Annotated in this window: 83 protein-coding genes, 2 pseudogenes and 1 other annotated feature; of the genes and pseudogenes, 33 read left to right on the top strand and 52 right to left on the bottom strand. The window is 42.0% G+C overall.

Annotation, left to right across the window (positions count from 1 at the left end):
• Together BM195_RS15130 and BM195_RS19225 are read left to right on the top strand one after the other, a co-directional pair.
• On the top strand, window positions 1-267 hold a 267-nt coding region (locus BM195_RS15130; RefSeq protein WP_139224009.1), incomplete at its 5' end, for an IS3 family transposase.
• Window positions 268-291: 24 nt separating this feature from the next.
• Window positions 292-429: pseudogene (locus BM195_RS19225) on the top strand (recombinase zinc beta ribbon domain-containing protein); the annotation flags it as partial.
• A gap of 627 nt (window positions 430-1,056) precedes the next feature.
• Here the strand turns inward: BM195_RS19225 and rlmH are convergent.
• Window positions 1,057-1,536 carry a 23S rRNA (pseudouridine(1915)-N(3))-methyltransferase RlmH gene (gene rlmH / locus BM195_RS15120; RefSeq protein ID WP_090240405.1) on the bottom strand — a complete coding sequence of 160 codons (480 nt, stop codon included), beginning with the start codon at window positions 1,534-1,536 and terminating at the stop codon, window positions 1,057-1,059.
• Window positions 1,537-1,712: 176 nt separating this feature from the next.
• Here rlmH and BM195_RS18910 point away from each other — a divergent pair, with 176 nt between their 5' ends.
• The gene (locus BM195_RS18910) at window positions 1,713-1,838 is read left to right on the top strand and encodes a hypothetical protein (RefSeq protein ID WP_280141272.1); all 126 of its coding nucleotides are present in this window, start codon (window positions 1,713-1,715) and stop codon (window positions 1,836-1,838) included.
• 87 nt (window positions 1,839-1,925) lie between these two features.
• Here BM195_RS18910 and BM195_RS15115 read toward each other — a convergent pair whose 3' ends face one another.
• The 3 genes from BM195_RS15115 to BM195_RS15105 all read right to left on the bottom strand — a co-directional run bounded on the left by BM195_RS15115 (window position 1,926) and on the right by BM195_RS15105 (window position 4,936).
• Window positions 1,926-2,678, bottom strand: a complete 753-nt coding sequence (locus tag BM195_RS15115) for a hypothetical protein (RefSeq protein ID WP_090240402.1) — start codon at window positions 2,676-2,678, stop codon at window positions 1,926-1,928.
• Between the two features lie 235 nt (window positions 2,679-2,913).
• On the bottom strand, window positions 2,914-4,329 hold the full coding sequence (locus BM195_RS15110; RefSeq protein WP_425283928.1) for a SpoVR family protein: 1,416 nt from the start codon (window positions 4,327-4,329) through the stop codon (window positions 2,914-2,916).
• A 139-nt stretch (window positions 4,330-4,468) separates the two neighbouring features.
• Complete coding sequence (locus BM195_RS15105; RefSeq protein WP_090240399.1) at window positions 4,469-4,936, bottom strand: hypothetical protein; 468 nt, start codon at window positions 4,934-4,936, stop codon at window positions 4,469-4,471.
• 357 nt (window positions 4,937-5,293) lie between these two features.
• On the opposite strand from BM195_RS15105, the gene BM195_RS15100 reads away from it, so the two are divergent.
• The 4 genes from BM195_RS15100 (at window position 5,294) to ymzB (ending at window position 7,822) form a co-directional block, all read left to right on the top strand.
• On the top strand, window positions 5,294-6,220 hold the full coding sequence (locus tag BM195_RS15100; RefSeq protein ID WP_090240397.1) for a nucleoside hydrolase: 927 nt from the start codon (window positions 5,294-5,296) through the stop codon (window positions 6,218-6,220).
• Window positions 6,221-6,384: 164 nt separating this feature from the next.
• Window positions 6,385-7,083, top strand: coding sequence for an NAD(P)H-dependent oxidoreductase (locus tag BM195_RS15095; RefSeq protein WP_090240394.1), 699 nt, complete (start codon window positions 6,385-6,387; stop codon window positions 7,081-7,083).
• Window positions 7,084-7,118: 35 nt separating this feature from the next.
• Window positions 7,119-7,301 carry a hypothetical protein gene (locus BM195_RS15090; RefSeq protein WP_090240391.1) on the top strand — a complete coding sequence of 61 codons (183 nt, stop codon included), beginning with the start codon at window positions 7,119-7,121 and terminating at the stop codon, window positions 7,299-7,301.
• A 173-nt stretch (window positions 7,302-7,474) separates the two neighbouring features.
• A complete protein-coding gene (gene ymzB / locus BM195_RS15085; RefSeq protein ID WP_090240389.1) occupies window positions 7,475-7,822 on the top strand; it encodes a protein YmzB in 348 nt (115 codons plus the stop codon).
• Between the two features lie 256 nt (window positions 7,823-8,078).
• Here ymzB and yhbH read toward each other — a convergent pair whose 3' ends face one another.
• Together yhbH and BM195_RS15075 are read right to left on the bottom strand one after the other, a co-directional pair.
• Window positions 8,079-9,263: a sporulation protein YhbH gene (gene yhbH, locus BM195_RS15080; protein ID WP_425283927.1), complete on the bottom strand. Its 1,185-nt coding sequence runs from the start codon at window positions 9,261-9,263 to the stop codon at window positions 8,079-8,081.
• Between the two features lie 192 nt (window positions 9,264-9,455).
• Window positions 9,456-11,351, bottom strand: coding sequence for a PrkA family serine protein kinase (locus tag BM195_RS15075; protein ID WP_090240384.1), 1,896 nt, complete (start codon window positions 11,349-11,351; stop codon window positions 9,456-9,458).
• A gap of 455 nt (window positions 11,352-11,806) precedes the next feature.
• Between BM195_RS15075 and BM195_RS15070 the strand changes: the two genes are divergently transcribed.
• The gene (locus BM195_RS15070; protein WP_090240381.1) at window positions 11,807-13,438 is read left to right on the top strand and encodes an acetolactate synthase large subunit; all 1,632 of its coding nucleotides are present in this window, start codon (window positions 11,807-11,809) and stop codon (window positions 13,436-13,438) included.
• Window positions 13,439-13,463: 25 nt separating this feature from the next.
• Window positions 13,464-14,888: an aldehyde dehydrogenase family protein gene (locus tag BM195_RS15065; RefSeq protein ID WP_090240378.1), complete on the top strand. Its 1,425-nt coding sequence runs from the start codon at window positions 13,464-13,466 to the stop codon at window positions 14,886-14,888.
• 14 nt (window positions 14,889-14,902) lie between these two features.
• On the opposite strand, the gene BM195_RS15060 is transcribed toward BM195_RS15065, so the two are convergent.
• From BM195_RS15060 to BM195_RS15045, 4 genes are all read right to left on the bottom strand, one after another.
• Window positions 14,903-15,190 carry a hypothetical protein gene (locus BM195_RS15060; RefSeq protein ID WP_090240376.1) on the bottom strand — a complete coding sequence of 96 codons (288 nt, stop codon included), beginning with the start codon at window positions 15,188-15,190 and terminating at the stop codon, window positions 14,903-14,905.
• A 24-nt stretch (window positions 15,191-15,214) separates the two neighbouring features.
• A complete protein-coding gene (locus tag BM195_RS15055) occupies window positions 15,215-16,381 on the bottom strand; it encodes a TraB/GumN family protein (protein ID WP_090240372.1) in 1,167 nt (388 codons plus the stop codon).
• 129 nt (window positions 16,382-16,510) lie between these two features.
• A complete protein-coding gene (locus tag BM195_RS15050) occupies window positions 16,511-17,122 on the bottom strand; it encodes a YpjP family protein (RefSeq protein WP_090240370.1) in 612 nt (203 codons plus the stop codon).
• Between the two features lie 236 nt (window positions 17,123-17,358).
• A complete protein-coding gene (locus BM195_RS15045) occupies window positions 17,359-17,910 on the bottom strand; it encodes an O-acetyl-ADP-ribose deacetylase (protein ID WP_090240368.1) in 552 nt (183 codons plus the stop codon).
• Window positions 17,911-18,336: 426 nt separating this feature from the next.
• Between BM195_RS15045 and BM195_RS15040 the strand changes: the two genes are divergently transcribed.
• Both BM195_RS15040 and BM195_RS15035 read left to right on the top strand, forming a co-directional pair.
• Window positions 18,337-19,140 (top strand): DUF2935 domain-containing protein, encoded by an 804-nt coding sequence (locus BM195_RS15040; protein WP_090240365.1) that lies wholly within the window; start codon window positions 18,337-18,339, stop codon window positions 19,138-19,140.
• A 120-nt stretch (window positions 19,141-19,260) separates the two neighbouring features.
• The gene (locus BM195_RS15035; RefSeq protein ID WP_090240362.1) at window positions 19,261-19,620 is read left to right on the top strand and encodes a Lin0512 family protein; all 360 of its coding nucleotides are present in this window, start codon (window positions 19,261-19,263) and stop codon (window positions 19,618-19,620) included.
• Window positions 19,621-20,387: 767 nt separating this feature from the next.
• Here the strand turns inward: BM195_RS15035 and BM195_RS15025 are convergent.
• The 5 genes from BM195_RS15025 to BM195_RS15005 all read right to left on the bottom strand — a co-directional run bounded on the left by BM195_RS15025 (window position 20,388) and on the right by BM195_RS15005 (window position 26,083).
• Window positions 20,388-21,422, bottom strand: coding sequence for a Gfo/Idh/MocA family protein (locus tag BM195_RS15025; protein ID WP_090240357.1), 1,035 nt, complete (start codon window positions 21,420-21,422; stop codon window positions 20,388-20,390).
• Between the two features lie 10 nt (window positions 21,423-21,432).
• Window positions 21,433-22,416, bottom strand: a complete 984-nt coding sequence (locus BM195_RS15020; RefSeq protein WP_244535780.1) for an ABC transporter permease — start codon at window positions 22,414-22,416, stop codon at window positions 21,433-21,435.
• A complete protein-coding gene (locus BM195_RS15015; RefSeq protein ID WP_090240355.1) occupies window positions 22,409-23,923 on the bottom strand; it encodes a sugar ABC transporter ATP-binding protein in 1,515 nt (504 codons plus the stop codon). The genes BM195_RS15020 and BM195_RS15015 overlap by 8 nt, the downstream gene beginning before the upstream one ends.
• A gap of 83 nt (window positions 23,924-24,006) precedes the next feature.
• Entirely contained in the window at window positions 24,007-24,969 is a 963-nt protein-coding gene (locus BM195_RS15010; protein WP_090240352.1) for a substrate-binding domain-containing protein, read from the bottom strand.
• A 124-nt stretch (window positions 24,970-25,093) separates the two neighbouring features.
• On the bottom strand, window positions 25,094-26,083 hold the full coding sequence (locus BM195_RS15005) for a LacI family DNA-binding transcriptional regulator (RefSeq protein WP_090240347.1): 990 nt from the start codon (window positions 26,081-26,083) through the stop codon (window positions 25,094-25,096).
• 217 nt (window positions 26,084-26,300) lie between these two features.
• Between BM195_RS15005 and BM195_RS15000 the strand changes: the two genes are divergently transcribed.
• The gene (locus BM195_RS15000) at window positions 26,301-27,269 is read left to right on the top strand and encodes a sugar phosphate isomerase/epimerase family protein (protein WP_090240345.1); all 969 of its coding nucleotides are present in this window, start codon (window positions 26,301-26,303) and stop codon (window positions 27,267-27,269) included.
• Window positions 27,270-27,710: 441 nt separating this feature from the next.
• On the opposite strand, the gene BM195_RS19220 is transcribed toward BM195_RS15000, so the two are convergent.
• Complete coding sequence (locus BM195_RS19220) at window positions 27,711-27,902, bottom strand: RDD family protein (protein ID WP_090240343.1); 192 nt, start codon at window positions 27,900-27,902, stop codon at window positions 27,711-27,713.
• A 23-nt stretch (window positions 27,903-27,925) separates the two neighbouring features.
• The gene (gene dacB, locus BM195_RS14990; RefSeq protein ID WP_090240340.1) at window positions 27,926-29,443 is read right to left on the bottom strand and encodes a D-alanyl-D-alanine carboxypeptidase/D-alanyl-D-alanine endopeptidase; all 1,518 of its coding nucleotides are present in this window, start codon (window positions 29,441-29,443) and stop codon (window positions 27,926-27,928) included.
• A gap of 201 nt (window positions 29,444-29,644) precedes the next feature.
• On the opposite strand from dacB, the gene BM195_RS14985 reads away from it, so the two are divergent.
• The gene (locus BM195_RS14985; RefSeq protein WP_090240338.1) at window positions 29,645-30,196 is read left to right on the top strand and encodes a GNAT family N-acetyltransferase; all 552 of its coding nucleotides are present in this window, start codon (window positions 29,645-29,647) and stop codon (window positions 30,194-30,196) included.
• 335 nt (window positions 30,197-30,531) lie between these two features.
• On the opposite strand, the gene BM195_RS14980 is transcribed toward BM195_RS14985, so the two are convergent.
• Window positions 30,532-30,828, bottom strand: a complete 297-nt coding sequence (locus BM195_RS14980) for a 4a-hydroxytetrahydrobiopterin dehydratase (protein ID WP_090240336.1) — start codon at window positions 30,826-30,828, stop codon at window positions 30,532-30,534.
• Between the two features lie 185 nt (window positions 30,829-31,013).
• Here BM195_RS14980 and BM195_RS14975 point away from each other — a divergent pair, with 185 nt between their 5' ends.
• Window positions 31,014-31,592 carry a hypothetical protein gene (locus tag BM195_RS14975; protein WP_090240331.1) on the top strand — a complete coding sequence of 193 codons (579 nt, stop codon included), beginning with the start codon at window positions 31,014-31,016 and terminating at the stop codon, window positions 31,590-31,592.
• A 126-nt stretch (window positions 31,593-31,718) separates the two neighbouring features.
• A complete protein-coding gene (locus BM195_RS14970) occupies window positions 31,719-32,087 on the top strand; it encodes a DoxX family membrane protein (RefSeq protein ID WP_170848278.1) in 369 nt (122 codons plus the stop codon).
• A 603-nt stretch (window positions 32,088-32,690) separates the two neighbouring features.
• On the opposite strand, the gene BM195_RS14965 is transcribed toward BM195_RS14970, so the two are convergent.
• The 12 genes from BM195_RS14965 to BM195_RS14910 form a co-directional block, all read right to left on the bottom strand.
• Window positions 32,691-33,908, bottom strand: a complete 1,218-nt coding sequence (locus BM195_RS14965) for a S1C family serine protease (RefSeq protein WP_090240326.1) — start codon at window positions 33,906-33,908, stop codon at window positions 32,691-32,693.
• Between the two features lie 67 nt (window positions 33,909-33,975).
• Window positions 33,976-34,761 (bottom strand): MBL fold metallo-hydrolase, encoded by a 786-nt coding sequence (locus BM195_RS14960; protein ID WP_090240324.1) that lies wholly within the window; start codon window positions 34,759-34,761, stop codon window positions 33,976-33,978.
• 6 nt (window positions 34,762-34,767) lie between these two features.
• Window positions 34,768-35,691, bottom strand: coding sequence for a two-component system regulatory protein YycI (locus BM195_RS14955; protein WP_090240319.1), 924 nt, complete (start codon window positions 35,689-35,691; stop codon window positions 34,768-34,770).
• Window positions 35,692-37,002, bottom strand: coding sequence for a YycH family regulatory protein (locus tag BM195_RS14950; RefSeq protein ID WP_090240316.1), 1,311 nt, complete (start codon window positions 37,000-37,002; stop codon window positions 35,692-35,694).
• Complete coding sequence (walK, locus tag BM195_RS14945; protein ID WP_090240313.1) at window positions 37,002-38,828, bottom strand: cell wall metabolism sensor histidine kinase WalK; 1,827 nt, start codon at window positions 38,826-38,828, stop codon at window positions 37,002-37,004. Before walK ends, BM195_RS14950 begins: the two co-directional genes overlap by 1 nt.
• Before the next feature lie 9 nt (window positions 38,829-38,837).
• The gene (gene yycF / locus BM195_RS14940; protein ID WP_090240312.1) at window positions 38,838-39,542 is read right to left on the bottom strand and encodes a response regulator YycF; all 705 of its coding nucleotides are present in this window, start codon (window positions 39,540-39,542) and stop codon (window positions 38,838-38,840) included.
• Between the two features lie 194 nt (window positions 39,543-39,736).
• Window positions 39,737-41,227 (bottom strand): peptidoglycan DD-metalloendopeptidase family protein, encoded by a 1,491-nt coding sequence (locus BM195_RS14935; RefSeq protein WP_244535779.1) that lies wholly within the window; start codon window positions 41,225-41,227, stop codon window positions 39,737-39,739.
• A gap of 490 nt (window positions 41,228-41,717) precedes the next feature.
• On the bottom strand, window positions 41,718-43,004 hold the full coding sequence (locus BM195_RS14930) for an adenylosuccinate synthase (RefSeq protein WP_090240308.1): 1,287 nt from the start codon (window positions 43,002-43,004) through the stop codon (window positions 41,718-41,720).
• 542 nt (window positions 43,005-43,546) lie between these two features.
• Window positions 43,547-44,920: a replicative DNA helicase gene (gene dnaB, locus BM195_RS14925; RefSeq protein WP_090240305.1), complete on the bottom strand. Its 1,374-nt coding sequence runs from the start codon at window positions 44,918-44,920 to the stop codon at window positions 43,547-43,549.
• 55 nt (window positions 44,921-44,975) lie between these two features.
• On the bottom strand, window positions 44,976-45,422 hold the full coding sequence (rplI, locus tag BM195_RS14920) for a 50S ribosomal protein L9 (protein WP_090240302.1): 447 nt from the start codon (window positions 45,420-45,422) through the stop codon (window positions 44,976-44,978).
• Window positions 45,419-47,392, bottom strand: coding sequence for a DHH family phosphoesterase (locus BM195_RS14915; RefSeq protein ID WP_090240299.1), 1,974 nt, complete (start codon window positions 47,390-47,392; stop codon window positions 45,419-45,421). The genes rplI and BM195_RS14915 overlap by 4 nt, the downstream gene beginning before the upstream one ends.
• 27 nt (window positions 47,393-47,419) lie before the next feature.
• On the bottom strand, window positions 47,420-48,367 hold the full coding sequence (locus BM195_RS14910) for a YybS family protein (protein ID WP_090240295.1): 948 nt from the start codon (window positions 48,365-48,367) through the stop codon (window positions 47,420-47,422).
• 466 nt (window positions 48,368-48,833) lie between these two features.
• Here BM195_RS14910 and BM195_RS14905 point away from each other — a divergent pair, with 466 nt between their 5' ends.
• Genes BM195_RS14905 through BM195_RS14890 form a run of 4 tightly spaced genes read left to right on the top strand, consistent with a single transcriptional unit; the run spans window position 48,834 to window position 51,451 of the window.
• Complete coding sequence (locus tag BM195_RS14905; protein WP_090240292.1) at window positions 48,834-49,322, top strand: DUF1189 family protein; 489 nt, start codon at window positions 48,834-48,836, stop codon at window positions 49,320-49,322.
• 11 nt (window positions 49,323-49,333) lie between these two features.
• Window positions 49,334-50,104 carry a molybdate ABC transporter substrate-binding protein gene (gene modA, locus BM195_RS14900; protein WP_090240290.1) on the top strand — a complete coding sequence of 257 codons (771 nt, stop codon included), beginning with the start codon at window positions 49,334-49,336 and terminating at the stop codon, window positions 50,102-50,104.
• A 12-nt stretch (window positions 50,105-50,116) separates the two neighbouring features.
• A complete protein-coding gene (gene modB / locus BM195_RS14895) occupies window positions 50,117-50,794 on the top strand; it encodes a molybdate ABC transporter permease subunit (RefSeq protein WP_090240287.1) in 678 nt (225 codons plus the stop codon).
• A 33-nt stretch (window positions 50,795-50,827) separates the two neighbouring features.
• The gene (locus BM195_RS14890) at window positions 50,828-51,451 is read left to right on the top strand and encodes an ATP-binding cassette domain-containing protein (RefSeq protein WP_090240284.1); all 624 of its coding nucleotides are present in this window, start codon (window positions 50,828-50,830) and stop codon (window positions 51,449-51,451) included.
• A gap of 48 nt (window positions 51,452-51,499) precedes the next feature.
• On the opposite strand, the gene rpsR is transcribed toward BM195_RS14890, so the two are convergent.
• The 7 genes from rpsR to BM195_RS14855 all read right to left on the bottom strand — a co-directional run bounded on the left by rpsR (window position 51,500) and on the right by BM195_RS14855 (window position 56,455).
• On the bottom strand, window positions 51,500-51,730 hold the full coding sequence (gene rpsR, locus BM195_RS14885) for a 30S ribosomal protein S18 (protein ID WP_090240281.1): 231 nt from the start codon (window positions 51,728-51,730) through the stop codon (window positions 51,500-51,502).
• 91 nt (window positions 51,731-51,821) lie between these two features.
• Window positions 51,822-52,286 (bottom strand): single-stranded DNA-binding protein, encoded by a 465-nt coding sequence (ssb, locus tag BM195_RS14880; protein WP_090240278.1) that lies wholly within the window; start codon window positions 52,284-52,286, stop codon window positions 51,822-51,824.
• Between the two features lie 16 nt (window positions 52,287-52,302).
• Window positions 52,303-52,593 (bottom strand): 30S ribosomal protein S6, encoded by a 291-nt coding sequence (gene rpsF, locus BM195_RS14875; RefSeq protein WP_090240275.1) that lies wholly within the window; start codon window positions 52,591-52,593, stop codon window positions 52,303-52,305.
• Window positions 52,594-52,930: 337 nt separating this feature from the next.
• Window positions 52,931-54,031, bottom strand: coding sequence for a redox-regulated ATPase YchF (gene ychF / locus BM195_RS14870; protein WP_090240273.1), 1,101 nt, complete (start codon window positions 54,029-54,031; stop codon window positions 52,931-52,933).
• Window positions 54,032-54,243: 212 nt separating this feature from the next.
• Window positions 54,244-54,441, bottom strand: a complete 198-nt coding sequence (locus BM195_RS14865) for a DUF951 domain-containing protein (RefSeq protein ID WP_090240270.1) — start codon at window positions 54,439-54,441, stop codon at window positions 54,244-54,246.
• A 13-nt stretch (window positions 54,442-54,454) separates the two neighbouring features.
• Window positions 54,455-55,360 carry a mechanosensitive ion channel family protein gene (locus tag BM195_RS14860; RefSeq protein ID WP_170848277.1) on the bottom strand — a complete coding sequence of 302 codons (906 nt, stop codon included), beginning with the start codon at window positions 55,358-55,360 and terminating at the stop codon, window positions 54,455-54,457.
• 69 nt (window positions 55,361-55,429) lie between these two features.
• Window positions 55,430-56,455: a YkvI family membrane protein gene (locus BM195_RS14855; RefSeq protein WP_090240265.1), complete on the bottom strand. Its 1,026-nt coding sequence runs from the start codon at window positions 56,453-56,455 to the stop codon at window positions 55,430-55,432.
• 83 nt (window positions 56,456-56,538) lie between these two features.
• On the opposite strand from BM195_RS14855, the gene yyaC reads away from it, so the two are divergent.
• Window positions 56,539-57,159: a spore protease YyaC gene (yyaC, locus tag BM195_RS14850; protein ID WP_090240263.1), complete on the top strand. Its 621-nt coding sequence runs from the start codon at window positions 56,539-56,541 to the stop codon at window positions 57,157-57,159.
• 321 nt (window positions 57,160-57,480) lie between these two features.
• Here yyaC and BM195_RS14845 read toward each other — a convergent pair whose 3' ends face one another.
• From BM195_RS14845 to rpmH, 13 genes and pseudogenes are all read right to left on the bottom strand, one after another.
• Window positions 57,481-58,185 (bottom strand): DUF554 domain-containing protein, encoded by a 705-nt coding sequence (locus tag BM195_RS14845; protein WP_090240260.1) that lies wholly within the window; start codon window positions 58,183-58,185, stop codon window positions 57,481-57,483.
• A gap of 67 nt (window positions 58,186-58,252) precedes the next feature.
• Window positions 58,253-58,926: pseudogene (locus BM195_RS18680) on the bottom strand (aminotransferase class V-fold PLP-dependent enzyme).
• Between the two features lie 197 nt (window positions 58,927-59,123).
• Window positions 59,124-59,351, bottom strand: coding sequence for an aminotransferase class V-fold PLP-dependent enzyme (locus BM195_RS18675; RefSeq protein WP_244535778.1), 228 nt, complete (start codon window positions 59,349-59,351; stop codon window positions 59,124-59,126).
• A gap of 287 nt (window positions 59,352-59,638) precedes the next feature.
• On the bottom strand, window positions 59,639-60,478 hold the full coding sequence (locus tag BM195_RS14835) for a ParB/RepB/Spo0J family partition protein (RefSeq protein WP_090240255.1): 840 nt from the start codon (window positions 60,476-60,478) through the stop codon (window positions 59,639-59,641).
• A complete protein-coding gene (locus tag BM195_RS14830; RefSeq protein WP_090240252.1) occupies window positions 60,459-61,232 on the bottom strand; it encodes a ParA family protein in 774 nt (257 codons plus the stop codon). The genes BM195_RS14835 and BM195_RS14830 overlap by 20 nt, the downstream gene beginning before the upstream one ends.
• A gap of 190 nt (window positions 61,233-61,422) precedes the next feature.
• Entirely contained in the window at window positions 61,423-62,283 is an 861-nt protein-coding gene (noc, locus tag BM195_RS14825; RefSeq protein ID WP_090240249.1) for a nucleoid occlusion protein, read from the bottom strand.
• A 323-nt stretch (window positions 62,284-62,606) separates the two neighbouring features.
• A complete protein-coding gene (gene rsmG / locus BM195_RS14820) occupies window positions 62,607-63,323 on the bottom strand; it encodes a 16S rRNA (guanine(527)-N(7))-methyltransferase RsmG (protein WP_090240247.1) in 717 nt (238 codons plus the stop codon).
• 20 nt (window positions 63,324-63,343) lie between these two features.
• Entirely contained in the window at window positions 63,344-65,230 is a 1,887-nt protein-coding gene (gene mnmG, locus BM195_RS14815; RefSeq protein WP_090240245.1) for a tRNA uridine-5-carboxymethylaminomethyl(34) synthesis enzyme MnmG, read from the bottom strand.
• A gap of 270 nt (window positions 65,231-65,500) precedes the next feature.
• A complete protein-coding gene (gene mnmE, locus BM195_RS14810) occupies window positions 65,501-66,877 on the bottom strand; it encodes a tRNA uridine-5-carboxymethylaminomethyl(34) synthesis GTPase MnmE (RefSeq protein ID WP_090240242.1) in 1,377 nt (458 codons plus the stop codon).
• A gap of 238 nt (window positions 66,878-67,115) precedes the next feature.
• The gene (jag, locus tag BM195_RS14805; protein WP_090240239.1) at window positions 67,116-67,736 is read right to left on the bottom strand and encodes an RNA-binding cell elongation regulator Jag/EloR; all 621 of its coding nucleotides are present in this window, start codon (window positions 67,734-67,736) and stop codon (window positions 67,116-67,118) included.
• On the bottom strand, window positions 67,733-68,497 hold the full coding sequence (spoIIIJ, locus tag BM195_RS14800) for a YidC family membrane integrase SpoIIIJ (RefSeq protein WP_090240236.1): 765 nt from the start codon (window positions 68,495-68,497) through the stop codon (window positions 67,733-67,735). The genes jag and spoIIIJ overlap by 4 nt, the downstream gene beginning before the upstream one ends.
• A gap of 188 nt (window positions 68,498-68,685) precedes the next feature.
• Entirely contained in the window at window positions 68,686-69,030 is a 345-nt protein-coding gene (gene rnpA, locus BM195_RS14795; protein ID WP_090240409.1) for a ribonuclease P protein component, read from the bottom strand.
• A gap of 66 nt (window positions 69,031-69,096) precedes the next feature.
• A complete protein-coding gene (rpmH, locus tag BM195_RS14790; RefSeq protein ID WP_090240234.1) occupies window positions 69,097-69,231 on the bottom strand; it encodes a 50S ribosomal protein L34 in 135 nt (44 codons plus the stop codon).
• Window positions 69,232-69,783: 552 nt separating this feature from the next.
• Here rpmH and dnaA point away from each other — a divergent pair.
• The 8 genes from dnaA to BM195_RS14750 all read left to right on the top strand — a co-directional run bounded on the left by dnaA (window position 69,784) and on the right by BM195_RS14750 (window position 80,388).
• On the top strand, window positions 69,784-71,136 hold the full coding sequence (gene dnaA / locus BM195_RS14785; RefSeq protein ID WP_090240231.1) for a chromosomal replication initiator protein DnaA: 1,353 nt from the start codon (window positions 69,784-69,786) through the stop codon (window positions 71,134-71,136).
• A 172-nt stretch (window positions 71,137-71,308) separates the two neighbouring features.
• The gene (dnaN, locus tag BM195_RS14780) at window positions 71,309-72,445 is read left to right on the top strand and encodes a DNA polymerase III subunit beta (protein ID WP_090240228.1); all 1,137 of its coding nucleotides are present in this window, start codon (window positions 71,309-71,311) and stop codon (window positions 72,443-72,445) included.
• A gap of 210 nt (window positions 72,446-72,655) precedes the next feature.
• Window positions 72,656-72,880 (top strand): S4 domain-containing protein YaaA, encoded by a 225-nt coding sequence (gene yaaA / locus BM195_RS14775; protein ID WP_090240226.1) that lies wholly within the window; start codon window positions 72,656-72,658, stop codon window positions 72,878-72,880.
• A gap of 15 nt (window positions 72,881-72,895) precedes the next feature.
• Window positions 72,896-74,008: a DNA replication/repair protein RecF gene (gene recF / locus BM195_RS14770; RefSeq protein ID WP_090240224.1), complete on the top strand. Its 1,113-nt coding sequence runs from the start codon at window positions 72,896-72,898 to the stop codon at window positions 74,006-74,008.
• Window positions 74,009-74,023: 15 nt separating this feature from the next.
• Window positions 74,024-74,311: an extracellular matrix regulator RemB gene (gene remB / locus BM195_RS14765; protein ID WP_090240218.1), complete on the top strand. Its 288-nt coding sequence runs from the start codon at window positions 74,024-74,026 to the stop codon at window positions 74,309-74,311.
• Window positions 74,312-74,522: 211 nt separating this feature from the next.
• Window positions 74,523-76,448: a DNA topoisomerase (ATP-hydrolyzing) subunit B gene (gene gyrB / locus BM195_RS14760; RefSeq protein ID WP_090240215.1), complete on the top strand. Its 1,926-nt coding sequence runs from the start codon at window positions 74,523-74,525 to the stop codon at window positions 76,446-76,448.
• Window positions 76,449-76,616: 168 nt separating this feature from the next.
• The gene (gene gyrA / locus BM195_RS14755) at window positions 76,617-79,109 is read left to right on the top strand and encodes a DNA gyrase subunit A (protein WP_090240213.1); all 2,493 of its coding nucleotides are present in this window, start codon (window positions 76,617-76,619) and stop codon (window positions 79,107-79,109) included.
• A 196-nt stretch (window positions 79,110-79,305) separates the two neighbouring features.
• Window positions 79,306-80,388 (top strand): HD-GYP domain-containing protein, encoded by a 1,083-nt coding sequence (locus BM195_RS14750; protein ID WP_090240210.1) that lies wholly within the window; start codon window positions 79,306-79,308, stop codon window positions 80,386-80,388.
• 249 nt (window positions 80,389-80,637) lie between these two features.
• Here the strand turns inward: BM195_RS14750 and BM195_RS14745 are convergent, their stop codons facing one another.
• A complete protein-coding gene (locus tag BM195_RS14745; RefSeq protein ID WP_090240207.1) occupies window positions 80,638-81,597 on the bottom strand; it encodes a YaaC family protein in 960 nt (319 codons plus the stop codon).
• Window positions 81,598-81,804: 207 nt separating this feature from the next.
• Between BM195_RS14745 and guaB the strand changes: the two genes are divergently transcribed.
• The 5 genes from guaB (at window position 81,805) to serS (ending at window position 87,979) form a co-directional block, all read left to right on the top strand.
• Window positions 81,805-83,271: an IMP dehydrogenase gene (gene guaB / locus BM195_RS14740; RefSeq protein WP_090240204.1), complete on the top strand. Its 1,467-nt coding sequence runs from the start codon at window positions 81,805-81,807 to the stop codon at window positions 83,269-83,271.
• Between the two features lie 183 nt (window positions 83,272-83,454).
• Window positions 83,455-84,801, top strand: a complete 1,347-nt coding sequence (locus tag BM195_RS14735; protein WP_090240201.1) for a serine hydrolase — start codon at window positions 83,455-83,457, stop codon at window positions 84,799-84,801.
• Between the two features lie 100 nt (window positions 84,802-84,901).
• A complete protein-coding gene (gene pdxS / locus BM195_RS14730; protein WP_090240198.1) occupies window positions 84,902-85,786 on the top strand; it encodes a pyridoxal 5'-phosphate synthase lyase subunit PdxS in 885 nt (294 codons plus the stop codon).
• 15 nt (window positions 85,787-85,801) lie between these two features.
• Window positions 85,802-86,392 (top strand): pyridoxal 5'-phosphate synthase glutaminase subunit PdxT, encoded by a 591-nt coding sequence (pdxT, locus tag BM195_RS14725; RefSeq protein ID WP_090240195.1) that lies wholly within the window; start codon window positions 85,802-85,804, stop codon window positions 86,390-86,392.
• 35 nt (window positions 86,393-86,427) lie between these two features.
• Window positions 86,428-86,648 (top strand) — a binding site (T-box leader).
• A gap of 56 nt (window positions 86,649-86,704) precedes the next feature.
• Window positions 86,705-87,979, top strand: coding sequence for a serine--tRNA ligase (gene serS, locus BM195_RS14720; protein ID WP_090240193.1), 1,275 nt, complete (start codon window positions 86,705-86,707; stop codon window positions 87,977-87,979).
• Between the two features lie 497 nt (window positions 87,980-88,476).
• Here the strand turns inward: serS and BM195_RS14715 are convergent, their stop codons facing one another.
• Window positions 88,477-89,250: a helix-turn-helix domain-containing protein gene (locus BM195_RS14715; protein ID WP_090240190.1), complete on the bottom strand. Its 774-nt coding sequence runs from the start codon at window positions 89,248-89,250 to the stop codon at window positions 88,477-88,479.
• Window positions 89,251-89,317: the final 67 nt, after the last annotated feature.

Raw genomic sequence — 89,317 nt, 5'->3', positions numbered from 1 at the left:
GAGTTTAAGAACAAGCTCATCGACCAGGCATTAGAGACATTTGACATCGAAAGATCCCTTAGTAACAGGGGCACACCGTACGATAACGCCGTTGCGGAGGCAACATTTAAAACAATCAAGACGGAATTCGTTTATGGCCGTGTATTCACTTGCCAACATGAACTTGACTATGAGCTTTTCGATTATGTGAATTGGTTTAACAATATTCGGATTCATGAATCATTAGATTACTTAACACCGTCTGAATACAAGTTGATGCACCTTTAAAAATTTGTTCAGTTTAGTGTTGATATTCCAACTGCTGTAAAAGCTAGAGGTAAAAATGGAAAACAATATAGACTCTATCAATGTGGTCAGTATAAAAATAAAGGTAGAACTGCTTGCCAAGCTCATACCATTAATGCGGATAAAGCTGAACAGTATGTCATTGATGAATTAAAGCGTGTTGTGACGCTTCCTTATTTTATTGAGAAATTAGTCGATAAAATGAATAATGAACGATTGAATGCTGAATCTCCATTATTAGAGGAGAAAAAACGGCTGCTTAAAAACAAAAGGAAAACCGAAAAGCATTTGGATAATCTAGTGACATTACTCATGGATGATACGGACTTAAAGGATATCTATAGCAAAAAAATGCTCGAACAAAAAAACCAACTTACTACAATTGAAAGTCGGATAGATAACGTAGAAAAAGAGCTGCAAACTATTAGCAAAGATCCCATTGATGCAGAAGCACTTACAAATCTACTTAAAAATATAGATACTCTACTGGATCAAGCAGATGCAACAGAAAAGAAAGAACTACTCTCCCTTTTTGTAAAAGACATTCAAATTACCAAGGAAAAGGTGTCCCACAAAGAAGGAAGACAAATCAAATGCATCAACCTGATGTTTGATTTCACCATTGAATCATTACAGGGTAGTTCAAGTGTATTACTTAATGAAATGTCTAAATTAAACTGCATTGCACCAGCCGATTTATCCTTCATGGACGAGCCATTTTCAAGGGAAGAAATGTACAGGGAAACCTTTTCTTCCCTTGATATTTTACCCTTATTTATGGTACGGTTCTCCCCTCACAATCCGAAACGCCCGGTACACCTGCTCCAGCAGAATCATCCGCATCATCTGATGGGGAAATGTCATTTTCGAAAAAGACAATGCCAAATCACGCCGCTTCTGCACACTTTCACTTATCCCGACTGACCCACCGATGACGAATGCGATTTTGCTGTTGCCATAAGTGGCAAGCTCATCCAGTTTAGCGGCAAATTTTTCTGAGCTGAGCATTTTCCCGCCGATCTCCAGTGTAATGACATATGTATCCTGGCTGATGTTTGAAAGGATCCGCTCGCCTTCTTTACGTTTCACTTCCCGCATCTCGGCTTCACTCATATTTTCAGGGGCCTTTTCATCGGCAACTTCCACAATTTGCACTTTCGCATAGGAGCCTAGACGCTTCAAGTATTCCTCGATCCCTCGCTTGAGATATTTTTCCTTTAACTTTCCGACTGCTATGATGGATATTTTCATTGATTGAACATCCTTTTCGTTTCGTTCTTCATTCTTATTTTACCAAAAATGCGGTACCACAACATGCACCTGCCAATCCAAAACAAATAAATGATCAAAATTCACTTGCCATTTTCTGCAGCACCTCCTATATAATAAATCTAAAAGATACATATCTTATTGATAGGTGGGGACACATGACTAAACATAATCATACGAAATACGCCATAATCGGGTTGCACACGACTGACTGCCGTACTGGCGCTGAAACGATTTCTGTCAAAAGGAAATTGAATACTGTACAGACCAAAACGTCCCTATGAAGCCTCAACTAATGAAGAGGCTTTTTTCCTGAAATCCAGGGATTTATGCGAAAAAATGACGATACCACCCAGTACCGCCATTTTAGCTTAATCCCTTTTTTCACTGCCTGCTTTCCGCTGATCCATATAAAGTGTCAACGGCTGATCCGATCCGTTCATCAGTTTGTAGAAATATGATGATGTGAGGTTGTAGCTGTCCTCGATCTTTTCAGCAAGATAGCTGCTGCGCTCAAATAAGATGGACCGTAATTCGCTGATTTGCCGGTGAACTTTTTCCATCAGTGCTCCCTGACTTTCCAGCCGGTTGAGTACGTTTTCCTGTGCTTGATCCTGTCCGGTCATCTGATCAGCCATTTCCCTGTTCAGTTCAGCCAGCGCTGTCATCTGCTGTGCCATATCCTGATTAACAGCTTCGTATGCTGCCAGACGCTCCACAATCTTTTGGCTGGCAGTATTTAACGATTCAACCCGACCGGCAACTTCTTTTTTCATCGTATTTTCATTCTCCATGATATACTGAAGCTGCTGATTGTTCTTATCCAGCTTTGCCAGCCATTCCATCGCCTGACGTTCAAACGTTTCATGCTCACGTTCTCGGTCTCGCAAAGCCCGAAGCTGATCGCCAATATTTTCCCATTTGCTTGTATTGGCATGCTGCTCCCGATGGTAAAGCGTTTTTAATTCTTGAAACGCTTTAGACAGCGTTTGATTGATTTCCTTCTGCTCGTTTATCATGTCAGAAAAATTATCTTTGTGGTAGTAAGCTTGATTTGGTTCAAGTATGTTGCCATCATTTTGAAAGACGCTGGGGTGTTTGTTTTTATTAATGAATAATCCCACTCTGATCACATCCCTTATTGCATTGGTGGTAATAGCCTATGCGATTGGGGGCGGAAGCGGGACAATTGACTATCATTCCATTGGGGGGTTCGTCATATAACAGGTACTAAAGAGCCTGCTTCAAATTATGCTCACCATTGGATCTCTTTGTCAATGTACCATGAGATTTTCATTTGGTGTATATCAGAAAAGCTAAGCATGACACCAGAGCCCATGCCTAGCTTTCTCAACTGCCTTACAAAAACTTCCGATGCACTTTCTCCCCATCATACGAAAACATTACACGCTTATCTTCCACGACCGTTTCCAAATGAACTTTTCGCCCCCATAGCTGATAAATATACGGCAGGACATTCTCCAAATAATGCAGATCGAGTTCGGTGCCTTCATAGCCATGCTTTAAATACAATTCGCCATTCCGCATGTAGTCGCCATTTTCCACCGTGATATACGGAAAACCCCCATTAACCCGCATGGAAACGAGCTGATCTCTTACGTTTTCATAATCCTTATCGGTAATCGTATAATCGCGCCCCTGTTTCTCAAACAAATACATGTCTTCCTGACTCACCAGATCCTTCGTCAAGTAATTCCGAATGAACGACAGGTCCGATTCAATTTCTCTCACTTCGAAAACCTTTTCCTTGCCTGTATTTGGTTCAACCCCCATCATAAGCATTTCTTCTGTTGGGTTATTGTACCGTTTTTCAATGTCCTCATATATTTTCAGTCCCAAATAGTAAGGATTGATCCGCTGCTGGGATGGCTGCACGACGTTTGCATTCAGTGAGGCAAACTCGACTGCTTCATCAGATGTCAGGTCCATTTCCCTTAAAATTCGCTGGTGCCAGTACGATGCCCAGCCTTCGTTCATGATTTTCGTTTCCAGCTGCGGCCAGAAGTAAAGCATCTCCTCGCGCATCATCGTCAGCATATCCCGCTGCCAGTCCTCCAGCTCACGGCTGTGCTCCTCAATGAACAGCAGCAAATCTTTTTCCGGCTTTGGAGGTAACTTTTGACGCCTTTTAACAGGCTTTGGCTTGTTGTCCCGGTTTGTCTCATCCAAATTCCATAGATCATCATACGGTGTTTTGACAGCAGTATGACCGCTCTCATCCACTGCTTCGTCTTCCCTGTAATCGGACAATTCCGGCCGGATAAGCGATGGATCTATATGCTCCTGGATGGACAAAACCGCATCCAGAAAATCTTCCACCTCTTTCCTGCCATACATCATCTCGTAGTTTTCAACCCGCTCCGCTGTTGCCGTCATGCTTTCCACCATATCGCGCCGGGTGTTGGCAAACCGTACATTGTTTTTGAAAAAGTCACAATGTGCCAATACATGTGCAATAATCAGTTTGTTCTGGATCAGGCTGTTTGTATCAAGCAGGAAGGCATAGCAAGGATTGGAATTAATGACAAGTTCATAAATCTGACTCAGTCCGAGGTCATAATGGGTCTTCATTTTATGAAATTGTTTACCGAAGCTCCAATGGGAAAACCGTGTCGGCATGCCATACGCCCCGAACGTGTAAATGATATCGGCCGGGCAAATTTCATACCGCATCGGGTAAAAATCAAGATTAAAACCGGATGCTATTTCTGTGATTTCATCAATCGCACGATTCAGCGTTTGTGTTTCTGTCAAGATGATCCCTCCAAGTGTCCTTTTTACAGTGTATGACACAGGCGTGAATTTTTGACTGCCTAGCTGGCATTAAGATGGGAAGAATGGAAGGATTTTTTGGGCTGTATTTCGAGGAACGGTACGAATAAGTGGTTGGCAGTTATATACCTAATGATTCAATAGGAACGATGACCTCGAGATTATCTTCACCTCTTTTGATTTTATATTCTTCAAACGGCAGATAGAAATCTTCTGGCACAGTGCCGGCAATGGTTGTAAACTCACCATTTTCATATGTGACAAAATAACTTTTCTCAAGATCAACATCATCATCCTGAAACGCATCCTGAAAAGCTTGCATTTCCTGCTCAGTTAAAGGTCTGTTCAAAATGCGCCGTCCATCGGTTTCTCTTTTCTCATCTTTACTGACCAGAAGAAACATACCGTGTCCCTCATAAACTGTTTCACTATAAATTGGCACATGATTCTCAACATGATCGATCGTTTTGTAGTATGAATACCCGCATCGGTAACACCAAATAAACTTTTCCCCGGTTTTGTAATGATCATCTTCCGTTGCACAGCAGCCGCAATGCGGACAAGCAATTGCTGAACAGACAGATGCCATAGAATCCTCTCCTTTAATTGATAAATATGAATTTTACTTCAGAAACGGTTTTGCATTGGTGAGAAGGTGGTACATGTGGGATGTTATAGTCGTGAGAGCAACAGGAGGCAAATCCCCAGAAGAAATGAAAGAAGGATAGGTTTGTTCATATTTTACGATAATTCCCCATATTGTCAAGCACATTTTTCCTTCCTGGACAAACCTCGTTCAAATACGCTGAAATATGCAGTATCATTGTTTTTATCAACCAATTTATATAGAATAGTAACAATCCGTATTGTCATAACCAAAAGCATGCAGACTGTAAAAAGAACTGAGTGGTGGCAATATTATCATATGGAATGAAGGTGACACGAAATGAAACATATTATATTGGATGTCGACACTGGTATTGATGACGCACTCGCCATTGCCTATGCTGTTCACTCACCGGAATTAAATATACTTGGGATCACGACAACATTCGGAAACACATCGGTTCATGAAGCAACTCGAAACACATGCCAGCTTTTACAAATGCTTGGCGCTCAGGATATCCCCGTTTTTCAAGGAATGGAAGAAACATTCACAGGCCGCACGCCAGCTGAAAAGACGACTTGGATTCATGGCGAAAATGGCTTAGGCAATGTTGTACTGCCGCCAGCAAGCAAACAGGCAGAAAGCATGTTGGCTCATGACTTTATCGTTTCTGCCATACATAATCATCCAAATGATATTACGATTTTAACGACTGCCAATCAAAACAATCTGGCAAGAGCGATTCAAAAAGATCCTGACATCGTGCATTTGGCAAAGGATGTCATTCTTATGGGTGGTGCTGTGACAGTACCGGGTAATGTGACATCTTACGCTGAATCCAATATATACCATGATCCCGAAGCCGCACAATTTACGTTTCAATCCGGCATTCCGATGACATTGGTCGGTTTGGACGTCACCCAAAAAACACTGCTCAAACGCAATGTTTTAGCGGAATGGCGAAAAAACGATACAGTACCTTCCCGCTTCCTGGCAGCTATGTGTGATTTTTATATGGATGCATACGCTGAACGCAATCCAAATTTAGATGGATGCGCGTTACACGACCCGCTGGTGATTGGTATCGCAATAGACGCCACGCTTGTCAAAACGAAAACCATGTCCGTGAGCGTCATGACAGAAGGCAGTGCAAACGGACAAACGGTTGGGGAAGAAAACCGGGATGGCCATATTGACGTATGTGTTGAAGTCAATGCCGATCGCTTTGTTGATCACTTTTTGAACCGGGTCATCCGAACTGAATAAACGAAGAAATTCGATGTGTAATGTTGAACAGACTTTTTGAACAACGGCTAAAAAATTAACGATTACCGTTATTGGCAGTATGAATATGGACTTCGGCAATGAAAATGTTTACCCGTAACGAATACGGGAAAACTATTTCAAGCCTTAACGGAAGGAAGCTAATCATGAAAACCTTGTTGATTGTATCCCATCCGGATATTTTAGAATCAAGCAGCCAGCAGTTCTTTTTAAGGTCTGTCAAGGAAAACCATGATATGACCATCCACCATCTGGAAGGTGCCTATCCGGATTACCGGATTGACATCGAAAAAGAACAAGCATTACTAAAGCAGCATGACCGAATTCTTTTTCAGTTCCCGTTCTATTGGTACAGTTCGCCGCCGCTTATCAAACATTGGCAGGATGTCGTCCTGGAAGATGGCTTTGCTTATGGAGAAAGGGGGAAAATGCTGTCTGGAAAAGAATTTGGCTTGATCTTAATGATTGGTATTAGTGCAAGAGAATACCAGGCTGGTGGAACAGAGCTTTTTAGTATTAATGAATTGACCAAACCATTTCAGGCGATGGCCCATAAAACGGGGATGATTTATCTCAAGCCGTTCACGATCTATCAATTTGCCTATATGGAAGAGGAGCAGAAAATGGAAGTGCTCATCAAATACTGGCAAATGCTAACCATGGAAAATGATCCAAGTCTGGCATCCAGGGAGAAATGGCTCATAGCACAACTGGAAAAAATGCTTCAAAATGCTTCAGACCCTCATGATGCGAACATCTATGAATATGCCATATCCCTGATCAAAGAGAACCGGAATACAATTGACGGCTTGAAAGTCGTACTGGATCAGATGCAACAACATTAAATTTAAAATCCATAAGGTGCGGAGGGTTCAATGTGATGGACGAAGAAGAATGGATGTTACAAGAGTTACAGCGCATGTTTGACAAAAGACAGGACTATGGTGAAGCAGTCTTCATAAAGGCTGCCCAAGACATTATTGAAGAACAGGGAAAGCGCATTTACCAAATGGAGGGCGAAATTGACGGTACATTGTGGAGCCCAAAAAGATGGGGAGAATAAAAAAACTGCAATCTCTGAACAGATTTTAACCTGCTGCTTCAAATGGTTACCTATCCGACATCATCGAAAAAAGAAAAAATGTTTAGGCTTGAAGATAGCCAAGTAAAAATTACCACAGACCTGCCTGCATGATTGCCTGTACAAGGGCAAATCTATAGGCAGGAGGGATTATAATGGATCTGCAATTTTTGACCATCGAGGAATTCAATGAATTATTGCAGCAATGGAACGGTGAGACCATCAAAATTTCCAAGCATGAATTAGATGATTTGGATGAAACCATCATGACATTGCAGAATATATCCTATGATCGGAACACGAGAAGGATCGATGATTATGAACCTAAGCACGCACTGCAATTAAACGGCATCGGGAGGATCGAAACAGACGCAGTGGATACCCAGCCGCTGCCGTCATCCTTGTACGAAATTCCACTTGAAGACAATTCCTTATACGAATTTGACGGTGAACAATTTTTACTCAGCACCTCTCGCGGCGTGTATAAGATTGAAAAAGAATGACCTGCTGTTCTGTGGAATGACGTTGGGCTGGTGAGATGGGAATGGCGGACGGTGGATCGCTATAGATTGATCTATTTTCGCCGCAGTTCACCCTAAAATCGCTATAGTTTGCCCCAGGTCCGCTGTAGATTCGCTTATAATCGCTATAGATGGCCAGGTCGGGATATGCGGCTGAGGAAACCCCCGCTCTGAAGTCACCCTAAAAGTTAGAGTCAAAAACCTAACTTTTGGGGTGTACCTCGTTCGTGCGGAGGTTTCAGACAGCGGCTGCTTGCTTCCGGAAAAAGGTTCTCAAAGCGTGATAAACATCTTCTTTTCCTTTTAGAATATAATGGCGGAATTTCGGATTTTCAAATTCTCTATAGGCGCGCATCAGGGTTGACTGGCGTTGATACATGTTCACCTCAGCATAGCCGAACATGTTCGATACATTCATGATTTCATTCACAAGCTTGATGCACTTGGGATTATCGGATGTGATGTTTTCCCCGTCAGAAAAATGGAATGGATAAATGTTGTAACGGGCAGGGCTGTATTCGTCAGCGATCAACTCCAATGCCTTGTCATAGGCTGAAGAACAAATCGTTCCGCCGCTTTCCCCTTTTGAAAAAAATGCCTCTTCAGTGACGACTTTTGCTTCGGTATGATGAGCAATAAATGCGATTTCGACGCTTTCATATTTGGAACGCAAAAATTTCATCATCCAGAAAAAGAAGCTTCTGGCCAAAAATTTCTCAAAGTTCCCCATCGATGCACTGGTATCCATCATGGCCAGGATAACAGCCCGGGACTCCGGCTTCACGATGTCATTCCACGTTTTGAAACGTAAGTCATCATTGTAAATAGGTGTAATTTGCGGCTTTCCTTTGATCGCATTCCGCTTCAATGCCGTCAGAATCGTCCGTTTTTTATCAACATTGCCCATCAGCCCTTTTTTGCGGACGTCATTAAATTCCGTTTTTTCGGTTGTCACTTCAGCTTCTTCCTTCTGCATCAGATCAGGCAGCTCAAGCTCTTTGAATAAGACTTCCTCCAGTTCAGACATCGACACTTCCGCCTCATAATAGTCACTTCCCGGCTGGTCTCCTGCCTGTTTTCCTTCACCGGATCCGCCTTTCCCCTTATCGCCGCTCCCCGGGTCACGGGCGATCACATCACCAACTTCACTGTCCCCGTCCCCCTGGCCGACATGTTTGGACTTATCATCGTTATAACGGATTTTGTATTCATCCAGTGAGCGGATCGGAATTTTGATGACATCACGCCCATTTGACATGATAATATTCTCTTCGCTGATTAAATCAGGCAAATTATTTCGAATAGCGTCTTTCACTTTATCCATATGACGTTTCTGATCCTGATAACCTTTGCGGTGGAGGGACCAATCTTCCTGTGAGACAGTAAAACTTCTATGCTCTTCCTGCACATTTTCCCCTCCCATTCAAAATGATAAGTTAACCTTATTGTTGATTTCAGTTCAATCAACTTTGTATTTTTTAACAAAACTCATCAGCATAGCCAATCATGAAAATACATGAGCTGGTTTCTTTATCTTATGCAGCCATTACAAATTTGCTTAGGATAGAAAAACAACAAGACAGTTTCAGGCTGTCTTGTTGTTTTAACCAAGTCATTACCGGTTCAGAAGACTGCCGACATATCGCAGAAGTTCATTGGCAGAGACTGAGTTATAGCCATATTCATCAATCAGTCTGGCAATCACCTCATTAATTTTCTTGAGCTGTGATTCATCCGGCGTCTGGGATGACGTTGTAATTTTGACCACATCTTTCAGGTCGGCAAATAATTTTTTCTGGATAGCTTCCCGCAGACGTTCATGGGAATTGTAATCGAACCGCTTTCCTTTTCGTGCATAAGCGGAGATGCGGATCAGAATTTCCTCCCTGAATGCTTTCTTCGCATTTTCCGAGATGCCGATCTGCTCCTCAATCGAGCGCATCAGTTTTTCATCCGGGTTCATTTCCTCGCCGGTCAGCGGGTCATGCAGCTTTGTTTTATTGCAGTATGCCTCGACATTGTCCAGATAATTATCGAGTAATGTTTTAGCTGATTCCTCGTATGAGTACACAAACGCTTTCTGTACCTCTTTTTTTGCAATGTCATCATACTCGCGTCTAGCAACAGAAATATAATTTAAATAGCGTTCTTTGTCTTCTTCTGAAATCGATGGATGCTGTTCAAGTCCGTCCTTCAACGAACGCAGGACATCCAGTGCATTGATTGACGGGGTCTCCTTGCGAATGATCGTTGATGAAATCCGGTTGATCACATAACGCGGGTCAATCCCGTGCATGCCTTCGTCAGGGAATTCCTTTCTCAATTCATCGACATCAACCTGATTATACCCTTCAACACTATCCCCATCATAAAGGCGCATCTTTTTCACCAGGTCAACGCTCTGTTTTTTCGATTCTTCCAGTCGCGTCAATATCGAAAAAATCGCAGCAACTCTTAACGCATGGGGTGCAATATGCACATGCGCCATATCACTTTCATTAATCATTTTTTGATAAATACGTTCTTCTTCACTCACTTTCAGGTTATACGGAATCGGCATGACGATGATCCGTGACTGGAGTGCCTCATTTTTCTGATTGGCGATAAACGACCGGTACTCCGCCTCGTTCGTGTGCGCGACGATGAGTTCATCAGCGCTGATCAACGCAAACCGACCGGCTTTAAAATTGCCCTCCTGTGTCAATGACAGCAAGTGCCAGAGAAACTTCTCATCACACTTCAGCATTTCCTGAAATTCCATCATCCCGCGGTTTGCCTTGTTCAACTCACCATCGAACCGGTATGCGCGCGGGTCTGATTCTGATCCATATTCCGCAATCGTGGAAAAATCAATACTGCCGGTCAAATCCGCAATATCCTGGGATTTCGGATCAGACGGGCTGAATGTGCCAATGCCGGTCCGCTTATCCTCTGACAAAAAGATGCGCTCGACCATGACATCTTCTATCCGTCCGTCATATTCCTTTTCGAGTCGCATCGCATTTAATGGTGACAGACTCCCTTCAATCCGGATGCCGTATTCTTCATAAAAATCAGCACGCAAATGCTGCGGAATCAAATGGAGCGGATCCTCATGCATCGGGCAGCCCTTGATCGCATAAACCGCTCCTTCATCTGTCCTTGAATATTGCTCGAGACCGCGTTTCAGCATGGTTACGATCGTTGACTTTCCACCGCTCACCGGACCCATCAGCAGTAAAATACGCTTCCTGACATCAAGCCGTTTAGCTGCCGGATGGAAATATTCCTCCACCAGCTTTTCAATCGTATCCTCCAGCCCGAAAATCTCTTCGCCAAAAAAATCGTACATCTTTTTTCCGTCTTTTTCCGATAAGCCGGAACTTTTAACCATATTATAAACACGTGAATGAGCAGTTTGCGCAACTTCCGGCCGCTGCTTCACCATTTCCAGATACTCGGCAAACGTCCCTTCCCATCTCAGACGCTGTTCTTCCTCACGAAGATCCTTCACTTTGTTGAGAATATCCATTCGGTTCCCTCCATTTAGGGCTCGGTTTATCCCCCCCTTAACGGGAGTAAGTTCCCTCTCCGGGATTTTCAATCGCAGAGCATAACAATTGTTAGAAACAACTGCCCGTTAAGGTCCGATTCGTTCAACTAACAATCATTGGGGTTAAAAAAGGCAGGTTGTGTTCGTCATCCAATGACAAACACCTGCATTTTTTACGTCCTGTGCGTTGAACCCCAATGATTGAAGTTTCACTTTATATAGACTATGCACTGGGGTTCTTCATGATGCCGGCTGGTTTCAATCAAAATAAGTTTTTTATGCTTATAATTCATGACTTCTTGCGGAAACTAACATTAGAAAAACTTGTCTTTAACCAAGCCCTTAGAGTGAAAGACTACGTTTTGTCTTATAAGGTAACCATACATTTATAAACGATGACGTTAAAAGCAAAAATTGACAAAGGATGGATCGCGATGACTGTAGCAGAATTGTTCGTCAAATGTCTTGAGCAGGAGGGGGTTGAGTATGTTTTCGGCGTACCGGGCGAGGAAAATATCGATCTGCTTGATGCTATTTATGATTCGGAAATTGAATTTATCGTTACCCGGCACGAAACAAGTGCTGCCTTCATGGCGGGTACATATGGCAGACTGACCGGCAAGCCCGGCGTTTGTCTGGCTACATTAGGACCCGGGGCAACGAACCTGATGACCGGTGTTGCCAATGCCAATATGGATCATGCACCCCTTGTTGCCATTACCGGTCAGGCTGGACTGGATCGGCAGCATAAAACCTCCCACCAGTATTATGATCTCATCAATATGTATGAGCCGGTGACTAAGTGGAACGCACAAATTAAATCAGCTAAAATCACACCTGAAGTTGTCCGTAAAGCTTTTCAGGTGGCAGGCCAGGAAAAATGGGGCGCAACACACATTGACCTGCCGGAGGATATCGCTGGCATGGATATTGATGACACCTCACCACTCGTTCCGAATGAACGCCCCCATACGAAAGCAAGTCAAGGCATGGTCGAACAGGCCGTCAATATGATTGAAAAGGCAAAGCATCCGCTTATACTTGCCGGTAATGGCATCACCAGACAGCAAGCAACAAATGAACTGCAAACGTTTATTCAAAAAACGCAAATACCGGTTGTCCATTCGTTCATGGGCAAGGGATCAATTTCATGGGAAAATGAGTTGAGTCTTTTGACAGCGGGAATAAGCGGAAATGATTACATTACATGCGGATTTAACGGTTCAGACTTAATCATAACCATCGGATTCGATATGGCAGAATACCCGCCAAAGAATTGGAACAGAGAAAACAAGCCAATCATTCACATTGATACCGAAGAGGCTGAAACAGATGCCAATTATCCTGTGGCACTTAATCTTTTAGGAGACATCCCGGCCAACCTGGAACAGCTTGGTGAACGTATCAGCTCGGCATCAAGGGATAATAGCTGGGTGGCTAGCGTGAGAGAACAAGCCTTAAATGAACTGCAGGCATTTTATGAAGATGCCCATTTTCCGATAAAGCCGCAAAAAATCATTGCCGATTTGCGCAGTGTATTGAGTGAAACAGATATCGCCATATCAGATGTCGGTGCCCATAAAATGTGGATGGCCCGGATGTATCATGCCCACGAGCCGAATACGTGCCTCATTTCCAATGGGCTTGCCTCAATGGGAGTCGCTGTACCAAGTGCCATTGCAGCCAAAATGGTTCACCCGGAACGGAATGTTGTAGCTGTTTGCGGCGATGGTTCATTCCAGATGACCGGTGCTGAACTGGAAACAGCAAAACGCCTGAACCTGCCAATCATTGTCCTCATGTGGCGTGATGATGGATACGGCCTGATTGAATGGCACCAACTCAGGACATTTGACCGGTCATCGTATATCAAGTTTGGCAATCCGGATTACAGACAGCTTGCTGCTTCATATGGATTTGAACCCATGACCATTACAAAAGCTGACGAACTCAAACCATCACTGGAAAAAGCCATCGCCATGAATAAACCTGTATTCATCGACTGTCCGGTTGATTACAGCGAAAATATGAAATTAACCGAAAAACTTGGCGATATCATTTGCTAAACCCTGGATACGAGGAGGATAAATTATGATCGGTTCGATTATAAACGGCCAAGAATTCAACAACAGTGATAACACGATAGATGTCATCAACCCGTACAACGGGGAAGTTGTCTCAGAAATTGCCTTGGCATCAGACATTGAATTTGAAAAGGGGGTCACCAATTCATATGATACATTCCATAACACCATGAAGGATATGCCTGCACATGAACGCTCAGACATCTTACGTAAAACAGCTGATTTAATGGAGGAAAATGCAGAAGAATTTGCCTGGGCGATTGTGAAAGAGGCAGGGAAACCGATTCATTTCAGCCGTGGTGAAGTCCAGCGCTCAGTTCAGGTGCTCCGCTTTGCTTCGGAGGAGGCCAAACACATTACCGGTGAAGTGGTGCCAATGGATGCTGCTATCGATGGTGACGGAAGACTTGGACTGGTCAAACAGGTTCCGCTTGGTGTTGTAGCGGCCATCACGCCATTCAATTTTCCGCTGAATCTGTCGCTGCATAAGATTGCACCAGCCATCGCAGCAGGCAATACGGTCATTTTTAAACCGGCAGAAAAAACCCCCATTTCAGCCTATCAATTAGTGAAATTGTTTCAGGAAGCGGGACTGCCTGATGGCGTGCTAAACCTGGTGATGGGGACCGGTGAAATCGGCGAAGCACTTGTCACACACGATAAGGTGCACAAAATCTCATTTACCGGGAGTTTGCCTGTCGGACGATCGATTCAGGAATCCGCCGGCTTTAAGAAAGTGACACTTGAACTGGGCTCCAACTCACCCAACATTTTATTTAACGATGCAAATATTAACGAAGCTGCCAAACAGCTGGTCAAAGGTGCCTTCTCCTTTTCCGGGCAAGTATGTATTTCGGCACAACGCGTTTATGTGCAACAAGACATCTATGAACCTTTCCTTAAAGAATACATCAAACAGACAAATGAGCTGACCATTGGCGATCCTACTGACGAAAGTACGGATATCGGCCCTATGATCAGTGAAGAGGAAGCCAAACGTGCTAAACAATGGATTGATGATGCCGCAGAACACGGCGCAAACGTCGAAACAGGCGGTGAGCGGGACGGTACGATTCTGAAGCCGACCATTATGACGAATGTTGAGAGCAACATGAAGATTATCGCTGATGAAGTATTCGCACCGATTGTTTCGGTGATCCCTTTTGATACAGAGGAAGATGTTATCGCCTATTCCAATGATTCGATATATGGCCTGCAGGCAGGGGTGTTTACCAAAGATATAGACCGGGCTATGCGGGTTGCGGATCAGCTTGAAATGGGCGGTGTTTGGATTAACGAAATTTCAACTTACCGGCAGGACAACCATCCATATGGCGGCGTCAAACAAAGCGGTGTCGGCAGAGAAGGGGTCAAATATGCCGTCGAGGATATGACCGAACCGAAGTTTATTGGTTTTAAGCTAAAAGACTAAAAAGGCTCCCTTTCTCAGGAGCTTTTTTTTAGCTTCTTAAATGCTTCTATAAATTCATCAGGTGATTCTTTCACCGTATAAACATGAACGCCTTTGCTGGTGTGTAAATATAACAGACCACCCTTGCCATCAACTGGCCGATATGACATATCCCACACTTGTTCAATGGGAAATTCATGATGCTTGCTAAGGATTCTGTCGTGATACAAATAAAGGCGGCGGTCATCTTCAACATAGTTTTGACTTATACTCGTCATTTCGCGCTCCACTTTAATATAGGGCTGTTCAGCAATCAGCTTCATGAGGAACTCCCTCCATTTGCCAGGCTACAGATTGTCCAAGAACAAGCGAATAACATCCGCCCCGCCGATAAACGTTCCAACTGAACTGCCAATATTTGCCAATACGACAATCAGTAGAATTCGCGTCACCTTATTTTGCCAAAAGCCTTTCAAACTATAAACGTCCTCTGATAACTGCTCAAAGTCACGCACATGCGGTCTGCGGATGATGGCCTGGACAATGCCTGCAAACCATCCCGCCGCAATGAGCGGGTTCAACGATGATAACGGTGCCGCCAAAAACGCGGTTAATATGGTCAATGGATGACCCAAAGCAATAGCTGTACCGATTGCTGATAAACTTCCATTCCACAAAACCCAACTGACGGTCTGCTGCCATCCGGCTGACGGGTTTGTGAAAAACGTATATGCAATAATAGAGAGAATCAAAATCGGAATTGCCCAGGCAATGATTTTGGGGGCCTTTGATTTCGACGGCCGTTCACTGAGTCGTTTTAGGTCATGCTCTTTGTTTATTTCATTTGTAATACCGGGAACATGTGCCGCACCAAGAACCGCTACAATTTTCTCACCTGGTGCCTCTTTAATTTTTTGGGACAGGTATTGATCCCGTTCATCGATCAATGGCTTCTTCAGCCGTGGAAAATGTTCGGTAAATTCTTCCAGCATACTGTCTAGCATATCCTTTGATTTGAGCTTTTCCAATTCCTCTTCTGAAATGGTTTCACGGCTGAAAATACTGCCAATAATCTGGGTCAGCAGTAACGCTTTTCCTTTCAAGCCCAGTCCCGCCCAGATGCGGGAGAACGTTATCTGGATATTCCGGTCAGCCAGCACAAGATTAGCATCTATTTCTTTCGATGACTCAATAGCCTGAATCATCTCCTGACCGGCATCGATACCGAATTGTTTGGCCATGCGTTTCTGGAAGGATGATATGGCGAGATTCACGAGCAACAATGATGCTTTTCTCTCTTTAATGACCTGAAATATGTCCATGTCTTTCCATTTATTGCCTTCTGTGACAGACTGGTACCGTTGCTTGTCCAATTCTATACAGACTGCATCCGGCTGCTCGCTTTCAATCACCTCTTTCACCTGTTCGGCACTGTTTTTCGATACATGTGCCGTACCAATTAATATGTATTCTTTGTTGTCCAGGTGGATTCGGGTTATATTTTCTTCAGACATATCGTTATCTCCCATATTATCAATCTGTTGTATAACCACTATTATAATCCCCGTCCGTCCTTATGCCAAATAAGAAGGGGATGGATGAGAAACAAACAAAGACCCGGTACACGACCAGGCCCTTTCTAATCACGTCATCCACCTCGGCGGAATATTTTTGTCCCAGTAAATTTCTCCAATTTCATGGTGCTTGTCAAAACCGTCACTGCTTACATGGTAGTGGAAGTTGAACCAATATCCTTCCATTGGCCGTTTGACACGTCTGACATCGAATCTGGCAATATCCTTTCCGGTTCGTTCATCATAAATATTAAAAATCCTTTCGCCAAAACCATCAGAAGGCTGCTCCGTGATGCTGTAATATTGAACTTCTGTTTTTTTTTGCATGATCATATGAAGCGCTTCTTCCATGCTGGGCAAAATATCTTGGCGGAATTCAGCTTCCACTTTACCTGCAATACGCGGCCCCATTTTGATCATTGCCTGTTCTGTTGCTTTTTCACTCAGAGCGAGCATTGGATCAACAGCCGACTGTTCCGGGTATGATTCAAATGGATCGGCTGTCAGAATTGGCATTTCATGATGGTCATTTATACCGGTCTTATCATGGAAATCGGAATTAGGATCGATTTCTTCCTTGCTTTGCTCTGCTTCAACGTCCGCATCAAATTCCGGGATATATAACCCTAAAGTGATAACCGCGATAAGTGCTACAAAAATTTTGCGCATCCAAAGTTTCATCGTGATTTTCCCCTTCTTATTCCCTCTTCTTAAATTTTACCACTTATCAGACAAATGCGCTATAAGATTTTGGGTTATTTTTCGAAGCAGCCTGTTTTTTTCTTACAATCGGATTTCGGATTGACATGATCCTGATTTTGCCTGTTTTGATGATATTCCGGTCACATCAGGGTATCATCGGGTCTGTTTGAACACGTATTCCCCATTTACAGCCATGATTCGTCCACTGTCGTCTATCATTCGGCTTTTTCCTTTAATACTGCCTCATATGTAGCATAATCCTGTTCTGAAAACAGCACCATCACCACGCTGCCGAAATTATAGCTTTTTAAAAATTCGATGATTGTTTTCAGTGCTGTTTTGGCAGCCAGACTAACCGGAAAGCGGTAAACACCTGTTGAGATCGATGGGAAGGCAATGCTGGAAACGCCTTGTTGCATTGCAAGCTCCAATGAATTCTGATAACAATTGGCAAGCAGGTATTCCTGGTTATCGTGATGTTCCTTCCAAACCGGGCCGACTGTGTGGATCACATACTTTGCCGGCAAGTTATAGCCGCTCGTGATAACAGCTTCACCCGTCGGCAGCTTTTCGTCTTTCAGTTGTTCCTCCCGTATTTGCTTACATTCTGTCAGCAATTCTTTTCCGGCTGCCCGATGAATCGCGCCATCAACACCACCCCCACCCAGCAAAGACCCATTAGCGGCATTAACGATCGCATCCGTTCGCTGTTTGGTAATGTCACCTGTCATTAGCTCAAGTATATTACCGTTTTTGTCCGTTTTCATCCTATCATCCTTCCTTTTTATGTTCATTCTCATCCAAACGAGAAATCGTTTCAACTAAATTCTACTATTTCGTTACATGACGGCATATGTATCAAGTGAAGCTTCATTCAGCGCTTTTTGACCGCTGATAAAAAGAACAAGGCTAAAAACGCAACGTCCGCGAAAAAGGAAAACACTTTTTCTTCGTGCGATGCATTACGATCCCAACTACCCTTATCCTGTGCCTGCGGTTACTCGGCACAACATTGCAAGAAAGCAATTCAAGCAGATATCTTGTTGGAATGTCTTTGACCTGCATCGTGCAGGCCCGAACCGCATCGGATCTTAACGACGCACAGGACGTGCTAGTGGCGATCATGCGACAGGACGTCACGTTATGATCGGCCAGGCCGTTGTTCCCCAATTTTACGAAGGAGATGATTTCATTTGCCGGATTTTTTAAGAAAGGCCTCATTTGAACACCAGTTTTGGCTGCAGGTGCTCGGTGATCACGCAAGGTTCATTCGGGATTCACTCTATCCATCCGAAGAGCACGATATCCAAATAGCCAAACAGTATGTCATCACGTTTGATCAGTTATTAGAACAATCGAGATCGCTGACAGACAACAATGCCATTACCTTTACGAAGCATGCCGAAACAGTGACAGATCAATTCAGAGACTTCAAGCTTTCCATCATCGAACGCCACTTAACCGGGAACATTCATATCCACTTGACCCCTTCATTCCTGAACCACATGGTCAATGAATTGGAGGAATATCAACTGGTCATGGGGTATCTCAAACAGGGAGAGGCACCGCCAATCTTTCATGAACTCCACCACCACATGCTCTGGCTGCTCGACGCATCCGGCCATGCAGGAGCCATCAATGACGAAATGGACCGGGTGGAAAAACGGCTCAAGCAAAAAAGCAAAGGATTTACAAAGCATTTTGAGAACTTTTATTTAAAAGCGGTCGAGCTGACAGGTTATTTACGAGCCAATATCCAAACCTTCCCTGCATTGGAAAGATTCAATAACGATGTGGAGGTTGAAATGACATTGTTCCGGACGTTTCTCCAGGAACTCGAGGAAATGGAACTGTCGGATACGGCATTGAGCAGCTTTTCCGCGCTGATGGCCGACCACATGGCCCGTGAAGAGTGTTATTACTTAATCAAGCTGGCCGAATCAACCAATCATATCCCGCCCAATTGCAATCCTACCAAACCACGGACAACAGGCTGAAAAAGCTGAAACGCTCCTTATACTTTATTTACTAGCCTGTAATGCCGGTTATGGATGTTTGATAGACTAAACATGCGGGAATCGTATGATAACGAATTTCTTAAAAAGGAGTCGTTCATCATGCAACAAATTCTTTTCATCCAAACAGGGAGCGGCATTGACGTCCATGGCCAAAACATTACAAAAGCCTCCGTCCGTGCTGTGGAAGATGCGATTTACTCCAATTCGATGCCCGGAATTGAGCAGCGTCTTCCGGATGGACAGCTTGAAAACATGAAAGTGAATGTCCGTTTGGCAGTACCGCTTGACCGTGATCAGCTGGACATTAACCAGGTGAAAGACGCGATTCCATACGGCGCTGTAACAACAGATGTCACGGACGGCGGGATGGCCACCTCAAGCGGAATCATGCTGGAAGACAAAGATGATGAAAATGATTTGATGTATATTGTCAATGCAGCCGTTGAAGTTGGTTATTAAAGGTTTGTCCCTCTAAAGCCTCTCTTGCAATTAACAAAGGATTTTCTGGTTGGCGGAGGCTGGGACACAATGAAAACTTTCCACGCTAAAGACGAACGATTACAGACAGGGCAGGAAATGCAGCATTTGACTTTTTCAACAGTCACATCCTTATTCATCGTTGATAACGACTGCGAACGCGTGACAATTTGTCTTGGTGTAGCCTTCCTCCAACCTGATTTTAGTTGCGTGCGATCATTCACTTTGGCAGCATACGCGCTTTCCATGGGCACGGCGTCAGTCTCCTCGGAAAGCCAAGACCTCTTTTCTGCGGGGTCTTCGGCTCGTGCTGTTCCCATAGGTGTCTCCGTATGCTGCCTCCAGTCATGTTGGGGTGCTGGTTGTCGAAAGAAAAGAACTTATAGAGCGATATTCATTGAACTTGCTGTCACCTTATGAGAACACGATTCTAAGCCGCGGAAATATGCGACACACCTGGGCAACAGCGTGAGCCGAAGATTCAGTTTTCCAAGTGGTTTTCTTGGCAAAGTTAGTTGAGGCCGTGCCCCCGGAAAGCGCGTATTTTCCCGCAGCGACCATCATGCACTCACCAACAAAAGCATGGAAGTAAGCAAGTTTAAGACCAAGTTACTTCTCCGTTTATCGATCATTCGCAACAAATGTTCAAACATCCCTCAAAAGATAAATCCGAACTGATCCAATCATAGTGGAATCATCGTTCGGATGTATCTTTGGCTAATATATTTTTGTTCCAGCCTCTTACTTACCTATATCTTCACAATGCTGCCTGATTTTGCTGCTTTCAGTATACCGAGCGTCACTTTTAACGAGGATAACGCATCAGTACCTGTTACGATTGGCTCCTGATCTGACCTGACACAATCGACAAAAGCATCAATGACACCACTATTGGTCTGATTATCATTCGTCTGGATTGATTCAAGTTGGTAACGGATAACTTCACCATCTTTTGTCATCACTTCAATCTGGTGCTCAGGATCATGATAAATTTTCATAGTACCATTTTCACAGTAAAGAATGGTGCTATTGTCTTCCTCCCCATAATAAGTCCATGAAAAGGATGCCGTACCCAAACGCTTCTGCTTCGTTTTCAAACTGCATACGATGTTATCGCATACTTCGATTGGTTCGCCGTCTTCATCAACTTTATCAAGCGCTCCCTGAAAAGCACTGACTTGTTCAATTTCATCACCCAATAAATAGTGTACTAAATCTATCTTATGAATACCTAAATCTCCGGCCACGCCTAATCCTGAACGATCTTTTTTAAAAAACCAGGTCGAATTAGATTTATTAACGCCCCAATGCTCCGGTCCCTGGTGTCCAAACGTCGTTTTAAACGTCAGCACTTGACCGAGATCTCCTTTTTCGATGATTTCCTTCGCCTTCTGGTGTGCACGGGTAAATCGCTGGTTATGGTCTACCATTAATTTATTTCCGGATTTCCTTTGTGCCTCAACCACTTCGTTGGCATGCTCCATCGTCAATGCAATGGGTTTTTCACACAATACATGCTTACCGCTCAGCAATGCCTTTGCTGTGAATATGTGATGGCTTTCATTCGACGAACAATCACTTATCACCATTATGGAGGAATCATTCAGCAATTCCTCGACCGTATCGGCAGCATGCCCTTCAAACATGTCGGCAAGTGACTTTGCCCGTTCCGGATTGCGATCATAAAAAACGATATCACTCACATACGGGTTAGCTTTATATTCCGGTGCATGGCGGAATTTTGCAATTGATCCGCACCCGATAATCCCTGCTTTAAAAGTCATAGAATCCCTCCTATTCTCGCTTCTGGAACACCACAGCAATAATAATAATCAGTCCCTTTACAAATCCCTGAAGATGCGGGGAAACATTCATCAGGTTCATCATATTGTTCAGAATACCCAAAATCAGTACTCCAAAAAATGTACCAATCACTTTACCCCGGCCTCCGGTCATTCGTGTACCCCCAATGATAACTGCTGCAATAGCATCCAGCTCATACTGCATACCTGAGCTCGATGAAGAAATCGAATTCAGCCGGGATGTTTCAATAATCGCTGCCACACTTACCAATAGACCTCCCAAACTATAGACCGCCATTTTCACACGATCAACCCGGATTGCAGACAGGAGGGCAGCTTTCTCGTTGCTTCCGATTGCATATACATATCGTCCGAACCGCGTATGATGCATTAATATGTACACAAGCGCCGTCACAATAAGGAAGATAATAATCGGATAATCAATGATCCACAAATCGCTATTAGAAATAGCCGAAAACCCTGAAACTTCCCCCGATATGCTACCGCCATCGGCAGTATATAATGCAATTGATCTTGCTGCAGCCATCATTCCTAAAGTCGCTATAAATGATGCAATCTTTCCTTTTGCAACCATTAAACCATTCAGAAAGCCTGTAAATGATCCAACGAGACATGCTGTAATGATAGCAGCAAAAATACTTCCGGATGCATTCAGGGCCATAACAGTGATCACCCCGACCAATGCCAAGACAGAACCAACCGATAAATCTATTCCGCCCGAAAGCATGATAACCGTCATTCCGAGTGAAACAATCCCTATGATCGATACCTGCATTAAAATGTTCATCTGATTGGTCAGATCCAGAAACCGGGGACTCATGAATGATGCTGCGATAAAAATGATTAAAAAGGCAATGATTACACTATATTCAGACCATAGCCAGGAAAAGCGACCGGTAGCCTTTGAACGCATTGTTTGCTGATAGGCTTCTTGTTTTTTTTCTGGATTAGCCAACGGTAACAGCCTCCTTTTTCGTTCCGGTTGCATAGCGCATCATTTCGTCTTCTGTCGCCTCTTCGCCCTTGAATGTTGCTGCTATTTCTCCCTGATACATAACATACAAGGTATGACAAACCTTCAATAATTCCGGAACTTCAGAAGATAAAACAATCACGCCTTTTCCCTGTTCAGCCAATTCAATAATATCCTGATAAATCTCCCGTTTGGCCCCAACATCAATCCCCTGCGTAGGATTGTCGAAAATGATGATATCCGTATCGACTTCAAGCCATTTTGCAATCACCACTTTTTGCTGATTCCCCCCACTTAATTTATCAATTGTAAGACGGGGGTTTTGCACCTTAATATTCAACTTGTCTTTGTAAAACTCAAACCGCTGTTTTTCAGCCTTTTCCCGGACAAAGCCGGTTTTTTCAAAGTGTCCCATTGACGATAAGCTCATATTATGAATGACATTTAAATCCTTAATGATTGCATTTTCTTTCCGATCTTTAGGTACCAGTCCTAATCCAGCTTTCAGTGCTTTTTTAGGATGGTCTATACGCACTGTTTTTCCGCCAATTTTTATCTCACCTGTATATTTTTTGCGAAAACCAAACAAACTTTCAAACAGTTCAGTTCTCCCGTCTCCCGCCAATCCGGTAAAACCGGCAATTTCTCCCTTCCGGACAGTAAAGTCGATGTCCGTAAAGAAGCCTGGACTGGTTAAATGGCTTACTTCCAATGTGGTCGGCCCCAATGTGTGGTGTTGTAAAAACCGCTCTTCAGAAACCGATTTTCCGATCATCAGATTAGTGATTGTATCCAGCTTTTGTTCCTGCATATGACCGCTCCCGACCATTTTCCCGTCCCGAAGCACTGTATAGCGATCACATACTTCCTGGATTTCTTTCAATTTATGGGAAATATAAATGATGGACACGCCTGATTTTTTCAGGTTTTTCATTAACTCAAATAACCGCCCGACTTCGTGATCTGCCAGGGCAGTCGTCGGTTCATCCATAATGATGAGGGTTGCGTTGCGCAGCAGGGCTTTGGAAATTTCGATCAATTGTTTATACGATGTATCCAGATTTCTCACATATTCTTTCGGATCGATATCAACACCAAGTCTGGCAAGTACATCTTTTGTCTGCTGGCACATCTGTTCCACTTTTACAAATCCCCATTTATTTCGGAGTTCTGCTCCCAAAAACATATTTTCATAGACTCTCAGATCGGATACAACGTTAAGTTCCTGGTGGATAAAACTTATGCCGTAATCCTGGGAAACTCTTGGATCTGTCATTTCTACTTCACTGCCATTGATGTGAATACTGCCTTTATCAGGCTGGTGAATGCCGCCCAATATGTTCATTAAAGTAGACTTTCCAGCTCCGTTTTCACCTAGTAGCGCATGGATTTCCCCGTAATTGACTTCAAAGAAAACATCCTGTAATACAGGAACATGATGAAACGATTTGTCAATACCTTCCATAGCCATAAACGAATTTGTAGACATTTGATGATCGCTCCTTTAGAAAAAAAGGGGGAAATACAATTGGTATAGCCCAGTCACACCGAATTGTATTTCCTTCGTTTTATTTAAAATTTTGAATCCGGATCGTAGTATTCCTCAACATTTTCTTCTGTAACTTCAGTAGCTTCAATGATAACCAGATCATCTTCAGGTTCTTCCCCTTGAGCGATGTCGGCAGCAACGTCAACGCCATCCATGATCATGGTAGGCGGATACAGGAAAGTACCTGAGATTAATCCGTCATCCCTGATGCTTTCAAATACCTCTTTAGCTCCGCCGGCACCCGTCACGAATTGGATATCATCACGTCCTGCTTCTTCAATTGCCTGCACCACACCTAATGCCATCCCATCATCCTGTGTGTATACAGCATCAATTTCGGGTTGTGCCTGTAAAATATTTTCCATTACTTCCAGTGACGTTTCTGTTGAAAAATCACCATCCTGTGATGCTACAACTTCAATGCCATTCTCATCCGCAATCGATTCCTCAAACCCTGCACCACGTTGTTCTGTGACTGAATTTGGCGGTCCGGTGATTTCAACAACTTTCCCTTCGCCATTTAATTGTTCAATGAAATACTTTCCGGCATTTAATCCAATGCCTTCATTATCACCTTTCACAACAACATCTGCTGCATCATTCTCCAGTTCGCGGTCAACCACTACTAAAGGAATCCCGGCATCCTTCACGTTTTGTCCTACCGGTGATAAAGCTGCAGATTCGATCGGAAGCAATACTATGACATCCACTTCCTGTGAAATTAAGTCATCAACATCGTTTGCCTGTTGATTTGGATCCGCAGCATTTGTCATAACATAATCAATACCGTGTTCTTCCTGAATCTCCTCTGCCCGATTTTCTGCATTATCAATGAGAGCACCCATCCAGCCATGTGTAGCAGATGGCAGTGAGATACCAATGGTCAAGCTGTCATCCCCTTCGCCTTCACTACTTCCTTCTTCACTGCAGGCTGCTAAAACAATGACCGTCAATAAAGCCAAACAAAAAATAAGTAACTTTCTCAACAAATTTCACCCCTTTGTTTTGATTAAGACGCTTCCCTTAAATGTAATCGATTACAATTCACATCTAAGGTCAGCGCTCTATTATCAAATTGAATCAATAACAGAACGCTGATCTTAGCTGCATTTATCCTGAAGTAGACTCGCGAATGACCAATTCATGATCTAATATAATACTTTCCACTTGGTCACCCTGTATCTCGCTGATAAGCATTTCTGCAGCAATTGTGCCCATTTTGTGCATTGGCTGCGCAACAGTTGTTAATGTCGGGTGTGTCATGTTTGAAAAATCAATCTTGTCAAACCCTACGATAGCAATATCGTCCGGGACATTTAATCCATTATTGTTGATTTCTTTTAACGCACCGATCGCCAGCATATCTGATACAGCAAATACTGCTGTAGGGCGGTCTTTTAAATTAATAATTTTCCTCATTGCTTGCTGTCCGTACTCAAAACCAATTTGTTGTGTATGGTGAATGTAGTGATCACTTATCGGGATCCCATTTTCTTCAAGTGCACGCCGGTACCCCAATTGACGTTGTCTGGCGTACAGAAATTTCTCATCTGAATTGATCAGGGCAATTTTTTCATGTCCGATTTTGATTAAATGTTTTACAGCCCGATACGCCGCCTCCTCGTTATCGATCGTTACATAGGGAATACCACTTTCAACTGTGTATTCACTGCATTGTATAATAGCATAGGATTCAGCGAGTTCAATCAGTGATTCCACATTGACTGCAGGATCCATGGAAATAATCCCATCAGCCATTTTCTTTCTGACTAAGTCAAAATAAATATTTTCCCGATCAGGATTCGAATCCGTTTCACAAAGAAGAATATTATAATGATGTGTTAATGCAGCTGTTTCAATGCCATTAATAATTTCAGAATAAAATGGATTGGATATTTTAGGAATTAAAATTAACAGAATACGGCTTTCCGAGTTCCTTAAGTTCCTGCCCAGCATACTGGGCTCATAATTTAGTCTTTTGATTGCATCTTCTACTTTGATTCGTGTCTTGGCCGTTACCGTGCCCTGACCGTTTAATACTCTTGATACGGTCGCCACGGAAACGCCTGCTTGTTTCGCCACTTGTTGTATGTTCGCCATTTATTTCTCGTCCTACCTTCTTTGCCTCGAGCTTGATCTGCATTTCGAACCTTATTGTAATCGATTACAATTTATATCATAATACAGCCTTAATTTTCTGTCAATAATATTTTAAAATATTATAAAACTATTGATTTACATACATTTTTTATTTATGGTTATAATGTAATGGTTTACAAATTTTTATATTCTGAAATATATTAGGGAGGTTTTTCAATTGAAATTGGGTGTTTTTACAGTTTTATTCGCTGATAAAAACTTTGATGACATGCTGGACTATGTTGCTTCAAAAGGTTTGGAAGCAATTGAATTAGGGACTGGCGGATTCCCCGGAGATGCTCATTGTAAAATTGATGAGCTGTTGCATGACGAAAGGAAATTACAGCAATTCAAGCAAAAAGTGGCGGATCATGGATTGGTCATCAGTGCGTTAAGCTGCCACGGAAATGCACTCCATCCGCAGAACAAAATTGCAGAACCGGCAGATAGACTGCTGGACAAAACGATACAACTTGCGTCCAAACTTAATGTACCGGTTGTGAATACATTTTCAGGATGTCCCGGTGACCATGAAAATGCTTTATATCCAAATTGGCCAGTAACACCCTGGCCGCACGACTTTCAGGAAGTACTGAAATGGCAATGGGAAGAAAAACTGATTCCATATTGGAAAGAAAAGAACGACTTCGCAGAATCTCACCATATAAAAATTGGTCTGGAACTTCACGGCGGCTTTTCTGTTCACACACCAGGCAACATGCTGCGTTTGCGTGAAGCATGTGGACCGGCTATTGGCGCTAACCTTGACCCAAGCCATATGTGGTGGCAGGGCATTGACCCGATCGAGGCCATTAAAATATTGGGTCGTGAACAAGCTATTCACCATTTTCATGCAAAGGACACGATAATTGATCAGCAAAACATGAACAGGAATGGCCTGACGGATATGACGGATTACGCCCAAATGCGTGACCGTGCCTGGTATTTTAGGACAGTTGGATTTGGACACGATGTCAAAACATGGGCGGATATGATCAGCACATTAAGGTTAATGGATTATGACTATGTCGTGAGTATCGAGCATGAGGATGGACTCATGTCAGTTGATGAAGGATTTACCAAAGCTGTCGAAAATCTTAAACCCGTCATGGTCAAAGAATCTGTCGGGGAAATGTGGTGGGCATAAGCATCCTAATAGACTGATTTTCACAGACGGTTACAGAACAGCCAATTGGTATAAAAATATATAACATGAAACAAATTTCATTGCTCTGTCTAAACATACAAAGAACTGCGGAACCTTTATTTTTGTAATATTTTTCCGCAATTTACATTCGCCGCTGGTACATCATACGCAACAAACTGGACCTATAATAACGATGAGTATACTTTAGACTATCCCGAAGATGGGTATATGAGATATGCTTCTACCATCTCAAATGTTTAATGGTGAATGGTCAGAGGCTACTCTTAATTTTTTGGCTTAAAGGAAGTATCCGATTTAACCCCGTCTGCGGTAAATGTAAATATCCCCCCTGATGATTGATTGCGCACAAGGTTATGATTGTAGAAAAACTATTCAAAAACGGAATGAATCATTGCATGCGATTCATCCCGTTTTTTTACGCTATTCAACTTTAATAACATGAGTTCCTCCAATTAAATCATGAAGACCTCTCTTATCTTCTCTCACAGCTATCATTATGATAGTTACGATGAATGCTAGGCCTATTGTGAGAATACCAATAAAATAGAACCCTATAACCTCTCTCATAAACATTGCTTTAAATGTAACATGGCCGTCATTTATCGGGGGCATGCACCTTAATGCCTTTTTTCGATCTAAAACTCATATGCTGCCAAGGTCGTGGCGATGGAATCTTCAAGTTCTGTATTTGAGTTGCCTAAATAATTGTTAAACATTATCGAAAATACCAGTTCCTCACCATCCTGTGATGTAACATAGCCTGAAAGCGTTGAAACACCGGTTAACGAGCCGGTTTTGGCGACAACATTTCCTTGTGCCGGTGGTTCTGTCATCCGGTACCTGAGTGTTCCGCCAACAAAACGTTCCGCTACACCCGCAACAGGGAGGGATTTTTCAAATGCCGGGAACCAGCTTTCATCTTTGATTGCTGTCAAAAATCCGGACAGTTCATTTGCCGGGATCATGTTTTTATGCGACATACCCGATCCGTCACGCAGCACAATGGTATCACTGTCCATCCCAGCGTCCGTTATAACATCTTCAATGACATCAAGCCCTTCATCCCAGCTTCCTTCACCATTAACTACTTTACCCATTTCTTTTGTCAGAATTTCTCCATGACCATTATTGCTCAGCTTCATGAATGGGATGAACAGTTCCTCCAGCGGTATGGACTCCCTTGAAGTGAGAACTGTTGCATCATCAGGAGCCAGCCCGGTTTTTACGTCACTATTGCCAATAAGTTTCAGACCGTTTTCCTCAAGGGACTTTTTGAAAACATCCAGGGCATATCCGGTTGGCTCCCATACCGAAACCCAGGATCTTGATCTTGTTCCATCAACTGGAATGGTTCCCTCAACGACAATGTCATTTGTCCCATGCTGACGTTCAATCGAAATATCTTTGCTTTCGCCAGCCGCAACCGTTTCAGTATTGTTCATGACCGTAACATAATCTGTTGCCGGCGTAACTGTGATATCCGCTTCTTTTCCGGCTTCATCGGCGGGATATGCCTCAACAATGACGGTTCCTGCATCATAATCTTCATTCGGTGACAAGGTTAAAGCAGAAACCTGCGCACCTGTGTAGAACGGTTCATCCGACCAATTCAAATCCTGTGAAAGGCGCACATCATCATACCGGCTGTCATCACCGATCAAGTCGCCTTTTATTTTTTGGACACCTTTTTCTTTCAAGTTGGCAGCAAATTGATCAAGATCCTCCTTCATTAAAGTTGGGTCACCGTTCCCCTTCAAATACAAATTTCCATGAAGGACTTGCCCTCTTACATCTCCATCTGTCAGTACTTCGGTTGTAAATCGATAGTCCGTTCCTAACGTTTCCATGGCTGCTGCACCTGACAGCAGCTTCATGTTGGAGGCAGGATGGAGACGCAGATCGCCATTCCGTTCGTATAGGATCTCCCCGCTCTCAGTCTCCCGAACACTGACACTGACACTTGTTCCTTTAAGACTGTCATGACTGAGAATTTCGTCAAGCTTGTCCGTTAGATTGCCACTTTCCTCCATTATCTCTGCCGTTTCTCCGGATGCCGATACGAAAGATTGATCTTGCTTGGCAAATGGCATAACAACAACCATTGCCAATAGGAAAAATAGAAATAATCTCTTCCCGTAATCTTTCACAATCATTTTATCTTCACACCCTTTTATTATTGGAATATTTTAATTATAATAAAATATAATATTCATTTGTTCCTTGATCAGGAAAATCATTCTTTTCAACTATATAAAAATTAGAAATTAGTCTATTATAGCCGGGCGAAATGAACCATAAATTCAATACCGGTTATATGCGAGATACAGTTTAATTTCATTCAGGAGGCGCATAAAATGTTCTTATTTGAAATTGATCACGAAATAGCACTAAAACACCTTGAAACACACGACGCGACTCCTTTGTTCCAGTTAACAGACAATTCCAGGGAACGTTTGCGCGAGTGGCTGTCATGGGTCGACAATACAAAAACAGAGCATGACTCCAAAGCCTTTATTGAATCAACGATGAAATTATTTGCCGATCGGAAAGGATTGACAACCGGTATTCTTTATCATGGGGAACTTGCTGGTGTGGCAGGTTTTAATCATTTCGATTGGCAAAATGGCATAGGATCTATTGGCTACTGGCTTGGCAGCAATTATGAAGGAAAAGGAATCATGACCCGTGCTGTCAGCGGTCTGATTGATTATGCTTTTTATTCGCTGGAACTGAACCGGATTGAAATACGGGCAGCTTATGACAATAAAAAAAGCCGGGCCATTCCGGAGCGGCTCGGGTTTGTGCGGGAAGGCCAAATACGGCAGGCGGAGTGGCTGTATGACCATTTTGTCGATCATGTCGTATATGGCATGCTGGCATATGAGTGGGAAGAACGCAGACGTTAAAGGCACAAAAGAACATTTATAAAACCAAAATCCGAACAAACAAAGCAAGGTATACCCCGCTGCTGAAATCTACTTGGTGCTCGTCGTCGTGTTGAATGAGATTTCGGAGAAGCAGTACTCCTCGCAACTCGCAGTTTACTCGGTGGATGTTTCGCTCGTCGCTTTCCGCGGGCGGCTGGTGAGCCTTCGCATGCATTCGCACTGCGGGGTCTCACCCAGGCCTTTCCTCCCGCTGGATTCTGCGCCCTTACATTAAATACTCCCCAGCCTATCGGCTGACAAAATGCCCCCGTGCCAATCTAACCTTTGGAAAACAAGGCGGCAGCCAAGTCTTTCTATTTCGCTGCCCGCTCATAAAGTTCATCAAAATGGTTGACCATTTCAAAATCCAGATCAGTCAGCCCTTTCATCTGCCACGATGAAATTTTCAAGGTGACAACTTTATAATCGATGGAAATGAACGGATGATGCTGTTTGTTCTCAGCGTATTCGGCGATCTGATCAACAAAACGGACGCCATTCAAAAATTCTTTAAAGCGGTAACGCCGTTCAATCCACTTTTCATCAAGCCTTTTCCAGTCAGGCAGATTTTCCAATTCCTTTGCAATCTGTTCTTCACTCAGACGTTCCATTGTTTTCCCTCCCATGTATTTAGTTCCTGCCCATGTCTCGTTGTTATCCCTAGTTTAACAAATTTTGATACTGTATACAGCCAATCAACATATTATCCACAAATCATCCACAGAATTTTGGGGATAACTTGATGCATAAATCCAGGCCATTAATTCAAACTATCATTGTGATGGAGGGATAATCGGTGAATGAACAGGAATTATATTACAGAATTCTCGAGCAGAAGGAACAATTGCAATATCTCCTGAAAGAGCATTGGCAGCTATTCTCCAACATGAGTACATGGTTTTTCTGGTTTAATCTCGCAACCGTTATCATTCCGCTTGTCATACTATATTTTTCAATAGATAGGAAAAGGTTGTTCGAAGTCGCTTTTTATGGTTATAGCATGCACGTATTATGGTTAAATATAGACATGATATTAACAGGCAACAATTATTTTAACCATCCCCATAGCCTTTTTTATATACTTCCTGAAGGGGTTTCGGTTACCTCAGTATTTTTGCCGGTCGTATTTATGCTCTTGTATCAGCACTGTACCAACAACGGAAAAAACTTCTACCTATATGCCACTGTGACCAGTACCATATTTGCATTCGGGTTTGGGTTTTTCGCGGAATCGGTTGACTTGCTGCGAATGCATAAAGGAATGAACTTGTTTTATTTAACCCTCATTGATATTGCCGCTGCTTTCATTGCTTATTGGGCGACAAACATCTTCCTCATGATAAAAAAACAGAAGCCCGAAAGACGCCAGGATTAAATTCCGTATGGAAGTCTTTTAAAATTATCAATGTTCTCATGTTCTAATTTAAAAAGATTGTCAAGGTTGTCCGTGCGCCTGCATATGTATTTAATATCAATACGGTGGAGGTGCTTCCCATTGCGGATGATCAATATGTCTAAGTGGATTTGCTATGCGGTGGGCTATGTATTTTTAACCTCAGGGATTCTCAAGCTTGTCGTGAGCGATTTTAAAGCAACGTTTATGAGTGTTGGGCTGCCATTTCCGGAGACAACATTGTTTCTGGTCGCCATTACAGAAATTGCCTGCAGCGCGTTCATACTAGGTCGATTATATGTTAAACAGGCAGTGGCGCTGCTTATTCTAATTATACTTGGCGCTATATTCCTAACTAAACTGCCTATATTAATGAATCAGGGATTTTTACAATTTGCCTTTGAGGCACGCCTTGACATTGTCATGCTTATTTTATTACTTCTGCTGTGGCAGCATAGGCCAGGCAAACAACTTTAACAGAGAGCCTCATATACACAAAGTTATCCACATATGCACAAATGTTCGCAGTTATGTTGTGATGGAATTGATGTTCCGTACTATATATTGACGTTATCTACAGATTATTCACATATTGTGGATAATAAGACGGACACCGACTCGTCTTTCAATAGACAGGAGGTTAGGGGGCCTATTCGGAGGCTGGGACAAAAGAACATTTATAAAACAAAAATTCGAACAAACAAAGCAAGGTATACCCCGCTGCTGCAATCTACATGGTGCTCGTCGTGTTGAATGAGATTTCAGAGAAACATCACTCCTCGCAACTCGAAGTTTACTCGGTGGATGTTTTGCTCGTCGCTTTCCACGGGCGGCCTGTTAGCCACCACGTGCATTCGCACTGTGGGGTCTCACCCAGCCTTTCCTCCGCTAAAACGGATGATTGGTCGTCTTTTAAGCCCCCTTACTTTCGTTATGTCCGGATCATTTATAAAATAAAGCTATCCTCAAAGAAAGGATAGCTTTATTCATATAACGTTGCGGAAGTATTTTCCATATCAATGCTGTCACAATAACTCGTTCCTGTGCATCGAGATCTGCTGCACTGACAGAAGTTTTACGCTAACGCTGTTCAACCAGTTCAAATGTGGCTTCCTGCTGCTGACCGTCCCGGTAAAACGTGACCGTTAATGAATCACCAACCTCTTTTTCCTGGTATAAAATCTTCCGCAAATCAATCATATTCATGACTTCTTCTCCGTCAACAGTTGTAATCACATCAAGCCGTGTCAGTCCTGCCTGGTCAGCCGGCGTTCCGGGTTCAACAGTCCAGACGTAGACACCGCCTTCTACCTCATCCGGAAGATTCAATGTGCTGCTCCATTCCGTTTGTGGAACTTCTTCAAGTGAGTAAATTTCAACACCCATATATGGGCGTGTCACCTGGCCTGTTTGTTCGAGTTCATCGACAATCGGTCTCGCTGTATCAATCGGGATGGCAAAACCGATACCTTCCACTGCCTCCTGATTGATTTTCATCGAATTAATGCCAATCAGCTGTCCGTCAATATTAATCAGCGCACCACCACTGTTTCCGGGATTGATGGCAGCATCAGTCTGGATAACTTCAGCCTGCCAGTCAGCACGGCCATCCTGATTAAAATCCTGTGGAATCGTGCGCTGTGTTCCGCTAATCACACCTTGTGTCACGGAACCCAAAAACATGCCTAAAGGATTGCCAATTGCAATGGCCGGCTCACCAACCTTGATGTTTTCCGAAGTTCCCATTTCGATCGTATCCTTTACTTGATCGCCATTCATCTGTAAAACAGCTAAATCTGAAAACAGGTCACTTCCGAGAATTTCCGCTTCTATACGTGTGTCATCCGACAGTACCACTTCTACTGTATCTGCTCCCTGAATGACGTGATGGTTCGTGATGACGTATGCATTGCCATCCGTGTTCTTATAAATGACACCGGAACCTGATCCTGCTTCAGTTTGCTGCTGGCCATCCTGCTGCTGCCAATAATCTCCTTGCCGCTGAATATTAATCACACCAACTACTGCGGGACTGACGTTATTGACCACATCGGTTATTTGAGAAGAAACATTAACCGACACGTAATCACCGGATTCAGGCTGAGCACCATTACCGTTTTCATCCTGTACGGTTTCTGCATCCTCTGTCCATGCTTCAGGCAGCATATCAGACTCCAAGATACCGGGTAATGCAACCAGCACAACAGCTATGCCAATAAAAACTCCAATCAGGGCAGGAAACAGCCAGCGCCTTTTTTTCGTTTGTTCCTGCCCGTAGTCATCGTCAAAATAGCCCATTTAACCTTCTCCTTTATAGAAAGGATTATAAGCATCTCTATATAGTATTACCTAAATACAGATGTTATTAACCAACTTCATATAAAGCGGTTGGTGTTTTCGGATCTGTATCACAAAGATCTAGTTTGATGCCGCGTTCTGTTAAAATATGGTCAACAGACATGCGTGCCAAATCCTTCATATTATTATCCTGGCTTAAGTGGGCCAAATAAATACGACTGGTCCTGTTACTGATCAAATCACTGAGCGCAATTCCGCAATCCTCATTGGAAACATGACCGGAATCACTAAGAATGCGGCGCTTAACATTCCATGGATACCGGCCCATACGCAGCATAGCAACATCATGATTGGCTTCAAATATGTAAGCATCTGCATTTTCCACGGTCCGTTTAATCCGCTCTGATACATAACCCAGGTCTGTTACAAGTGCCACTTTTTTTCCGTCATTGCGGAAAGTAAAAAACATGGGTTCTACAGCATCATGAGACACCCCAAATGATTCTACATCAATATCACCAAACGTTTTCACCTCTTCCATTCCAAAGTGAAACTTCTGGTCAAGGGAAATCGTGCCAATCGCATCTTCCATTGCATTCCATGTCTTTTCATTGGCATATATGGGCAAGTTGTATTTACGGGCGATGATGCCAAGCCCTTTTATATGATCACTATGCTCATGGGTTACCAGAATACCGGTCAGGCTCGACGGGTCAACTGCCACTTCCCCGAACAGCCTGTCCATTTGCCTCCCGCTTAACCCGGCATCAACCAGCAGTTTTTCCTTATCCGATTCAATATAAAATGCATTTCCGGTACTGCCTGATGCCAGAACACTAAAACGTAATGTCATGTAACTTCACTCCGATTGCTGCGTAGATGATAGTTTCTGATTCAGGTGTCTTAATACAAAATCTGCCATCTCACTGTTGTCGTCAAGGTTCTGGATTGTTTCGATCGTATGGGTTACCTCTCCTGTTATAAATGTCAGTTCATCACTGGGAACGATTTGATTTTCAATTGCATTTACATAAAAATTCTCCTCGTCATTGACGGTTACCGTCCAAGTTGGTGAAAAAACCTGCTTACCACTCTCTAGCGGGAGTCGTGTATGCAATCCCATATTGACATCAGTGATCTCATCTCCGTTTTCCAATCTATTGCCGTCAAATAACGTCTGGATCGCTCCCATCGGCTCAATCAGCGACTTCATCTCCTCACGAGGGCTAGCATCTCCAAGCATGGTTTGCGTATAGAAAATCATTTCATTTTCATCATTTAAATAAACAAGAAGAAGGCCATTTTGATTGTAATAAATAGGACGGTCGTTTTTTTTCTGGAAAAAGACAAGCACATTCATATCCTTATTCCAGCTGTCAAATGTATAATTCTCGGATAAGAGAACTCTGTCTGTAATGATCTCCTGGATTGAGGGGCTGTCCGCATCTTTAGGTATGGGAACAGGATCCTCAAAACGGGATAAGATTATATTGTCATGCATCACTTCCATCTCTTGGTTATCCTGATCATCAAAAAATGCCAGTTCTTCCTCAGTAAATGATTGTCGGCTCAGCGTTATATACGGCTGGTTAAATTCCCCTTCAGGCAAGTCAGCACTTATCGTAATATCCTCGGATTCCAATTGCTGTTCAAATGTGGCATCCGGTGTTTCCGGCAACATAAATTCAGATTCATCTTCCTTATTCGTCAGCATCACTAACAAATAAATATCCAAAATGAGAAAACAAAGGATAAATAACGTTTTAATTTGCTTCCATTGCACCTAAGTTCCCTCCCTATGCTGCTGCGAATCATCCTGAAAATCAATTTTCTGCCAGCTTCCATTGTAGTCCATGAACCAGGACGGATCCAATGTTATCGCGTCAGCATCACTCTGATAGGTTAAATCATAACCGACCTTAATGTCATACACCTTCTCCATATCGTAATCAGAACTGTTTTCGAGGTGATCGATAACCTCACTGCCTGACATCAGCTCTGAGGAATCATCCTCCCCCAGGTAGTTTCCCAAATCAAATAATGGGCGATTATATTGATACAACACTTCTGCCCGGTACTGCTGCTCAATGATGGATGAATAGTTATTTCCAAAAATGGGATACCCTTCATAATACATCTGGTAGCTTACTGTATTGGCAGAACCATTAATATTGAGATCCATCAAATGATAATCATCCGTCCAGCCCCGGTGATCGTTAATATTCGCGCTGCTCTGCTTCAGTAATTCTACCGGATCCATCTGCTCATAGGATGTCTCAAGCGGATTTTGAAATTCCATCGTTCTTCTGTTCGGATAAACGCGCATGATTCCCCTTGCACTATCTGTAAAATAGATTTCATTCTCACTGACCCGATTCCGGCTTACTAGATCAGAATTCGTAAACAGTGCATCAACCATGTGCCTCGAATTAATGCTTTGCACCGCTATCGACTTGGTGGAGACTTCCACCCGATTACTTGGTACATAAAATGTCCTTCCCGCCGTTTCAACCCTTGAAAACTCACTCAACCCTTCATACGTTGTCAGGTATTCCCATAGACGTTCATGCTTTTCGGAATTATTAACGACGGCTGTCGCCTGCTGATCACCGTTTTCGGACAGGAAAATCATATTCATTGAGTTGGTATCCTGATTAAACGTGATAAATATCCGCTCAAACCCCCATTCAGGGAAATTGACATCACCGTTGACTTTAAATAAATTTCCTGCCAACGCCATTGGTATGCTATCTGGAAAAACGATCTCCACCTGATTCGTTTCAGATGGCGGCCCGTTACTGCTTGTTGTCCGAAAGTCATACAAGCTCCATGACTGTATATCCTCGTATAGAGACTTACGATCATTCGGATCCGTGAAACCGAAGTAGTTATCGCCATTCGAGAAGATAATGGATGCTGGTGCAACCAGACTATCCATTGTTTCCTCGGTTCCGCCGAGGTCTGTACTATCCTCAACGACATCCTCTGTGAATCTTTCTATATCCGGTTTGTAGCTCCATAGGGCAAATGTAAGCAATAAGCTAATTCCTACCAGTACGCATAATAAAAATGATTTTACTGTTTCAAACTGCATTATTTTCCCCTCCGCTTCTTGTTTACCAGCGGAAGTGTAAAGAGAATGGTCGTCCCTTTACCTTCTTTACTTTTTGCCCAAATACTGCCATGGTGAGCTTCAATAATTTCCCTGGCAATAGCCAGCCCCAAACCTGTACCACCAAGTTTACGTGACCTGGCCTGGTCGGCACGGTAAAAACGGTCAAAAATTCTATCGACCTTATCATACGGTATCCCAGTGCCCTGATCCGATACGGCCACGAGCAGCTGTCTGTTCTGTTTCGATACCTGAAGGCGAATGGTTCCGCCTTCAGGAGAGTACTTGATCGCATTGGAAATAATGTTATCCAATACTTGAACCATTTTATCTTTATCAACCCAAACATCATATTTTTCATTTGGCAGGTCGCGCTGCAGTTTCATATCTTCTGAAAGATTCATCTCGAAACGATCAATCACTTCATGGAAAAAGTTGATGAAATCTGTTCGCTGCTGCTGCAGTGACTCACTTTTATTATCCATTCGGGAAAGCTGCAACAGGTCATTGACCATCCGGATCATCCGGTCTGTTTCATTTTGCGTGACAGCAAGGAATTTCGGTGCAATTTGCTTGTCCTCCCAGGCACCTTCCGTCAGCGCCTCGATATAACTGCGCATGGTTGTTAATGGTGTCCGCAGCTCATGGGACACGTTGGAGACAAACTCCCGGCGTTCACGCTCAATTTTCTCCTGTTCAGTAACATCACTGAGTACGGTAATAAAACCGGTCACATCATGATCCTCATCGGAAACAGTCGAGAACTTGGCCCGTACCAGATAAATATCATTTTCATCACTAAAGTCAATGATCATCGAACCGCTGTCAGGCAACTCCGTGATATCGACAGAGTTCTCATCCAGCTGCAGAACGTCAAGCAAAAATTCACCTTGGGCATCTTCCGGATCATACCCGATCAGAATACCGGCAGCATCATTCAACAGTGTGATAAAACCATTCCGGTCGGTGGCAATGACCCCGTCGGACATATTGGACAGGACGGAACTTAATTTGCGTCTCTCTTCTTCTGTCAGCGCCCTGGAATGCTTTAACTTGGCATTTAAATCATTGAACGACTCGGCAAGCTGGCCAATTTCATCTTTACCATAAACGTTTACCTTTTGGGAAAAATCTTCCTGTGCCATCGTCTGTGCCTGTCTGCGCATTTCCTGGATTGGTTTGGTAATCGTTCTGGCAACCAGAATTCCTAAAAATGCGGATACAGTAATGGCCAAAATAGAGCCCTGCAGAAAAACACGGTTTATAGCATCCAGCTGATCATATACCCCTTCAAGCGAAGCTTCGATATAGAGTGCACCGACCTGTGTTTGTTCGTGATCATACAACGGGATGGCCCGCCGGTAAGTCCGGTTACCTTCTCTGTTAATCACATTGCTTTTATCTTCAACCCCAAATCGCAATACATTGTTGATAAAATCGTCTGTCGTTTTCTTCCCAATATCGCTGCTGTTGGAAATATCACTTGCAGCCATAATTCTGCTCTGCATATCAACAACTTGTATATTAATGATATCCGCTGTATCATTAACTCTTACAATATTTTGCACTTCACTCGCGAGCCCCTGTTCATCGTCATCATCAGAGCGCTCTTTGCTGAATGCCTGCTCCAGGTTCACCTCTAAAATACTAACATTAGCCTCAACTGACTCTTCAAAGTTTTCCTTCAGTTCTGTTTCGAGGCCGCGGACAAAATAAGCACTGATCACCTGTATTGTGACAAGCAGCAGGAGTATGAACATAATGATGAATTTCAATTGTATTGAGCGAAAAAAACCAACTTTATGCATCGGATTGACCTACTCCTGTTCAGGGTTACGTAAATAGTAGCCAACGCCCCTTCGTGTAACGATCCACATCGGATTGCTTGGATTGTCCTCGATCTTTTCCCGCAGGCGTCTAATCGTCACGTCGACTGTGCGGACATCGCCAAAATAGTCATATCCCCATACCGTTTCAAGCAAGTGCTCCCTTGTCATCACTTGTCCAATATGCCGGGCAAGGTAATGAAGCAGCTCAAACTCACGGTGAGTAAGCTCCAGTTGCTCGCCATCCCGAGTTACGGCATAAGCATCTGGATGGATCACGAGCCGGCCAATTTCGATATTTTTGGATGTCTTCACCGCATCATCAGGAATTTGCTGCTGCCTGCGTAAATTCGCTTTCACCCTGGCAACCACTTCCCTGTTACTGAACGGCTTTGTCACATAATCATCGGCGCCGAGCTCCAGTCCCAGCACTTTATCAATCTCAGCATCCTTGGCTGTCAGCATGATAATCGGCATAGACTGTGTCTTGCGGATTTCGCGGCATACTTCATTGCCATCCTTATTCGGCAGCATTATATCAAGCAATACCAGGTCCGGTGTTTCCTGCTCCGCCAGCTGAATAGCCTCATCGCCATCATAAGCTATGACGACTTCATATCCTTCTTTTTCAAGATTAAATTTTAGAATATCTGCAATCGGTTGTTCGTCATCTACTACTAATACTTTATGAGCCATAACCGTCACTTCCTTTTTTAAACATTCCTTTGTTCCATTCTATCGCACTTTTACTTAAATGTCTTATATTAGAAGTCAAAAATTAGCGATCAGAATAAATAAAATCGGTGAAAAAGCCGGTTCTGCATTAAATTTTACAATCTTACAGCAAAAAGACTGACCCATGATTGAGCCAGTCTTTTTGCTGTTCATTTCTAAAAATAATCCTGCGGGTTTTGGAGTGCGCCATTCTTATAAACTTCAAAGTGCAAGTGAACACCTGTTGAATCGCCTGTTGATCCCATCACTCCGATTTTGCTTCCTTTTTCTACAGTCTCGCCAGAGCTGACACTGATTGATGAAAGATGAGCATACACCGTTTTCATCCCATTATTATGGCTAATCACAATTTTATTGCCATAACCTCCGTCATCCCAGCCTGATGATACAACTGTACCATTATCTGCTGCTAATATGGAACGGTCACTTGGACGTGCTATGTCCATTCCTTTATGCATGGACCCCCAGCGCTCGCCAACATTGCTGGATACATAACCGCCAATTGTCGGCCAGTGCAAGTCGCCTGTTCCACGTGACGGTACGACTTTTGTACCTTCAATGATAATTTCTTTTACAGGTTCTTTTGTCGTTTTTTCGTTAACAACTTCTTTGTTCGTTACGTTGTCATTCGTCATCTCCAGTGCATAATGAACTTCTTTTTTTCCTTCCTGCCCCTCTTGTTTCACTTCCTTATCACCTTTATACAAGTCGTCTGACTCGATGATTTCTGTTTCATAGTCAATCGTTTCTTTTTTCATTTGTTCTTTTTGAACGATGACATCAACAAACGGCTTGTAGTCGGTCACATGTATTTCCTGGTCAATTTGCAGGATTGAATCTTTCTCCAGGCCGTCATTTAATTCCAATAACTCATCAATCGTTACATCATACTTGCCGGCAATATCACCGAGCACTTCACCTTTCTCGACTTTATGTACTTTTTCTTCCAGTGTACCTTTTTCAAGCATCATTAAGCCCTGTTTTTCCGTTAAAATATCCGCCGGGTCAACTTTTTTCTCTGCAAATGAAACGTTTTCCGATAGCATAACATTTGTAATAACAGTTTCACCCGGATCCAATGTTATCTCATCCTGTTTTTCGTTTACGAGAGCCTGCTGCCTATATTCCGGGCTGCTATCTTCCTGTTCTTTGGCAGACAGCTTTTCAAGAATCTCTTCATCAGCGTATTTTGTTTTATATTGCTTTAATACGTTTTCAGCCGTTTCTTTGTTTTTAAAATAGCCAGCTGACTGATCAGCTATTTTCAGTTCAACAGCCTCTGCCTTAATAGACAGGGTATCTTTGATCTGGTCACTTACCTTGCTATTGTTATATGCAGGATTGAATACACGTTCAGAAACAAATGATACCTCTTCACCGACTGTCAGCGTATAGTCACCAAAGTCTTCTTCCTTCTCTTCAACTTTGCTGCGCATTACGTTCTCTATGACACGCTTGTCATCAACTTTCCCGGCATGTTTTCCATCCACATAAACATGATATATTTTCTCCAGTTTACCGTTATCATCTGCATATACTGTCGTAAATGTTAGCAAAAGACCGATACACGTCATCATTCCGACTTTTGTCAGCATATTCAGCTTTCCCGTATATCTTCTCACAGTCTTCCTATTTTCTTTCAACAAGACTGTACTCCCCCTTACCAAAAGCCTAGCCTCACATTTTAGCGAGTGCGTGAATTTCCTTATAAAATATAAGATCAACCATCCTGTATTTTTTCTTACGTTACGAAAAGATTTATCCCAAGTACGCTATCTGTGAGTGTAAGACTTTCTCATTTTCCACAACCAAATCTACCACAGTTTCAATTAGTATAAAATAGAACCAGTGCAAATGTAATATGATTGTATAATATCTTACAATTTTTTACATATATTTGATTGTAAAATGTGACTTATTGAGTATTTAATTACGATATTGGTGATTTTTTCCTATACTATTTTACATTTATATTACAAAATTCGCATTGATAATAGGATGAATTTACTATATTATGACGTATTTTGAATCATTTTGCTGTTCACTTGATCGTTGCCTCTTTCTGCCGTAAGCATTCCCTTATACGCAAATAAGACCCCTACCCGTTTGGATAGAGGTCTATTTGAAACGCATGATCTAGCTGTACACGCTTCTAACAACATTTGTTTGTTTTCGGTCCGGTCCGACTGAGAATATCGATAAAGGCGTTTCTGTCAACTGGGAAATCCGTTCCAAATAATGCCGTGCATTTTTCGGTAGTTCATGGATGTTTTGGACGTTTGTAATGTCTTCATTCCATCCAGGCATTTCCTCGTATACCGGCTCACATTCAGCTAGCGCACTGAGATTTGCCGGAAATTCATGAATAATATTTCCTTTATGCTTGTACGCCACACAAATTTTCAGCGTTTCAATACCGGTTAAAACATCCAATGAGTTGACGGATAAATGGGTAATTCCGCTCACCCGCTGTGCATGACGGACGACGACACTGTCAAACCAGCCAACACGGCGCGGGCGTCCTGTTGTTGTTCCATATTCATTACCGGTTTCACGGATCTGCTCCCCTACAGTATCATGCAGTTCTGTCGGGAATGGACCATCACCGACACGTGTCGTATACGCTTTTGATACACCGACCACATGATTGATTTTCGATGGTCCTACACCAGATCCGATGGTTACCCCGCCGGCAATCGGATTGGATGAAGTCACAAATGGATAGGTTCCCTGGTCAATATCAAGCATGACGCCCTGTGCTCCTTCAAACAAGACACGACGCCCTTCATCCAGTACCTCATTCAATACGACTGACGTGTCACAAACATATTCTGCTATCTGCTGTCCATATGCATAATACGCGTCCAATACATCCTCAATCTGAATCGGTTCCACTTCATAAACCTTTTCGAACAAACGATTCTTCTCTTTCAGGTTTTGTTCCAGTTTCATGCGGAATGTTTCTTTATCTAATAAATCTGCAATCCGGATACCACTTCTGGCTGCTTTATCCATATAAGCGGGGCCAATTCCTTTTTTCGTTGTCCCGATTTTATGGATGCCTTTATCCTCTTCCTGAAGTGCATCCAATTTTAAGTGATACGGCAAAATGACATGTGCCCGGTTGCTGATACGCAAATTGTCTGTTGAGATATTCCGCTCATGCAAGTATTCAATTTCTTCTGCAAACGCTTTTGGGTCAATGACCATCCCATTGCCGAGAATACATGTTTTATGGCTGAAGAAAATACCGGATGGAATTAAATGCAATTTATATGTTATATCATCAAATTTAATCGTATGGCCTGCATTATTGCCACCTTGATACCGGGCGACAACCTCGGCATTTTGTGATAGAAAATCAGTAATTTTTCCTTTTCCTTCATCGCCCCATTGTGTACCTACCACGACTACTGAGGACATAGTGCACCTCCGCATGCATTAACATTTGTGTTTTCCTTGTGAACAGCGTTATTTTATCAATAAAAATACTGCATGTCAAAATAAAAACGAATAATGTCTAAATATATTATTATAACGTTCGTTTAAATATGAGCTTTAAAGTATAGATTGTTATTTTTGCATCAATAAAAAAAGAGGCCGGACACAATGAAAACTTTCCACGCTAAAGACGAACGATTACAGGGCAGGAATTGCGGCATTTTACTTTTTCAACAGTTACATCCTTATTCATCGTTGATACCGACTGCGAAAGCGTGACATTTTGTCTTGGTGCAGCCTCCCTTCCATTCTGATGTTAGTTGCGTGCGATCATTCTCTCCGGCAGCATACTGCGCAGACTTCAGCCTTCTCGGAAAGCAAATCTAAGACCAAGTGACTTCTCCGTTGGTGGATCTTGCGAACAAATTTTCAAACATACCTAAAAGATACATCCGAACTGTTCCCATCATAGTGGAATCATCGTTCGGATGTATCTTTGGCTAATATACTTTTGTCCCTGTGTCTTATGCCTGTACAGGTTCCGGTGGCACATCGCTGTCACTATAGCGATGATCCAAGTCTACAAACTTATTATATTCTTTTACAAATGCCAGTTCAACATTGCCGACTGGGCCGTTCCGCTGTTTGGAGATGATGATTTCAATAATATTTTGTTTCTCGGATTCCTGATCATAATAGTCATCCCGGTACAAAAACCCTACGATGTCAGCATCCTGCTCGATACTTCCTGATTCACGCAAGTCCGACATCATCGGACGCTTGTCCTGACGTGCCTCCACACCACGTGAAAGCTGTGACAAAGCGATTAAAGGAACATTCAATTCACGTGCTAAAGCTTTAAGGGCACGAGAGATTTCCGACACTTCCTGCTGTCTGTTTTCCCGGGAATTGCCACTGCCCTGAATAAGCTGCAAATAGTCGATCAGAATCATACCCAGGCCATGTTCCTGCTTCAGACGCCTGCATTTTGAGCGAATTTCGCTGACACGGATGCCAGGGGAGTCATCAATGTAAATGCCGGCATTGGAAAGACTGCCCATCGCCATTGTCAGTTTACTCCAGTCATCCGCCTCAAGTCTTCCAGTTCGAAGCCGCTGTGCATCAATATTACCTTCTGCACAAAGCATACGGGAAACGAGCTGATCGGCTCCCATCTCCAAACTGAAAATCGCCACACTTTCATCGGTGTTAATGGAGACATTTTGAGCAATATTCAAGGCAAAAGCAGTTTTACCGACTGATGGCCTTGCTGCAATAATGATCAAATCGTTACGCTGGAAACCGGAAGTGATCTGATCTAAATCACGATAGCCTGTCGGAATTCCAGTTATGTCGCCATCATGGTGATGAAGCTGTTCAATATTATCATATACATCGATCAGAACGTCTTTAATCGCTTTAAATGTTCCGGAATTCTTCTGGCTGGACACCTCCAGAATGTTCTTTTCCGCTTCATTTAGCACTTCTTCTACATCATCTTCATTGGCAAATCCTGACGTTACAATATCCGTCGCCGTTCTGATCAGCCGGCGGAGCAGTGCTTTTTCCTCAACAATTTTGCTGTAATAATCGATGTTGGCTGCTGTCGGGACACTGCCTGCCAAGTCAGACAAATAAGCAACTCCACCTGCCTCATCGAGTTTTTTTTCATTGGACAGGGATGTAGTTACCGTAACAAGGTCTATCGGTTCTCCCTTATCTGTTAACTTCAGCATTGTATCAAATATCCGTTGATGGCTTGCGCGGTAAAAATCATCAGGCATTAAACGCTCAGCAGCCGATGATAATGCTTCCGGTTCCAAAAAGACGGCACCAATAACAGCCTGTTCTGCTTCGATATTATGCGGCGGTACACGATCATTCCAAAGTTCGCTCATCTTCTTCCCCCCTTGTGGAGAGATCTCGTTACTGATGTTCCATGAAACATCCTGCTTACTCCTCCACAACGTGAACTTTGATGGTACCGGTAACTTCCGGATGCAATTTCACCGGAACATTCGTATACCCAAGTGATCGTATTGGCGTATCAAGTTCAATTTTACGTTTATCGATTTTATATCCATAGTCTTTTTTCAGAGCATCCGCAATATGCTTTGATGTAATCGAACCGAACAGTCGTCCACCGTCTCCGGATTTTGCCTTTATTTCAATTGTTGAGTCGGCAAGTTCATTCTTCAAAAGTTCTGCTTCTTTTTTCTCTTCTTCTGCTTGCTGCTGCTGTTTTTTCTTTTTCGCTTCCAATGCTTTCATATTTCCCGGGGTGGCCTCTTGAGCAAGATTATTTTTCAGGAGATAGTTGCGTGCATAGCCATCTGAGACATTTTTCACTTCACCTTTTTTTCCTTTCCCTTTTACATCCTGCGTGAATATTACTTTCATTCGGTTTCCCCTCCTGTAAAATACTCTTCTAATATATCCTTCAATAATGCTTCTGTATCTTCAATCGTTGTATCTTCAATTTGTGTGGCAGCATTGGTTAAATGTCCTCCGCCATTCATTTTTTCCATGATGACCTGCACATTGACATCTCCAAGTGAACGGGCACTTACCCCGATTCGCCCGTCATCTCGTTCGGAAATAACAAATGATGCATTAATACCGCTCATTGTGAGCAATGTATCTGCTGCCTGTGCAATTAAAACACCACCGTAGACTTCATCAGATACTCCTTTTGAAATGGCAATGGTATCACGATATATTTCCGCTCTTTCAATCAGTTTGCTTCGTTTAATATATATATCCAGATCCTCTTTCATAAATCGCTGCACCAATACCGTATCGGCACCTTTTGACCTTAAATAGGAGGCAGCATCGAAAGTACGTGATCCTGTCCTTAGCGTGAAACTTTTTGTATCGACAATGATACCTGCCAGCAATGCTGTTGCCTCCAGCATTTTCAGTTTCAACGAATTCGGCTGATACTCCAGCAGCTCAGTAACCAGTTCTGCTGTTGATGATGCATACGGCTCCATATAAACGAGTGTCGGATGGTCGATAAATTCTTCACCACGCCGATGATGGTCTATTACCACTTTATACTCTGTTTTATTTAAAAGTCTTTCGTTTGCTACCATGGATGGTTTATGGGTATCCACAACGACAACCAGGCTTCGGCTTGTAATCAGAGCTTCCGATTCGTCCGGTTCAACGAAGTGCTCCCATAATTCTTGCTCTTCTTTGATTTCCTCAACTAGCCGGTAAACACCGGTATCAACGTCATCCTGGTCAAATACGATATATCCTTCCACATTATTGGCTTTCACAATGTTCAAAATGCCTATTGCAGCCCCAAATGAATCCATATCCGGTGCTTTGTGACCCATGATAATAACATTATCGCTTCCCTGGACCAAATCTTTTAATGCATGTGAAATAACCCGCGCTCTGACTCTTGTTCGTTTTTCCATCGGATTTGTGCGACCGCCATAAAAACGGACTTTACCAAGATCATCTTTAATGACGACCTGATCACCGCCGCGCCCTAATGCCAGATCAAGACTTGATTGTGCCATTTCACCGAGATCCGGCAACAGACTGTCACCCAGGCCGGCCCCAATACTTAAGGTAATCGGTATATTCTGTTCTGCATTTAACCCGCGAACTTCATCCAATATATCGAACTTCGCCTTTTCCAGCTGATCCAGCGTCTCTTTTGTTAAAACGGCCAAGAACCGATCCTGTGATGTGCGCTTCAGATAAATGTCATAATCATTGGACCAATTATTCAATACAGATGTTACCTTAGAGTTTAATTGACTCTTTAACGTATCGTCCATGTTCTGGGTGATTTCTTCATAGTTGTCGAGAAAAATAATGGCAATAACCGTTTTCTCATTGTTATAACGTGTCTGGATTTGAGACTGTTTCGTACGATCGGACAAATATAACAATCGTTCTTCTTTTTTTATGGTGATCTGAAAATGGTATCCATCCAGCTCAAGCCATATTTCATCATCGTTCTCTTTAATTTTTGAGGTCAGATCATCCGAAAGCATATTGAGTGAATATCCTACGAGTGTGTCGTCTTTGGTAAAACGATTCATGTACGGGTTTGCCCATTCAATTTTATAATCCTCGTTATACAATATGATTCCGATTGGCATTTCCAATAGTGCTTCTTCCCCGACACGTTTCACACGATGGGAGAGGGTTGCGATATAGTTTTCCGTTTCCTGCTGTAATTTACTTTCTGTCTGTATACTATAATACAGTGATGCAGCCAGTATCAAAGTCAGCACCAGTCCTAATATCCATTGAAAGTACCAGACAAAGCCAAGCAGTATAACAGATAACAAGTAAATCACCCATAAGTGACTGCTTAGCATTGGCTTCTTTTGAAAATCCTGCATATCATCAGCTCCTACCTGAACTCCCACTTACTTTTTTTGATTGGAAATGCGGTCCCTCAAGGAAAATCCTATATCAATTATACCTAATAGACGAACCAGGTAAAGAAAGATAAATGGGAAAAATATGGTTAAAATGATACTGGTTATCGGCAGTGCTTTCGACATATGCTTTGCATGAGCGTAGTAAAATATAAAAGAAAAACCTTGTAATGTCATTAATATGCCCGTAAGCATCAATACATTATGAACAGCTGTAAAAACCATTCCGGATTGATCAAGATTGAAAAATGACATGATTAACGCAAAAAAGTAAATCCAGATTAATGAAACCGGAAGTCTAAGTGTTCGGAATGGCGGAAAATGTAACTGCTTATTTTCTGTCCGGTTAATGACTTTATAACTCACCCATTGGCTGACGAATGCAAGCAATAGTGCCACAATCGCTATCCATACCGGAAGTAGATCCGTCAGCACCCCAAGTTGTTCTGTCACCATCCCCATTTGCTCTTCAGTCAATTCATTAAGACCAAACTGCTCCATAACATCCTGGCTCATGGTAATGGACTGTTGAATCATCTGATTAATTTCATTTACCAGGTTCATTTGAAATATATATTGGCTGAACACGAAAACAAGCACTATTCCAACCACAAATCCAATTGTTCCCCGTGCCCAAGTTTCATACGCAGTTAAATTTCTGTGAATAGCGCTTCCAATCATCATTCCTCCAATTCCCATTAAAATTGGAATTGGCAGTGAAAAAATGGATGTAAGCAGTGATGATAGAATGGCGGCAGCAATCAGCATAACCATTGACGGCTTCCAATCATACCTGGAAGCAAATAAAATAAAGGGTACAGGCAGTATAAAGGTTGCGATTAATGTGATAACAGGAACAAAGGTCGCAATAAGCATTAATATCATAAATACTGCTGTTAATAGTGCCCCATCTGTCAGCTGTTTGGATTGATTCATTCATTGCACCCTCTTCAGTAATTTGTTTCCAAACCAATAAGGTGGTCACCTTATTGTTATATGATAACACGATTTAAGTTATATTTGGTGTTTAAAATAATAGAAACAATTTCCCCGGATTTTGCAGGCATGCTAATTATAACGTGGCGTCCCTGAACACGTGATACGCCCTTTCCCTGAATGAAGTTTCACTTTATCCCGCATGTAACTGGCAGTAAAACCCCCGATCATGATTTGAAATCTGATCAATAACAGACTTCGGGGATTAATTGACAGGCAGGCTAAGTTCGTCACGTCCTGTCCGGCGAAACACCCCTCTGAAGTTTCACTTTATTGCCCGGGAAATATTATCTGGAAATTTGTCGAAGCTATTTTTCAAGGAAAATTCATAGTTCACATGTGCTATGAATGATGTTTTTTATTATAATGAAGCTATAGTACGATCATGTAACCGGAGATGAAAAATGTGATATTTTTAAGAACGTTTTTAAATAGTATCAAATTGCCCGACAAGCAAGCGATGTTTACATTAAACCGGATTGGCATGGACATCACAGTCGTGTACTTGTTTATCCTTCTGTTGTTAGTCTCCATTCCATCATTCGTTGATCAGCTTACCAGCAACAGTGGTGCCGGTGCTGATATGAATCTGTTATTCTTGCTCATTTATTTTTTTATATTTTATTATTTACCGTTAACCATTATCGTTTTTTTGTTTATTTCACTTATTGCATTTTCAGGTACGGGCATTGCCAAATTACTGGGTCGTAAAATCCGGTTTTCGATGCTATGGAAACTGAGTGCTTACACAACAACCATTCCATTTATTATATACACCATACTTGCATTCTTCTTTTCCATTAATCATGTCTTTGCGGGACTATTTATTCTGTATTCATTTCTATTTATGGTCAAAATGATAACCGTTTATCCGAAGCGTAAAATCCGAAAATAGGAGTTTGAGTTATGCGAAATACGAAGATATCTGTTTTTCTAATAATCGGTTTGCTGCTTTTAGCCGGCTGCTCGAATCAGGAAGAATCAAATGAAACAGAGATACTTGTAGCTGCTGCTTCAAGTTTATCCGATACCCTTTCTGAGCTTAAAGAAGCATTCGAATCAGAACACCCGGGCACAACATTAACGTTAAATTATGGTGCATCCGGTAAACTTTCCCGGCAGATATTACAAGGTGCTCCGGTTGATGTATTCCTTTCTGCCAATCAAAAATGGATGAATCAACTTACAGATGAAGATATGATTGTTACGAATACACGGACCGATTTTATTCAAAACAGACTTGTCCTGATTTCCAGTCAGAACAAATCATTTTCGATTAACGCGTTAAGTGACTTAACAACCCTTGATACGGAACAAATTGCAATTGGTGAACCGGAAAGTGTGCCAGCCGGAAATTATGCCGAGCAGACACTGCGTCAAAGCGGTATTTGGGAATCATTGAACAATAAATTTGTGTACACGAACAATGCACAGCAAACGCTGACATATGTTGAATCCGGAAATACAGATATTGGCATTGTTTATGCCAGTGATCTGGAGCGATCCGGTTTGGTAAACAAACTGCTAACCATTGATGACAAGCTGCATGATCCAATCTTTTATCCAGCTGCCGTCACCACAGCAAGTCAATCGAAGGAAAAGGCTGAGCAATTTATTCAATTTCTGCAGACAGACGAAGCACAATCCATTTTGCAGGAACATGGATTCACCAGTTAAAGGGGTATATGAATGGACTTAACACCACTTTTTTTGTCTTTGAAAATTGCCAGTATGGCAACTGTCATTGTATTTGTTACAGGTGTGTTTTTCGCCAGAATCATAACGCGAAGAAGGTTCCCGGGAAAGCGTATCCTTGAATCACTGCTGATGCTGCCGTTAGTATTACCGCCAACTGTTGTTGGATTTGGACTGCTCTACATATTCGGTAACAATGGACCGATTGGAAAATGGCTTTTACAATGGTTTGATGTTCAAATTGTGTTTACTTGGACAGGTGCTGTTATAGCAGCCATTGTCGTTGCCTTTCCATTGATGTATCAGAGTGCTGCAGCTTCTTTTCAAAAATACGATCGAAATATTGAACATGCTGCACTGACGATGGGAGCATCCAAGTGGCGGGTATTTTGGAGCATCTCTTTCCCGCTTGCTTGGCCGGGTTTATTGGCCGGACTGGTTTTGACCTTTGCCAGGGCATTAGGTGAATTTGGCGCTACTTTAATGATTGCCGGCTATATTCCCAATCAGACAGAGACCATTCCACTGTCTATCTATTTTGCGGTAGAATCGGGAAATAGAGATGTGGCACTATTCTGGGTCATCAGCATTCTGATGATTGGATTTGGTGCGATTTTATGGCTGAATTGGTGGAGCGAACGAAATATATTACGGTTGACAAGTAATCAATAACTTACACTGGGATAATAGGGATGGGAATGAATCATGCTTCTGGTCAATATACAAAAAAAACTGCAATCATTATTACTTGATGTCCATTTTAAGGCTGACGGCGAAATCGTGGTATTATTTGGGCCATCAGGCGCCGGTAAAACGACCATATTGAATTGCATAGCCGGACTGATCCACCCTGACTCCGGACAAATCAAACTAAATAAACGAAATCTATACAACGGAAAGCAAAAACCAATGCCCATCGCAAAACGCCATATTGGCTACTTATTTCAGGATTATGCCTTATTTCCGCATATGACGGTTGAAAAAAATATCCGATACGGAATGAAAGATGAACAGCTGCTGCACCATCTTGCTGAGTTAATGGGGATCAAGCATTTATTTGGCAGCTACCCTCATCAGATTTCCGGTGGCGAAAAACAGCGGGTTGCCCTTGTTCGTACATTGGTAACAAAACCGAAAGCACTGCTACTGGATGAACCTTTTTCTTCATTGGACATTCACACAAAATTGGCATGTCAGGATGAATTAATACGGCTGCATGAATCATGGAACATACCTATCGTATTGGTTACTCATGATATAGAAGAGGCAGAAAAGCTTGGAGATCTGATTTTAAGAATCGATAATGGTCAATTGTTCTGTCCACAATAAAACCCGATTCTACGCTGTTTTATCACGTGAATCGGGTTTTCATTTTCATTATTCCGCTACATATGGCAATAATGCCATTTGACGGGCAAGTTTGATTGCTTTTGTCAGTTTACGTTGATATTTTGCAGAAGTTCCAGTTACACGGCGGGGAAGAATTTTTCCACGCTCGGAAATGAACTTTCTCAAAAGATCAACATCCTTGTAGTCGATGTGTGTAATACCGTTCGCTTTGAAGTAACACACTTTACGACGCTTTGCACGACCGCGACGAGCTGCCATTTGTAACCCTCCTTTTTTTATCAGGAAAGAAGTGTCAGATTGCATACCATACCGGTAACGTAATCGGCTCCAAATCTGCTGCTTCTAACCTCTAGAATGGTAAATCATCGTCTGATATGTCAATAGGCTCTCCGTTGTCTTTAAACGGATTTTCGCTATTTTGTGATTGATTTGTCTGGTTCTGATTCTGGTTTGGCTGGAATCCTGATGATTGCTGATCTTTGTTTTGTGAAGCTCCTTTTGATTCCAGGAACTGAACACTATCTGCTACAACTTCGGTTACGAAGACCGTCTTCCCATCCTGGCCTTCATAGGTCCGTGATTGCAAACGGCCGTCCACACCAATCATACTGCCTTTTTTCATGTAGCTTGCCAAATTTTCAGCAGCTCTCCGCCAAACAACACAATTAATGAAATCGGCATCCCGATTCCCTTGCTGATTTGAAAAAGGACGGTTGACTGCTACCGTAAAATTGGCTACTGCAACGCCGTTTGGTGTATAACGTAAATCAGGATCCTTCGTTAATCTGCCAACTAATACGACACGATTTAACATCAGAACCACTCCCTATTTATTGATCATCTTCCCGAATTGCCATATGGCGGATGATGTCATCTGTGAACTTCGCCTGACGGTCAAATTCATTAATGGCATTTTCATCACCACTGAAGTTAATGACAACATAATATCCGTCACGATAATCGTTGATTTCATACGCAAGGCGTCGCTTACCCATTTCATCAACTTTATCAATTTCCGCCCCGTTATCGGTCAGCACGTTATTGAAGCGCTCAATTAACTTGGTTTGAGCCTCTTCCTCAATGTCCGGGCGGATGATATACATGATTTCGTATTTTCTCATCCGTTACACCTCCTTTTGGTCTTAGCGGCTCTTTTACTATGAAAAGAGCAAGGAGTAATCTTGATTCTATTACTCACAATGGTGTATTATACCAAAAAACACCTTAAAAAACAAGCATTCGAGAGATCCTGATTTGTTATACATTTTAACATTTCACATGCGATACTGCTTCGTTCTGCATCACAGTTGACATAAACTGGTGCTCGTCACGTTACAGTGTTTCGATGAAGTATACGCGCCTCTCAACTGCAGCGTAATCGGACTCGGCAGACATGCCTGTCGATGCTTTAAGCAGCATAACGGTTCAGGCACGGACCAACACGATTATTTCATTTTGCTACACATTAAACCGGAAGTGAATCACGTCACCATCTTGAACAACATATTCCTTACCTTCCAGGCGCACCTTGCCCTTCTCCCGTGCATTGGCCATTGACCCTGTTTCAATCAAATCTTCATAAGAAACGGTTTCCGCACGGATAAAGCCACGTTCAAAGTCTGTATGAATAATTCCTGCTGCCTGTGGTGCTTTGATCCCTTTACGGAATGTCCACGCACGTACTTCCGGTTCACCGGCTGTAAAATACGTTCCCAATCCCAATAAGTTGTAGGATGCTTTTATAAGCTGATCAAGTCCGGCCTCCGCTATTCCCAGATCATCGAGAAACATTTCTTTTTCTTCCAATTCCAATTCGGTCATTTCCTCTTCAATTTTAGCACAGACTACAATCACTTCAGCATTATCATGACCAGCATATTCTTTTACTTTTTGTACTTCTTCGTTTGCTTCTGGATCTTGCACATCATCTTCACTTACATTCGCTGCATACAAAGCGGGTTTGCTTGTCAGCAGATGAAGATTTTTTACCAGTTTCCAATCTTCATCGGAAAATTCGAGGGCCCGTACAGGTTTTTCTGCTTCCAATCCTTCTTTCAATTTTGCAAGCAGGTTATATTCTGCCACGGCCTCCTTTTCCTTCTGTCTGGCCATTTTTTCTACCCGCTGCAGCCGTTTGCTGACAGTTTCCAGATCTGCCAGAATCAGTTCCAGATTAATGGTTTCAATATCATCGATCGGATCAATTTTGCCTGATACGTGTGTAATATTGTCATCCTGGAAACAGCGGACCACCTGGCAAATGGCATCCACCTGGCGAATGTGGGATAAAAACTGATTGCCCAGCCCTTCTCCTTGACTTGCTCCTTTCACAATTCCGGCAATATCCGTAAATTCAAATGTTGTCGGAACTGTTTTTTTCGGTTTGACCAATTCCGTTAATTTATTTAAGCGATCGTCAGGAACTTCCACAATGCCCACATTCGGATCGATTGTTGCAAACGGATAGTTGGCCGCTTCAGCACCCGCTTGTGTGATGGCATTAAACAATGTTGATTTGCCTACATTTGGAAGTCCGACGATTCCTGCTGTCAATGACATGTAACTTTCACTCCTTAAGGATTCCATTCATATGAACGCGTCAGTCATATCAATTATAGATAGAAGACGAATAAATGACAAGCAATGAAAAAATAAAAATAAGCACTTATAAATGCTTATTTTTAATGAATTGCGCTGTAAAATTGAATTCTTGTATATCAGTTCACCATAAATTTTATATTTGAGGCGGTTTTAAAAAAAATTTGGACAAATTATGCTTCCGCTTTGACGATTATTTTTTTCATTTTTTTAGTAAATTCTTTTCTCGGAATCATGACACTATGGCTGCAACCCATGCATTTGATCCGGATGTCCATCCCCATACGAATGATTTTCCACCGGTTTTCACCGCAAGGATGCGGTTTCTTCATCTGAACGATATCATTTAATCCGAACGTTTTATCTGCCATCATCATTCCTCCCTTACATTTCCCGATCGCGTTCTATTTCAGAAGAAGCAGGCTCCTGATGTCTTGAATACATGACAAGTCGTGGCGCTGGTATTTCGATCCCTTGTTTATAGAGAACTTCCTTGATTTCTTTCCGGATAATGCGGGCACCGGCCCACTGATATTCGGGGAGCGTCTCTGCGATAAGCCGTATCACGTAATAGGATGCTTCAAGCGTTTGTACACCAATAATCTCCGGCGTGCGAACAATTTCCTCATATTGATCAGGCAGGGTTTGTCCGACCTCCTCGATGATTTTTTCAGCAGCAGCTACATCACTTTCATATGGAACATTCACATCAACAATTGCAAGGCCATTGTGCACCGAGTAATTCGTCACCTGTGTCACGTTGCCATTGGGGAGGATATGCTGCTCACCAGTCCAGCTTTGTATTTTGGTAGTGCGCATGCCGATTTCCTCCACTGTGCCTTCAATATCGGATGTCCGAATATAATCCCCTACTGAAAATTGATCCTCAAATATAATGAAGAAACCGGAAATGATATCCCGCACCAAATTCTGCGCACCAAAACCGATCGCAAGGCCTGCTACCCCCGCGCCAGCCAATAAACTGCTGATTGGCAAACCAAATGCCCCATCCAATATCATAATAATAGCGATAAAATAAACCGTATATTTCAGGGCATTCTTCATGAGCTTTTTTAATGTTATTTCTCGTCTTTCTGTTATTCGAAAAGGCCTCTTTGTACGATTTTCAAAAACACGTTCTATCACCCTGCTGCCTAAACGGACCACAACGACCGCAAGCAAATAGATCGTGATAGCCTTTAATAATGCCTCACCAATCGTAATCCAGAGATCCAGACCTGTTACATATCCCCATAACTCGGTTAACTTACGATTCATAAAATCCACCATAAAACCTCCGGCAGTTGTTATATAAATAGATTTTACAATAACCGTCCCATTATGAAAAGAAAAGCGACATCAAACACGCTTATGACCAGTCTTATGCCATAATGGATAAAGCAGTAGTCGTGTTAAAACATATAAATTTAAAATACCATAAACCGGGTAAATATAGTTAATCAGCGTGGAAAATCCCAATGTTGTCAGTGGCACCATCGCAACAATGATCACTGCTGCCAATAACCAAATCGGCGCATTCCAAACATTTTGCAATCTCGATACAATACCTAAGATACCTGAAGCAGCTGTTGTAAAAATCGCAAACCATAAAAGAACCGACATGAAAATGAGTATTTCAAATGGGTAGTGCTTTAAAATAGCAAATAATGGGATTTCATATAAAAGCAGCTCATCTGCAATCTGAATTAAGCTGTTGTTATAAATAAAGGAGATAACACCCAATGTTAATCCACTTCCGAATGCCGCAATATATATTTCCCGCTTCGTTTTGACTTTATTGCCAATCGCGCCTAACACTGCAATCAGCGGCAATATATTCAATGCCGTAAATGGAAATGCTGCTGTCCAATTCCGCTGTTCACTCAAATTGGACAGTACATTCAGCCCCTGATCTTTTGTAAATAATAATAATATAAATAACAAACCACCAAGCAATAATGGCAATACGATTTGATTCATCGCCAGCAAGCCACTGATGTCCTTTAAAAACAAAGCAATCAGACCGACCGTTATAACCAGAACGCCCCACCAGAAGGAAAAATCAAATGCTTGTCCGGTTGCACCGCTTCCTGCAATCATTACAACCGTTGTCGTTGATAAATATAAAAATATCATGACATCGTATACTTTTGTCAGCCTGTCCCCTACAATATCACGAAGTACCGGTAAATAATCACTTGATTGCTGCTGATAGCTTACATGCATAATGACATAACAGCATACTGAAAAAAACACGGTAAATAACAGAATTGCAAGACCGCTTTCATGGCCGAAAAACTGCCATAACTCTCTTCCAGACGCATAACCAGCCCCGATTGTTGTGCCGATTATTAAAAACATCCACTTCAGACCTGCTCGCAACATCGCTACGCCTCCATCACATTTCTACGTATAGTTTGATAATTTTTTCCGTATACTAATACCAATATGTTTCTGGAGGATAAGCTATGAATCTAATGGACCGTTTCATTCCAAAAAAAGAAAAACTGCAAATACACTATAGTGATCAGGATCTGTTGGACAAGATGAATGAACGAATTATTTCCTGGCTGCCATCGACACCCAAGGAATATATCATCGTTTGTATTGGAACAGATAGATCGACAGGTGATGCCCTAGGGCCTTTGACAGGCTCCTTTTTATCGGATATGCAACCAAAACATTTACGCGTATATGGCACATTGCCTGAGCCAGTCCATGCTACCAATATGGAGGACTATGTAAATCAAATTTATAAACTGCATCGTCACCCCTTTATCATTGCGGTGGATGCTTCATTAGGCAAAACAACTTCAGTAGGCAGCATTATTACGGATATCGGTTCACTTAATCCAGGTGCTGCTCTAAATAAGAATCTTCCGCCTATTGGTGATATTCATATTACCGGTGTTGTCAATATCAGCGGGTTTATGGAATACGCCATCTTACAAAACACTAGACTTTCCCTGGTAGTCGATATGGCAAAGCATATTGCTGCCTTATTGAAAAAAATTGATCAGCAATTAACTTATTCCAAAACTTTTCCGGATATTGTGACGTCACATAAACACCAAGTATTAAAAAATTGAGCAAGGAAGCAATTAAGCAGCTATCCTGTTGCAACGCCTTTGTAATTTGCATCGTGCAGACCCGAACCGAATCGAGCCTTTATGACAAACAGGACGTGCTATCGCCGATCCCGATGATGCGACAGGACGTCGCGTTATGATCGGACAGGCAGTTGTTCTCTGCCAATTTTACATTTTCTGCAGCTTTGAATGCGAGTAACTTACTGCCTGTTAAGACGGGGTATAGTCTTACGGACGGTTCCACCAGAATCATGAATACGTTATGACGTTATAAAAAGAAATTAAAAACACTGCTATCTAAAGCAGCGTTTTTAGTATATATTAAAACAGCAAGTAAACATAATAGACGCCCCCGACCGTTAAGATCGATGGTAGCAAATTTCCTACTCTTATTTGAACGATTTTCAATAAATTAAGACCAATCGCCATGATTAACAGACCACCTACCGCAGTCAGCTCGCCAATCAAGCCGTCAAGGAATGATTCGGGGATCCAGTTGGTAATCTGGGTAGCCAGTAATGCAATCGACCCTTGGTAAAGGAATACCGGGACAACTGAAAGAATAACCCCAAATCCAAGTGTAGTCGTCAATACGAGCGCAACAAAACCGTCAATCACTCCTTTTGTGATCAGCACTTCATGGTCTCCCCGCAGCCCGCCATCTAAAGCTCCAATGACTGACAGCGCACCAATCACAAAAACAAGGGATGCAGTTATGAATCCTTGCGCAACACTTATATTGTCATTTGTTGTCGCAAATTTACTTCCTATCCAATCTCCTGCCCGATTAATCCCCTCTTCCAAATGTATAAATTCGCCAATAATAGCACCTGTCAACAAACTTAATAACACGACAATAATCGCTTCTGTAGACAGAGCCATTTGTAGCCCAATTAGAATAACCGCCAATCCAATGCCATGCATAACGGTTTCTTTATATCTTTCCGGTATTTTGGTAAAAAATAACCCAATCAGACTTCCGGCTATGATGCAAATGCCATTAACGATTGTACCGAATAAAGCCATATATCTATCCCCATTTTGTACCATACTTAAATCATATTGTAGGATTCTGTTATTTCGTGAATTGCCTTTAAAAATTGTTCAACTTCTTTTTCTGTATTGTACATGCTGAAACTTGCTCACCTTTATCCGTTGTATTGATGGCTTCATGTGTTAACGAGCTGCAATGAAGACCTGCACGTACAGCGATGTCAAAGTGCGAATCGAGAATCATCGCAATTTCCTGTGATGGTATGCCGAGCACATTAAATGCAACAATCGGCATGCGGTGTTTATGTTCATCCGGGCTGTATATTGTCACACCTTCTATCTGCTTCAAGCCTTTTAAAAGGTTTTAACTTAGGATTGTTTCACGTGAAACATTTTCATGTCTTCGTGCTTCATACAATGTTAAAGCAGCGTTTAATCCAGCTATACCAGGTGTATTTAACGTCCCACTTCCGAATTTTTCCGGCCACTGTGGCGGCTGTTCAGGATTCTCAGAATAGCTGCCAGTGCCGCCATGATGAATCGGTTCCAAGTCAATATCACTGTTAATCAGAAACATGCCCGTACCCTGTGGGCCAGCAAACCTTTGTGACCTGGAACAGCCATCATATCAATACCCATATTCTGCATATGTATAGCTCTGTGCCCGGCTGTTTGTGAAGCATCTACTAGAACGGGTATGTTATATTGTTTCGCAACGGCCGCTGATGCTTCCACCGGGGTCAATTCGCCGGTTACGTTGGATGCGTGCGACATGGCGATTAACTTTGTGTTCGCATTCATTGAATGCGCAATCTCATCTGTGAAAGCTCATCATCTTTCAAGGGTAAATATGTAATGTCCACGCCAAATTGTTTTTTTATATATTCGAGTGGTCTCCGTATGGCATTACTCGAAAGTTGTTGCGATAACATGGTCGCCTTTTGACCATGACAAACCTTTGATAGCCTGATTTAAGGCTCCTGTTGCATTTTGGTAAATAATGCTTGTTTTGGATTACGGCAGCCGAAAACGCGGCAAGCTGTTTCCCTTGTTTTAAATATGACTTCAGATGCCTCTCTCGCCAATTTATGGCTTCCCCTGCCCGGATTGGCACCTATTTCATTTAATGCATGGATCATTGCACCTCCTACTTCGGTCGGCTTTGGAAACGATGATGCAGCCTGATCGAAATAGATCATTTTAAACACCCCGCTGTGAATAAAATCTGTGGCACGAAAAAAAACAGCTGCCGCCTCGTCTTTCCAGCGGTCAGAAATTAGCGTTTGTCGGAAATCGGCGAGTTAGCCGATTTCCGTATTAATACGTCAACCCAACAATTTTATGCCTTCTTTACTAAAAAAAGAGACTGACTTATGTTTTCGATTTCCCGAATATAACGGGCAGTAATCCCCTCTCCTGCTATATGGTAAGCAAGGATGGATAAATGGGAAAGTAACCTTTCATGTTTTAAGTTACTCTTCTTATGTCATGTTTCAAATGTCTCTAATATACGTTCAAGGTCTTCATTGGAGTAAAATTCAATTTCAATTTTACCTTTGCGTTTTCCCCGATTAATGGAAACAGCAGTCCCTAACTGTTCTCGTAAAACCGATTCCCTTTCCTGCAAAAAGATATCTTTTTTAGGTTTTGCTTTTTTCTTTTTAGGCTGTTCATTCATTTGGACAATCAGCTGTTCTACCTGACGTACATTTAACTTTTCATTACGTATTTTATTTACAAGCGGCAGCACTTGATCCTTATCTTTCACGCCGAGCAAAGCCCTGCCATGCCCCATCGATAGTTCACCATTGTTTATATAGGCTGTAACCTGTTCCGGCAAAGAAAGAAGTCGGACGATATTCGCGATATGTGAGCGGCTTTTTCCCAGTCGCTTTGATAATTCATCCTGTGTAATACCAATTTCATTCATTAAATTCTGATATGCGTGAGCCTCCTCAATTGCTGTTAAATCTTCACGCTGCAAGTTTTCCAGTAAGGCCACTTCCATCATTTTTTCATCTGATAAATCTTTGACAACAGCTGGGAGCGTCGTTAATTCTGCTTCTTTGGCAGCACGGAAACGGCGTTCACCAACGACAATTTCATAGCCTTTAATACTATTTCGGACAATTAATGGCTGAACAATCCCATATTCCAGGATTGAATCTTTTAATTCTTCGATCGCATCCGCATGAAATGTTTTTCTTGGTTGATAAGGATTTGGCCGGCATTCATTCACCGGAATTTCCTGAATGACATCATCGTTCTTTTCTTCCAATTCAGTCGGAAAAAATGCATTGATTCCTTTACCCAACCCTCTCGCCATTACTTATCACTTCCTTCGCTAATTCAAGATAAACCTCTGCACCTTTTGATTTGGGATCATACGAAATAATGGGTTCACCATGACTAGGTGCCTCTCCCAAACGAATATTCCTCGGAATAACCGATTGATAGACTTTATCCTGAAAATATTTTTTAACTTCCTCAATCACTTGAATGCCAAGATTTGTCCTTGCATCAAGCATTGTTAACAGAACACCCTCAATCATTAAGGACTTATTCAAATGTTTTTGAACTAACCGTATCGTATTCAGTAACTGACTTAACCCTTCCAGTGCATAATACTCACATTGTACAGGAATTAAAACAGTATCTGAGGATGTAAGTGCATTAATGGTCAGCAGTCCTAAAGAAGGCGGACAATCAATGATAATGTAATCATATTTTCCTTTAAGACTTTCTAAAGCCTTCTTTAACCGTATTTCACGTGAAATCGTCGAGACTAACTCAATTTCAGCTCCTGAAAGTTGAATTGTGGCAGGTATAATGTCCAAATTATCTACTTGTGTCGGCACACAAACCTCCTCGGCAGGTAAATCTTCCACTAAAACATTATAGACACATTGATCCATATCGGCTTTATTTACTCCTACTCCACTTGTGGCATTGCCCTGAGGATCTACGTCTACAACTAATACTTTATTGTTTAAATGTGCAAGACCTGCACTCAAGTTAACTGCTGATGTTGTTTTTCCTACGCCACCCTTTTGATTGGCAATGGCTATAATTTTTCCCATGCTGTCACCTACCTAACATCTATACTTATTATTCTATCACTTTTTTTAAATAAGCGGTTATGAAATGGATATTTTTAAACCTTCGTTCTTTGATTAGAATCTATTAATCACCTGATTTGGGATTTAAAAACCACTCATCTTATGTATCTACAAAGATGAATGGTGTTGTTCAATCAATATTATGAATATATTATTTCTTTTTCGGTATTTTGATTGTTATTTGATAAAAGTCATCTAAATCCTCTTCATCTGTTTCTACATCTATCCCCGTATCTGAAACCATATTCAGGGACTGACGAATCGTATTCATAGCAATTCGCACATCTTTATTAACGCCTTTACGTTTTGGACGTTTTTTGGATGTTTTTTGATCAGGCTGGTTCATCTTTTCGATATGTTCTTCTGTCTGTTTCACGTTTAAATCTTTTTTCAGTATAAGCTCCAGTACTTTCACCTGTATAGCTGGGTCATCAACTTTGATCAACGCTCTTGCATGTCTTTCTGTTATTTGTTTATCCAATACCGCTGTTTGTACCTCTTCAGGAAGCTTTAATAGCCGTATTTTATTTGCGATCGTTGATTGATTTTTCCCAAGACGTTGTGCTAATGCCTCCTGTGTCAGTGAGTGCAATTCCAGCAGCCTTGCATAAGCACTTGCTTCTTCAATAACCGTAAGTTCCTCGCGCTGAAGGTTTTCAATTAAAGCAACCGAGGCAATTTCCGTATCTGTCATTCCACGAATAATTGCAGGTATATGATCCCAACCTAATATTTGTACTGCGCGCCATCTGCGTTCACCGGCAATCAGTTCATATTTGTTTTCCTCTTCCAGTTTTCGGACAACGATTGGTTGAATCATACCATGTGTATGTATTGTTTGTGCCAGTTCTTTCATTTTTTCTTCATTGAATACAGATCTTGGCTGGAATCTATTTGCTTCTATCTTATCAATAGGAAGTTCGGTAACCTCACCTGGATGGTAGTTTTCTTCATCTGGTGCCATTTCATTTTTATCTCCCATCCCAAAAATTCGGTTTAATGGACTTACCACTACCTAACACCACCTTTACAATCAGCTCTATTTCAAAACCATGGTACGCCTTTGCGTAATTCAAACAGCCATCATACGACGAAAAATTCCTGTTCAAAACTGGAAATGTTCCACGTGAAACATTTCCTGAGAATCTATTCACGCAACCATTCACTGAAGCTTTCATAACACAGAAGCGTTATCGTTTGGAATATACAAATAACCCTTTATAACTTCAGAATGATAGGCTAAAGTAACGTTCTAGCAAATTCTATAACCATTCTATCACACATATCCATGAATGGGTATGCATCTTAAATAACTTTTGGAACTGTATGGGAGGATTAACTAATTGGGCTTTTATTCGGTAACCCTGGTTTTCTCGGGTACTTTCTAGGCGTCTTTTGTTTTTTATGTATAACTATCATCGAACGTTCGCTGTTTTCCTCAGGTAAGCGAAATGTATGAATCGTATCCAATTTGCCACCCAGAATGTCAATCGCATTCTTGGCATCATTTATTTCTTCATTCACCTGCGAACCTTTCATTGCCATAAACACACCATTTGTTTCAGTCAATGGCAAACACAATTCACTCAGCACGGACATTCGTGCAACCGCTCTTGAGATAACGATATCAAATGACTCTCTGAACTGATGATTTTGACCGAAGTTTTCTGCCCGGTCATGATAAAAAGCAACATTAACCAGATCAAGTTTTTCGGCTAATTGATTTAAAAAATGAATCCGTTTTTGTAACGAGTCAACAATGGTGACATTTAATTCTGGAAAACATATTTTAAGTGGAATGCCGGGAAACCCTGCCCCGGCACCCACATCACAAATCGTTAAGTTGCCTGTAAAATCGTGATAAAAAGCGGCAGAAACAGAATCATAAAAATGTTTCAGATACACATCTTCTTCATCTGTTAAGGCCGTCAGATTGATCTTTTCATTCCATTCCACCAGCAACTGAAAATAAACAGCAAATTGCTCTTGTTGTTTTCCATTCAGTTTAATGCCCTGTTTACGCAATGCTTCCGTAAATTGTTCTGGTTTCATGAATAACTTAGCTCCTTCAATTAGTTGGCGACACGAGCAATTTTACCTTGCTCAATATAAACAAGCAGAATAGACACGTCTGATGGATTAACACCCGAAATACGTGATGCTTGACCGACCGAAAGCGGACGAACTTTTTTCAGTTTTTCTTTTGCTTCATGGGCTATTCCATCAATATCATCATAATCAATGTGATCAGGGATCCTTTTGCCTTCCATTTTAAGCATTCGTTCAACTTGTTCATTTGCCTTTTTAATATATCCTTCATATTTGATTTGTATTTCGACCTGTTCTCTGACAATATTCGGCAACGTTTTATCCGATTGGATCACTTTTGCAAGCATGTCATAGCTGACTTCAGGGCGTTTTAGCATGTCATATGCTTTGACGGCTTCCTTCAGTGGTGAACCATTTGCATCTTTCAGCATTTGCTGTACAGGCTCTTCCGGTTTGACGATAATTTTTTCAAGACGTTTTTTCTCTTGTTCAACAAGACGTTTTTTCTCAACGAACTGATTGTACCGTTCTTTATTGATTAAACCATAGTCATGCCCGATTTCGGTTAGACGTAAATCGGCATTATCATGACGCAATAACAAACGATATTCAGCGCGGGATGTCAGCAGACGATATGGCTCTTTTGTTCCTTTCGTAACCAAATCATCAATTAATACACCGATATATGCCCGCGATCTGTCAAGGATCAGCGGCTCTTTGCCGACAACTTTTGCTGCAGCATTAATACCAGCCATAATGCCTTGTGCTGCTGCTTCTTCATATCCTGATGTGCCATTGATTTGCCCAGCTGTAAATAAACCGGGGATGTTTTTCAATTCCAATGTCGGCCATAGTTGTGTCGGAATAACCGCGTCGTATTCAATCGCATAACCGCCGCGCATAATTTCAGCATTTTCCAGCCCTGGCACTGTTTTGACCATATCATGCTGGATATCTTCCGGCAACGATGTTGACAGCCCCTGAACATATACTTCTTCCGTATCTCTTCCCTCAGGCTCAAGAAAAACCTGATGGCGCGGTTTATCATTAAACCGGACGATCTTATCTTCAATCGATGGACAATAGCGCGGTCCTGTTCCACGTTTCATGCCGGAATACATAGCGGATGAAGATAGATTATCGTTAATGATCTGGTGCGTAAAATCATTTGTATACGTCAGCCAGCATGGAATCTGATCTGTAATATATTCCGTTGTTTCATAGGAAAAGCTTTGTTCCTTTTCATCACCGGGCTGTATTTCGGTTTTCGAGTAATCTATTGAATGACTGTTCACACGTGGTGGTGTTCCTGTTTTAAACCGGGTAAGATCAAGTCCGAGATCTTCAAGGTTTTCGGAAAGTTTGATGGATGCCCGCTGATTGTTTGGGCCACTTTCATATTCGAGATCCCCCATCAGCACTTTACCACGCATAAATGTCCCTGTCGTTACAATCACCTGATCCGCATAAAAAGCAGCTTTCGTTTCCGTAATAACGCCTTTACATGTGCCATCTTCCATAATCAGTTCATTGACCATTCCCTGTTTCAAATTCAGGTTTTCCTGATTTTCGAGGACATGTTTCATTTCTTTTATATAAAGCGGTTTATCTGCTTGTGCCCGTAAAGCTTGAACTGCTGGTCCTTTTCGAGTATTCAGCATACGCATTTGGATGTGTGTTTTGTCAATGACTTTACCCATCACACCACCAAGTGCATCAACTTCACGAACAACGATTCCTTTAGCAGGACCGCCAAGTGACGGGTTGCAAGGCATAAAAGCAATCATATCCAGATTCAATGTCAGCATTAATGTTTTCGCACCCATTTTTGCTGCGGCAACACCTGCTTCTACACCAGCATGACCGGCACCAACTACAATGACATCGTAATTTCCAGCATTATATACCATCTTTTTCACCCTTTCTGTTTGTTATGATTGAACGATTTTATCGCAAATATTTTAATAAGATAGCTGCTATTTAGACCGCAGTCTGAGAGTCTGATACACTTCGTTTCCAGAGAAGGCTTGTGAGCTCAGGCCAACATGATGTTGGTCACAAAAGCGTTGCCACAGACGTGAACGACCCTGCTTCCTGGAGTCTACGTGTTTTGGGACTGCTCAGAGAGCTTCTGAAAGGTTTATCCTATAGAAGCAGCAAATCATCTTAAAACCATCTTTTTATTTTCCTAAGCAAAATTGTGAGAATAACTGATCAATTAAACTGTCACTGGCTGTATCACCAATGATTTCCCCTAAAAATTCCCATGTACGGGTAACGTCTATTTGTACAATATCAAGAGGCATTTCCATTTCAATGCTATTCATAGCATCTTCCAAAGCCTTTTTAGCCTGTTTCAGCAATTGGATATGGCGGATATTGGAGACATAGGTCATATCGCCTGAATCGATATCACCAGCGAAAAACGTTTCAGCAATGGCTGATTCCAATTCGTCAATGCCCTCCTCTTTAATTAAGGAAGCTGTTATAACCGGTTTATCTTCAGCCAGCTGGTTTACCTTTTCCAAATCAAGCTTTTGCTCCAAATCCGTTTTATTTATCATCACAATATAATCCAATCCCTGGACTGCTTCAAAAAGCTTTTGATCTTCTTCGGTCAGTTCTTCATTGTAATTGAGCACAAATAATATAAGATCTGATTCTTCAAGTACTTTCCGTGACCGGTCAACACCGATTTTTTCGACAATATCTTCCGTTTCACGAATCCCTGCTGTATCAACCAACCTTAGTGGCACACCGCGAACATTAACATATTCCTCAATAATATCTCGGGTTGTTCCGGGAACTTCCGTAACAATAGCTTTATTCTCCTGAACAAGTGTATTCATCAATGAGGATTTACCGACATTCGGACGCCCAATAATCGCTGTTGACAATCCTTCACGCAAAATTTTTCCCTGTTTGGCGACTTCCAGCAGATGTTCGATTTCGGCGTGCACTTCTTTCGTTTTCTGCTGCATCATTTCGTTCGACATTTCCTCTACATCATCATATTCCGGATAATCAATGTTCACTTCTACATGGGCAACTGTTTCAAGCAGCTCCTGTCTGAGTCGGCCAATCAATTCAGAAAGACGCCCATCCATTTGTTTCAGTGCTACCGACATGGCTTTATCTGTTTTTGAACGAATTAAATCCATCACTGCTTCTGCCTGTGATAAGTCGATTCGCCCGTGTAAAAATGCGCGTTTGGTAAATTCACCCGGTTCTGCAATCCTTATACCTTGTTCCAGAATAATTTCCAGTACACGGTTTACTGCAACCATACCACCATGACAATTTATTTCTACAACATCTTCACGTGTGAACGTCTTCGGTGCGCGCATGATCGTAACCATGACTTCTTCAGCAACCTCATTTGTATCGGGAACAATGATTTTCCCGTAATGAATGGTATGCGAATCAGCATCATGCAAATTTTTTCCCTGAAACAATCCGGCCGTAACAGAAATAGCATCCGGGCCACTCAAGCGAACAATCGAAATCGCACCTTCACCAACCGGTGTTGATATCGCCGTTATGGTATCTGTCTCCATCTATCTCACCTCCATCATATCCTGTATTTCTAATCTATATTCAAAGCATTTATTGTTCTGCCAACAATATAATAGAATATCACAAATTCAAACAAAAATAAACTTATCCACAGTGTTAATATTTGCTTATAAGACCAAAAACCCATCTATCCACATGTGAATAGATGGGTTTTTCATCCGTCTTCATTAACGAAGCTGAGGAAAAAAATAACTCCCGGCTGACCGGGAGTTTAATGGATCAGGATAGCGGTTTGATAACAATGCGCCGATGTGGTTCAACACCATCTGAGTAGGTCGAAACTTGCTGATTATGCTGCAGTGCATTATGAATCATTTTACGTTCAAATGCGGGCATTGCCTCAAGCGCCACATTTTTGTTTAATCTTTCCGCTTTATCCGCCATTTTATGTGCCAGTGCTTCCAGCGTTTCTTTCCTTCGCCCGCGATACCCTTCCGCATCAACTGTTACACTGTAAAATTGACCTCCATTCTTATTTAATACGAGATGTACTAAATATTGGATAGCATTCAACGTCTGGCCGTGTTTACCAATTAATACAGCAATTTTTTCCCCGGAAAGGTCAAAGGTTACATGATTGTCTGAAACAGTGGTTGACACATCAGCTTGTACATTCATTTTTTCTGCTACTTCTTGCAAGAATGCTTCAGCCTCTTCAACTTGATTTTTTACCATTGTAACTTTCACGAATGCACGCTTGGTGCCAAATACGCCTAAAATTCCCTTTTTCCCTTCATCAATAATTTCAACCTCAACATGGTCCCTTGTGGTGTCTAACTGCTCTAAAGCTGATTGGACCGCTTCCTCAACTGTTTGTCCACTAGCAGTTATTTCTTTCACTTTTTGTCTCCCCCATTGTTATCATTATTCATCATAGGTTTTCGAATAAAAAGTGTCTGAGCAACCATGAAGATATTACCGACTACCCAGTATAAAGCTAATGCTGCCGGGAAGAAAAATGCAACAACCGTAATCATAATCGGCATAACATATAACATAACCATCATTTGCGGGTTTTGTGCAGCAGCACTGCCGGCCATCATTAACTTTTGCTGGAAGAATGTCGCTGCACCGGCAATCAGCGGTAGAATATAATCCGGTGATCCTAACTCAAACCATAAGAAATTGTGTGTTTGAATCGACTCTGTGCGCATAATCGCATGATACATGGCAATTAATATAGGCATTTGGACGAAAATCGGCAAACAACCTGCAAGTGGGTTCACCCCGTGCTTCTGAAACAGATTCATCGTTTCCTGCTGCAATTTCTGTTGGGTATTAGCATCCTTTGACGCATATTTTTCCTGTAATGCTTTAAGTTCCGGCTGAATATCCTGCATCGCTTTGGAACTTTTCAACTGTTTAACATTCAATGGCAATAGTATAAGTCGAAGGAAAATTGTAACTATGATAATCGATATACCGTAGTTTTCATTGAACAACTCAGCAATATAAATAACTACTTGTGATAATGGATATACAAAAAATGAGTTCCAAATCCCTTCACTTTCAGAAGTGATCGGTTCATTAACCTCCGTACAACCGGAGAGGAGCGCTATTAACCCGATTAAGGCTAAAAGCAGCCAAACCTTTTTACGCAATTTATTTCCTCCTAACTGATTAGAAAAACTAGAGGCTCGCCCTCCTCATAAGCGAGTGCCGAAATTTTTCTTATAAGGTCCAACATACACGATACTTTCAACGTTACAAAAAAGCCTATGTACCAGACTCTAACTGTTATTTTATCATTAAATGAATAAAAGATTCTATATAAAAACGGAAAACATGACTATTTTTTTGTTATCAACTGTTTTTTGGACAGTAAATGAATTAAACTTTTTTTCACTTGATGGAAATTCATTTGTTTTGTCGGGTTCCGGGCTATGATGATAATATCACTCGACGGCTTAATCTTGCCCTCAAGCTCCTGGAATGCCTGCCGCAAATAACGTTTTATCCGGTTCCTGATGACAGCATTGCCTATTTTTTTACCGACAGATAACCCAATGCGAAAATGCTGCTGATCGGGCCTTTCTATATAGTATAGGACAAGCTGGCGATTTGCAAACGACTTCCCATTCTTGAATACATGCTGAAATTCCGTATTATCTTTTATCCGGTATCTTTTTTTCAATACGATCACCTTCACCAATCATCTTTCCCATCATAGTGGAAAAAAGACCACTGATATGTCAGTGGTCTATGCAGATAATACTTTTCTTCCTTTACGACGACGACGTTTCAATACCTGGCGTCCGTCTTTTGATTTCATACGTGAACGGAATCCGTGAACTTTCTTCCGTTTACGATTATTTGGCTGAAATGTTCTTTTCATTTATCATACACCTCCCTGAGGAATTACAAACATTTTCATTTAATGTTTAAAGGCAGTCTAAATCATTATAATGAAAAAAGATAATTCCTGTCAACTTCACCTCCTAAAAAACTATCCACAAATTGATGTGATATGATTAAAATTAAATCAATCCTATACACAACAATTATCGACAATTTACTCACAAAATATAGTAGTGTGGATAAATGTTGTCTACAATTGGTGGAAATTGTGGATAAGTGTCGAAACCCCGTTGCATGATGCCTGTTTTTTTGGTATTATATTTGTGCTTTATCATGTGTAAAAAATATAAATCTCTCATGTATATCCACAGATTGTGGACAACGTGTGGATATACATATACACCTCTGTTTATTAAAATATCAACAATTATGTGGATAGCGTACATAACTCGCAAATAATGCTGCGCTGAACCATATTAACCGTCCACAACCATATAATTTCACATTTTTTTAAAGAAAAAACCTTTCCGTCTAGACCCGAGAAAGGGTTTTTCTATCATCTATCAAAAATCGAAAGGGGTGAAGTGCGTTGGAAAACATTCATGAATTGTGGTATGCAACACTGGAGAAGATTGAAGAAAAAATCAGTAAACCAAGCTTTGAAACCTGGCTGAAAAATACGAAAGCTGAATCACTGGATGAAGATACATTAACCGTATTGGCACCGAATGAATTTGCACGCGACTGGCTGGAAGGCAGATATACGAACTTAATTGATGAAATATTACTAGAAATTACCGGTGCCAGTCTGTCTACACGGTTTATTATTCCTGATTCACAAGAACCTGCTGACGAGGTTGAAACGGCTCCCAAAAAGATGTCAATGCAGAATAATAACGACGGGAATGATTCTTCCAAAACAATGCTAAATTCCAAATATACATTCGATACATTCGTCATCGGATCAGGAAACCGCTTTGCACACGCCGCTTCCCTTGCTGTCGCAGAAGCTCCTGCAAAAGCATATAATCCATTATTTATTTATGGTGGCGTTGGTCTCGGAAAAACCCACCTGATGCATGCCATCGGCCACTATGTCCGGGACCACAATCCCGAAGCGAACGTTGTCTATTTATCATCCGAAAAATTTACGAATGAATTCATCAACGCTATTATGGACAATAAAGCAACCCAATTCCGAAACAAATATCGCAATGTTGATATTCTATTAATTGATGATATTCAATTTATAGCCGGAAAAGAATCGACACAGGAAGAATTTTTTCATACATTTAATGCGCTACATGAGGAAAACAAACAAATCATCATTTCGAGTGATCGGCCTCCCAAAGAGATCCCGACGCTTGAAGACCGCTTGCGATCCAGATTTGAATGGGGACTGATCACCGATATTACACCACCAGATCTGGAAACGCGAATCGCTATTTTAACGAAAAAAGCAAAAGCGGAAGGACTGGATATCCCAAATGAAGTGATGCTGTATATTGCTAATCAAATAGATACGAATATTCGTGAACTCGAGGGTGCATTAATCCGTGTCGTAGCCTATTCATCCCTCGTCAATCAGGATATTGATGCATCCCTTGCAGCAGATGCTCTAAAGGATATTATCCCAAGTAATAAACCGCGCACGATTACGATTCATGGCATTCAGGAAGCTGTCGGAGAGAAGTACGATATTAAATTAGAAGATTTTGCAGCCAAAAAACGTACAAAATCAGTTGCATTCCCAAGGCAAATCGCTATGTATCTATCACGGGAACTGACGGATTTTTCATTGCCCAAAATCGGAGAAGAATTCGGCGGAAGGGATCATACAACCGTCATTCATGCACATGAAAAAGTAGTGAAAATGATGGAGAATGACACATTATTGCACAAAGAAATTGAAGAATTAAAAGAACAGCTGAAAGCATTTTAGTTATAAACATGTGTATGTTGTGAATAAAATAATCTATTCATAAACAACTTTTCCACATGTGAATAACCTTTGTTTTAGCATAACTATCAAAGATATCCACATAATCACAAACCTTATTACTATTATTACTATATTTTTATAAATATATATATATAAAAGGAGCATGCATGTCATGAAATTTATCATACAGCGTCAACAATTAATTTCCAGTGTGCAAGATGTCATGAAGGCTATTTCATCCAGAACAGCGATTCCAATTTTGACTGGAATGAAAATTGAAGCAAAATCTAATGGAATTACATTGACAGGAAGTGATTCAGATATTTCCATTGAATCGTTTATCCCCGCTGAAGAAGACGGCATGATCAATGCAGATCATATTGAAGAAGGAAGTGTTGTTCTGCAAGCCCGCTACTTTCCGGATATTGTCCGGAAACTGCCGGAAAAAACGGTTGAAATTGAAGCAGATGAAAATTTTAATGTAACCATCCAGTCAGGAAAAGCAAAATTCAATCTTAATGGTCAGGATGCCAATGAATATCCACAACTGCCTAAATTGCAAACAGAGAACAGTTTTGAAATACAGTCAGACTTACTGAAAAATTTAATCAGACAAACCGGTTTTGCTGTATCAACTATGGAAACAAGACCCATTTTAACTGGAGTCAATATAAAAGTTGAAAATGAAACATTAAGTTTTACGGGAACGGATAGTCATCGGCTTGCCGCAAAAAGCATACCATTAGGAGGTGTGAACTTCAGTCTATCCAATATTGTTGTACCAGGGAAAAGTCTTAATGAACTGTCCAAAATCTTGGATGATAAGGGCGAGAAAGTGGAAATAAGCGTAACGAGTAATCAAATCTTATTCCGTACGAAACACTTACACTTTCTGTCCAGATTACTGGATGGAAATTATCCGGAAACATCCCGGCTGATTCCGGATCATAGTCAAACTGTTCTTCATGTCAAAAGGAAAGAACTGATGGATACAATTGATCGTGCATCACTCCTTGCCAGAGAAGAACGAAATAATGTTGTTAAATTAATTACAAAAGATCATCAATCATTGCAAATCACCAGTAATTCACCGGAAGTTGGACAAGCAGCTGAGGAAGTTTCGATTCAATCGATTGAAGGAGAAGATTTGAAAATCTCATTTAGTTCGAAATATATGCTGGATGCATTAAAAGTCATTGAAAATGATGATGTGGTTATCGAATTTACCGGGGCTATGCGGCCATTTATCATGAAACCGGCTAACGATGATTCGGTATTACAATTGATTTTGCCTGTCAGAACATACTAAGGAAAACCTGGCAAGATCCAGCAGTCAGATCAGCGGAAATCAGCAAACAGCTGATTTCCTTGTACATTCTTTTATGCTTCATGAGTCTATATTTTCCGCTTATTTACACAGTTTAAAGCAACTTTCCTTCCCTTTATATGAAATCTTTAGTAAAATAGATAGGAAGTACAATTAACGTCATATCAATTAAGAAAAAGTCTGGTGGTCAATATGCAACAACCTGAAAAAATACCAATTGAGACGGACTACATTCCGCTGGGGCAATTTATTAAATTGCTGAATATACTCGATTCCGGTGGTATGGTAAAAGCCTTTTTACAGGATGAGGGAGTGCTTGTTAACGGCGAACTTGAGCATCGCAGAGGAAGAAAACTTTATCCGGAAGACGTGATAGAAATGGAAGGTATTGGAATTTATATTGTCACTAAAGACTGATCACGGGGAATTTGCATGAATATTGAACATTTACAGCTAAAAAATTACCGGAACTATCGGGAGCTGGATATTTCATTTGACGATAAGATCAATATGATTATTGGTGAAAATGCACAGGGAAAAACCAATCTGATGGAGGCCATCTATGTCCTTGCTTTTTCAAAATCCCATCGTACCCCGAGGGAAAAAGAACTTATCCAATGGGATCGGGAATATGCTAAAATAGAGGGCAGGATAACCAAGCGAAAGCAAACGTTCCCACTGGAAATCATTTTATCAACAAAGGGTAAAAAAGCAAAATTAAACCGTGTTGAACAAAAAAAATTAAGCGAATATATCGGTGCTTTAAATGTTGTCATATTCGCACCTGAACATTTATCACTGGTTAAAGGGGCACCACAGACAAGAAGACGTTTTATCGATATGGAACTTGGACAGATTCAGCCCAGATATATTTACCATCTTGGGCAGTATCAAAAGATATTGAAACAGCGGAATCATTTGCTGAAGCAATTACAGCGCCGGGAACAACAGGATAAAACCATGCTACATGTATTAACGGAACAATTGATTCAGCATGCAGCCACATTATTGGAACGCCGCTTTGTATTTCTTGATTTGTTACGTCAATGGGCAAGCCCCATTCATTATGGAATCAGCCACGGAACAGAAAGGCTTGAAATCAGGTATGCTCCAACCATAGAAGTATCAGAAACAGCAAATAAGGAAAAGATAGAGACTATATATACCAATAAATTCCATGAACTCCAAGGAAAAGAGATTGAGCGCGGTACTACTTTAATCGGACCGCATCGGGATGATGTCATGTTTTATGTCAACGATAAAGATGTACAGACTTACGGCTCCCAGGGGCAGCAGCGGACAACAGCATTATCGGTAAAACTGGCGGAAATAGAGCTTATATGCAATGAGGTTGGCGAATATCCGGTCTTGCTTCTTGATGATGTATTAAGTGAATTGGATGACCACAGGCAATCCCATTTATTAAATACCATTCAGGGGAAAGTTCAAACGTTTGTATCGACAACCAATGTCGATGGAATCAGCCATGAAACATTAAAAGGTGCACAATTATTCCGCGTGCATCATGGCACTGTTGATTCGTGATTATGGAGGGATACAATGTTTATTCATATTGGCAATGATAATGTGATCCAGTCTAAAGATGTCATTTCCATTATTGATCACAGTGTCGTGACATCTTCAAGTATTATGGAAAAGATGATCGAAAACAGAACAAAACAGCATAAAGTTTTTGGACCAACTGACGAGGTGAAGTCAGTTGTTGTTACGAGCGAGGAAGTTTATTACAGTTCGTTATCCGTTTCAACGCTGAAAAAACGGGCTAGTATGATTTCGACAATCAGCAAACTTGATGACTTTTCGGATGAAATTGAACAATCATACTAAATCGATCGGTTAGATAGGATTCATATTTATCCCTGTGCAGCCGTCCGTAAGACTTCCGGATCAGGGACATGGCGGAGGTAACGGACGATGGAACGCTGATAAGTTCAACTAAATTCAGTGGGGAAAGAACATTTATAAAGTATATGAAAACCATGCTCATGATTAACGTTAGGGCGAGGCATGAGTTTTTCCAGGAAACGTAGGTGAAAAAATGTCAGCAGAAGAAAAAGTTTCAAAAGAACAGGCTTACGGCGCTGATCAGATTCAAGTGCTGGAAGGATTGGAAGCAGTACGAAAGAGACCTGGAATGTATATCGGTACGACAAGTGAAAGAGGACTCCACCATCTCGTATGGGAAATTGTCGATAATAGTATTGACGAGGCACTTGCAGGTTACTGTGATAAAATCCAAGTGATTATTGAAAAGGATAATAGCATTACGGTCATCGATAATGGCCGTGGAATCCCGGTAGACATTCAGAAAAAGACCGGAAAACCGGCACTTGAAGTGATCATGACAGTCCTCCATGCCGGCGGTAAATTCAGCAATGATAGTTATAAGGTTTCCGGCGGGCTGCATGGTGTCGGGGCATCTGTTGTGAATGCTTTATCAAGCAACCTTGATGTTTATGTTCACCGTGACGGGAAAATTTACTACCTTGGTTTTGAAAAAGGTGTGCCACAAGGAAAGATCGAAACAGTCGGTGAAACAGATATTACCGGGACGAAAACACAATTTAAACCCGATCCGGAGATTTTTACCGAAACAAGGGAATTTGAATTTGATATCCTGGCTCAACGACTGCGTGAGTTGGCTTTTCTGAATAAAGGAATTACCATTTCAATCGAAGACAAACGTACGGATAAGGAGCCGGTTGAATATTATTACGAAGGCGGCATCAGTTCATTCGTTGAGTATATTAACCGTAACCGGGAAGTGCTGCATAAACCATTTTATGCTGACAGTGAGGAACAGCAGATTGCAGTTGAAGTGGCCATTCAATACAATGATGGGTTTGCCAGCAATATTTATTCATATGCCAATAACATCCACACGTATGAAGGCGGCACACATGAATCAGGGTTCAAATCCGGGCTTACACGTGTAATCAATGATTATGCACGTAAAAATAATATGTTTAAAGAAAATGATCCAAACTTAAGCGGTGATGATGTCCGGGAAGGTATGACCGCCATCATCTCGATTAAACATCCCGATCCGCAGTTTGAAGGGCAAACAAAAACAAAACTTGGAAATAGTGAAGTGAAAAAAGTAACGGATTCGGCATTCAGTGAAGCTTTTTCCAAGTTCATGTTTGAAAATCCCGATGTAGCCCGGATCGTCGTAGAAAAGGGATTAATGGCATCGCGCGCACGAATTGCAGCGAAAAAAGCACGTGAACTAACCAGACGAAAAAGTGCGCTTGAAGTTTCCAACTTGCCGGGAAAACTTGCCGATTGCTCCTCAAAAGACGCGAGCATCAGCGAACTGTATATTGTTGAGGGCGACTCTGCCGGCGGTTCCGCCAAACAGGGACGAGACCGGCACTTTCAGGCTATCCTGCCATTACGCGGGAAAATATTAAATGTTGAAAAGGCACGTCTCGATAAAATTTTATCCAATAAGGAAGTACGGGCCATGATTACGGCATTGGGCACCGGGATTGGTGAAGACTTTGATTTGTCAAAAGCCAGGTATAATAAAATTGTCATCATGACGGATGCCGATGTCGATGGTGCACATATCCGCACATTACTATTAACCTTTTTCTATCGTTATATGCGTCCTTTAATTGAACATGGCTATGTTTATATTGCACAGCCGCCATTATACAAAATACAACAAGGCAAGGCTGTTCACTATGCCTACAATGACAAGGAAATGGAACGTATTTTGGATGAGCTGTCCAAAACACCAAAACCGGGACTGCAGCGGTATAAAGGTCTTGGTGAAATGAACGCCACACAACTTTGGGAAACAACCATGGATCCGGAAACACGCACATTGCTTCAGGTTGAACTTTCGGATGCAATGGATGCAGACCATATTTTTGACATGCTGATGGGAGATAAAGTAGAACCGCGCCGGAACTTTATCGAAGAAAATGCACAAAACGTCCAAAACTTGGATATTTAAAAGGCTTTGATTTGTTAGCATGACATGTTTCTATCTAAACAGAAGCATTGAGCTTTTGTTTTGGCTTCAGAAAGTATAGATTACGGTTGACCTTACAGGAAAAACTTGGGCCATCACTATTATGCATGTCACAGCCAAGTTTTTCTAAAGGAATATGGAGGTATTTTAATGGCGGATGAACAACGTCCAAATGTTCAGGAAATCAATCTCAGTCAGGAAATGCGTACTTCTTTTCTTGACTATGCCATGAGTGTCATCGTCTCACGGGCACTGCCTGATGTACGTGATGGAATGAAACCTGTCCATCGCAGAATATTATATGCTATGAATGACCTTGGGATGCACGCAGATAAAGCGTACAAAAAATCTGCCCGTATTGTTGGTGAAGTCATCGGTAAGTATCACCCGCACGGTGATTCTGCTGTTTACGAATCCATGGTTCGTATGGCGCAGGATTTCAGTTATCGTTATATGCTTGTGGACGGTCACGGCAATTTTGGTTCAGTTGATGGCGACTCAGCCGCAGCCATGCGTTACACGGAAGCACGTATGTCCAAAATTTCCATGGAATTACTGCGGGATATTAATAAAGATACCATTGATTATGCAGACAACTACGACGGGACAGAACGGGAACCGGTTGTTTTTCCTGCCCGTTTCCCGAATCTGCTTGTTAATGGCGCAGCTGGAATTGCTGTGGGGATGGCGACAAACATCCCGCCTCATAACCTGGGGGAAACGATTGATGCAGTACTGGCTGTCAGCAGGGATCCTGAAATCACAGTTCATGAATTAATGGAACAATATATTTATGGTCCTGACTTTCCAACAGCTGGTGAAATTATCGGAAGAAGTGGAATACGCAAAGCTTTTGAAAGCGGTAAGGGATCTGTAACCATTCGGGCAAAAGTACATATAGATGAACAGCCAAATGGCAAATCTTCCATTATTGCAACTGAATTGCCTTATCAGGTCAACAAAGCTAAATTGATTGAAAAAATTGCCGAACTTGTCCGGGATAAACGAATTGATGGAATCACTGACCTGCGAGATGAATCAGACCGGAATGGTATGCGTGTCGTCATTGAATTGCGCCGCGACGCGAATGCAAATATTGTACTGAATAATTTATATAAATATACGGCATTACAAACAACTTTTGGCATCAATATGCTGGCATTAGTCGATGGGCGTCCGAAAGTGTTAACGATAAAACAATGCCTGGAATACTATCTTGAACATCAAAAAGAAATTGTAAAACGTCGTACAGCTTTTGAATTGCGTAAGGCTGAAGCACGTGCACACATTCTGGAAGGATTGCGTGTGGCATTAGACCATCTGGATGACGTGATTTCGCTTATTCGTAACTCAAAAACAACCGATGTTGCCCGGGATGGATTAATGGAGAGATTCGGGCTGACAGAAAAACAGGCACAGGCTATATTGGATATGCGCCTGCAGCGATTGACGGGACTTGAACGGGAAAAAATCGTCAATGAATATAATGAACTTCTCCAGTTGATCGACGAATTAAAAGCCATTTTAGCTGACAATGAAAAAGTGCTGGAGATCATAAGGGAAGAACTGACGGAAATCAAGGAGAAATATAATGACTCGCGCCGTACAAAAATTGTCGTTGGCGGAGCAGACCTTATTGAAGATGAAGATTTGATTCCTGAAGAAAATATTGTTATTACACTTACCCACCAGGGATATATCAAGCGTCTCCCTGCATCTACGTACCGAACACAAAAGCGGGGCGGCCGCGGTATTCAGGGAATGGGAACAAATGACGATGACTTTGTTGAACATTTAGTGTCCACTTCAACCCATGACACGGTCCTATTCTTTACGAATAAGGGCAAAGTTTATCGTGCCAAGGGTTATGAAGTTCCGGAGTTCAATCGTACTGCAAAAGGCATACCGATTATTAATTTGCTGCAGGTTGAAAAGGATGAATGGATTAATGCTGTCATTTCGGTTTCGGAGTACAGTGACGATTACTTTCTGTTTTTCACAACAAAACATGGATTATCCAAACGGACGAATCTATCACAATTTGCCAATATACGCAAAGGCGGTTTAATTGCCGTAGGACTTCGTGATGAGGATGAACTTATTTCGGTCAGATTAACAGACGGAACGAAAGATATTATGATCGGTACTAAAAATGGTTATTTAATCCGTTTTCCGGAAGATCAGGTTCGTTCAATGGGAAGAAATGCAGCAGGTGTACGCGGCATTTCGCTTCGTCACGATGATGAAGTCGTTTCGATGGAAATTTTGGACGAAGGATTACAAATCATGCATGTCACCAATAAAGGGGTTGGAAAACGTACACCAGAAGATCAGTATCGGAAAACCAATCGTGGCGGTAAAGGTATTTTCACTTGTAAATTATCAGATGACAGTTATGTAGTGGCGGTCAAGGCCGTTACAGGGGAAGAGGATATTATGCTCATAACTGTTGCCGGTGTGCTGATTCGCATCCCAGTCGAAGGTATTTCACAGACAGGGCGAAATGCACAGGGGGTCCGGCTGATCCGTCTGCAGGAAGATGAAGAGGTTGCAACGGTTGCAAAAGTGGAACAAGAGGAAGAAGCCGATTCTGAAGCAGTGGATAAGGATGAAGCAGTCCAAGAAGACGATCAGGAAACGTAATAAACTGACACATGGTTTGATGGTGACCCACAAGAATAAAGACTTGGGTCACCATTTCATTTAAAATGTATGTTTAAAAAGGATCGAGAAGTTCGAGGCGGCATAGTTTTAAGCAGCGGAGAAACAAGCCAACGAAGAAATTCGATGCGTCATTTGTACCGAACTTTTTGAACATCTTCTTAAAGGGGGATTTTTGATGCGTGTAGAATCTTCTCAGCTGGTTCCAGGCTGTGTGCTGTTAAAAGAAGTAAATGGAAAGACGAATAAGCCGATCATCCCGAAAAAAACGGTTTTAACAGATCAACATATTACCATATTACATAAATTTTTGGCAGAAACCGTTGATGTATCGGCAACACTTGCTGATGGTGAACCTTTCCAGCCTGAATTAAAAAAGGAAAAGCATGAACAAAAAAAAGTTGAACAGTCTTCCACTGGATCCTTTGAAAGATATTACAGGGAAACCGTGGATCGTTATAAAAAGCTTTTTAACAATTGGCAGAACAACATAGCCATTGATACCCCTGCAGTTCGTGATAGCCTGGTTCCGTTTTTTGAGATGGTGGATGATATCGGTTCAGCTGTGTACAAACTAAATCAGTATGCCAACAGAAAGGATTATGTATTCCATCATAGTGTGGCTGTCGGAATTTTATCGGCATTTTTGGCGAAGAAGATGGGTTATGAGAAAGGAGAATGGCTGCAGATAGGATTGGCCGGCTCATTAAGTGATTGTGGGATGGCAAGAATGGATGAAGCAGATGTGATGAGGAACAGATCGCTTACCTTTTCAGAATTGGAAAAAATAAAAAAACATCCTGTTTACTCATACCGGATGATTGAAAAGGCTCCAGCTATTACATCAGCAGTAAAACTGGCAGTACTCCAGCATCACGAACGATTGGATGGATCCGGATATCCGCTAGGACTTACACAAGAAAAAATCCATATCTATCCCCGAATCATTGCAGTTTGTGATCTGTACCATAGGATGACATGCGGATGGTTATACAACCAAAAACAGTCACCTTTCAGCACCGTTGAGAAGCTGCAGAAAGACCAGGTAACAAAGCTTGATCATCAAGTTGTGCAAGTATTTATTGACAGCTTTACCAACTCTTTGGCAGGTACAAATGTGCGTCTTTCCACGAATCAGACGGGCGTAATTGTTTTCATGGATAAAAAACGTCCGGCCCATCCGATCATAAGGCTTGACGGTTCGAATGAATTGCTGCCATTGCAAGACCATCCAGCTGTTTATATTGATGAGCTTTTGTAATGGTGTTTTGTTTAACCCGGGAAGTTTAGGGTACTGATTTCATAAGGCTCTTTTCCTAAAATTTGTTACGTTTAAACCTTCGAAATCGATATAAATTGCGATACTACATACAGCTTCGGAAATACACGACGCTTTCCGAGGGCTCGTGCCAAGCCTCCCAGCCAGATCGGGCCAACAGGACATTGGTTACAAAGGCGTTGCCACAGGACGTGGTGTTCTTAGCGAACGTGGGCTCTTGAGGGAGGATGTTCACTTTCCAGTATTCTGTATAAGAATAGTACCCAGCATGAATGGGATTTTTTCGGCAGTTATGTTTAAAAATTGTTTGATAAACGGGTAATCCATATCCGGCTTAGCTGCCAGCAAATCCCCCCACCATTCTGATTCATAGCGGCATAGCATACTTAGGTTGTAAAGAAGTAAATAATGGACCATGATCTCGGATATCGGCAAATAATGACTGCGATGGACCGGAAAGTAAATGGCCCGGTATGCCCTATCCGTAAAAAAAGGGCTCTTTTCCTTTGGTCTGAATGGATCTTTTAAAAAGACATGAATCGCCTTCCCTTTTGTTTCCGTATAGTCAATATTTGGCAAAAAAGGCTTAATACGCTTGATAAACGCATTTGCAGTTAAATGATAGTTGTCCAGTACGGAAGCCGGGAATTGCAAATGCATTGTTCCGGGATTCCCGACAGCCATCATATTTTGCTGCTGATGAAACGTGAACAAAGGTGTCATTTCAGGGATTAAAGCAAATAATTGCGCCATCTTTATTTTTTCAAATGGTGATTCTTTAACCAAAAATAGGTGTTCCGAGAAATACGGATATAATCCATTATGCTGGATCTTCACCTCATCATCCAAAAATGTATAGTCTCTTTTCTTGCGTTTTCGGCTTGAGACACCGTGTGCCAGTATCGCTGTTGATTCAGGATAATGGGGTCTAATGGTCAATAAAGCGGCTTTCAGTAAGTGGACCATGCCATAAAAAAACAGCATCGGCTGCAGTAAAGTTTCCAGCCTTTTGCCATTCTCATAAAACCGCACGCCATGATCCAGGTAATGCATGAATTGATTGCAGTTTTCAAAACTTTTTACTGATGCATCAATACCATCCAATTCCTCGTAACAGCCTTGCAAATATTGCTGTGCTGTATGCTGTGACTGGAGGTATGTGAAAAATTCCATTATATGATGATTTTCCATAAAATAACTCCTCATAACTGTTAGAAATTTTTGAATCAAATTTCTTTTATCACACACCCATTCTTGTATTGAAAAAGCCTGTCTGTTGGCGTATTGTATATAACAATAGAAAATGCAGCTAACATTAGCTTACATGCCATATAGTTTTCACCAAATAACAAAATAATAATCATTTCAAATATACTAATATGGATAGGAGGATGAAAGATGCGTGAAGACAAGTTTGTCAAAGAAGGTTTGACATTTGATGATGTTTTAATGATGCCTGCCAGATCGGAAGTGCTGCCAAAGGATGTTGACATCAGCACGGTATTGTCTGAGAGAATCAAGCTTAACACCCCGCTGATCAGTGCAGGGATGGATACGGTGACCGAAGCTGATATGGCGATCGCAATGGCCAGGCAAGGCGGTTTGGGAATTATTCATAAAAATATGTCTATTGAAGATCAGGCAGAACAAGTCGACCGTGTGAAACGGTCTGAAAGTGGCGTCATCACGAATCCATTTTTCCTCACTCCGGAGCATCAAGTCTATGATGCAGAACATTTAATGGGCAAATTCCGCATTTCCGGTGTTCCGATTGTTAATCATATTGATGAGCAGAAATTGATCGGTATTTTGACAAACCGCGACTTGCGTTTTGTTCAGGACTATTCCACCGCGATTAAAGAAGTGATGACAAGTGAACATTTGGTAACGGCTCCTGTAGGGACAACACTGGATGAAGCTGAACATCTATTGCAAACCCATCGAATTGAGAAACTGCCATTAATTGATGATCATGGTATACTGAAAGGTTTAATAACCATCAAAGACATTGAAAAGGTAATTGAATTCCCGAATGCGGCAAAAGACGCACAAGGCAGGCTTTTGGCAGGAGCTGCTGTCGGTATAACCGGTGATGCGATGACACGCATTGAAAAACTGGTTGAAGCGGGTGTTGATGTGATTGTGATTGATACAGCACATGGACATTCAACAGGTGTATTGGAACAAGTCCGTGCTGTACGCGAGGCATATCCCGATCTCGATATAATTGCAGGGAATGTTGCAACAGCCGAAGCAACCGCAGATTTAATTGAAGCAGGTGCAGATGTTGTTAAAGTTGGTATCGGTCCTGGGTCGATTTGTACGACCAGGGTTGTAGCAGGCGTCGGGGTACCACAGATCACAGCTGTCCATGATTGTGCGGTTGCTGCTTCCGAATATGGTGTTCCAATTATTGCTGATGGTGGGATTAAGTACTCCGGTGATATCGTGAAAGCAATTGCTGCTGGTGCTCATGCAGTGATGCTGGGCAGTATGTTTGCCGGTGTAACTGAAAGCCCCGGAGCAACTGAAATATTTCAGGGAAGACAGTATAAAGTATACCGGGGCATGGGTTCAGTCGGTGCCATGAAAGCAGGCTCCAAAGATCGTTATTTCCAGGGTGCCGAAGATGCCAAAAAACTGGTTCCTGAAGGTATTGAAGGAAGAATTGCTTACAAGGGCCCCCTTGCTGATACCGTTCATCAATTGATCGGCGGATTGCGTGCAGGTATGGGGTATTGCGGTACAGAATCGATTGATACATTGCGTCATGATGCCCGATTTATCAGGATATCAAACGCCGGATTAAGAGAAAGCCATCCGCATGATGTTCAAATTACAAAAGAAGCACCGAATTATTCTTAATAAAGGCAGTTCATATGTCAACTTTTACAGAAATAGTAAACATTACCTATTCGGTATTTAATAGATAGGGCTTATCCCTGTCTATTTTTTCTCTATTTTTTATGGTAAAATATCAAAGGTAAAAACTTTAATATCAAAAAATAGATAGATGATTTCATCAATCATAAGGTGGAGGTAGAGAAAGTGAAACACAACGCAAAGAAATGTTTGTCATTATTGCTTGTCACACTGGTAATGATGACAGCGATAACGGTACAGCCGTTTTCGGTACAGGCAGCAGAATCGATAGACATCGAAGCAGAATCAGCTATATTGGTAGATTTCGAAACAGGTAAGATTGTTTACGCTAAAAACCCTGATATGGCACTACCTCCAGCTAGTATGACCAAAATGATGACCGAATATCTCGTTCATGAAGCTATTGCGGAAGGTCAGATCAGCTGGGACACGACAACACAGATCAGTGATTATCCTTACAGTATATCAGCAGACGCATCTTTCTCAGGTGTAGGGTTGACGCAGGATAAAGATTATACTGTTAAACAATTGTACGATGCCATGGCCATCAATTCGGACAATGCAACAACGATTGCACTGGCTGAATTAATTGCCGGTTCTGAGGGCGAATTTGTCAAGATGATGAATGAAAAAGCAGAAGAAATGGGATTACCGGAATATGAATTTGTCAACTCAACAGGTCTTGCCAATTCATCGCTCGGGGAAAATGTGCCTGAGGGAACGGATCCTGATGCCAATAATCTGTTATCAGCCCGTTCAGCAGCTTTACTTGCATACAACTTGATAAACGATTATCCGGAGGCACTTGAGGTCTCCAAGGTTCCTTCAGCCGAATTTGATGATCAGACAATCCGCAATTGGAATTGGATGCTGCCACATGACGAGGAAGACGCCAGTTCTTTACAGCAGTTCAATTATGAAGGGATAGATGGTTTAAAAACAGGCTTTACTGAGCTTGCCGGCCATTGTTTTACAGGAACTGCTGAACGTAATGGCAAACGCTTTGTATCTGTTGTGATGAAAACAGAGGGCCAAGGAGCACGCTTTGAAGAGACAGCTAAACTGATGGACTATGGATTTAATCAATTTGAAAATCAGGAAATCTTTCCGGCTGGATACCAGCTTGAAGGGGAGTCGGATATCCCTGTTTCAAAGGGGAAAGAGGACACTGTGCAAGTAGCAACGAATGAAGCATTCATGACGCCTGTTAACGGGGATCAGGCGGAGAATTACAGCATCGAATATCAATTGAACGAAGATAAACTGAATGAGGATGGGGAACTTAACGCACCGATTGAGAAAGGTGAAAAAATTGGTACCGCCAAAGTTGTCTACAGCGGTGAAGAAGATGATGGCTATATCTCACCGGAAAGTGACAAACGAACCATCGACCTGGTTGCCCAGGATACGGTTGAAAAAGATAACTGGTTTATGCTGACAATTGGTGCGATTGGCGGTTTCTTTGGAAATATTTTCAGTACGGTTGTTGACACAGTGAAAGGCTGGTTTTAAATAGGGTATTCCAGAAGTCATTCAATCATGAATCATCGACTTTTTGCATTACAACAGTGTAAAATAATGATAGATGGAAACTTATATGGGAGGGAACAACATGGCAAATACAGGTACAGATCGTGTAAAACGCGGAATGGCCGAAATGCAAAAAGGCGGCGTCATTATGGATGTTGTCAATGCTGAACAGGCTAAAATAGCAGAGGAAGCAGGAGCGGTTGCAGTCATGGCATTGGAACGTGTGCCATCTGATATACGTGCTGCCGGTGGGGTCGCTCGCATGGCAAGTCCGGAAGTTACAGAAGAGGTCATGAATGCCGTTTCGATTCCGGTCATGGCAAAAGCACGTATTGGGCACATTGTGGAAGCCCGTGTGCTCGAAGCAATGGGTGTTGACTATATTGATGAAAGCGAAGTGCTGACACCGGCAGATGAGGAGTATCATTTGAAAAAATCCGATTATACTGTGCCATTTGTGTGCGGCTGCCGTAATCTTGGCGAAGCAGCACGCCGTATTGGAGAGGGTGCGTCCATGCTGCGTACAAAAGGAGAACCTGGCACGGGAAACATTGTGGAAGCTGTCCGCCACATGCGCCAGGTGCAATCCGAAATCAGGAAACTGACATCGATGTCAGATGATGAAGTGATGACCTATGCCAAAGAAATCGGGGCACCATATGAACTCCTGCTGGAAATTAAACAGGAAGGTCGGTTGCCGGTGGTCAACTTTGCAGCTGGCGGTGTGGCAACACCAGCAGATGCCGCATTAATGATGCAGCTGGGTGCAGACGGTGTATTTGTCGGTTCCGGTATCTTTAAATCAAAACAGCCGGAGAAATTTGCAAAAGCAATTGTTGAAGCAACAACGCATTATACCGACTATCAATTGATCGGTGAAATTTCTAAAGATCTTGGTACTGCCATGAAGGGGATTGAAATGGGTACATTGGAAGCACATGACCGCATGCAGGACCGCAGTGAGTAGAAAGAAGGAATAATCATGAGTGTAATTGGTGTACTGGCGTTGCAGGGTGCCGTTCGTGAACATATGCGTTCGATTGAGGAAGCTGGTGCAACAGCCATTGAAATAAAACGAAAAGAGCAGCTGGAAGAAATTGATGGATTGATTCTTCCGGGTGGTGAAAGTACAACAATGCGCCGGCTGATTGACAGCTATGACTTTTTTGATGCTATTCGGGAATTTGGGAAACAAGGAAAGCCAATCTTCGGTACTTGTGCAGGCCTGATTTTGATGGCAAATGATATTGAAGGTCAGGAAAATGCGCACCTGGGTCTGATGGACATGAAGGTTGCACGAAACGCATTTGGAAGACAGGTGGCAAGCTTTGAGGCAAGTCTCAGCGTTAAGCATATCAGTGCTGATTTCAATGCTGTATTCATCCGTGCGCCGTATATACTGGAAGCAGGATCAGATGTAGAAATTCTGGCTACTCATCAAGAAAGGGCAGTTGCAGCTAAACAAGGACATTATCTGTGTACAGCATTTCATCCCGAACTAACGGATGACAATCGTTTTATGGTATATTTTGCTGAAATGGTGGAACAATCAAAACAAACACTTGCATCATAGTAAGAAGTCGGATATGATATAGCATAATAATAAACAGAACAGTCATGAAAGGAAGCAGTAACAGGATTGCTTTTTCTCAGAGAGTCGGTGGCAGGTGAAAACCGATGAAAGCAACTTGTGAATCCGTCCTCGAACTGGTTTGCCGAACACATTTGAGTAGGCAACCCCGGTTAAAACCGTTATCGTATTTGAGCCGGAAGCATTTTGATTGCTTCAATAAGGGTGGCAACGCGGGAACTACACTCTCGTCCCTGTTTTACCAGGAGACGGGAGTTTTTTAATTTCTACAGGAATGAAAAAGGAGGCATATCTATGCTCGATATGAAATTTTTACGCAACCATTTTCAGGATGTGAAAGAAAAGCTAGCCCATCGTGGTGAAAACCTATCTGAGCTGGACAGGTTTGGTGAGCTTGATGAACGACGCAGAACGCTCATTTCCGAAACAGAATCATTGAAAGCAAAGCGTAATGAAGTGTCTAAACAAATTTCCGCTCTGAAAAAGGAGAAGAAGGATGCGGAGCCAGCGATTAAGGAAATGCGCGAGGTCGGGGAAAAAATAAAGGAACTTGATACAGAGCTGAAAGAAATCGAAACATCGTTGGAAATCATCATGATGTCAATCCCGAACATACCGCATGAAAGTGTACCGATTGGGGAAGATGAAAACGATAATGTGGAAGTACGGAAATGGGGGGATCTCCCAACGTTTAATTTTGACGAGAAACCTCATTGGGATATTGCAGCTGATTTAGATATTCTTGACTTTGAACGGGCTGCCAAGGTGACCGGAAGCCGTTTTGTTTTCTACAAAGGACTTGGGACACGTTTGGAACGTGCATTAATTAGCTTCATGATGGATTTGCATGCGGATGAACACGGTTATACAGAGATGATGCCGCCGCAGATCGTTAATCGCGGAAGCCTGACGGGAACGGGACAACTGCCTAAATTTGCTGAAGATGTGTTTAAACTGGAAGAATGGGATTATTTTCTAATACCGACAGCTGAAGTACCGATCACGAATTTCCACCGGGATGAGATTCTCACAAGTGATGATCTTCCGAAAAAATATGCAGCATACAGCGCCAATTTCCGGTCTGAAGCAGGTTCTGCCGGACGTGATACACGCGGGCTTATCCGTCAGCATCAATTCAACAAAGTTGAACTCGTTTATTTTACCAAACCTGAAGATTCTTATGACACATTAGAAACGTTGACAGGACACGCTGAAAAAGTATTGCAGCACTTAAATCTGCCATATCGTGTCATGAATATGTGTACAGGAGATCTGGGCTTTACCGCTGCCAAGAAATATGATATTGAAGTGTGGATCCCGAGTCAGGAAACGTACCGTGAAATCTCTTCCTGCTCCAATTTTGAGGATTTCCAGGCAAGACGCGCCGGGATTCGTTTCCGCAGAGAGGCGAATGAAAAACCGGAATTTATCCATACGTTAAATGGCTCAGGCCTTGCTGTTGGCCGTACCTTAGCCGCCATTCTGGAAAATTACCAGCAGGAAGATGGATCTGTCATGGTACCGGATGTGCTGCGTCCATACATGGGCTTTAAAAAGGTTATTAGATAACAAACATATTAAATTCATATTGGATCAAAAAGAGGCTTGGGACACAATGAAAACTTTCCACGCTAAAGACGAACGATTACAGGGCAGGAAGTGCAGCATTTTACTCTTTCAACAGTCACATCCTTATTCATCGTTGATACTCGACTGCGAAAGCGTGACAATTTGTCTTGGTGCAGCCTTCCTTCTATTCTGATTTTAGTTGCGTGCGATCATTCGCTCCGGCAGCATACTGCGCCTTCCATGGGCACGGCCTCAGCCTCCTCGGAAAGCAAAGGCCTCTTTCCTGTGAGGTCTTCGGCTCGTTTCCGTGGAAAGGACGTATTTTTCCGCAGCGACCACCATGCACTCAACAAAAGCATGGAAGCAAGCAAATCTAAGACCAAGTTACTTCTCAGTTTTATCGATCATTCGCAACAAATGTTCAAATATACCTCAAAAGATAAATCCGAAACTGAACTGCCCCGTGTCAAGTAGACAGTGGAAATAATAAAAAAGATTTACGCGGCCTTCTTCCTATACTCCATAGGACTGAGGCCGTTTAATCTTTGTTCATTTCTATAATATTGAGCGATATCTAAACGAACTCGGCTTACGACCGCCCCCTTTCGATCCCCTCTAACTTTTTTAAAAAAGCATTCCTTGGCACGCAACCGTTCATTTTCTTTTTCTATTCGACGTATGTCTAGCTTCATTTTTTGTTGTGATGTTAATGCTTCTTCTCTTTTGGAACGACCACGTTGGTCTTTTAAAGCATCCCAACCACCATTTTCATACTTGCTTACCCAATGATAAACCTGTTGATAGAAAACTTGATGGGTTACCGCTGTTTTTTGGTAATCCTTCTCATTGTCTAAGGCTGCTTGCACAATTTCTATACGTTCCTGCCACGTCGTTTTTCTCCCTTTGGTCATAGCGTTTCTCCTTCCTCCCGATCCTTGTATTTCTCTATGACCATTATAATCTCTTATCCACTTTCGCAAAACAGATGTACTGGATATACCGTATTTTTCGATCACATCTTTAAGTGAGTAGTGTTTGGCTAGATAATCAGAAATAGCTGCCAACTTCACTTTTTTTGTATACACTTTCTTCTTAGAAGAGGTTCTCTTTAAATTTTTCCATCTATATTTGGTTACGGATTTCTTCCAATCCATAAGCGCTGTATGATGTACACCATACTTTTGATAAATACCTCTTAAGCTAAAACCTTTATGTTCATATGCATCCAATACTATTTGTTTAAATTCAATCGTATAATTCTTTCTTGGCATAAAAATAACTCCCCTCAAAGTAGCAGATTTTATTTTTTTATCTGCCTACTTAGAAGGGAGCATATCA

The sequence above is a fragment of the Lentibacillus halodurans genome (assembly GCF_900112045.1).
Taxonomy (GTDB): domain Bacteria; phylum Bacillota; class Bacilli; order Bacillales; family Amphibacillaceae; genus Lentibacillus; species Lentibacillus halodurans.
This window is presented reverse-complemented; position numbering and strand designations above follow the sequence as displayed.

Bases quoted from the DNA above. Each gene is read 5' to 3' on its own strand.
- rlmH (WP_090240405.1), bottom strand. From the start codon at position 1,536: ATGAAAATATCCATCATAGCAGTCGGAAAGTTAAAGGAAAAATATCTC.
- BM195_RS18910 (WP_280141272.1), top strand. From the start codon at position 1,713: ATGACTAAACATAATCATACGAAATACGCCATAATCGGGTTGCACACG.
- BM195_RS15105 (WP_090240399.1), bottom strand. From the start codon at position 4,936: ATGGCATCTGTCTGTTCAGCAATTGCTTGTCCGCATTGCGGCTGCTGT.
- BM195_RS15100 (WP_090240397.1), top strand. From the start codon at position 5,294: ATGAAACATATTATATTGGATGTCGACACTGGTATTGATGACGCACTC.
- BM195_RS15095 (WP_090240394.1), top strand. From the start codon at position 6,385: ATGAAAACCTTGTTGATTGTATCCCATCCGGATATTTTAGAATCAAGC.
- BM195_RS15090 (WP_090240391.1), top strand. From the start codon at position 7,119: ATGGACGAAGAAGAATGGATGTTACAAGAGTTACAGCGCATGTTTGAC.
- ymzB (WP_090240389.1), top strand. From the start codon at position 7,475: ATGGATCTGCAATTTTTGACCATCGAGGAATTCAATGAATTATTGCAG.
- yhbH (WP_425283927.1), bottom strand. From the start codon at position 9,263: ATGGGAGGGGAAAATGTGCAGGAAGAGCATAGAAGTTTTACTGTCTCA.
- BM195_RS15075 (WP_090240384.1), bottom strand. From the start codon at position 11,351: ATGGATATTCTCAACAAAGTGAAGGATCTTCGTGAGGAAGAACAGCGT.
- BM195_RS15070 (WP_090240381.1), top strand. From the start codon at position 11,807: ATGACTGTAGCAGAATTGTTCGTCAAATGTCTTGAGCAGGAGGGGGTT.
- BM195_RS15065 (WP_090240378.1), top strand. From the start codon at position 13,464: ATGATCGGTTCGATTATAAACGGCCAAGAATTCAACAACAGTGATAAC.
- BM195_RS15060 (WP_090240376.1), bottom strand. From the start codon at position 15,190: ATGAAGCTGATTGCTGAACAGCCCTATATTAAAGTGGAGCGCGAAATG.
- BM195_RS15055 (WP_090240372.1), bottom strand. From the start codon at position 16,381: ATGTCTGAAGAAAATATAACCCGAATCCACCTGGACAACAAAGAATAC.
- BM195_RS15050 (WP_090240370.1), bottom strand. From the start codon at position 17,122: ATGAAACTTTGGATGCGCAAAATTTTTGTAGCACTTATCGCGGTTATC.
- BM195_RS15045 (WP_090240368.1), bottom strand. From the start codon at position 17,910: ATGAAAACGGACAAAAACGGTAATATACTTGAGCTAATGACAGGTGAC.
- BM195_RS15035 (WP_090240362.1), top strand. From the start codon at position 19,261: ATGCAACAAATTCTTTTCATCCAAACAGGGAGCGGCATTGACGTCCAT.
- BM195_RS15025 (WP_090240357.1), bottom strand. From the start codon at position 21,422: ATGACTTTTAAAGCAGGGATTATCGGGTGCGGATCAATTGCAAAATTC.
- BM195_RS15015 (WP_090240355.1), bottom strand. From the start codon at position 23,923: ATGTCTACAAATTCGTTTATGGCTATGGAAGGTATTGACAAATCGTTT.
- BM195_RS15005 (WP_090240347.1), bottom strand. From the start codon at position 26,083: ATGGCGAACATACAACAAGTGGCGAAACAAGCAGGCGTTTCCGTGGCG.
- BM195_RS19220 (WP_090240343.1), bottom strand. From the start codon at position 27,902: ATGCCCCCGATAAATGACGGCCATGTTACATTTAAAGCAATGTTTATG.
- dacB (WP_090240340.1), bottom strand. From the start codon at position 29,443: ATGATTGTGAAAGATTACGGGAAGAGATTATTTCTATTTTTCCTATTG.
- BM195_RS14985 (WP_090240338.1), top strand. From the start codon at position 29,645: ATGTTCTTATTTGAAATTGATCACGAAATAGCACTAAAACACCTTGAA.
- BM195_RS14980 (WP_090240336.1), bottom strand. From the start codon at position 30,828: ATGGAACGTCTGAGTGAAGAACAGATTGCAAAGGAATTGGAAAATCTG.
- BM195_RS14970 (WP_170848278.1), top strand. From the start codon at position 31,719: ATGATCAATATGTCTAAGTGGATTTGCTATGCGGTGGGCTATGTATTT.
- BM195_RS14965 (WP_090240326.1), bottom strand. From the start codon at position 33,908: ATGGGCTATTTTGACGATGACTACGGGCAGGAACAAACGAAAAAAAGG.
- BM195_RS14960 (WP_090240324.1), bottom strand. From the start codon at position 34,761: ATGACATTACGTTTTAGTGTTCTGGCATCAGGCAGTACCGGAAATGCA.
- BM195_RS14950 (WP_090240316.1), bottom strand. From the start codon at position 37,002: ATGCAGTTTGAAACAGTAAAATCATTTTTATTATGCGTACTGGTAGGA.
- walK (WP_090240313.1), bottom strand. From the start codon at position 38,828: ATGCATAAAGTTGGTTTTTTTCGCTCAATACAATTGAAATTCATCATT.
- yycF (WP_090240312.1), bottom strand. From the start codon at position 39,542: ATGGCTCATAAAGTATTAGTAGTAGATGACGAACAACCGATTGCAGAT.
- BM195_RS14930 (WP_090240308.1), bottom strand. From the start codon at position 43,004: ATGTCCTCAGTAGTCGTGGTAGGTACACAATGGGGCGATGAAGGAAAA.
- dnaB (WP_090240305.1), bottom strand. From the start codon at position 44,920: ATGAGCGAACTTTGGAATGATCGTGTACCGCCGCATAATATCGAAGCA.
- rplI (WP_090240302.1), bottom strand. From the start codon at position 45,422: ATGAAAGTAATATTCACGCAGGATGTAAAAGGGAAAGGAAAAAAAGGT.
- BM195_RS14915 (WP_090240299.1), bottom strand. From the start codon at position 47,392: ATGCAGGATTTTCAAAAGAAGCCAATGCTAAGCAGTCACTTATGGGTG.
- BM195_RS14910 (WP_090240295.1), bottom strand. From the start codon at position 48,367: ATGAATCAATCCAAACAGCTGACAGATGGGGCACTATTAACAGCAGTA.
- modA (WP_090240290.1), top strand. From the start codon at position 49,334: ATGCGAAATACGAAGATATCTGTTTTTCTAATAATCGGTTTGCTGCTT.
- modB (WP_090240287.1), top strand. From the start codon at position 50,117: ATGGACTTAACACCACTTTTTTTGTCTTTGAAAATTGCCAGTATGGCA.
- BM195_RS14890 (WP_090240284.1), top strand. From the start codon at position 50,828: ATGCTTCTGGTCAATATACAAAAAAAACTGCAATCATTATTACTTGAT.
- rpsR (WP_090240281.1), bottom strand. From the start codon at position 51,730: ATGGCAGCTCGTCGCGGTCGTGCAAAGCGTCGTAAAGTGTGTTACTTC.
- ssb (WP_090240278.1), bottom strand. From the start codon at position 52,286: ATGTTAAATCGTGTCGTATTAGTTGGCAGATTAACGAAGGATCCTGAT.
- rpsF (WP_090240275.1), bottom strand. From the start codon at position 52,593: ATGAGAAAATACGAAATCATGTATATCATCCGCCCGGACATTGAGGAA.
- ychF (WP_090240273.1), bottom strand. From the start codon at position 54,031: ATGTCATTGACAGCAGGAATCGTCGGACTTCCAAATGTAGGCAAATCA.
- BM195_RS14865 (WP_090240270.1), bottom strand. From the start codon at position 54,441: ATGGCAGATAAAACGTTCGGATTAAATGATATCGTTCAGATGAAGAAA.
- BM195_RS14860 (WP_170848277.1), bottom strand. From the start codon at position 55,360: ATGGTGGATTTTATGAATCGTAAGTTAACCGAGTTATGGGGATATGTA.
- BM195_RS14855 (WP_090240265.1), bottom strand. From the start codon at position 56,455: ATGTTGCGAGCAGGTCTGAAGTGGATGTTTTTAATAATCGGCACAACA.
- yyaC (WP_090240263.1), top strand. From the start codon at position 56,539: ATGAATCTAATGGACCGTTTCATTCCAAAAAAAGAAAAACTGCAAATA.
- BM195_RS14845 (WP_090240260.1), bottom strand. From the start codon at position 58,185: ATGGCTTTATTCGGTACAATCGTTAATGGCATTTGCATCATAGCCGGA.
- BM195_RS18675 (WP_244535778.1), bottom strand. From the start codon at position 59,351: ATGATCTATTTCGATCAGGCTGCATCATCGTTTCCAAAGCCGACCGAA.
- BM195_RS14835 (WP_090240255.1), bottom strand. From the start codon at position 60,478: ATGGCGAGAGGGTTGGGTAAAGGAATCAATGCATTTTTTCCGACTGAA.
- BM195_RS14830 (WP_090240252.1), bottom strand. From the start codon at position 61,232: ATGGGAAAAATTATAGCCATTGCCAATCAAAAGGGTGGCGTAGGAAAA.
- rsmG (WP_090240247.1), bottom strand. From the start codon at position 63,323: ATGAAACCAGAACAATTTACGGAAGCATTGCGTAAACAGGGCATTAAA.
- mnmG (WP_090240245.1), bottom strand. From the start codon at position 65,230: ATGGTATATAATGCTGGAAATTACGATGTCATTGTAGTTGGTGCCGGT.
- mnmE (WP_090240242.1), bottom strand. From the start codon at position 66,877: ATGGAGACAGATACCATAACGGCGATATCAACACCGGTTGGTGAAGGT.
- rpmH (WP_090240234.1), bottom strand. From the start codon at position 69,231: ATGAAAAGAACATTTCAGCCAAATAATCGTAAACGGAAGAAAGTTCAC.
- dnaN (WP_090240228.1), top strand. From the start codon at position 71,309: ATGAAATTTATCATACAGCGTCAACAATTAATTTCCAGTGTGCAAGAT.
- yaaA (WP_090240226.1), top strand. From the start codon at position 72,656: ATGCAACAACCTGAAAAAATACCAATTGAGACGGACTACATTCCGCTG.
- recF (WP_090240224.1), top strand. From the start codon at position 72,896: ATGAATATTGAACATTTACAGCTAAAAAATTACCGGAACTATCGGGAG.
- remB (WP_090240218.1), top strand. From the start codon at position 74,024: ATGTTTATTCATATTGGCAATGATAATGTGATCCAGTCTAAAGATGTC.
- gyrB (WP_090240215.1), top strand. From the start codon at position 74,523: ATGTCAGCAGAAGAAAAAGTTTCAAAAGAACAGGCTTACGGCGCTGAT.
- gyrA (WP_090240213.1), top strand. From the start codon at position 76,617: ATGGCGGATGAACAACGTCCAAATGTTCAGGAAATCAATCTCAGTCAG.
- BM195_RS14750 (WP_090240210.1), top strand. From the start codon at position 79,306: ATGCGTGTAGAATCTTCTCAGCTGGTTCCAGGCTGTGTGCTGTTAAAA.
- BM195_RS14745 (WP_090240207.1), bottom strand. From the start codon at position 81,597: ATGGAAAATCATCATATAATGGAATTTTTCACATACCTCCAGTCACAG.
- guaB (WP_090240204.1), top strand. From the start codon at position 81,805: ATGCGTGAAGACAAGTTTGTCAAAGAAGGTTTGACATTTGATGATGTT.
- pdxS (WP_090240198.1), top strand. From the start codon at position 84,902: ATGGCAAATACAGGTACAGATCGTGTAAAACGCGGAATGGCCGAAATG.
- pdxT (WP_090240195.1), top strand. From the start codon at position 85,802: ATGAGTGTAATTGGTGTACTGGCGTTGCAGGGTGCCGTTCGTGAACAT.
- serS (WP_090240193.1), top strand. From the start codon at position 86,705: ATGCTCGATATGAAATTTTTACGCAACCATTTTCAGGATGTGAAAGAA.
- BM195_RS14715 (WP_090240190.1), bottom strand. From the start codon at position 89,250: ATGCCAAGAAAGAATTATACGATTGAATTTAAACAAATAGTATTGGAT.